This is a genomic window from Streptomyces sp. CA-179760 (genome assembly GCF_050937045.1).
In the GTDB taxonomy this organism is placed as follows: domain Bacteria; phylum Actinomycetota; class Actinomycetes; order Streptomycetales; family Streptomycetaceae; genus Streptomyces.
This window is the reverse complement of sequence record NZ_JBNJLZ010000001.1, coordinates 9,105,041-9,220,383: the sequence shown is the minus strand read 5'-3', so window position 1 is coordinate 9,220,383 and position 115,343 is coordinate 9,105,041. Positions and strand designations below refer to the sequence as shown.

The following is a 115,343-nucleotide window of genomic DNA, read 5'->3' as shown; positions in this document are numbered from 1 at the left end:
ACTACAACAAGGACGTCTTCAAGAAGGCCGGCATCACCACGATGCCGAAGAACTACGACGACCTCCTCGCCACCGCCGGGAAGATCAAGTCCAAGACGGGCGTCGCCCCCTTCTTCGAGGTCGGCGGCGACAAGTGGCCCCTGCAGTGGCAGGTCCAGGTGCAGATGACGGACCTGCCGCAGTCGTTCTGGGACAAGCTGAACAAGAACAAGGACAGCTGGACCAACAAGACCATCGTCGACGCCATCATCAAGTACAAGACGAAGGTCCTCGACGGCGGCCTGGCGCAGAAGAACTACAAGACGGCCACGTTCGTCGACCAGGGCAAGGCGATCATGGACGGCAGCGCCGCGATGGCTCTCAACGTCACCTCGCTCCAGTCCCAGATACAGGCCACCTCCAGCACGGCGGAGATGGACAAGAAGCTGGGCTGGTTCCCCATCGCCAACAGCGCCGCCCAGGCCGAGTACTCGCCCGACCAGACCAACGGCGTCGTCGCGTTCAAGACCGGCGACACCAAGCGTCAGAACGCCGCCCGGCAGTTCCTTTCCTTCTGGCTCGGCAACGACTACCCGGACTACATCAAGGCGAACAAGCTCGTGTCGGTGCAGCCTTCGGTGCCCAACCCCGACGGTCTGCCGCAGACCGCGATCGCCCAGGCCGAGGCGCTGTCCTCCGCCGGCGGCGTCTTCCAGGTCAAGGCGCTCACCGCACCCGACATGCACCTCGCCCTCGCCGACATGCTCTACGGCAAGAAGACCCCCCAGCAGGTCGCCCAGGCCGCCCAGGACCAGTTCGAGCAGGTGCTCAAGGCGCGCGGCGTCTCCGGCTTCTGACCGGCGCCCCCTCGCCAGCCCGCCTCCCGGGCCGCCCGTCGGCGGCGCGCCCGGGGCCCGCAACCGGAGGTAAGAAGTGGTGGACACCGCCACCAGGGGCGTCATCGAGCCCACGCGTGCGAAGGACCGGAGCGCATCGCCCCGTCGCGGCCGGCGCGAGCGCACCCGGAGGAAGCCCAACCAGCCGTGGTGGTTCGCGCTTCCCGCGCTCGCCGTGTTCGGCATGTTCTTCCTGCTGCCGAACCTGCTGAACTTCGTCTACCCGTTCACCGACTGGTCGGCGTTCCACCCGCAGATCAGTTTCGCGGGCCTGTCGAACTTCGAGACCATCCTCAACGACGGCTCGATGGCCCGCGACATCCGCATCACCCTGCAGTACGCGGTCCTGGTGGCCCTCTTTCAGAACGGTTTCGGTCTGGGCCTGGCCCTTCTGCTGGAACGGGACACTCGCTTCAACCGCTTCTTCCGCGCGGTGTTCTTCCTGCCGGTGCTGATCTCCGCGCTGGCCGTCGGCTACATCTTCCGGGCGCTGCTCTCCCAGGACGGGGCGCTCAACAGCGTGCTGTCCTCCCTCGCGGGGCACCAGGTCGACACCCCCTGGCTGGGTTCGACCACCTGGACCCTGGTCGTGGTGACCCTCATCCACGGCTGGAAGTGGATGGGCCTCGCGATGCTGATCTATCTGGCCGGTCTGAAGAGCATGCCGGGTGACGTGCTGGAGGCCGCGCGCATCGACGGGGCGGGCGCGTGGCGCACGTTCCGGTCGATCCGGTTCCCGCTGCTGGCGCCCGCGGTGACGTTCAACGTGACCACCGCGCTGATCGGCTCCATGAACACCTTCGACATCGTCCAGGCCACCACCGCGGGCGGTCCCGGCAGCGAGACCGAGGTCTTCAACATCTACATGTTCCGCATCTTCGGCCAGGGCCTGTACGCCCAGGCGTCCGCGATGAGCCTGGTGCTCTTCCTCGTGGTCGTCGTTCTCGCCGTGCCCGTGATCGTCGGCCTGCGCCGAAGGGAGATCAACCAGTGACCGCCGTTGCCGTACTCGCTCCCGTGCGCCGCCGCGTCCCGCGCTGGCTGCAGCCGACGGTCGTCCTGCTCGTCGCGGCGGTCACCATCGGAATCCCGCTGTGGCTCGTCGCGGTGACCTCCGTGAAGCCCCAGGCCGAAGCGATCAAGCCCAACCTCTCCCTCCCGCACCAGGTGCAGGCCGCGGAGAACTACCAGCAGACCTTCGACCAGGGCAAGATCGTCCAGGGCTTCGTCAACAGCACGCTGGTGGTGGTCCCTTCCGTCGTCCTCGTACTGCTGCTGGGCGCCGGCGCCGCCTGGGTCTTCGCCCGGCGCAAGGGGCGCCTGGCCGGCACGCTGTACGCGCTGAGCATCAGCGGCCTGCTGCTCCCGCCCGCCGTCATCACCATCGTCATGGAGCTCAGGCAACTCGGCCTGGCGGGCACCCAGCTCGGCATGATCGCGGTCTACACGGGGATGTACCTGTCCACGTCGATCTTCTTCATGACCGGCTTCATCCGGAACCTCCCGGAGGAGCTGGAGGAGGCCGCGCGCATGGACGGCGCGGGCCCGGCCCGGGTCTTCTTCCAGGTGATCCTGCCGCTGCTGCGACCGGTCATCGCCACCGCGACGATCATGGTGATGCTCTTCGCCTGGAGCGACATCTTCTACGCGTTCTTCGTCCTCGGCGGCGGTGAGAAGGCCACGCTCCCGCTCAACCTGTACCAGGTCGCCAGCGCCCAGCTGTACCTGAACAACTGGCACCTCATCTTCGCCTACGTCGTGATGATGAGCCTGCCCATGGTGGCGGTCTTCGTCATCGCCCAGCGCCGGATCGTCGCCGGCATCACCAGCGGAGCCGTCAAGTAGCCCGGGTCCCATGATCCCCGGGGCGTGACTCCCCGCACGCCCCGGCCCTTCAACCTCCGGTCCACCCGGCCCGTCCGGGTTTCCCCGGGTCCACTCACCAACCTCCCGCAGCGACGCGGGAGGCGGAGGACGCACATGCCCCGAAACGAGCACAGATCACGCAACACCGCGCGCCTCATGGGAGCGGTCGCCTTCACCGCCGCGCTGATCGGCACGGCCGTGACCGTCCCGACCGCCCAGGCGGCCACCCCGCAGGTCACCGTCGACCTGGGCAGGACCACCGGCGACGTGATGCACGGAGCCAACGGGACGCTGTACGGGCTCAGCGACGACGGCGTCCCCGGCGACGAGCTGGTCGCCCCGCTGCACATGACGACGGTCATACAGAAGGCGCCGGACGGTGCGCAGCACCCCAACGGGGACGCTCTCGCGATCAAGAAGGGCTACGACCGCAACGGCGGCGGCGAGGTCCACATCTACATGCAGGACATCTACGCCCAGTGGCCGTACGAGAACCTCGGCCTGAGCGACTACCTGGCCAAGGTCGACACCATGGTCCGCAAGGTCGCCGCCCGCTCCGACCGGGACGACTTCGTGTGGGTGCCCTTCAACGAACCCAACGGCAACTGGTATCCGGACCTGGGCAGTTCCGGCAGCGCCAAGTACGCGAGCGCGCTGAGCAAGTTCCAGAGTGACTGGACCACCGTCTACAAGAAGATCCGCTCGATCATCCCGGACGCCCGTATTGCCGGGCCCAACGAGACCCACTACGACGGCAGGCTCATGGGCGACTTCTACCCGTGGGCCAAGGCCAACAAGGTGCTCCCGGACATCACGACCTGGCACGAGCTGGGACCGGACTCCCTGAAGGACTTCGAGTCCCACCTCGCCGACTACCGGGCCATCGAGAAGAAGGCCGGCATCTCCGAGCGGCCGGTCAGCATCAACGAGTACGGCAACCGGCGTGACCAGTCCGTGCCAGGACAGATGGTCCAGTGGATGTCGATGTTCGAGCGCAACAAGGTCTACGCCGACCAGGCGTACTGGAACATCGCGGGCAACCTCAACGACAACGCGGCCCAGACCAACATCCCCAACGGCACCTGGTGGCTGCTGCGCTGGTACGCGGGCCTGACCGGCAAGACCGTCGAGCTGGACCCGCCGCAGCCCAACACCATCGACACCGTCCAGGGCATCGCCTCACTGGACGCCGGCCGGGGGCAGGCCCAGGTACTGCTCGGCGGTACCTCCGGCGACGTCGACACCGTGGTCCGCAACGTGCCCTCGCGCTTCGGCAAGAAGGTCAACGTCACCGTCGAGCGCATCGGCTGGAGCGGCTACGAGGGTGCCGCCGCGCCGAGCGTGGTGTCCCGCACCACCGCCAGGGTCGCCAAGAACGGCAGTGTCACCGTGCCGATGAGCGACCTCGACGCCATGTCGGCCTACCGCGTCACCGTCAACCCGGCCGGCAGCGGCTCCCCCACGGCTGCGAGCCTGCCCTGGTCCGCGTCGTACGAGGCGGAGAACGCCGCGATCACCAGCGGAACGGTCTACTCCCAGGGCTCGCTGACCAACCCCTACGGCTTCGCCACCTCGGGCACCAAAGACGTCGGCAGCCTCAACCAGTCCGACAGCAAGGTCGCCTTCACCGTCGACGTCCCGAAGACCGGCACGTACGACCTCGACGTCTTCTACGGCAACCAGTCCGGCGGGCCCGCCACCCAGACCCTCACAGTCGACGGCGGCTCGCCCAAGCCCCTCACCTACGGGTCCACCCTGAACTGGACCTACCGCGCCACGGCGCGCACACCCGTGTCCCTGACGGCCGGCAAGCACACCCTGACCCTGTCCAAGGGCACGAACGAGGTCACCCTCGACAAGATCGACCTCACCGCGTCCAGGACGCCGGACTCCGTCTACCCCGCGGCCTACGCCGACATCAGCGGGTCCCCGTCGTACGACTACAGCGCCTCAGGCATCAGCGGCGCCGGCGCCCTGAGGCTGGAGCGTCGCGACAAGGCCGCCTTCGACGTCTACGCACCGGCCGACGGCTACTACACCGTGCACGCCGACTACGCCGCCACCGGCAACGGCACGCTGACCCTGGACGGCGCCACCGCCGCCACCCTCTCCCCCACCCCGGGCCGCGTCACCGACAAGCCCCTGCGTATGTACCTGTCTGCCGGCAACAACCGCATCACCGCAGCCGTCCCGGGCAAGGGCAGCCTCACCCTGCGCGACCTGCGCGTCACCGGCGCGGTCAGCACCTCGGGGGCCACGGCCTACGAGGCCGAGGACGCCACCACCGCCGGCACCGCGTCGGTCTCCGGCAACTCCTGGGCCTCCGGCGACAAGTACGTGGGACACGTCGGCCTGGGAGCCGGCAACACGCTCACCTTCAAGGTGAACGCCCCCTCCGCCGGGCGCTACGTGATGAATGTGCGCTACGCCAACAACGAGGTCGCCGGGTCCGGCAACTACAACACCAACGTCGTCTCCCGGGCGGCGGACATCACCGTCAACGACTCCACCCAGAGGGTCATGTTCCGCAACTCCTACAGCTGGTCCGACTTCTGGGACCTTCCGGTCCCGGTCACCCTCAAGGCCGGCGACAACACCGTCACCTTCGGCAACTCCGCGGCGTACGCGCCGGACATCGACAAGGTGACCGTCGCGCGCCTGAACGACTGACGACACCGCAGGCGAGAAAACCGCATCCGGTACGTCGTCGTAGCCCGTCCTGTGCAGAAGCCCCGCCGTCTTCCGGCGGGGCTTCGTCGTCTCACGGCTCCGAGCCGAGAAGGTCTGGGCCGTTCCGGCGCAGACGAGGGAAGACCAGCACGGCCGCGATCGCGGCGGGGATCAATGACCATGGGGCTTCCACTCCGGCCTTTGCCCCGTACCAGGTGCCAGCCCAGCCGACCGGAGGCACAGTTGCCCGCGATGATGCTCAGCAGGCGCGCGGTTGTGCGCGCGGCGTCGGCCGGATCGGTGTCGAGTCCGGCTTCGGCACGCCGCAGAGCCGCGACCACCATCCGGTCGTGGGCGCGGATCATCGCTGCGACGGGATGGCCGAGCGGGTGCAGGCCCTGATCAACGGTACGAAGGCGCCGACGACGCAGGCGCGGCACCAGCCACCGCATCGCCCGCAAGGGAATCGAGACCTCGCAGCGACTGGGCCGTCACCGCTGGACCATCGAACGCACCATGGCCTGGCTCACTGGCTGTCGAGGCATCCACCGAGGCTACGAACGCACGCCGGAGCACTTCCTGGCATTCATCAGCATCGCCTGCACCCTCATCTGCTGTCGCAGGCTCGACAGCCAAGTGCGCCGCTTATTGGATGGCGCGCATCGAACGGTGCCCCCACGCTGGTCACCGTGGCAGAACCCAAGCACCAGATCCGCGCCCTGTACACGGCTTCCACGGTCACCGTCTACCAGGCGTACGGGCCGGAGATCGGCCTTCCCGCGGCCCGGGACGGTCGCTTACCGGCGGCCTGGCAGCGGGACCGGATGACATGGATCAAGCCCTCCTTCCTCTGGATGATGTACCGCTGCGGATGGGGCTCCAAGGACGGCCAACAGAGTGTCCTCGCCCTCGAGATCACCCGAGAAGGCTTCGACTGGGCACTGGAACATGCCTGCCTGGCCCACTATGAGCGCGGGCTGCACCCTGACCGTACGACCTGGAAACGCCAGTTGAAGCGGTCTCCGGCCCGGGTCCAGTGGGACCCGGAACGTGACCTGCGCCTGCAGCCGCTTCCTCACCGCTCGTTGCAGCTCGGTCTCACGGGAGAAGCCGCACACCGCTACGCGGACGAGTGGACGGTCTCCATCACCGACGTCACCACACTTGCGCACACGATTCACAGCCACGTACGGGACGGGGATCTGACTACGGCACGACGCCTCCTACCCGCAGAGCGTTCCTACCCGGTGCCCGAAGGAGGCTTCGACCACTTGCACCGGTGAGCGGAGCCGCCAATTGAGATGCACTCTGATGCGTAGCTCACGGCCCCTGCACTGTCATGTCCGCCGGACAGGCACGTTGACATCGTCGATGTTGATGTGGCCCCAGCCGCCCGTCGCCTGGTCGACGACCTCGACGTAGACCCGTTCACCGACGTGGGCCGCCAGGTCGAAGACGACGCGGCGGTACTGCTCCGCGCCGCGACCTGTCTCCTTGGCGAGCACCTTGCCGTCGCTGGCGCGGACGACGGCCGCGTAGAGATGGTCGGGGTCGTTGCCGCCCGAGACGAGCAGGTCGACCGCGCCGTCTCCGCCGAGGACGACGGTGGCGGAGCGGAGTACGCCGGCGGCGGCGTCACCGCCCGCGTCCGGGTTGAAGCCCCACAGGTGGTGGCCGGCCGGGTCGTCCTCGGTTTCGGCTTGGTAGAAGGGTCCGCCCCAGCCCCAGTCGGTGCGGGTGGTCACGTTGGCGTCGCTGAAGGCGCCCGAGACGACGGTCCAGCCGGTGAGGTCCCCGGTGGCGAAGTCGTGGTTGGGGAGCGCGTCGACGTTCGTGGGGCGTGGCGGGGCGTAGGCGGCAGGGGCGACGGCGGTTTCGTAGGCGCCGTTCATGCGCCAGACGTCCAGGGAGATGATCTGCGCGGTGCCTCCCTCGGCGGTCAGCCGCAGGCCGGTGCCGTCCCTGCGGGTGGGGTAGACACGGCTGGTGAGGCTGTTGGTGCCGTTGATGTACGCCTCCAGCATCGAGCGGTCGAGTAGGACTCTCAACTTCAGCCGCTCTCCGTCGAGTCCGACCGTCCCTCCGTGGACGCCCTTGCGTACGTCCGGGTCGAGGCTGGAGCGGCTGCGGTCGATGGAGAAGCGGTGTTCGGTCGTGTCGTAGGAGAGCAAGGTCTGTTCGCTGCCGTCTGCGCTCGCCCGCACGGTCAGGGTGAAGGTGGTGGCGTCGCCCGGGTCGATGACGGCCTCGATGTCGAGCATGTCGCCTGAGACGTCGGCGAGTCGGCGGTTGGCGTCCTCGATCGAGGTCTGCCGGATCCGGGCGAGCTGCTTGCCGCGCAGGCGGGCCGCCTCGGCGATCGGTTCGACGCCGAGGGTGCCGTCCGGGCGGAGCGAGACGCTGACGGGCATGCCGGCGTTGTGTGCCCAGCCGGACTGGGCGTGCTGCTGTTCGCTGCGACGGTCCTGGGTGATGCTGAAGAGCACGGAGCGGCCGTCGGGGGTGACGAATCCGGACGGGCCGGTGAAGTGCTCTCCGAAGTCGAACTCGCGGGGCTTGTCGTGGTCGGGTGTGAAGCGGCAGGTGGCCTTGTCGAAGGTGCCGATCCAGTAGTAGGTGTGCTTGACGGCATTCGGGTTGAACGCCTCCCACCAGGGGCTGACCAGCAGGATCTGCTTGCCTGTGCGCTAACCCTTCGGACCGGGCAGGGGGAGGAGGACGGGCAGCTCCCACACCTCGCCGGGTTCGGGGACGGTGGCGAGGTCGTTGTGGTGCAGGGGGCCTCGGTACTTCCACGGTCCCTCGGGGCGGCGGGCGGTGTAGACGAGTGCGGTGCCGCCGTACTTCTTGGTGATCTGGGTGCCGTTGTAGTCGACGATGCCGCTGCCGACGAGTTGGTACCAGGTGCCGTCCTCCTCCCAGACGAACGGGTCGCGGAAGTTCTCCGCCCACGCCGTGCCGGGGCCGGCCGGGAGACTGGCTGGGGCTTCGGTGACCGGCTCTGACTTCATCGTCCAGTCGGGCAGGTCCGTGTCCCGGTCGGTCTGGTAGGAGGACACGGCCATGCCGGTGCGCTGACGGTAGGGGAGGCGGTCGTCGCCGCCGGTGAAGAAGAGCACCGGGCCCCGGTCGCCGTCGACGTGCGCCGAGCCCGACCAGCAGCCGTCCGGCCCGACCGATTCGGCGGCTGGTGCGAGGGCTATGGGCATGTCCCGCCAGTGCACCATGTCGGTGCTGACCGCGTGCCCCCAGTGGATCTGGCCCCAGTACGGGCCGAGCGGGTCGTGCTGGTAGAAGATGTGGTACTTGCCCTTGAAGTACACAGGCGCGTGCGGTTCGTTCATCCAGTGCCAGGGCGGCAGCATGTGGAACTGAGGGCGGTGCCGGTCACCGTCGAAACGGGCCCGGTTCAGGGTCATCTCCGGGCGGGGCACACGGTGGCCGGGGAGCGCCGCGAGTCGCTCGGCGTGCTCGCGCCGCGCGGTCGAATCGTCCAGGCTGCCCGGGCGGATGACGAGGCTGTCCATCAGGCCCATGTACATGTTGGCGTGGAACTCGCCGTTCAGCAGTGTGGGGCGGTTGTGCCGGCCGATCAGCAGCGGTTCGGCCGAAGCCAGTTGGGGCGCCTTGTCCGGAGTGGTGGCAGTTCCGATCAGTCGGCCGTCGCGGTAGAGGCGCAGTTGCCGGGTGTCCGGGTCGTAGGTGGCGCCGACGTGGGTCCAGCGGCCCTTGGCGGCGGGCTGGTCGGCGGCTCCCTTGACCTCGATGAGGTCGGTGCCGAAGCCGAGTTGGAAGACGATCTGCCCGAAGCGGCGCAGGCCGAGCAGGAAGCCGGTCTTCGCGTCCGGGTCGTGCTGGTTGACCAGGGCCTGGGGCTTGCCGTCGATTCCGTGCTCGTAGGCGTACGGGGCGATCCAGGCGTCGACGGTGACGCCCCCACTGAGGTCGAACTTGCCGGGGCCGTCTGCGGTGACGACCGTGGAGTACCCGTCGAAGTACAGCGCCCGGCCGCTCACGCCGCGGCGCCGTACGGGATCGCTGTGGGGCTTGTAGCGGGCGTCGGTGAAGACGTACGCGATGGGGTCGGCGGAGCCGGCGACCGCCTCGCGGGCGACCGTGCCGGTGCGCTCGTCGAAGTCCCAGCGGGCAGTGGGGCTTTGAGGACCGCGCCGTTCCTGGGCGGCGGCGGGGGTGGGAGCGAACGACAGTGGTACGACGGCGCCGCCGATGACGGCGGACACAACAGTGAGGGCTGTTCTTCTCCTCATGGCTGACTCCTGGGTGGTGCGCGGCAGGGCCTGACGCCGTGCCAAATCGGTTTAACCGGGTGGCTCGGCATCGTTCGCGGGCCGCTCCTGCTAACGCAAGGGCTAATGCATACCGTTTTCCTGCAGCGTCACCTAGTTCCCCCACAAACCAGCACATAAGGTCACCGTTTCCCATTCGATGCAGCCGGAGTGTTGACATCAGGCCACAGGCAGCTCACTCTCGTCGCAACTTGCTAATCCGATTTAACAACGGAGCTGAGCCGCCATGTCTGAACGCCGCGTGACCATGGCCGACGTCGCCCGCAAGGCGGGCGTCTCGCCGACGACCGCGTCGTTCGCCCTGTCCGGCCGCACCGACATGCGCATCTCCGACGCTTCCCGCGAACGTGTGCTGGAGGCCGCGCGGGAGCTGGGCTACCGCCCCAACGTCACCGCGCGCAGCCTGCGGACCAAGTCGACCCAGACCATCGGGTTCGTCTCCGACCAGGTCACCACGACGCCCTTCGCGGGCGACGTGATCCGCGGTGCGATGGAGGCGGCGCGGGAGCGGGACAACCTGTTGTTCATCACGGAGGCGGGAGGCGACCGTGATGCCGAGTCGTCGCTGGTCCATGCTCTGCTGGACCGGCAGGTCGACGCGGTGATCTACGCGTCCATGTTCACCAGGTACGTCACTCCGCCCAAGGAGCTGTTCGGGCGCCGGGTCGTGCTGCTGAACTGCCTGGCCCCCGGCTTCGACGCGCCGTCCGTCGTGCCGGACGAGCTGGAGGCGGGCCGGGACGCGGCCCGTGCCCTGCTCGCCGCCGGTCACACCGAGGGCATCTGGGCGATCGGCGGCCACCAGGCCGTTCCGGCCACGCCCGAGGGGATCATCGCCGGCAACGAGCGGATGCGCGGCCTGGAAGAGGTCCTGCGGGAGGGCGGCACGCGCCTGACCGATGTCATCGAGTGTGACTGGGACACGCGCGACGGCTACCGGGAGGTGTCCGAGCTGCTCGCGGCGGGGCACCGTCCCCGGGCGCTGGTGTGCCTGACGGACCGGGTGTCCATGGGCGCGTACCAGGCGCTCGGCGAGGCGGGTCTGTCGGTGCCGGGTGACGTGTCGGTGGTCTCCTTCGACGACCAGGACATCGCGGCCGTCCTGCGCCCGGCGCTCACCACGCTGAAGCTGCCGCACTATCAGCTCGGTCGTCTCGCCGTGGAGCTGATCCTCCGCACAGGGCCGCTCGAAGCAGTCGTACACCGTGTGCCCATGCCGCTGCAGGAGCGTGCCTCCATCGGTGCGCCCGGTGCGGGCTGACACGGCACACCCGTAGACGGTTGTCCCGCCACCCGGACGAGACCCGGGCGGCGGGACGACCACCAAGAACAGCGACCGTGGCAACCGGTCGCCAGGGCGGGTCCGGCAAGACCCGTCTCAGTGAGATGGAGGAACCTCGTGGTGTTCAGAACCAGGCGCCTCGCTGGTGCGAGTGTAGCCGTCGCGGCGGCGACCGCGCTGGTCGCCGGCTGCGCGACCGGAAGTGGCAGCGGCTCGTCCGGAGCCGACGGCGACACGATCACCTTGTGGACGCACAACGCCGGCAACTCGGCCGAGCTGGACGTCGTCAAGAAGATCATCAAGGATTTCAACGGGTCCCAGGGCAAGTACAAGGTCAGGCTCCAGGCGTTCCCGCAGAGCGACTACAACAACTCCGTCGTGGCCGCCGCCTCGGCCCGCAGGCTGCCCTGTCTGCTGGATGTGGACGGCCCCAACGTGGCGAACTGGGCCTGGGGCGGCTACCTCGCCCCCATCGATGTGTCCGGCAGCGACGTGCCGCTGTCCGACCAGTTGCCCAGCACTGTCAGCCGCTACAAGGACAAGGTCTACGGGTTCGGCTTCTACGACGTCTCGCTGGCCTTGTTCGCCCGCAAGTCGGTGCTGAAGGACAGCGGCATCCGCATCCCGACCCTCGGCAAGCCGTGGACGAAGGACGAGTTCGACGCGGCGCTGGCCAAGCTGAAGAAGAGCGGGAAGTTCCCGTATCCGCTGGAGATGGGCACCGGCGGCACCGGTGAGTGGTGGTCGTACGCGTACTCCCCGCAGCTGCAGAGCTTCGGCGGCGACCTGATCAACCGCGACGGCTACAAGACCGCCGAGGGGACGCTCGACGGCAAGAAGTCCCTGGAGTGGGCGACCTGGTTCCGCTCACTGGTGTCCAAGGGCTACATGGCGAAGAAGTCCGGGGCCGACCCGAACAAGGACTTCCTGGCCGGCAAGAGCGCCATCCAGTGGGACGGCAGCTGGAACGCGGCCAAGAACGCCGAGAAGCTCGGCGACGACCTGGCGATCATCCCGCCGGTCGACTTCGGCGACGGGCCCAAGATCGGCGGTGCCTCCTGGCAGTGGGCGATGAGCTCCAGCTGCTCCAACAAGGACGGGGCGCAGGCGTGGCTGAAGTTCTCCCGCCAGACGAAGTACTTCGTCGATTACGCCAAGGCCACCGGCACGCTCCCCGGCACCGAGGCCGCCGCGAAGCAGGTCGACGGCTACCAGCCTGGCGGGAAGTTCAACGACCTCGTCGAGTTCGCCCGGAAGTTCGCCCTGGTGCGCCCGGTGACCCCGGCCTACCCGTACATCTCCACCGAGTTCGAGAAGGCGGCGCAGGACATCCTCGCCGGGGCCGACCCGAAGACCGCGCTCGGTCGGGCCGCGAAGGACATCGACACCAACCTCAAGACGAACAACGACTACGCCGGCTGACCCGCCCCGGTCCGGTTCGGGCCCCGACCGCGCCCTCCTCGCGCGCCCGAACCGGACCGGCTTCCCCTGGAGCTACCGTGACCACCATGATCGCAGCCCTCGGCCGGCTGCGTCCGGTCCGGCGAACCCGAACGACCAACGCCCGCCGCCGTGAGGGCCTCACCGCCCTCGGCATGGCCACCCCGGCCGTCGCGCTGCTGATCGTCTTCCTCGTCGTACCGGTCGCCCTCGCCTTCGCCCTTGCGTTCACCGACGCGAGGCTCATCTCGCCCACCCCGGCCCGTTTCGTGGGCCTGAGGAACTTCACCCAGCTCTTCGAAGACCCGGTCTTCTACAAGTCCCTGCGCAACACGGCCTACTTCGCCGCTGTCGTCGTCCCGTTCCAGGCCGGGCTCGCCCTGGTACTGGCCCTGCTGGTCAACGCGAAGGTGCGCGGCGTCAACTTCTTCCGCACGGTCTACTTCCTGCCGGTCGTCACCTCGATGGTCGTGGTGTCCCTGCTGTGGACCTTCCTCTACCGGCAGGACGGCCTGGTCAACCGGGTGCTCTCGGCGCTCACCTTCGGCCACGTCCACGGCCCGGACTGGCTGGGCGACCCGACGACCGCGATGCCCGCCATCATCCTGATGTCGGTGTGGCAGGGCGTCGGCTTCCACATGATCATCTGGCTGGCCGGGCTCCAGACCATCCCCGCCGAGCTGTACGAAGCCGCGGACCTCGACGGCGCCACCCGCTGGCACCGCTTCCGCCACGTCACCTGGCCCGGCCTGCGCGAGACCCGCACGTTCGTGCTCGTCACCATCACCATCGCGGCGTTCAGCCTGTTCACCCAGATCCGGGTGATGACGCAAGGCGGCCCCCTCGACTCCACGACCACCGTGGTCTACCAGGCGGTGCACACCGGCTACGACCAGCAGCAGACCGCGTACGCCTCGGCGATCTCGCTCGTCTTCTTCGTGCTCGTGCTGACCGTGTCCCTCGTCCAGCGTTTCCTGACCCGGGAGAAGGACTGACATGACCTCCTTCCTCAAGCACCTCGGCGGTCACGCCGGCCGTGTCGTCCTGGCTCTGGTCTTCGCGCTCCCGCTGCTGTTCATGCTGGTCTCGTCGTTCAAACCGGACGACCAGATCTTCAGCGACCTCGGATCCGTGCGCGCCTTCCTCCCCGTCGGCGCCCTGTCACTCGACAACTACACCGGCGTCTTCGACCGCGTCCCCGCGGCACGGTTCCTGCTGAACTCCGTGCTGATCTCCTCGATCACCGTCATGCTCGGCATCATCGTCAACAGCCTCGCCGCGTTCGCCCTGTCCCGGATGCGCTGGCCCGGCCGCAAGGCTGTCCTGACGGCCGTCATCGCCACGCTCATCGTGCCGTTCGAGACCTTCGCGCTGCCGCTGGTGTGGTGGGTCAACCAGTTGCCGCTGCTCCGCGTCAACGGCTTCCACCTGGAGTGGACGACCGGCTGGATGGACACCTACCAGGTGCAGATCGTGCCGTTCGTCGCGAACGCCTTCTCGATCTTCTTCTTCCACCAGTACTTCCAGAGCATCCCCAAGGAACTCGACGAGGCAGCCATCGTGGACGGCGCCGGCTGGTTCACCATCTACCGCCGCATCGTCATGCCGCTCTCAGGACCGGCCGTCGCCACCGTCGCCATCCTCACCTTCCTGCCCGCCTGGAACTCCTACCTGTGGCCACTCATGGTCGTGCAGAGCGAGGAGCTGCGGCCGGTGATGGTGGGCATCTCCTATTTCTTCCAACTCAACGTCGGCTGGGGCCAGATCATGGCGTACTCCTCCATGATCACCGTGCCGATCCTGGCCCTGTTCGTGGCCTTCCAACGGTCGTTCGTCAACAGCATCGCCTCCACCGGCGTCAAGGGCTGACCGCGCTCCTTCGACTCCCCCACCCGAAAGGACCCTTGCGTGTCCGTCCTGCCCGCAGACCCCCATCTGCCCGTCGCGCACCTGCGCCCGCCCCGCAACTGGATCAACGACCCCAATGGGCTGGCGTACCACGACGGCCACTACCACGTGTGCTTCCAGTACAACCCGTACGGACCGGAGCACGCGAACATGCACTGGGGTCACTTCCGCAGCCCCGACCTGATCAGCTGGGAGGAACTCCCTGTCGCCCTGACCCCCACGCCGGGCGGCGAGGACGCCGACGGCTGCTTCTCCGGCAACGCCGTCTCCGACGGCGAACGGCTCGTCGCCTTCTACTCCGCCTTCCGCACCGACCGCTGGGCACAGCCCGTCACGACAAGCGAGTCCCGGGACAACGGTGTCACCTGGACACCCCGGGGAAGTCTGCTCATCCCCGAGCTGCCCGACGGCGCGACCATGTACCGCGACCCGTACGTATGGCGTGACGCGGGCCGCTGGCGCATGCTGGTCGGCTCCGCCCAGGCGGACGGCCGGGCGGCGGCACTGCTCTACGAGTCCGACGACCTCGAACAGTGGGACTACCGGGGGCCGTTCCTGACCGGGGCGCCGCAGACGGTGGCACCGGACGCCGACACCGGGCTGGGCTGGGAGTGCCCGCAGTACCTGTACGCGAACGGACGCGGCGCCCTGCTCCTCGGCGCCTGGGACCCGGAACTCGGGCCCCGCCGCACCGTGGTCTTCCCCGGCCGCGAGCAGAACGGCCGCTTCCTCGCCGACGCCCCCACCCTTCTCGACCACGGCCCCGACTTCTACGCCCCTGCCCTGCTGCCCGCCCCCGACGGACGGTGGCTGCTGTGGGGCTGGGCCTGGGAAGCCCGTGACCCCGAGTGGGTACGCGAGGCCGGCTGGGCCGGGCTGCTGACCTTCCCGCGCGAGGTGACACTCGCCGAGGACGGCTCCGTACGACAGCGTCCGGCCGCGGAACTCTTCGCGCTGCGCGACGAGCGCGCGGTGACCGCCGCGGGCGAGACCGACGGAACCGCCGTGCTGGGAACGGTAGGCCCGAACTTCGACCTCACAGCCCGCCTGGAACTCAGCACCGCGACCTCGGCAACCGGGCTACGACTGGTCACCTCCGCGGACGGCACCGAGTACCTGGACATCAGGATCGACCCCGACGCGGGCGAACTAGTCGTCGACCGCGATCACGCCTGCCTCGACCCGCGCGCCCACGGCGGCACGTTCCGTGTCCCCTGCCCGGAGGCGAAGGCCTCGGCAGGTGCCCCGGTCGAGCTGCGCCTGGTGGTGGACCGCTCCGTCGCCGAGCTCTATCTGCCATCGGGCCAGGCTCTGACGCTGCGGTTCTACCCCACCGGCCGCACACCCTGGCGGATCGAGGCCCGCTCCGGAGTCGAGGGAGTTCTCGGCTACACGGTCGAGGCCTGGAACCTGCGTCCCTACACCATGCGGTACGCGACCGAGACAAGTGCCGGTTCGACCTTCGAGGACGCCGGTCTCGTCCACCCCTGATCAGGAGCTGGAAGGGGGTCGGATACCCGGCCCCACTCAGATTTCCTGCAGCATGGAGGTTCTGATGCAGCCGGTCGGAGACGTCGTGGAGGGACCACCAGGCACCGGAGCTCGCCTTGTTGACCACGCGGATGTAGCGGGCGGTGGTCGTGGGCAGCTGGATAGAGGTCACCGTGTTGCCGGGGCCGGCGGCGATGGTCTGCCCGTCCCCTTCGTCTTCGAGGCCGTCTCCGGCGGTGAGGCCGCCGCCGCACCGCTGGTCAAGCTGCCCGACCAGGGCGTCCCGGTCGGGCAGGACCTCGTCTACAACGGCGTCCACCTCTGCCTGGGCAACCACGACATCACCGGCTGGCAGCAGGCGGTGGACGTGCTGGCCGCCGAGTCCGGCTACGACACGACCCTGGCGGGCCACGGCCTGCCCACCGGGCCGGAGGTGTACGCGGACGTGCGCCGCTACCTCGCCGACGCCCGTGAGCTGCTCGGCGATGACGGCGACGGGTTCAAGAAAGCGATCGTCGACCGATACCCCTTCCACGTCGGCCCGTTCATCATCGACATCGCCAACCGCTCCCTGTGCGGCGCCACTCACTGATCACGAAGGAACCGACCGGCATGCGGATCACCGTCCTCGGCGCCGAGAGCATGGCCTGCGGCATCGCGACACGTGCCCAGGCGGGCGGGCACACGGTGACCCTCGCCGGCGAGCTGAGCGCACAGGCGACGGGCGACGCCGCCGTACACGTCGGCGACGACTCCGCGGTGGACACCGCCGAACTCGTCGAACTCGCTGTGCCGTTCATCGCCGCCGGCTTTCAAGAGCCGTCCTGATCCACGGGCCGGTGGCGGGAGGTCAGGGCACGGCGACTGGGCGGAGCACCATGAGGGACTCTTCCTGGCGAGCCACCATCGCAAAGGGGAACCTGTCGATTTCCAAGCAGAGATCGACATCGTCCGGGTGGTATCCGCTCCGCAGCCCGGCGGTGAGGTCTGCCGCGGCACGAGATGTCCTCGCGCGGTGGAGATACGGGGCCGCCTCGACATCGCCTCCCGCCATGGATCGACCGATGTACTCGGCACAGGCCAGGTCCTCGTCGGCCCGGCCTTCCTCGCCGGTGACAACGAAGGTCACCGGACCGGAATCCCTGTTCTGCAGGAACCGCGCGGTCGGGCCGGCCACCACGAAGCTCGCGCACAAGACCATCGGCGCGTTCGCGACGGCCAGCGCGCCCACGGTTCCTGCCGTCGTCTTCTGCACCAGAGTGCGGCCGGTGAATTCGCACGACCTGAGCAGGCCAGGTGAGTTCACCGCGTCGAAGCCCGCCGCCGGAGCCCCGTCCTTCAGAGCCAGCCACCCGGAGTGGCTCTCCTTCAGCGCAAGGGCCTCGCTCTCCGTCGAGGCCAGGACGATCTTCTCGACACCGCGCGAGAAGGCCCAGGCGGCCACGGTGAAGGCGCGCATCACGTCGATGACTACTGCGACACGGGGAACGCCGGTCAACTCCGGGATGCCGACGAAGTGATGATCCATCGCACCATTCTGATGCTGCTGAACCATCCGTGGCACCCGATTAAGTGGCTCTGGCGGTTCGGATGATCGAGCGGATCAGTGGGTTGGCATCGTGACGGTTCGAACTGCTCGCTGACGCGCACGGGTACCTTCTCGCCCGCCGTGCGGGGCGTGCGCTCGATGCCGCGATCCATGCCGCGAGGTGGTCGGCGACGTCACGGAAGTACGCGGCCAGCTCCCGGTCCACGCCGGGGACGCACCGCCGAAGCCGCGGGCGCCGTACCGCGCCGGGCCGAGGCCGTGCCACCGCCCCGTCCCGCGCACACCGGCGATCGGGTCGTACCGCTTCGCACGGGCGTCCGGCTCGAAGAGGTGCGCTGCGAGTGGGTCGTGGACGCCACCGGTCGCCGCGCCGCGATCGGCCGTGGGCAGGGCCGGTACCGCAAGCAGGACCGGCTCGTCGCCGTGTACGCGTTGTTCGCGCGACGGCTCCCCGGCCGGCGCAGCGAGGACACCGAACTGGGCACGCTCGTCGAGGCGGTCCCCGGCGGCTGGTGGTACATGGCCAGGGTTCCGGCCGGACGACTGGTCGCACACCTCACCGACACCGGCCTCGCCGGCTGCATGACGTCGGTCCACAGGGCTTCGCTCTACATGACCTCGATGCTGATGATGCAGGTGTCGTCGTCCGTGTCGGACCTGCTGTAGGTCAGCAGGTGGTCGAGGCGCTGGTCGAGGGTGGTCTTCTTGGCGCTGGCGGTCACCAGGAGGTGCTTCAGGGACTCCTCCATGGAGCGGTCCCTGCGTTCCACCAGTCCGTCGGTGTACATCAGCAGGGTGTCGCCGATCTCCAGCCTCATCTCGGCCTCCTGGTAGGTGATGTCCGAGGCGGCGCCCAGCAGCAGGCCCTTCAGCAGGGGCAGGGTCGTCGCCTGACCGTCCCGTACGAGAACCGGCGGCAGATGTCCGGCACGGGCCCAGCGCAGGACACGGCGGGAGGGGTCGTACAGCGCGCAGACCGCGGTCGCCGTCACCGAGTCGGAGAGGTGATGCGCGACGCTGTTCAGCCAGGACAGCAGCTGGGCCGGGCCCGCTCCGGTGACGGCCAGGCCGCGCAGGGCGTTGCGGAGCACGACCATGCTGGTCGCCGCCTCGATGCCGTGCCCGGCGACGTCACCGACACTCAGCAGGATGTGCCTTGAGGGCAGGACCACTGCGTCGTACCAGTCGCCGCCCACGAGGTGATCGGTCTCGGCGGGCCGGTAGCGCACGGCCGTGCGCAGGCCCGGCGCGTCCAGAGGTGCCGCCGTGGAGGGCATGATGGCCTGTTGCAGTTGCAGGGCCAGTCGGTTCCGCTCCGCGGACTGCTGTTCGGAGTGGGCGAGTTGGTCGCGGGTGGCGGCGAGGGCGACCTCCGTCCAGTGCTGGGCCGAGACGTCCTGGTAGGCGCCGCGCACGGCGAGCAGGCTGTCGTCGATGTCCACGACGGGTTCGGCGACCACCCTGATGTGGCGGGTCACCCCGTCCGGGCGCAGCAGGCGGAAGGCCTCCGACGCCGGCTTGCGGTGGTGCAGCACGGTCCGCAGGAAGCGGCCGATGGCGACGGCGTCGTCGGGATGCGCGTGGGCACGCAGTTCCTCGACGGGGGCGGGCCCGTCGGACTCCGCCCTGCCGTAGAGGGCGAACAGCTGGCTGTTCCAGGTGATCTCGCCCGTGACGCAGTTCTCCTCGAAACCCCCGATCCGGCCGAGGCGTTGAGCGTGTTCGAGCAGGTTGGCCAGGCGTGCCACTTCGTCCTCGATCCGCCAGATCAGCAGCACGCTGTCGCCGTGCCGGGTCATGCTGACCTCGGCGACGGACGACAGCGGCACCTGGTCCACGAGCGCGGTGAGTGTCATGTGACCGGCCCGGAACGGCTCGCCCGTGGCGTAGACCCGTTCCAGATGGCTGAAGAGGCCGTTCTCGTCCGCTGCCAGGGGATACGCCTCCAGCAGCAGTGCGCCGTCGACGGTGCTGCGGGGGCGTCCCGCGGGGTCGCGGAAGCGGTGGTTGACGTGGTGGACGCGGAAGTCGGTGAGATGTCCGGTGTCGTCGTCCACCTGGGGGGTGAGCACCAGCGCGGGGTCGTACAGCGAGTCGGCCAGGTCCGCCAGTTCCGACAGGCCGGTCCTGAGCGGAGGTCCGTCGGGCGTCAGGGAGGAGGTCGAGTGGATCTCCAGGGTGTGGGCGCACAGTTCCGCGAGCGCCTCGAACTGCCGGACGACAGCGGGCGGTTGCGCGACCAGGGGGGTCGGCCAGCAGATCTCGAGCACGCCGTGGATCCGCCCGCCCACGCCCGTGGGGACGGCGACTCTTCCGCCCTCGGGGTGGTGCGTGCGGCCGATCGACGGAGGGCCGGCCGCTGCCAGGGACCGGATCCATTCGGTCCTTCGCTCGGTCAGCGCGGTGCGGGCGACGGTCGCCACGCCCGGCGGCACATAGCGCCAGCGCTCCGCCTCGCCCTCGGGGAACCCGGAGCTGCCCGCGAGGGTCAGGGAACCGTCGGCTCCGGCCGCCCAGATCGCCACGCCGGTCGCCCCGAGCGGTTCCAGCGCGTGCTGCAGCAGGGAATCGGCGACGGCCTGGGTGTCCTCGGCGGCCAGGGCGCTGCTCTCCGCTGTGCGCAGCCGTACGGCGGACACGGCGGTTGGCGCGGCGGGCGGGGTGCCCCGGACCGCCGTCGCGAAGTCGACCGCGACTTCGGTCAGGCGGTCGCGTGCCGCCTGGTTGATGATGTCGACGGCCAGTTCGAGGGGGGTCATCGCCGACTGTTCGGCGAGTTCGGCCAGTTGCCGGGCGGCTTCGGCGGGACCGCAGTGCAGGCGCTCGACGAGCACGCCCTTGGCGAGATCCATGAGGGCGCGTCCGTCGGCGGCGGCGTGCGCCGCCTGCACCTCGTGGCGCAGGCGTTCCACCGTGACGGCCAGCCGGCCGACCGGAGAGGTCAGCGGTCCGCCGGGCGGCTCGGCCGCTGGTATGACGTCGCCCCCGGCGGCCGGCGGGCTCTGCACAGCGGCATGCCGTCGCGGCTCATCGTCCCGGGAGGGGTCCCCGGACAGATCATTGCTGCTCACGTGGCCGTTTGCTCCTTCTGACCCGCACACCGTGTGGGAGACGTCGTGATGACGGTGGGTTTCGGCGTCACGTGGACAGCCAGTGCCGCACGCAGGCGATGAGGTCGTTCGCGTCGACGGGCTTCGTCACGTAGTCGCTGGCGCCGGCCGCCAGGCTCTTCTCCCGGTCGCCCGGCATGGCCTTGGCGGTGACCGCGACGATCGGCAGGCCCCGGTACTCGGGCATCTTCCTGATCTCGGCGGTCGCGGCGTACCCGTCCATCTCCGGCATCATCACGTCCATCAGCACGAGCCGGATCTCGGGGTGCGCGGTGAGGATGTCGATGCTCTTGCGGCCGTTCTCCGCGTGCAGCACCCGCAGGCCGTGCACTTCGAGGATGCCACTGAGGGCGAACAGGTTGCGGGCGTCGTCGTCGACGACGAGCACCGTCTGTCCCGCCAGGGTGATGTCGACCTCCGGGGCCCTGCCCAGGCTCTCCTCCATCCGCACGAGCGGCACCACGTCCCCGGGCTGCTCGGCCGACAGATGCAGGGTGATCCGTTCCTTCAGCTCGTCCAGGCTCGACAGCACCTCCAGCGGGCGGTTGTCCGCCCGGGCCTGCAGGGCGGCCTCCTGAGCCGCGCTCGGACGGTGGTTGTTGTGGACGAGGACCGGCACGGTGGCCAGCGCGGCGTCGCCGTCCACGGCCTCGAGCAGTCGTGGGCCCTCGCCGTCGGGCAGATCCATGCTGAGGACCACGCAGTGGCACGGCCCGGCGGCCAGGGCGGAGGCCGCCTCCTGGGCGTCCATGGCGGTGACGATCTCCACGGCGTCGTGCTGATCCCGTGCGGCGCGGCTCTGGTCCAGGTCGGCGACGGCGCTCTCGGCGACCACGGAGAGCAGCCCGCGCACCCGCTCCTCGACGATCAGCAGCCGTCGGGTGTGCGGTACCGGCAGCGCGAGAGCCGTACCCGGGCGCTGCCCCTCGGCCGGCCCGAGGTCGCTGTCGTCTTCCTGCGTCCCGTCCGGCCGGGGTGCGGCGGAGAGGTCCTCGAAGTCGGCGCGCGCCACCGGAAGGTAGAGCGTGAAGGTGCTGCCCTGTCCCGGGTTGCTGTCCACGGTCACCGCGCCACCCAGCAGGTGGGCGATCTCCCGGGTGATGGACAGGCCCAGACCGGTGCCTCCGTACTTGCGGCTCATGGTGCCGTCTGCCTGCTGGAAGGCGCCGAAGATGGTCTCCAGCTGCTGCTCGGGGATGCCGATGCCCGTGTCCTCGACGCGGAAGGCCACCACGGGGCCGCCGCGGTGCACGATCTCGGGTACGTCGTCGTCGGCCGCGGGCTCGATGCGCAGCTCCACGCCGCCCCGTTCGGTGAACTTCACCGCGTTGGACAGCAGATTGCGCAGTACCTGGCGCAGCCGCGCGTCGTCCGTGACCAGGTCGGCGGGGGCGCCCGGGGCCCTGGTGATGGCGAAGGTCAGGCCCTTCTGGGTGGTCATCGGCCGGAAGGTGGCCTCGACGTAGTCCAGGAGGCGGCGCAACGGCACGAGTTCCGGGGCGATGTCCATCTTCCCCGCCTCGACCTTCGACAGGTCGAGGATGTCGCTGATGAGCTGCAGCAGGTCGGAGCCGGCGGAGTGGATGATGCCCGCGTACTCCACCTGCTTCGGCGTCAGGTTCCTGGAAGGATTCTGGGCGAGCAGCTGGGCGAGGATGAGCAGGCTGTTGAGCGGGGTGCGCAGTTCGTGGCTCATGTTGGCCAGGAACTCCGACTTGTACTTCGAGGCCAGCGACAGTTGCTTGGCGCGGTCCTCCAGCTCCTGGCGGGCCTGTTCGATCTGCAGGTTCTTCGCCTCGATGTCCCGGTTCTGCGTGGCCAGCAGGGTGGCCTTCTCCTCCAGCTCCGCGTTGGACCGCTGCAGCTCGCCCTGGCCGGCCTGCAACTCGTCGGAGCGGACGCGCAGTTCCTCGGCCAGTCGCTGGGACTCGCCGAGCAGTTCGTCGGTGCGGGCGTTGGCGAGGATGGTGTTGACGTTGACGCCGATGGTCTCCCTCAGCTGCCCCAGGAAGTTCTGGTGGATCTGGGTGAACCGGGTGACCGAGGCCAGCTCGATGACACCGAGCACCTGTTCCTCGACGGTGATGGGCAGCACCGTCAGCGAGGTGGGGGTCGTCCTGCCGAGCCCGGAGGAGATGGTCACGTAGTCGGCCGGGAGCTCGTCCACGGTGATGGTGCGGCGGCTGCGTGCCGCCTGGCCGATCAGGGTGTGCCCGAGGGGAACGCGCTCCAGGCGGTCGCCGTCGGCGGGAGCGCCGTAGGAGCCGATGAGCCGCAGCTCCACGCCGCTGCCGGTCTCCTCGGCCAGGTAGAACGCCCCGTACTGCGCGGAGACCAGCGGTGTCAGCTCGTCCATGATGAGTTCGGCGACGACGTCCAGGTCCCGGTGCCCCTGCATGAGGGAGGACACCCGCGCCAGGTTGGACTTCAGCCAGTCCTGTTCCTGGTTCGCCTGTGTCGTGTCCCGCAGGGACTCCACCATCGCGTTGATGTTGTCCTTGAGCTCGGCCACCTCGCCGGAGGCGTCCACCGTGATCGACCGGGTGAGGTCGCCCTCGGCGACGGCGCTGGCCACCTCGGCGATCGCCCGCACCTGCCGGGTCAGGTTGCCGGCCAGCTCGTTCACGTTCTCGGTGAGGCGCTTCCAGGTGCCCGAGACACCCTCGACCTCGGCCTGACCGCCGAGCCGGCCCTCGCTGCCCACCTCCCGCGCCACGCGGGTGACCTCGGCGGCGAACGACGAGAGCTGGTCGACCATGGTGTTGATGGTGGTCTTGAGTTCCAGGATCTCGCCGCGGGCGTCGACGTCGATCTTCTTGGACAGGTCGCCGTTGGCGACGGCCGTGGTCACCAGCGCGATGTTGCGGACCTGCCCGGTCAGGTTGTTCGCCATCGAGTTGACGTTGTCGGTGAGGTCCTTCCACGTCCCGGCGACGTTGGGCACCTGGGCCTGGCCGCCGAGGCGTCCCTCGGTGCCGACCTCCCGGGCCACGCGGGTCACCTCGTCGGCGAAGGCGGACAGGGTGTCGACCATGGTGTTGATCGTCCCCGCCAGCGCGGCGACCTCGCCCTTGGCCTCCACGGTGATCTTCTGGGACAGGTCGCCGCGGGCCACGGCCGTGGCCACCTGGGCGATGGAGCGGACCTGCCCGGTCAGGTTGGAGGCCATCACGTTGACGTTGTCGGTGAGGTCCTTCCAGGTGCCGGACACTCCGCGCACGGTGGCCTGGCCGCCGAGGTTGCCCTCGGTGCCCACCTCGCGGGAGACCCTGGTGACCTCGTCGGCGAAGGACGACAGCTGGTCGACCATCGTGTTGATGGTCTCCTTGAGCTTCAGGATCTCGCCCCGGGCGTCCACGCGGATCTTCTGCGACAGATCGCCCTGCGCCACGGCGGTGGTCACCTCGGCGATGGAGCGGACCTGGGCGGTGAGGTTGTCCGCCATGAAGTTCACCGAGTCGGTGAGATCCCGCCAGGTACCCCGCACGCCCTTGACGTCGGCCTGACCGCCGAGCCTGCCCTCGGTTCCCACCTCCCGCGCCACACGCGTGACCTCGTCCGCGAACGCCGAGAGCTGATCCACCATCGTGTTGATGGTGTTCTTCAACTCCAGGATCTCGCCCCGGGCATCGACGGTGATCTTCTGGGACAGGTCGCCCTTGGCGACGGCGGTGGCCACCTGGGCGATGGAGCGGACCTGACCGGTGAGGTTCCCCGCCATGAAGTTCACCGAGTCGGTCAGGTCCCGCCAGGTACCCCGCACGCCCTTGACGTCGGCCTGACCGCCGAGCCTGCCCTCGGTTCCCACCTCCCGCGCCACACGCGTGACCTCGTCCGCGAACGCCGAGAGCTGATCCACCATCGTGTTGATGGTGTTCTTCAACTCCAGGATCTCGCCCCGGGCATCGACGTCGATCTTCTGGGACAGGTCACCCTTGGCGACAGCGGTGGCCACCTGGGCGATGTCACGCACCTGGGTGGTCAGGTTGCCCGCCATGGCGTTGACGGAGTCGGTCAGATCGGCCCAGGTTCCGGAAACGCCCGGTACCTGCGCCTGGCCGCCCAGCGTGCCCTCGGTCCCGACCTCGCGTGCCACCCGGGTCACCTCGGAGGTGAAGAGCGACAACTGGTCGACCATGCCGTTGAACACGGACGCGATCTCACCGAGCAGGCCGCCGGCCTCTTCCGGCAGCCGGGTGCCGAAGTCCCCGTCGCGTACCGCCGTCAGCCCGGCCAGCAACCGCCGCAGCTCCGGCTCCCCCGGCACTGCGCTCGGATCCTGGATCGCGGTACCCGCCTTGTCCATGCTCTCCCTCTCCCCGAACGCCCACCGGCGTTCCCCCACCAGCCGCCTACGAAGGTCTCATCGTATGGCCCGGCCGGCCCGAGACTTGATTCCAGCAAGTATTGTCACGCGACAACGGCTGACGGTCGATCAGCGAGCCTCCCGGTTGGCCGACGCGGCCACGATTCGCCCGGGGCTCCAGCCCTCACCGCCGCCGGACGCCGCGCGAAGCCACGAGGCGCCCCTACCGACGGACGCGCCACGGGGTCGGTACCGTCCGCCCCGATGCCCCCGGGTCCGCGGCTCAGCCGCCCGCACGAGGAGGAGTTACATGGCCGATCGCCGACAGGGAAACCCGTCGGACGACGGCTCCCCGTCGCCGGCACCCGAGGCCCGTCAGGTGGCCACGCACGACACGGTGCGGCTCGCGATGATCATCGTGCTGCTCTTCCTGGTGCAGCGCAGGGGAACCGCAGCCGTGGGGAGGGCGTTCGGCCCCGTCATGATCGCCTGGTTCGTGGCCATCGGCGCTTGCGGCGTCGTCGGCATCACCGACCACCCGGACATCCTCAAGCCGGTGTCACCGACATTTGCGCTGGGCTTCCTGTCCGGCCACCGGGGTACCGTTTCTTCGCCCTGGCCGCGATCGTCCTCGCGGTCACCGGTGCCAAGGCGCTCTACGCATCGAGGTGTAGGAGCCGCCGGCTCCCATCTCTGTCGTTTCACGCCATCAGCTCTTCGCCACGAGTTCCTCGAGGGCGATGTTGAGTTCGAGGACGTTCACGCGGGGCTCACCCATGAAGCCGAGGGTGCGGCCCTCGGTGTGGTCTTCGACGAGCTTGTCGACCTGGGTGACGGGCAGGTCGTTCCTCGCCGCGACCCGGTGGACCTGGAGGTCGGCGTAGTCCGGGGAGATGTCCGGGTCGAGGCCGGAGCCTGAGGAGGTGACGGCGTCGGCGGGGACCTGGGACGGTTCGACCCGGTAGCCGGCCGTGGAGTTCTCCTTGACGACCTTGGCCTTGGCCTCCTCCACCGACTTGATCAGTTTCTCGTCGTCGGCGGAGAGGTTGGTGGCGCCCGAGAGGATCAGCTTGTACTGGGTGTTGATCGAGTTGGTCCCCAGCCCGTTCGCCGGCCGCGGCTGGAAGTAGTCCAGGCTGTACCCCTGTTGGCCGATCAGGGACGAGCCGACGACCTTGCCCTCCGACGTGATCTCGGAGCCGTTGGCCTTGTCGTTGAACAGGCCCTGGGCGATGCCGGTGATGAGCAGGGGATAGAGGACGCCGGTGACCAGGGTCAGCACGAGGAGGGCGCGCAGGCCCGCGCCGAGCAACCGGGCGGTGTTCGCGAAAGAGTTGTTCATGTCCTTCACCACGCTTTCAAGAAGTCACAGCCCGGGGATCAGCGAGATGAGCAGGTCGATGAGTTTGATGCCGATGAAGGGCGCGATCAGCCCGCCGATTCCGTAGACGGTCAGGTTGCGGCGCAGCAACTTGTCGGCGCTGACGGGCCGGTAGCGCACGCCCTTCAGCGACAGCGGCACCAGAGCGACGATGATCAGCGCGTTGAAGATCACGGCGGACAGGATCGCGGAGTCCGGCGAGGACAGGCCCATGATGTTGAGCTTGTCCAGGCCCGGGTAGACCGCGGCGAACAGCGCCGGGATGATCGCGAAGTACTTCGCGACGTCGTTGGCTATGGAGAACGTCGTCAACGCGCCCCGGGTGATGAGGAGTTGTTTGCCGATCTCGACGATCTCGATGAGTTTGGTCGGGTTGGAGTCGAGGTCGACCATGTTGCCGGCCTCCTTGGCGGCCGATGTGCCCGTGTTCATCGCCACGCCGACGTCCGCCTGCGCGAGGGCCGGGGCGTCGTTGGTGCCGTCGCCGGTCATCGCGACCAGCTTGCCGCCCGCCTGCTCGCGCCTGATGAGGGCCATCTTGTCCTCGGGGTGGCCTCGGCGAGGAAATCGTCGACCCCCGCCTCCTCGGCGATCGCCTTCGCGGTCAGCGGGTTGTCGCCTGTGATCATGACGGTCTTGATGCCCATGCGGCGCAGTTCCTCGAACCGCTCCCGCATGCCGTCCTTGACGACGTCCTTGAGGTGGATGACGCCCAGGATCCGTGCATCGTCGAGGTCCTCGACCGCCACCAGCAGCGGGGTACCGCCGGCTTCGGAGATGCGGTTGGCGATCGCGTCCGCGTCGTCGGCGACCGTGCCGCCCCGCTCCTGGACCCAGGCGATGACCGAACCCGCCGCGCCCTTGCGGATCCTGCGGCCGTCGACGTCCACGCCCGACATGCGGGTCTGGGCGGTGAACTCGATCCATTCGGCGTGGGCGAGCTCGCCCTGGTGACGCTCGCGCAACCCGTACTTCTCCTTCGCCAGGACGACGATGGAGCGTCCCTCGGGCGTCTCGTCGGCCAGCGAGGAGAGCTGCGCGGCGTCGGCGACCTGGGCCTGGGTGGTGCCGCTCACCGGCACGAACTCGGCGGCCTGCCGGTTGCCGAGCGTGATGGTGCCGGTCTTGTCGAGCAGCAGGGTCGAGACGTCACCGGCGGCCTCGACCGCACGGCCGGACATGGCCAGCACGTTGCGCTGCACCAGCCGGTCCATGCCCGCGATGCCGATCGCGGACAGCAGCGCGCCGATGGTGGTCGGGATGAGGCAGACCAGCAGGGCCACGAGCACGACCATCGTCAGGTGGGTGCCCGCGTAGTCGGCGAAGGGCGGCAGGGTGGCGCAGGCCAGCAGGAAGACGATCGTCAGTGAGGCGAGCAGGATGTTCAGCGCGATCTCGTTGGGCGTCTTCTGCCGTGCGGCGCCCTCGACCAGGTTGATCATCCGGTCGATGAAGGTCTCGCCGGGTTTCGTCGTGATCCTGATGACGAGACGGTCGGACAGCACCTTCGTCCCGCCGGTGACCGCCGAACGGTCGCCGCCCGACTCCCGGATGACGGGGGCCGATTCACCGGTGATCGCTGACTCGTCCACACTCGCGACGCCGTCGACGACGTCACCGTCGCCGGGGATGATGTCGCCGGTCTCGCAGACGACCAGGTCGCCGATGCGCAGCGCGGTGCCGGGGACCTGCTCCTCGGAGCCGTCGTCCAGAAGACGGCGGGCGGTCGTGTCGGTCTTCGCCTTGCGCAGGGTGTCCGCCTGCGCCTTGCCGCGGCCCTCGGCGACCGCCTCCGCCAGGTTGGCGAAGACGACGGTCAGCCACAGCCAGGCGCTGATCGCCCAGCCGAACCAGTCGCCCGGGTCCTTGAAGGAGAAGACGGTCGTCAGGATCGAGCCGATCCACACCACGAACATCACGGGCGACTTGACCATCACCCGCGGGTCGAGCTTGCGGAAGGCGTCCGGCAGCGACTTGACCAGCTGCTCGGGGTCGAAGAGGCCGGCACCGACCCGGCCCTCCTTGTGACCGGTCGGGACGTCCTGGTGCGGCGCCCGGGCGGGAGTGGCTGTGGACATGGAGTCCTCTTGCTTCGTTACGTCGGTTGTCATGACGCCAGCCCCTCGGCCAGCGGACCCAGAGCGAGTGCCGGGAAGTAGGTCAGACCCGTGATGATGAGGATCGCGCCGACGAGGAGCCCGGTGAAAAGCGGCTTCTCGGTGCGCAGGGTGCCCGCCGTGACGGGCACCGGCTTCTGCTCGGCGAGGGAACCTGCCAGCGCCAGCACGAACACCATCGGCAGGAAGCGGCCGAGCAGCATCGCGATGCCGAGGGTGGTGTTGAACCACTGCGTGTCCGCGTTCAGCCCGGCGAACGCCGAGCCGTTGTTGTTCGCGGCGGACGTGTAGGCGTACAGGATTTCGGAGAAGCCGTGCGCACCGCTGTTCGTCATCGAGTCGGCCGGGGTCGGCAGCGCCATCGCGAAGGCGGTGAAGACCAGCACCAGCGCCGGGGTGATGAGGATGTAGCAGGCGGCGAGCTTGATCTCGCGGGTGCCGATCTTCTTGCCCAGGTACTCGGGTGTCCGGCCGACCATCAGGCCGGCGATGAACACCGCGATGACCGCCATGATCAGCATGCCGTAGAGGCCGGTGCCGGTACCGCCGGGTGCGATCTCGCCCAGCATCATGCTCAGCATCGTGATGCCGCCGCCCAGCCCGGTGAAGGACGAGTGGAAGGAGTCCACCGCACCGGTGGAGGTGAGTGTGGTCGCCGTCGCGAAGATCGAGGAGGCCCCGACGCCGAAGCGGACCTCCTTGCCTTCGGTCGCACCGCCGGCGATGTCGAACGCCGGGCCGTGGTGGGCGAACTCGGTCCACATCATCAGTGCCGTGAAGCCGATCCAGATGGTGGCCATGGTGGCGAGGATCGCGTAGCCCTGCCGAACCGAGCCGACCATGACACCGAAGGCGCGGGTCAGCGCGAACGGGATCAGCAGGATCAGGAAGATCTCGAAGAGGTTCGAGAAGGGCGTCGGATTCTCGAAGGGGTGGGCGGAGTTGGCGTTGAAGTAGCCGCCGCCGTTGGTGCCGAGCTCCTTGATGGCCTCCTGCGAGGCGACCGCGCCGCCGTTCCACTGCTGCGAGCCGCCCGTGCTGTGCCCATGGAGGAATTGGCCGACCTCGTGGATGCCGGAGAAGTTCTGGATCGCGCCGCACGCCACCAGCACGATCGCGGCGACCACGGACAGCGGCAGCAGGATCCGGGTGACACCGCGCACCAGGTCCGCCCAGAAGTTGCCCAGCTCACCGGTGCGCGAGCGTGCGAACCCGCGCACCAGCGCCACCGCCACCGCGATGCCGACGGCCGCCGAGACGAAGTTCTGCACGGCAAGACCGGCGGTCTGCACGACGTGCCCCATGGCCTGTTCGCCGTAGTACGACTGCCAGTTGGTGTTGGTGACGAAGGATACGGCGGTGTTGAAGGCCTGGTCGGGGTCGATCGCCGCGAAGCCCAGTGAACCCGGCAGCACGCCCTGGAGGCGCATCAGCAGGTACAGGAAGAGCACACCGATCGCCGAGAAGGCGAGGACGCCACGCAGATACGCGGGCCAGCGCATCTCGGTGTCGGGGTCGGCTCCGATGCCCTGGTAGATCCACTTCTCGACCCGCCAGTGTCTGTCGGAGGAGTAGACCCGGGCCATGTAGTCGCCCAGGGGGACATAGGCGAGCGCCAGCGCCGCCATGAGGGCGAGCAGCTGGAGTACACCGGCCAGTACAGGTCCCATGGTCGATCTCAGAACCTCTCCGGGAAGATCAGGGCGAGGACGAGATAGCCCAGCAGGGCGACGGCCACGACCAGACCGACGACGTTCTCGGCGGTCACAGCTTCGTCACCCCCTTGGCGACGAGGGCCACCAGCGCGAATCCCGCGAGCGCGGCGACGACGAAGGCCAGGTCGGCCATCGCGAACTCCTAGGAGGTTCGAAACAGTACGGACCACTGGAGGAAACCGCCTCTGTGGCCGGAATCGAGCCTCGTTGACGCCTTCCTTACGGCGGCGCCGACGCCTTTGACGGGGCTCTTACGCGGCGGGCGCTCCGGCTCCACCTTGGGGATGAGGACGGTGACCGCCCGCATTCGTCGCCGGGAGAGACCGCGGCCGTGAGCGCCTCGGACGCCAGCCGGGTCAGGGACGACACCGGGACGATCACGATCGGGCGATCGCGGTGCGGGGCTCCGGGACGACACGGCCCCGACCTGCCCGACGCCGTCAGCGGCGCGCCCACGGCACGGCGAAGGGCTCCCGCAGGTCACGTCCTTGCGAGAGCCCTTCGTCGCACCGCCTGCCGGTGAAGGATGAGAAGACGATCACGAGCAGGACGACTGCGGGGTGTTACGGCATCACGGTGCGAGCAGCAGGCTGTCGCCCCGCTCCTTGGCGGCGGCATAGCGCTTGGCCACGTCCTGCCAGTTGACGACCTGCCACATCGCCTCGATGAAGTCCACTTTCTGGTTCTTGTACTGCAGGTAGAAGGCGTGCTCCCAGGCGTCGAAGACCAGGATCGGGGTCGAGCCCTGGCCGACGTTGCCCTGGTGGTCGTAGATCTGCTCGACGATGAGGCGGCCGCTCAGCGGCTCGTAGGCGAGGACACCCCAGCCGGAACCCTGCGTCGTCGCCGAAGCCTTGGTCAGCTGCGCCTTGAAGCCCGCGAAAGAACCGAACGACTCGGCGATCGCGTCCGCGAGCTCGCCCACGCCGTCCTTCTCCAGCGGCTCGCCGCCGCCGTCACCGGTCATGTTGTGCCAGTAGATCGAGTGCAGGATGTGACCGGAGAGGTGGAAGGCCAGGTTCTTCTCCAGCCCGTTGATCGAGCCCCACGTCTCCTTGTCCCGCGCCTCGGCGAGCTGCTCGAGTGTGTCGTTCGCGCCCTTCACGTACGCCGCGTGGTGCTTGTCGTGGTGCAGCTCGATGATCTCGGGGCTGATCACCGGCGCCAGCGACGAGTAGTCGTACGGAAGCTCCGGGAGCGTGTAAACCGCCATGTCAAACATCCTCCGCCGTTATTGCGAACTGTGTGCAGCTGCACGCTAACAGTAGGAGCAAGTGCTTTTCGATCAGGCGTTGGACCTAGGACCATGGCCGTGTCGCGGGTCAGGGGAGGAAAACGCAACCGGGGTGCGGGACGAAGTCCCGCACCCCGGTGGGTGACAGCAACTGCGACGAGACGCCGGCGCGGTCAGTCCTCGCCCTCGAGGTTCCCTTCCGTCTCCAGGTAGACCTGGCGCAGCCCCTCCAGCACCGCCGGATCGGGCTTCTCCCACATTCCCCGCGACTCGGCCTCCAGCAGCCGCTCGGCGATGCCGTGCAGGGCCCAGGGGTTGGCCTGCTGGAGGAACTCGCGGTTGGTCTCGTCCAGGACGTAGGTCTCGGTGAGCTTGTCGTACATCCAGTCGGCGATCACACCGGTCGTGGCGTCGTAGCCGAACAGGTAGTCCACCGTGGCGGCCAGTTCGAAGGCGCCCTTGTAGCCGTGGCGGCGCATCGCCTCGATCCACTTGGGGTTGACCACGCGGGCGCGGAAGACGCGCGAGGTCTCCTCCACGAGGGTGCGGGTGCGGACCGTCTCGGGGCGGGTCGAGTCGCCGATGTACGCCTCGGGCGCCGTGCCGCGCAGGGCGCGGACCGTGGCGACCATGCCGCCGTGGTACTGGAAGTAGTCGTCGGAGTCAGCGATGTCGTGCTCGCGCGTGTCCGTGTTCTTCGCGGCGACCTCGATGCGCTTGTACGCCGTCTCCATCTCCTCGCGGGCCGGGCGGCCGTCGAGCTCACGGCCGTAGGCGTAGCCGCCCCAGACCGTGTAGACCTCGGCGAGGTCGGCGTCGGTGCGCCAGTCGCGGGAGTCGATGAGCTGGAGCAGGCCGGCGCCGTAGGTGCCGGGGCGGGAGCCGAAGATGCGGGTGGTGGCACGCCGTTCGTCGCCGTGCTCGGCCAGGTCGGCCTCGACGTGGGCCCGGACGTGGTTCACCGTGGCCGGCTCGTCGAGCGAGGCCGCGAGGCGTACGGCGTCGTCCAGCAGTCCGATGGTGTGCGGGAAGGCGTCCCGGAAGAAGCCCGAGATGCGCAGGGTGACATCGATGCGAGGGCGGCCCAGTTCCTCCGCGGGGACGGGCTCCAGCCCGGTCACGCGGCGGGAGGCGTCGTCCCAGACCGGGCGGATGCCGAGCAGGGCGAGGGCCTCGGCCACGTCGTCGCCCGCCGTGCGCATGGCGCTGGTGCCCCACAGGGACAGCCCGACGGAGGTGGGCCACTCGCCGTTGTCGGTGCGGTAGCGCTCCAGCAGGGAGTCCGCGAGTGCCTGGCCGGTCTCCCAGGCGAGGCGGGAGGGGACGGCCTTGGGGTCGACGGAGTAGAAGTTGCGGCCGGTCGGCAGGACGTTGACCAGTCCGCGCAGCGGGGAGCCGGACGGGCCGGCCGGGACGAAGCCGCCGTTCAGGGCGTGGACCGCGTGGTCGATCTCGGCGGTGGTCGCGGCGAGGCGCGGCACGACCTCGCGGGCCGCGAACTCCAGGATCGCCGCGACCTGTTCGCCGTGCTCGGTGGGGACGGCGGCCGGGTCCCAACCCGCGTCCTCCATCGCCTGGACCAGGGCGCGGGCCTTCTCCTCCGCCGCGTCGGCGGTCGTGCGGGTGGCGGCGGACTCGTCGAGGCCCAGCGCCTCGCGCAGGCCGGGCAGGGCCGTGGTGCCGCCCCAGATCTGGCGGGCGCGGAGGACGGCGAGGACGAGGTTGACGTGGTCGCCACCCTTGGGCGGGTTGCCGAGGACATGCAGTCCGTCGCGGATCTGGGCGTCCTTGACCTCGCAGAGCCAGCCGTCGACGTGGAGCAGGAAGTCGTCGAAGCCGTCGTCGTCGGGGCGGTCGTCCATGCCGAGGTCGTGGTCGAGCTTGGCGGCCTGGATGAGGGTCCAGATCTGGGCGCGGATCGCCGGCAGCTTGGCGGGGTCCATGGAGGAGATCTGGGCGTACTCGTCGAGGAGTTGCTCCAGGCGCGCGATGTCGCCGTAGGAGTCGGCGCGGGCCATGGGCGGGACGAGGTGGTCGACGAGGGTGGCGTGGACGCGGCGCTTGGCCTGGGTGCCCTCGCCCGGGTCGTTGACCAGGAACGGGTAGATCAGGGGCAGGTCGCCGAGGGCGGCGTCGGGGCCGCAGGCGGCGGACAGGCCGGCGTTCTTGCCGGGCAGCCACTCCAGGTTGCCGTGCTTGCCGAGGTGGATCATCGCGTCGGCGCCGAAGCCGCCGTCCTCGGCACGGGCGGCGATCCAGCGGTAGGCGGCCAGGTAGTGGTGGGACGGCGGGAGGTCCGGGTCGTGGTAGATGGCGATGGGGTTCTCGCCGAAGCCGCGCGGGGGCTGGATCAGGATCAGCAGGTTGCCGAAGCGGAGGGCCGCGAGGACGATGTCGCCCTCCGGGTTGCGGCTGCGGTCGACGAACATCTCTCCCGGCGCCGGACCCCAGTGCTCCTCCACCGCCGAGCGCAGTTCCCCGGGGAGTGTGGCGTACCAGCGGCGGTAGTCGGCCGCCGGGATTCGGACCGGGTTGCGGGTCAGCTGCTCCTCGGTGAGCCAGTCCTGGTCGTGGCCGCCCGCCTCGATCAGCGCGCGGATCAGCTCGTCGCCGTCGCCGGAGGCCAGGCCCGGCACCTCGGCGTCCGTGCCGAAGTCGTAGCCCTCCTCGCGCAGTCGCCGCAGCAGGGCCACCGCGCTGGCGGGGGTGTCGAGGCCGACCGCGTTGCCGATGCGGGAGTGCTTGGTCGGGTAGGCGGAGAGGACCAGCGCGAGGCGCTTGTCGGCGGGCCGGATGTGGCGGAGCCGGGCGTGGCGCACGGCGATTCCGGCGACGCGGGCCGCGCGCTCGGGGTCGGCGATGTAGGCCGGGAGGCCGTCCTCGTCGATCTCCTTGAAGGAGAACGGGACGGTGATGAGGCGGCCGTCGAACTCGGGGACGGCGATCTGGCTGGCCGCGTCGAGCGGGGAGACACCCTCGTCGTTCTCCTCCCAGGCGGCACGCGAACCCGTGAGGCACAGGGCCTGGAGGATCGGGACGTCCAGCTTGGTGAGCGCGCCGGCGTCCCAGGACTCGTCGTCGCCGCCGGCCGACGCCTGGGCGGGCTTGGTGCCGCCGGCGGCGAGGACCGTGGTGATGATCACGTCGGCGGAGCGGAGCTCCTCGATCAGCTCGGGCTCGGGGGCGCGCAGGGAGGCGACGTACAGGGGCAGGGCCCGGCCGCCCCCGTCCTCGATGGCGTCGCACAGGGCGGCGACGAAGGCGGTGTTGCCGCTCATGTGGTGGGCCCGGTAGTAGAGCACGGCGACGACCGGACCGTCGGCGCCGTCGCGGGGCGTGCGCTCCAGCGGTCCCCAGCTGGGTGCCGCCGCCGGTGCCTCGAAGCCGTGGCCGGTCAGCAGGACCGTGTCGGAGAGGAAGCGGGCCAGCTGCTCCAGGTTGGCCGGGCCGCCGTGGGCGAGGTAGGCGTGTGCCTCGGCGGCGATGCCGACGGGGACGGTGGAGGCTTCCATCAGCTGGGCGTCCGGAGCCTGTTCCCCGGTGAGCACGACCACCGGGCGGCCGTCGGCCTGGAGCAGGTCGAGGCCGTCCTGCCAGGCCCGGATGCCGCCGAGGAGGCGTACGACGACCAGGTCGACACCGTCGAGAAGGCCGGGGAGGTCGTCGAGGGCGAGACGGGAGGGGTTGGCGAAGCGGTAGGACACCGGACCCGCGGCCGCGCGGGCGCTCAGCAGATCGGTGTCGGACGTCGACAGGAGCAGGATGCGCCCGGATGAATGCAGCATGCGGCGTCGGCCTTCCTCGGGGTGTCCGCGCCCCGGGTGGTTCGAAATGGGGTCTCCCCTGCTCGGGCGAGGCCGAGCTTTCGGGGAAGGGAGTTCCTGACTCGCCCGGCCGCATGGGCCGGACTCACAGTGGCGGGACCGCGCCGGACTCGCACCGGCTTCCTCCCCTGTCGCCGTCGTGGCGATGGCGGACCGGATGATCCGCCGCGATCATAGTAAGTGCCAGGGGAAGAGGGCACGGCATACACCAGGTGTGATGGTAGGTATGCTCGCCGCCATGTCCACGGCTGCCCCGCGCTCATCGCCCCAGGCCACAGCGGTCCCACCAGACCGCGATGACGCCTGTCCGGGGACGCTGCGGCTGCACGCGGCGGACGACGGAGCGCTCGCTCGCGTCCGGATTCCCGGTGGTGTGCTGACCGTTGCGCAGGCGGAGACGCTCGTGGACGTGGCCGAACGGCTGGGCGACGGAGACCTGCATCTGACCTCGCGCGGCAACGCGCAACTGCGCGGTCTGCCGGACGGAAGCGCCGGGGAGCTGGCCGAGTTGCTGGACGCGGCCGGGCTGCTGCCCTCGCGCGGGCACGAGCGGGTACGCAACATCGTGGCCTCGCCCCTGTCCGGTCTCGACGGGCAGGGCGTGCTGGACGTACGCCCCTGGCTGACGGCCCTCGACGCGGCGCTGTGCGCGAGCGAGGCGGCACAAGCCCTGTCGGGGCGTTTCCTGTTCGCGCTCGACGACGGACGCGGGGACGTGGCCGGACTCGGTGCCGACGTGACGGTACGGGCGACGGTGGGCGGCGGCGCGGAACTCGCGCTCGGAGCGGCCGGGGAAGCGCTGCACGTCGGCGCCGAGGAAGCGGCCCGGGCCGCTCTGGCGGCCGCGGAGACCTTCCTGGAGGCGGCGCGGACGAGCGGTGCACGCGGCTGGCGCGTGGACGAACTACCCCTTTCCGGCGATGAGTTGCTCGATGCGGTCGGCCTGCGGCTGCGGGCCGACCGCATCGATCACGAGCGGCGGGACCGGGAGACCGGCCGGACGCCAGGTCCGCCCCCGGGAGTCCTCGGCGCCGGCCTCTCCGTGCATGTTCCTCTGGGACGGCTGTCGGCGCACCAGTGGCGGGAACTGACGCACGTCGCCGACGGTGAACTGCGTCTCACTCCGTGGCGCGGTGTGGTTCTTCCCACACAGAGGACAGACCCGGACCAGTCCCTCACCCGCCTCGCCGCCACCGGCCTGGTCACCGACCCCGGCTCCCCCTGGCTCCGGGTCGGTGCCTGCATCGGCAGTCCCGGATGCGCCAAGTCGCGGGCCGACGTACGGACCGACGCGGCCGAGGCTCTCGACGCGATCGGGCCGAGCGGCCTCCCCTTGTACTGGTCGGGGTGCGAACGCCGCTGCGGACACCCCCGGGGCGACCGCGTCGACGTGGTCTCCGCTCCGGGCGGCGGCTATCTGCTCTCCACCGCCGTGAGCGGTCAGGAACCCCGAACCGCCTCGATGGACGTCCCCGCCCGACTCGCCACCGCCCTGGCGGCGATCACCTCATGACCCCTATGACGACCACGACGACCGAAGGCAGCGAGAAGAACACCGTGACCACGTACGACTACGAGAAGGACGGCCCGGCCATCTACCGCCAGTCCTTCGCCACCATCCGCGCGGAGGCGGACCTCGCGGCCCTTCCCGCCGACGTCAGCCAGGTCACGGTCCGGATGATCCACGCCTGCGGGATGGTCGACCTCGTACGGGACCTGGCCTACTCCCCGGGCGTCGTGGCCCGTGCCCGCGAGGCCCTGCGCTCCGGCGCGCCCATCTTCACCGACGTGCAGATGGTGGCCAGCGGCGTGACGCGCAAGCGGCTGCCCGCCGGCAACGACGTGCTGTGCACGCTCTCCGACCCGTCCGTGCCGGAGCTGGCGGCGAAGCTGGGCACCACGCGCAGCGCCGCCGCGATGGAGCTGTGGCGGGACCGGCTGGAGGGCTCGGTGGTCGCCGTCGGCAACGCGCCCACCGCCCTGTTCCGGCTGCTGGAGATGATCGACGAGGGGGCGCCCCGGCCGGCCGCCGTCATCGGTGTCCCGGTCGGTTTCGTCGGCGCCGCCGAGTCCAAGGACGCCCTGGCCGCGCACCCTTCGGGCCTGGAGTACCTGGTCGTGCGCGGCCGTCGCGGGGGCAGCGCCATCGCGGCCGCCGCGCTCAACGCGATCGCGAGTGAGGAAGAGTGAGCGGCAAGCTGTACGGGGTGGGGCTCGGCCCCGGTGACCCGTCCCTGATGACCGTACGGGCCGTGGAGGCCATCGCCGAGGCGGACGTGATCGCGTACCACAGTGCGCGCCACGGACGTTCCATCGCCCGCTCGATCGCGGCGAAGCACATCCGCGCCGACCACGTCGAGGAGCGGCTGGTCTACCCGGTCACGACCGAGACCACCGACCACCCCGGCGGCTACAAGGGCGCGATGGAGGAGTTCTACGCGGAGGCGTCGGTCCGGCTGGCCGCGCACCTCGACGCCGGGCGCACGGTCGCGGTCCTCGCCGAGGGCGATCCGATGTTCTACGGCTCCTACATGCACATGCACAAGCGGCTGGTCGACCGCTACGACACCGAGGTCATCCCCGGTGTCACGTCCGTGTCCGCGGCCGCCGCCCGGCTGGGCACCCCGCTCGCCGAGGGCGAGGAAGTGCTGACCATCCTGCCGGGCACGCTGCCCGAGGAGGAGCTGACCGCGCGGCTCGCCGCGACCGATGTGGCCGTGGTGATGAAGCTGGGGCGGACCTTCTCCAAGGTGCGCGGCGCGCTGGAGAGTTCGGGGCGGCTCGGCGAGGCCCGCTATGTCGAGCGGGCCACCATGGCCGGGGAGCGGCTCGCCGAACTGGCGGACGTGGACCCGGAGTCGGTGCCGTACTTCTCGGTGGCCGTGCTGCCCAGCCAGGTCGACGCCGAGCGGCCCGAGGCCCGGGAGCGGGGCGAGGTCGTGGTGGTCGGCACCGGGCCCGCCGGACCGCTGTGGCTGACGCCCGAGACGCGGGGTGCGCTGGCCGCCGCCGACGACCTGGTCGGCTACACGACCTACCTCGACCGGGTGCCGCGGCGCCCCGGTCAGATCCGGCACGGTTCGGACAACCGGGTCGAGTCGGAGCGCGCCGAGTTCGCCCTCGATCTGGCCCGGCGCGGGCGACGGGTCGCGGTCGTCTCGGGCGGCGACCCGGGCGTCTTCGCCATGGCGACGGCCGTTCTGGAGGTCGCGTCGCTGAAGGAGTACGCGGACGTACCGGTGCGGGTGCTGCCAGGGGTGACCGCGGCCAGCGCGGCAGCGGCCCGCGCGGGCGCACCGCTCGGGCACGACTACGCCACGATCTCCCTCTCCGACCGGCTGAAGCCCTGGGAGGTCGTCGAGGAACGGCTGCGGGCAGCGGCCTCGGCGGATCTGGTGCTCGCCCTGTACAACCCCGGTTCCCGCAGCCGTACCTGGCAGGTGGGCAAGGCCCGTGAGCTGTTGCTGGAGCACCGGGCACCGGACACCCCGGTGGTGGTGGCGCGGGACGTGGGCGGCTCGGGCGAGCGGGTCCGGATCGTGCGGCTGGCCGACCTGGACCCGGCCGAGGTCGACATGCGCACGATCCTGCTGGTCGGGTCCTCGCAGACGCGGGCCGTGCGGCGCGGGGACGGCGAGGAGATCGTCTGGACGCCTCGGCGGTATCCGGAGGCGTGAGCGTGGGCGGCGGCGCCGCGGGTCAGCCCTCCTCGGCCGGGACAGCGGCCGAGGAGAGGGCAGAGGCGGATGCCGGGCTGGAGGCGTGGGTGGTCTGCGCCAGGCCCGCCGTCCACTTCTCCTCGATGCGGGCGACCTTCCACACCACCAGGGCCACGGCCCAGGTGGCGAAGAACAGCCCGACGATGACGTAGCCGATGACGTTTAGGTCCAGGCCGGACACCCAGTCCCAGAACGGGCCGTGCAGATGCGCCTTCTCCGCGATCAGGCCGAGCAGTTCGACCGTGCCGATGAGGAGGGCCACGGCGACCGACAGGCCGGTGACGGTGAGGTTGTAGTAGACCTTGCGCACCGGCTTGGAGAACGCCCAGCCGTAGGCGAAGTTCATGAACGAGCCGTCGATGGTGTCGAGCAGCGACATGCCGGCGGCGAAGAGGACGGGCAGGCAGAGGATCGCGTACCAGGGCAGCCCGGAGGCCGCGCCCGAGCCGGCCAGCACCAGCAGGGCGATCTCGGTCGCCGTGTCGAAGCCCAGGCCGAAGAGCAGGCCCAGGGGGTACATCTGCCACGGCTTGGTGATCGACTTCATCAGGCGGCCGAGGACGCGGTTCATGAAGCCCCGGTTGTCGAGCTGCTCCTCCAGTGCCGCCTCGTCGAAGTGGCCCGAGCGCATCTGGCGGAAGACCTTCCAGATCCCCGCCATGATCACCAGGTTGATGATCGCGATGACGTACAGGAACGTCCCGGAGACGGTGGTGCCGATCCAGCCGGCGAGACCGTGCAGGGTGGAGTCGTCGTTCGCGACCGGTCCGGCCAGTGCCTTCACTCCGAGGGAGAGCAGGAAGGCGAGCAGGAAGACGATCGAGGAGTGCCCGAGCGAGAACCAGAAGCCGACCGACAGCGGACGTTGGCCCTCGCTCATCAGCTTGCGGGTCGTGTTGTCGATGGCGGCGATGTGATCGGCGTCGAAGGCGTGCCGCATGCCCAGGGTGTAGGCCGTGACGCCGATCCCGATGCCGAAGGTCCGCTCGCCCAGGCTGTAGTGCTCCGGGGCGACGATCACCACGAGCGTGAACCAGCCGATGACGTGCAGCGCGAGGATGGACGCGGCCATTCCGCCGAGGCTGGTCCACTCCTTGCGGGTCATCGTGGTGCGGGCGGATGCGTGAGCGGTGGTCATGGAGGCGCGGGCCTTACTTGTAGGCGATCGGCTGTTGTCAGTCGCACCCCCCAGATTTCTGCGAAGTCATTGCAGGTACAAGCCCTGAGCGGCAAAGCCCCCGTCAGGTTTCAGCCAGCAGCCGGGAAAGCGTGTCGGCTCCTGATCCACCGGACCGCTTCTTCCGGCTCCCCCACCGCCTGCACCTCTTCGGGAGCCGGCGGCCGGCGGACCACGACCACCGGCAGCCCGGCCTCCCGCGCGGCCGTGAGCTTCGGTGCCGTGGCGGCTCCCCCGCTGTCCTTCGTCACGACGACGTCGACGCGATGGCGGCGCAGCAGCTCGCGCTCGCCGTCGAGGGTGAAGGGGCCACGGTCGAGCAGCACTTCCATGCGGAGCGGGTGGGGGGCCTCGGGCGCGTCGACGGAACGGACGAGGAACCACAGGTCGTCCAGGGCGGCGAAGGCGGCCAGGCCCATGCGTCCCGTGGTGAGGAACACGCGGCGGCCGAGCGTGGGCAGCAGCGCGGCGGCCTCCTCCAGGGAGCCGGCCTCGCGCCAGTCGTCACCGGCTACCGGGACCCAGCCGGGGCGCCGCACAGCGAGCAGGGGAACATGGGCGGTGGCAGCGGCACGTGCCGCGTGGAAACCGATCGTCCCGGCGAAAGGGTGGGTGGCGTCGATGAGTGCGTCCACCCGGTGCTCGACGAGCCACGCGGTCAGCCCCTCCACCCCGCCGAAGCCGCCGATCCGGACCTCGCCCGGGGGCAGCCGCGGGCCGGCCACCCGCCCGGCGAGGGAGCTGGTCACGGTCAGGCCGGGTGTGCCGTGGAGCAGTTCGGCAAGACGGCGGGCTTCCGTGGTCCCGCCCAGAATCAGTACGTGCATGGGAGTCCAGGTCCGTTCATGAGCAGCGAAGTGAAGGGTGGCCGCAGGGCCCAGCTGGAGCACACCGGCCTGCGGCACGGCTGGACCACCGGCGCCTGCGCGACGGCGGCCACGACGGCCGCGTACACGGCGCTGCTGACCGGGGAGTACCCCGACCCCGTGACGATCACCCTGCCCAAGGGGCAGACACCGTCGTTCGCGCTGGCGGCCGAGGAACTGGGCGACGGATACGCGATGGCGGGCGTCGTGAAGGACGCGGGCGACGACCCGGACGTCACGCACGGCGCGCTGGTGCGGGCCACGGTACGGCGGCTGCCCGCCGGGTCCGGGGTGGTCTTCAGGGCGGGGCCCGGGGTCGGGACCATCACCCGCCCCGGCCTGCCGCTGCCCGTCGGCGAGCCCGCCGTGAACCCCGTCCCGCGCCGGATGATGAGCGAGCACGTGGCCGAGGTCGCCGCCCGGCACGGTGGTACCGGTGACGTCGAGATCACCGTCTCCGTCGACCACGGCGAGGAGATCGCCCGCTCCACCTGGAACCCGCGGCTGGGCATCCTGGGCGGCCTGTCCATCCTCGGCACCACCGGGATCGTGGTGCCGTACTCCTGCTCGGCGTGGATCGACTCCATCCGCCGGGGTGTGGACGTGGCGCGGGCTGCGGGCCGTACGCATGTCGCCGGGTGCACCGGTTCGACGTCGGAGAAGACGGTCGTCGCCGAGTACGGGCTGCCCGAGGACGCCCTGCTCGACATGGGCGACTTCGCGGGCGCCGTGCTGAAGTACATCCGCCGCCATCCCGTGGACCGGCTGACGATCTGCGGTGGCTTCGCCAAGCTGTCCAAACTCGCCGCCGGCCATCTCGACCTGCACTCCGGCCGTTCCCAGGTCGACAAGGGCTTCCTCGCCGAACTGGCCCGGCGGGGCGGCGCGGACGAGGCGTTGCGGGCCGAGGTGGCCGAGGCCAACACCGGGCTGGCCGCGCTCCAGTTGTGCATGGCCGCCGGTGTGCCGCTCGGTGACCTGGTCGCCAGGACCGCTCGTGACGAGGCACTGGCGGTGCTGCGTGGTGCGCCGGTGGCGGTCGACGTGATCTGCGTCGACCGGGCGGGCACGGTGGTGGGGCGCAGCTCGGTGGCCTGAGGGCCCGGGTGCCGGCCGAGTCTCCCCGAGCCGCTCAGCACACGTGACGCTCCCGCTCCGCCGAGTAGAGGTGGCTGTCCCGGAACCCCTCGGCGCCCAGGGTCCGGCCGACCATGATCACGGCCGTGCGCAGCACACCGGCCTCCTTGGTCTTGGCGGCGATCTCGTCGAGGGTGCCGCGGATGATCACCTCGTCGGGGCGGGAGGCGTAGGCGACGACCGCGGCCGGGCAGTCGGCGCCGTAGTGCGGGAGGAGTTCTTCGACCACGCGGTCCACATAGCCGGCGGCCAGGTGCAGCACGATCAGCGCGCCGCTGCGGCCGAGGGTGGCCAGGTCCTCCCCGTCGGGCATGGCGGTGGCACGCTGGGCGACCCGGGTGAGGATCACGGTCTGGCCGACGGTCGGCACGGTCAGCTCCCGTTTCAGGGACGCCGCCGCGGCGGCGAAGGCCGGGACTCCGGGGACCACTTCGTAGGGCACTCCGGCCGCGTCGAGCCGTCGCATCTGCTCGGCGACCGCGCTGAACACCGACGGGTCCCCGGAGTGCAGCCGCGCCACGTCGTGCCCCTCCTCGTGGGCACGGACCAGCTCGGCGGTGATCTCGTCCAGGGTGAGCTGCGCGGTGTCCACCAGCCGCGCGTCCGGCGGGCATTCGGTCAGCAGCTCGCGCGGGACCAGGCTGCCCGCGTAGAGGCAGACCCGGCAGGCCCCGAGGGTGCGGGCGCCGCGCACGGTGATCAGGTCGGCGGCACCGGGTCCGGCGCCGATGAAGTACACGGTCATCTGTGGGCTCCCGAAGGGGTGTCGAGGGTCTTCTGCGCGGCCCACTGGGTCACCGGCATCGCCTGCCGCCACCCGGTGAAGCCGCCCACGGGCACGGCCTGCGCCACCGCGAGCCGCACCAGCTCGCCGCCGTGACGACGGTGGGCCTCGGCGAGGAGCGCCTCTGACTCCAGTGTCACGGTGTTGGCGACCAGCCGCCCACCGGTGGGCAGGGCCTCCCAGCAGGCGTCGAGGAGACCGGACGCGGTGAGGCCGCCGCCGATGAACACGGCGTCGGGCTGGGGGAGTTCGGCCAGGGCGGCGGGTGCGGCGCCCCTGACGACCCGCAGGCCGGGCACGCCGAGGCGGTCGGCGTTGCGGGTGATGCGTGCCGCGCGCACCGGGTCCCGCTCGACGGTGACGGCGCGGCATGAGGGGTGGGTGCGCATCCACTCGACGGCGATCGAGCCCGAGCCGCCGCCGATGTCCCACAGCAGCTCCCCCGGGGCGGGCGCGAGGGTGCTGAGCGTGACGGCGCGGACGTGCCTCTTGGTGAGCTGCCCGTCGTGCTCGTAGGCGTCGTCAGGGAGTCCGGGTACCGCGCCGAGGCGCGGGGCGTCCGGGGCGCGGCGGCAGGTGACGGCGACGATGTTGAGGGGGTCGCCGGGTGGCCGCGCGTCCGGCCAGTCGTCCGCGGTGGCCTCGGCGGTCGTGCGCTCCCGCGCACCGCCGAGTTGCTCCAGGACCCGCATCCGGCTCGCTCCGAATCCCCGGTCCCGCAGCAGGGCCGCGACCTCACCGGGCGTGCCGGCGCCCGCGCTGAGGACGAGGAGCCGCCGGCCGTCGTGCAGGGCGGCGGCGAGACGGGCGGCGGGCCTGCCGACAAGCGTGACGACCTCGACGTCCTCCAGCGGCCAGCCGAGGCGGGCGGCGGCGTAGGAGACGGAAGAGGGGTGGGGCAGGACGCGCAGGGCGCCCGCTTCCCCGACTTCCTCGGCGAGGGCGCGACCGATGCCGTAGAACATGGGGTCCCCGCTGGCCAGTACGGCGATCCGGCGGCCGGCGTGTGCCGCAAGGAGTCCGGGGACCGCCGGACGCAGGGGCGAGGGCCAGACGATCCGCTCCCCGGCGCAGCGCGGGGGCAGCAGCTCCAGCTGACGCGGGCCGCCGATCAGGACCTCGGCCTCGCTCAGCACGGCACGAGAGGCCTCGGTCAGGCCCTCCCAGCCGTCGGCCCCGATCCCGACGACGGTCACGGCGGCGGTCGGTGCGGGACGTGCGGGGTTCACTGCGCGGTACCTCGGGATTCGGGGGCAGCTGTCGTGGGGCGACAGAGGGGCACTCTACTGGGCGCCTACCAGCACAGCTCTGCTCGGGTGCGCACTTCCCGGCCCCTTGTCGCACGCCACTTGTGACGGCCCGCGGCGGTGTCCGGCCCTCACCCGGATCCGGTGAGGGCGAGCTCGCGCGCGCCGAGGGGTGCGAAGAAACGCTCCACGTCCGCGTCGCCGACGTCGCCGAGAGCCGACGGTGACCAGCGGGGGTCACGGTCCTTGTCGATGACCTGAGCTCGGATCCCCTCGACCAGGTCGGGCGTGGTCAGGGACGCACAGGAGACCCGGTACTCCTGCTCCAGCACCCGCTCCAGCGAGCCGAGCCGGCGGGCGCGGCGCAGGGCGGTGAGGGTGACCTTGAGCGAAGTGGGCGACTTGGCCAGCAGGGTCTCGGCTGTCTCCTTGGCCGCCGGGTCGCCGTGTGCGAGCAGCCGCTCGACGATCTCCTCGACCGTGCCGGAAGCGAAGCAGGGGTCGATCCACTCCCGCTGTCCCGCCAGTTCCCCTTCCGGTGCGGGCCGCACATGCCTGTCCAGTGCCTCCCGTACGGGCATGCCGGCGAGGTCGTCGACGAACCGCCCCAGTGCCTCGGACGCCATGTAGTGGTCGGCGAGGCCGCACAGCAGTGCGTCGCCGGCGCCGATCTGGGCGCCCGTCAGCGCGAGGTGGGTGCCGAGTTCGCCCGGGGCGAGGCCGAGCAGGTAGGTGCCGCCGACGTCAGGGACGAAGCCGATGCCGGTCTCGGGCATGGCGATCCTCGACCGCTCGGTGACGATCCGGACGCTGCCGTGCGCGGAGACGCCGACGCCTCCGCCCATGACGATGCCGTCCATGACGGCGACGTACGGCTTGGGGTAGCGGGCGATGCGGGCGTTGAGGCGGTACTCGTCGCGCCAGAACGCGGCCGAGGCGGAGCCGTCCCCGTCGCGGGCGTCGTCGTGGATGCCGCGGATGTCGCCACCCGCGCACAGGCCGCGCTCCCCCGCGCCGGTGATGACGACGGTCTCGACGGCGGGGTCCCGCTCCCAGTCGGTCAGGGCCTCGTCGATACGGCGCACCATGGTGTGGGTGAGGGCGTTGAGGGCCTTGGGCCGATTGAGGACGATATGGGCAGCCCGGCCCGTCGCACGGAAGAGGACGTCGGTCATCCGAGTGCCTCCGTCAGGCTTCGAGTCGCGATGACGCGCATGATCTCGTTGTTCCTTCCAGGAGCTGGTGGATTCGCAGGTCGATCTTCTCGATGCCGCACGCGCCGAGGTGAGGCGCCCCCACCTGAAGCGGGTGCGTGACGCACATCACACCGCGCATTCCCTTGTCCTCAGGTCATCATATGACCTGATCTCCCGGGGCGATTGATGCGATCGGCCTCCGGACGGCACTGCAAGGCGAGGATGGGCATGAGCGACCAGAACAAGCCCGCACGACCGCGCGTGGGCGTGGTGGGCCTAGGAGCCATGGGCCTCGGGATGGCCCGGAGCCTGCGGGCGGCGGGGTACGACGTCGGCGTTCACGACCTGCGGCCGGAGACGGCCGCGGACTTCGCCCGCGACGGCGGGACGGCGTTCGGGACCTGTGGCGAGCTGGCCGCCACGGTGGACGTCCTGGTCGGGGTGGTGGTGAACGCCGCGCAGGTCGAGACCGTCCTGTTCGGTGCCGAGGGCGCGGCCGGCCGGCTCCGCCCCGGCTCTGTCTTCGTCATGTGCTCCACGGTCGACCCGGGCTGGTCCGCCGCGCTCGCGGGCCGACTGGCCGAGCGAGGGGTGCTCTGCCTGGACGCCCCCATCTCCGGCGGCGCGGCACGCGCCGCGGCCGGTGAACTCACCATGATGACGTCGGGCTCGGCCGAGGCGTACGCCCTCGCCGACCCGGTGCTCGAGGCCATGAGCAGCACCGTCTACCGCCTCGGAGAGCACGCCGGGCTCGGCTCGAAGGTCAAGATCGTCAACCAGCTGCTCGCGGGCGTGCACATCGCCGCCGCGGCCGAGGCGATGGCCCTCGGCATCAAAGCGGGCGTTCCCGCCGAGGCACTCTACGAGGTCATCACGCACAGCGCCGGCAACTCCTGGATGTTCGAGAACCGCATGGCGCATGTGCTCGCCGGTGACTACACGCCCCTCTCGGCCGTCGACATCTTCGTCAAGGACCTCGGGCTCGTGCTGGACGCCGCCCGGCCGGAGCGCTTCCCGCTCCCCCTCGCCGCCACCGCCCACCAGATGTTCCTCCAGGCGTCGGCGTCCGGACTGGGGGCCGAGGACGACAGCGCGGTCATCAAGATCTTCCCGGGGGTCGACCTGCCCAAGACGGTGGAGGCCTGACATGGGAATCCGTCTCGGATGCATCGCCGACGACTTCACCGGCGCCACGGATCTCGCCAACAACCTGGTGCGCGCGGGCATGCGCGTGGTCCAGCTGATCGACACACCACCGGCCGGCGCCGAGCAGACGATGGACGCGGACGCCGTGGTCATCGCCCTCAAGTCGCGGACCGTCCCGGCCGCCGACGCCGTCGAGGCGTCGCTGCGAGCACTGGCCTGGCTGCGGTCCATGGGCGCCGAGCAGATCTACTTCAAGTACTGCTCCACGTTCGACTCGACACCGGCCGGCAACATCGGGCCCGTGACCGAGGCACTGATGGACGCTCTGGGCACCGGCTTCACGGTCGCGACGCCGGCGTTCCCCGACAACGGGCGCACGATCTTCAAGGGGCATCTCTTCGTCGGCGACGTGCTGCTCAGCGACAGCGGCATGCGCCACCACCCGCTCACCCCGATGACCGACTCCAATCTGGTCTCCGTCCTCGGCGCGCAGACCACGCGCGAGGTCGGTCTCGTCGACCACACGGTCGTCGCCGACGGTGCCGAGGCGATCCGGGCCCGCGTCGACGCCCTGCGGGAGGACGGGTTCGGGATCGCCATCGTCGACGCGGTCTCCAACGACGACCTCATGCGTCTGGGCGCGGCGGTCCAGGGGTTCCCGCTGGTGACCGCGGGCTCGGGGCTGGCGCTCGGCCTGCCCGCGAACTGGGGGTTCGAGCCGTCCCGCGCCGCCGCGCAACTGCCGCCTCCCACCGGTCACCGGGCCGTCGTCTCGGGGTCGGTCTCCACGGCCACCAACCGTCAGGTCCTCGAGTACCTGCGCTCCGGCCGGCCAGCTTTCAGCGTGGACCCGCTGCGCGTTGCCGCCGGCGAGGACGTGGTCGGGCAGGCCCTGGCCTTCGCCGAATCGCACCTGGCCGACGGCCCCGTGCTCGTCTACTCCACCGAGTCCGCCGACACGGTCCGTACCGTCCAGGGCCGGCTCGGTGCCGCCGAGGCCGGTGAGCTCGTGGAACGGACGCTGGCCGACATCACCCAGGGGCTCGTGGAACGCGGCGTACGCCGGCTCGTCGTGGCGGGAGGCGAGACCTCGGGGGCGGTCGTCCAGGCGCTCGGAATCAACGGGCTCCGGATCGGACCGCAGATCGACCCCGGTGTGCCCTGGTGCGCGGCGGCTCTGCCCGACGGAGACACGCTCCACATCACGCTCAAGTCCGGCAACTTCGGCGGCCCCGACTTCTTCACCCGCTCCTTCGCACTCCTGGACGAGGAGGCCGCGTGAACCCGCAGCCGAGCACGACCGACGGGACAGCACACGACGAGGCGGTCGAGCGGGCCCGCGACGAGATCGTCCGCGTGGGCACCAGCCTGTTCGCCCGGGGCTACGTCCACGCCAGCGCGGGCAACATCAGTGCCAAGGCCGGCGACCACCATCTGATCACGCCCACCGACGCCGCCCTGGGATTCCTCGAATCCGGCCGCCTGGCACTGGTCGACGGCCGGGGCGAGCAGATCGCGGGCGACCGTGCCAGCAAGACCCTGACGCTCCACCGCCGCATCTGTGCCGCCGACCCCACGGCCCGGTTCGTCGTCCACACCCACTCCACGCACCTGGTCGCGCTCACGCTGGCCGGTGTCTGGAGCGCCGAGGACGTACTGCCGCCCATCACGCCGTACTACGTGATGAAGGTCGGGCACGTCCCGCTCATCCCCTACCACCGGCCGGGCGACCCCCGCGTGGCCGACCTGGTGACCGCCCGCATCGCCGATCGCGCAGCGAGCCGAACGCCCATCAGGGCGGTGCTGCTGGACCGGCTGGGCCCCGTGGTCTGGGGCCCCGACGCGGCCACCGCTCTCGCCGTCCTCGAAGAACTCGAGGAGACGGCACGTCTCTGGCTCCTGACCGACCGTCGCCCCGAGCCGCTCCCCGATCACGCGCTCGATGAACTGAGGTCCACGTTCAACGCCGCGTGGTGACCCGCCTCTCCCCTGCCGGAGAATTTCCCTGAGCCGCTCAAAGGATCGCCATGTCCATGCCCATATCGGCGTCCACCGTCCCCGACGCCGCCCGTGAGAACGCCGTCTTCCGCAAGGTCGTACGACGTATCGTCCCCTTCCTCGTCCTCTGTTACGTCGTCTCCTACCTGGACCGGGTCAACGTCGGCTTCGCAAAGCTCCAGATGTCCGACGACCTCGGGTTCAGCGAGGCGGCGTACGGCCTCGGCGCCGGTCTGTTCTTCATCGGCTATTTCCTCTTCGAAGTGCCGTCGAACCTGATGCTGCAGCGCGTCGGCGCCCGCACCTGGATCGCCCGGATCATGATCAGCTGGGGCGTCGTCTCGGCGGCGTTCATGTTCGTCCACAACGAGACGATGTTCTATGTCCTGAGGTTCCTCCTCGGCGCCGCCGAGGCCGGGTTCTACCCGGGGGTGATCCTTTACTGCACGTACTGGTTCCCGTCGCAGCGTCGTGCCCGGGTGATCGCGATGTTCATGTCCGCCATCCCGGTGGCCGGCATCTTCGGCAATCCGCTGTCCGGCTGGATCATGGACCGGTTCCAGGGTGTGAACGGCTGGCAGGGCTGGCAGTGGATGTTCCTGCTGGAGGCGATCCCCGCCTTCCTGATCGGCGTGGCCACGCTGTTCTACCTCGACAACAGCGTGCGCGAAGCGAAGTGGCTCACCGACGAGGAGAAGGACGTCGTCGAGCGGGCGATCGCCGAGGACGCCGCGCACCAGACCGTGCACGGCCGGGTCTGGGACGCCTTCCGCGAGCCGAAGGTGTGGCTGATGTGCCTCATCTACTTCTGCTTCGTGATGGGGCAGTACGCACTCACGTTCTGGATGCCCACGTTCATCGAGTCCACCGGCATCGAGGGCAACCTCGCGATCGGGGTGCTCAGCGCGGTGCCGTTCCTGGCCGCACTCGTCACGATGAACCTGTTCGGGCGTTCGGCGGACAAGCGCCGCGAGCGCCGCTGGCACCTGGTCGTCCCGAGCCTGATGGGCGCCGTCGGCTTCTCGCTGGCGGCCGGCTGGGCCGGGTCCACCACGCTGTCCCTGGTCGCGCTGTCCGTCGCCGCGGCCGGTGTGCTGACCTGCTCGCCGCTGTTCTGGTCACTCCCCACCGCGTTCCTCGGGGGTACCGCCGCCGCGGTCGGCCTCGCGGTGATCAACTCGGTGGGCAACCTCGCCGGCTTCGTCAGTCCGTACATGATCGGCGCGCTGAAGGACGCCACCGGCTCGACATCGCTCCCGATGTACGTCCTGGCACTCAGCCTCGTCATCGGCGCCGCCGCGGTGCTCACCACCGACAAGAAGACCGTCAACCGCTGACCGGTCCCGCCCGGTCCCCTCACAGGAGCCAGCATGCCGAGGTTCGCAGCGAACCTGTCCATGATGTATTCCGAGCACGACTTCCTCGACCGCTTCGCCGCGGCCTCGGCGGACGGCTTCACCGCCGTCGAATACCTCTTCCCCTACGCCCACGACAGCGCGGAGTTGCGGCACCGGCTCGACGACCACGGCCTCAGGCAGGTGCTCTTCAACGCGCCTCCGGGGGCGTGGGAGTCGGGAGAACGCGGCATCGCGGCGCTGCCCGGCCGCGAGGCGGAGCTTCGCTCCGGGATCGCCCGGGCTCTGGAGTACGCCGCCGCCCTGGACTGCCCGCGGCTGCACGTGATGGCCGGTCTCGTGCCGCCGGACGTGACTCCGAAGGAGCTGGCCGGGCACCGCGACACCTACCTGGCCAACCTGGAGTGGGCGGCGGAGCGAGCCGCCGGGTCGGGGGTCGACATCCTGGTCGAGCCGATCAACGGCCGCGACATGCCGGGCTACTTCCTGTCGAGGCAGGCGGAGGCCCACGCGGTGGTACGGGAGGTGGGCGCCCCGAATCTCAAGGTGCAACTCGACCTGTACCACTGCCAGATCGTCGAAGGGGACCTCACGACGACGCTGCGCCGCGACCTGCCGACCGGCCGGGTCGGTCATCTGCAGATCGCCGGCGTGCCGGACCGCCACGAGCCGGACAGCGGCGAGCTCGACATCCGGCATCTGTTCGGCGTGGTCGACGACCTGGGCTTCGACGGGTGGATCGGCTGCGAGTACATCCCCCGGGGCGGCACGAGCGAGGGCCTCGGCTGGCGACACGACTACCGAGGAGACAGCGCATGAGGATCGTCATCACGGGCGGCTTCGGCTTCCTGGGACGCGAGATCACCGACACCCTGCTGAGGACCCGGACGCTCGGCGGTGCGCCGATCGACCAACTGGTGCTCACCGACCGTTTCGTTCCGCCCGGGGCGGCGCAGGCAGCCGATCCCCTGGTGGAGATCGTGCGGGGTGACCTGGTCGAGTGTCTCGACGAGGTGTTCGCGGAGCCGGTGGATGTGCTGATCCACCTCGCCGCCGCCGTCTCGGCCGAGTGCGAGACCGACTTCGACCTCGGGATGAGCGCCAACCTGGACACCACCCGCGCCCTCCTCGAAGCCGCCCGGGCCCAGTCGGCCTCCGGCGGGCCGGCGCCGCGCCTGGTGTTCTCCAGCAGCGTCGCGGTCTACGGTTCCGACCCGGCACTGCCCCTCCCGCCGGTGGTCAGCGAGTCGACCCTGCCCACTCCCCGGTCGAGCTACGGGATCCAGAAGCTGGTCTGCGAGCACCTGGTCGCGGACTACACCCGCCGGGGCTTCATCGACGGACGCGTCGCCCGGCTGATGACCGTGTCCGTACGTCCCGGCAAACCGAATGCCGCCGCTTCCGGCTTTCTGTCGGGCATCGTCCGCGAGCCGCTCGCGGGCATCCCCGCGATCTGCCCCGTGCGCCCCGACCTGCGGGTGGCCCTGGCGTCACCTCGGCGCACGGTCGAGGGGATCCTCCGCATCGCGGCAGCCGAGCGCGGCAGCGGGCGGGGCCGGCTCGACGGCGGACTGCCCGTCAACCTCCCCGCGCTCACGGTCTCGATCGCCGAGATGCTGGCCACGCTGCGGCGCGTGGCGGGCGACGCCGCGGCCGATCTGGTGACCGTCGCGCCCGATCCCGGCGTCGAGGCCGTCGTGGGATCCTGGCCCTCCGCCTTCGACAACACGCGCGCCGCCGCGCTCGGTCTTGAGCCCGACCCGAGCTTCGAATCGGTGGTGCGGGACTACCTCGCCGACCACCCCGACACGGTCCTGGTCGAGACCTGGCGGAAAGCGGATCGACGAGACCCAGGCCTATAGACTGAAAACCATGTTTTCCAAGGTAAGCGGTCCCGTCCGGCTCGCGGATCAGGTCGCCGCGACCCTCTCGGAGGAGATCGAGTCGGGGCGGCTGGCCGAGGGCGACCGACTGCCGACCGAGGTCGAGCTGGTCAGGCAGTTGGGCGTCAGCCGCACGGTGGTGCGCGAGGCCCTGTCGCGGCTGCGCAACGCGGGCCTGATCGAACCGCGCCAGGGCATCGGCGTCTTCGTCCTGCCCCGGCGCACCCGGCCGCTGGACCTGGAGGCCGCCGACACCAAGGTGAAGGTGCTGCAGATCGTGGAGGTGCGGCGCGCCATGGAGGGTGAGGCGGCGCATCTCGCGGCCGGCCGGGCCACGCCCCTCGACCTCGCACGGATGCGTCAGGCGCTGGACGCGATCGACTCGGCGGTCGCGGCCGGTGGCGACGGCGTGGACGAGGACCTCGCCTTCCACCGGTCCATCGCCGAGTCGACCGGGAACACGGTGCTGGTCTCGACCCTGCGGTACCTGGGCGATGTGTCGCGCAGCGGCATCCGCGTCACGCGGGCGAACGAGGCACGCCGGAACGACTTCATCGAAGCGGTCCGGGCGGAGCACCACGCCATCCTCGCCGCGATCGAGGCGCGCGACGCCGAGGCGGCGCGCAGGGCCGCACGCCTTCACATGAATCACGCCGCCGCCCGCCTCCAGGACGCGGACGACGGATTCTGGACCGACGCCGAGGACATCGAGGTGGATCTCGGCGCCGCTCCCTGACACTTCTGTGCGGCTTCCGGCTGATTTCCTTCGGTCCGTCAGCCGTCCCCGTCAGTCGTCCCCGTCAGTCGTCGTGGTCCGCACCGATGAGGACGAAGGCCATGGTTGCCGCCTGTCCGCTGCGGTTGCGCCAGGCGTGACGTGTGCCGTTCTGGATCACGATGTCCCCTGCCGAGAGCGGCGTGCGGTGACCGTCGTCGAGTTCGAGGACGATCTCGCCCGTCAGCACGATGCCGTAGTCCACGGTCGGAGTGGTGTGCATGCCGTCGGGTTCGATGAGTTCGGCGATGCCGGGCGAGTCGGCCCGCTGCTCCTGGTCGAAGGCCACCGGGTCGAACGCCGGGTCGGCCAGCGCCGATTCCGGCGGGAAGGTCAGCACGATGAACCGGGTGCCGCCGGGTGCCGGAAGCAGGCTGGTGACCTTGGGAGTGGGGTCCTCCCCTGTCCTGCTGAACGGCTGTCCGGGTTCGGTGGCCCAGGGCAGCCGGGACACCCAGCCCGGCAGGCTGGTGAACTCCCGGCTGCGCGGGACCGGGCCGTCGCTGACGACGACCGACCTGCCGTTCTCGTCGTGGCCGGTGACGACTCTGCGCATACGTCTCTCCTCGCTCGGGTCCGATGCGTTGTCAGCAGGACGGCGTGCCCGGTTCGGCCGGAGCCGCGAGGACCGCTTCCCAGGCGGCCACGACGTCCTCGACCGTGGACACCGGTGCTCTCAGCAGCGTCGACGCGACCGTGCGCACGAGCAGCCGATGCCCCTCGTGGGTGAGGTACTCCACGGGGGACTTGCCGTCCACGCGCGCGAGCAGCAGCGCCGGCAGCAGGGTCGCGGCCCGCTGCTGAAGGGCCGGGCGGGGCTCCCAGTCGACGCACTCGACGTACTCCTCGGCCAGCACGCGAGCCGACCGCAGCAGGTCGTCGCGGCGCCCCGGTACCACCAGGCTCTTGAGGAGCAGGTGGTTGACGCAGAAGGCGAGGTCGAAGGCCGGGTCCCCGTACCAGGCGCATTCGGCGTCCAGCAGCACCGGCCCCGACGGGCCGACGAGGATGTTCTTGGGGCTGACGTCGCCGTGCACCAACGCCAGGTGCCTACCGGCGGTACGGCCGGCGAGGCCCCGTAGGACGTCGCCGAGTCCGGGGTGTGCGGCGGCGGTGGCCAGCAGGTACGGCTCGATGCGCAGGGCGTGGAAGTTGTCGTCGGTCGCGAACTCCCCGGTGAGGGCGGCGTCGCCCGCGCTTGCCGCGTGCAGACTGCCGAGCAGTTCGCCGACCGCCGCCGCGGTCGCCACCCGCACCTCGCCGTACAGCAGCTGCGCCTTCCACATCGGATACCGCTCCGGGGGCAGGTAGGCCATGGCGAAGAGGCCCGCTTCGGGGTCGTGGGCCAGCAGCTCCGGCACGCTGTCCGGGCGGTGCCGGGACGCGAACCGCATCCACGCCCACTCGTAGGCGTTGCGCGACACCGGTGCCTCCCAGTCGGCGGCCACCTTCAGCTTGGCAAGAGCACGCTTGACGCAGAGGGAACGTCCCGGCAGGTCCACACGCCACAGGTCGGACGAGACACCCCCGGCCAGCGGCGTCCAGGTCGTGGTCTCACCGGGCTCGGCGAGGCCCTCGGCCATCAGGAAGTCCGTCAGCCCTGTGTCGGGCACGGGGCCCGGTCCGATCTGTGCGGAAGCCGCGCTCATCGCCGTCCCCCCGGCCCGGCGGGCAGGCCCTGAGGGCTGTTGCAGGGGTGGACCGGTTCCTGGTCGGCCAAGACCCGTACGACCTCCTCGGCGGCTCGGCGGCGCAGTTCCGTCACCGACGCGTCGGAGGAGAAGGCGACGTGCGGGGTGAGCAACGCCCCGGGCTGTGCGGACAGTCCGGCGGGGACGTGCGGCTCGGTCTCCAGTACGTCGAAGGCGGCACCGTCCAGGTGCCCGCTGTCGAGCGCCTTGATCACCGCGTCCGTGTCGACCAGGCCGCCCCGGCTGACATTGACCAGCAGTCCGCCCGGCCGCATCAGATCCAGCTGCTCGGCTCCCATGACGTGGAACGTTTCCGGCGTGAGGGGCAGGTGGAGGATCACCACGTCACTGCGGCGCAGCAGTTCTTCCAGCGCCACCGCCTCCACACCGGGGACGTCCTTCGGCGCATGCGGGTCGTGGGCCAGGATCCGGCAGCCGAAGGCGCCGAGCTTGCCTGCCGTGGCGCGGCCGATCCTCCCGAAGCCGACGACGCCGCAGGTCAGCGTGGACAGGCGGCGCAGCCGGGCACTCGCCGGGTTCCAGCGGCCCGCGCGGACCTCCCGGTCGAACACGGCCAGTCCGCGCGTCCAGGCGAGCACCATGCCGACGGCGTGGTCGGAGACCTCCTCCACGCAGTAGTCGGGCACGTTGGTGATCCACACCCCGCGCTCGGTGGCCGTGGACACGGCGATGTTGTCCAGCCCCACGCCGAGCCGGGAGACGACCCGGAGTTCCGGCGCGGTGCCTATCGCGGTGGCGGAGACGGGCGCCCAGCAGGTCAGGATGCCGGCGGGGCGGTGCTCGGCGACCAGCTCCTCGATCTCCTGGGCGGAGGCGGGCTCGGCGGGGCCTGTCACCAGGGTGTGGCCCGCCCGCTCGATGACGGATCGCTCGACGGAGTCGTCGGGCCAGGCGTGGTCGGTGAGCAGCACGGTGCCGGGGCGGCTCGGTGGTTTCATGGAAGGTCGTCCTCGCAGAATCGTGCGCGGGTGAGGTGGAGAGGTTCGCTGGGCTCGGGCGGGGGCCGGCGCTCCCCGACTTGTGGTCGGTCCGGGCGCCACGCCTGGGGTCGCGAGATGCCGGGGCACGTCGCATCACTCTGTCACAGCCACGTGATGCTAACGATAGCACTGACGCACTTCTCCGCGTCAAGAGTGCGGGAGCCACCAGGAAAGACGAGGAACGCCGAAGAAATTCGGTGTTCACATCTTGACGGGCAACGGACTTGCCTTCATGGTTCTGCCAATGCCGACCGTGTGACCCCATAAGAGTCCGCACGAAGTCCGGCTGTCGAAGACGCCATAGCCACGGACGTCCCCGACGGGCCAAATACGGCTGAATTCCGCATGCGGTATCCGACCCGCACAGCAGCCCGTCGCCCCCTTGCCGCCGGTCGGCGGCCGCTCGACCACGCCGACCCGACTCGGTCCGTGTTCGGCTCTCCGCTTCTCACCTCGTTTTCCCGCCTTATCGCATCCCGTCGCAGCCGCCCCTACGGGCCCGTACCGGCAATGCGTCCGCCGCGCCCTGCCGCGGCCCATTCCTCCTCAGGAGCCGCCATGACTCACGCAGCGCAAGTCGACCTCGGCGCAGTTCCCGCCGACGGCACACAGGAAGGCAGCCGTCCCCCCATTTCCCGGACCATGATCGGGGTCGGCTTTCTGCTGATCGTCCTCTCCTACATGGTCAACGCGATGGACCGCCAAGTCTTTCCTCCCCTGCTGCCCGACATCCGCGCGGAGTACGGGTTCTCCCTGGAACAGGGCGGTCTGCTGGCCACGAACTTCACTCTCGGCATGGCCTTGGCCGGCCTGCCCGCCGGCTACCTCCTGGACCGCTTCCGCCGCAAGACGGTCCTGCTGGTCAGCATCGTGATCTACTCCCTGGGCACGATGGCCACGCCGCTGGCGACAGGGTTCGCCGACATGACCCTGTACCGCATCGTTTCGGGCTTCGGTGAGGGCATGCAGTCCGCCGCCATCTTCGCGGCGATGGGCGCTTTCTTCGTCCACCGGCGCGGCCTCGCCTTCGGCGTCATCGGCGTCGGCTACTCCGTCGGCGTCTTCATCGCCCCGCTGATCGGTGTCGAACTCATGAGCATGCACGGCACCTGGCACGCGCCCTTCTACCTGTTCGGCACGGCCGGGCTGCTGATCGCCGCCGCCTCCCTGTTCCTCGTCAAGGCCGGACTGACCGAGCATTCGGTGGAGCGGGTCGCCTCGACCAAGGCCTACGAGTACATGCCGGTCTCCACCTACAACCGAAACACGATCGCGCTGACCATCCACTCCGTCGTCAGCGGCGTGGCCGTCTACGGGTTCCTCGGCCTGTATCCGACGTACCTCATCAGCTCGCTGCACTACTCCGCCGAGCAGGCCGCGCTGGCCATGAGCTTCCTCGGCTTCGGGGGCATGACGGCCGTGCTCGGCGGCTGGCTCGGCGACCGCGTGAACCAGCGCAACCTGCTGATCCTCAGCCTGCTGGCCGTCTCGGTCATCAGCACGTGCATCTACGAGACGCACGCCGCGGTGGGCCTGCAGTGCTTGTTCGCCTTCCTCATGGGAGCCTTCGGGCTGGGCTTCGTCTATCCCAACACCAACAGCGCGATGCAGCGGGCCGTGCGCCCGTCGCAGATCGGACGCGCCTCCGGGCTCTTCGTCAGCAGCTACTACGGCCCGGCGGCGTTCTCGGGCCTGCTCTTCGCCGCCCTCGTCGAGAGCTTCGGCTGGAGCCGGGCGGGGCTGCTCCAGGTCACGCTCCTCCCGCTGGCGGGCGTCGCCGCCCTGACCTTCGTCCGTCCCGCGCGGTTCAGCAACGCTCCAGGTCAACACAGCTAGCGGCACCGCCCACAGACACGCGACGGGGCCTGCCCACCGCCGAGCGGTGGGCAGGCCCCGTCGCGACCGGCGCCGGTGGCCGGCCTCCGTCAACGGCTCTCAGCCACGACCGGATTGCGCAGGACGCCGATGCCCTCGATCTCGACCTCGACCTCGTCCCCGGGGCGTATCGGACCGACACCGGAGGGCGTGCCCGTCATGATCACGTCTCCTGGCAGCAGTGTCAGATGGCGGCTGAGGTAACCGACGATCTCCGGAACCGGGAGCAACAGGTCGGCCGTGCTCGCGGACTGCAGGACGGTGCCGTTCACCCGGGTGGTCAGGGAAAGTCCCGAAGGGTTGAGTCCGGTCGCGATGACGGGCCCGAGGGGAGCGAAGGTGTCCTTGCCCTTCCCGATCAAAAGCGTTCCGAACGCGCTCTCCTTGCGCTGGACGATGCGGTCGCTGACGTCATTGCCGCAGGTGTAGCCCAGGATGTACTCATGCGCCTCGGAGGCTTTCACATGGCGGGCTTCCTTTCCGATGACGACGACCAACTCGCCTTCGAAATGGATCAGTTCACCGTCGGCCGGATAGACGATCGCCTCCCCCGGCCCCACGACCGCCGTGCTCGGCTTCATGAAGCACACCGGAACCTCGGGAATCTCACGGTCGGTCTCGTCGACATGTGAGGCGTAGTTGTAGGCAAACCCGAAAATACGGGGCTGCTCGACCGGCGGGAGAATGACGACCTCGGCGACCTGGTCGATGTCTCCCGTGGGGGAAAGTCCGGTGAAGAGATCACCCTCGAATCGGGTGATGTCGACGTCGCCGGATTCGAGTTCTCCGTAGTAACGCACGCCGTCGACGGCATATCTGACGATCCGCACGGACACCTCCGCGAAACTAGGCAGCCGAAGGCGGCTGCACGGTCCAATCAGCGATGCTAACGTTAGCACGCAAACACCGCTGCTATCGTTGGCACACACAGCGACGGCACGGGACAGCAAGTCGAGGGGGCCCCTTCACGTGATCACGACCAGGGACATCGCCGAGCGCCTCGGAGTCTCAGTGTCGACGGTGGGGCGGGCTCTCGCCGACGATCCACGCATCAGCGAGGAGACCAAGTTCCGCGTCAGGCAAGCCGCTTCCGACATGGGCTATGTCGGCAACCGCGCGGCCCGGATGATGCGCGGGGCCTCCAGCAATGTGGTCGCGCTCGTGATCCCGGACATCCGCAACAGCTTCTACTCGACCATCGCGCACGAGCTGTCCAGGAACATGGAGGCCGAGGGCTTCCAGCTCATGCTCTCGGAGACCGACGACGACCGGACCGCCGAGCTGCGCCAGCTGCGGGAGCTGTCCGCGAACCGCGTGGCCGGCGTCATCATCGTGCCCACCGCGCGCCCGCACAGCGAGTCCGTGAAACTCCTGCGCGCCCTGCCGCACTTGCAGCTCCTGCGCCGCCACCCGTCCCTCGGTTCGCAGTGGTTCGGCGTGGACGACCATGAGGCGCTGCGCGGGGCCACGGCCCACCTGGTGGCACAGGGCCATACCCGCATCGCCTACCTCGGCGGCCCGGAAGAGCTGCCCACGGGCGCGGAGCGCCTGCGCGGATTCCGCAGCGCCCTGCGCGAAGGAGGCCTCCCGGACGATGCGGGCCGCACGGCACTGGGCCCGCCGTCGTCGATCGAACACGGCCGCGAATCGGTGCGTCGGCTGCTCCAGGAGCCGGACACGCCCACCGCGCTCGTGCTCGGATCGATCCAGCTCACCCTGGGCGTCCTCGAGGAGCTGTCCCGACAGGGCGTGACGGTGCCCGAGGAACTGTCCGTGGTCGGATTCGGGGACGAGCCCGGATTCTCCTGGTGGGGCCCCGGCCTCACCACCATCGGCCTGCCCATCCAGGAGATGGCCACGGGCTGCGCGCTGTGGATGATGCGCCGCCTCAAGACCAAGCCGAGCAACGACGGCCCGTACACATCGGTCTCCCCCGGAGCGCTCGTACTGCGCGGCAGCACGGCGCCCCCCGGCTGGAAGGCTGCGTCCGGGGCCGTTTGAGCCGGGGACGATCCCAACGGCTCGCGCGTGCGTCACGACGTTGTGGCGAAAGGCGCCCGGAGCGATTCGCTCCGGGCGCCTTCGACTTGCGGGCACCGGATCCGTGCGTCATGGAGCTTGCCGGGCCGGAGAACGCAGTCGCTGACGCGCCCGCCTGCCTGCCGGCCCCGGTCGGGACCGGCGAACCCGCGCCGCCTGTGCTGTCCGTCCGTCCAGGACAGTGCGGGCCCGCCGGAGTTCCTGCCGCGGCACCGCAGTCACGCAAGCGAGTCGTGCGAACGATAGCATTGACGGGGCAGCCACTCCAAGAGGAGTGAATCAAGCACGCTGTCCCCGCTCACCAGGATGCCGCCACCTCTTGACAGAACCCTCGGCACTGCGCACGATTGCGCTATCGATAGCACGACCAGAGCCGCCATGGACGAGCACTCCTCGTCCCTCCTGGTCACTCACCTGCGTGTGGACATTCCGTACGTCTCCGACTGCGGGGCGACCCTCCCCCGACCGCAGGCAGAGGCACCGCCCGGTGCCCCGATCGTCCGATTTTCGAAAGGTTGCACCGCCATGACAGACGCGCGGATCGCCAAGCTCCACGGCCGCAGGGTGTGGGATTCCCGCGGCCGCCCCACCGTGGAGGTCGAAGCGCGCCTGGCGAACGGCGCGATCGGCCGTGCCATCGCGCCGGCCGGGGCCTCGACGGGCCAGGGCGAGGCGCTCGACCTTCGGGACGGCGGCAGCCGTTTCGGCGGCCTCGACGTGCACCGCGCGGTGGGTTCGGTGAACGGAGAGATCGCGCCCGCCCTCCTGGACCATGACGCGACCGATCAGGAAGCCGTCGACCGGATCCTGGTGGACCTCGACGGAACCCCCGACCGCGGTCGCCTGGGCGGCAACGCGATCGTCGCCACGTCCATGGCGGTGCTGCACGCCGCCGCCGCGTCGGCGGGCGTACCGCTGTGGCGGCACCTGGCGGGCGAACAGCCGGTCCGTATCCCCCTGCCGGAGATCCAGATCTTCGGCGGCGGCGCCCATGCCGACCGCCGTGTCGACGTCCAGGACTTCATGGTGATGTGCCCGGCGGCGCGGAGTTTCTCCGAGGCACTGGACTGGACGGCTGAGATCTACCGGGCGGCCGGAAGCCTGATGCGCGAGGCCGGGAAGGCCCAGGGCGTGGCCGACGAGGGCGGACACTGGCCCGCGTTCGACTCCAACGAGGAAGCCCTGGAGACTCTCACCCGGGCAATCGAGACGGCTGGGTTCGAGCCCCTGGCGCAGGTCGGAATTTCGCTGGATGTCGCGGCCTCGCAGTTCGGCAGCGGGGGGCGGTACAGCCTGGCCCTGGACGACCGCACGCTGGACACAGCGGGACTGCTCGACATGCTGGGCGACTGGATCGAGCAGTATCCGATCCTGTCCGTCGAGGACCCGGTGGGCGAGGACGACACCGACGGCATGGTGGAGTTCACCCGGCGCCACGGCCACCGCTGCCAGGTGATCGGCGACGACTATCTGGTCACGAACGCCAAGCGGGTGGAGGCGGCGGCCACCACCGGGGCCGCCAACGCCGTCCTCGTCAAGCCGAACCAGGCCGGCACGGTCACGGAGGCGTTCCAGGCGCTGCGCGCCGGAAAGGACGCCGGCTTCGGCACCATCGTCTCGGCCCGGTCCGGTGAGACCGAGGACGTCACCATCGCGCATCTGAGCGTCGGCTGGAACGCCGGCCAGTTGAAGGTGGGCTCGTTCACCCGCTCCGAGCGCATGGCCAAGTGGAACGAGGTGCTGCGCATCGAGGAGTCCCTCGGCCTGTCCGCGGAATTCAGCGGATGGTCCGCGTTCACATTCTCTGATTCCGGACCCTCCACGACCGAGCCGTAGAAACGTCTCGAAGCTTTAACGTCTCGACGCATTACAGTCATCGAAATAAAGAGCTGATCGGACACGGAGACCAGCATGCTGCCACCCGTCAATCTGCGCCCGAGTTTCAACATCACCCGCGCCGGCCATGTGCGTCTCACTGTGGCCGATCTCGCCGAGAGCCGGAATTTCTACGTGAAAGCCCTCGGGCTCGTCGTCAGCGATGAGGACGAGCGCACCTGCTACCTTCGCGGTCTCGCCGAGGCATGCCACCACAGCCTCGTACTGGAGCTGGACGAGGAGGGGGCCGGCACCTGCCGGAGGATCGGGTTCCGCGTCTTCTTCGACGAAGATCTCGACGTCGCCCACGCATGGTTCCGCGACCGTGGTCTGCCCGCGGAGTGGGTCGACCTCCCCTACCAGGGCCGCACGCTGCACGTCGCCGATCCCGTCGGCACGCCGCTCGAACTCTGTGCGCACATGGAGACCCGGCCGAGGCTGCACATCGACTTCGAGCACTACCGGGGAGCCCACGCGCAGCGGCTGGACCACTTCCAGACCTTCGCGCCGAACACGTACGAGCTGACCGCGTTCTACGGCGAGCTCGGATTCCGGAACTCCGAGTACCTGGCACACGGCGACAAGCTGCTCAGCTCGTTCATGTACCGCAAGGGGACCACCCTGGACCTGGCGCTCGTGGAGAACACCGGCCCCGCACTCCACCACTTCGCCTACACCGTCTCCGAGAGCCGTGACATCTTCACCGCCTGCGACTGGGCGGGCATCCTCGGCTACGGCGAGGGCGTCGAGCGGGGCCCGGGACGGCACGGCCCCGGCGGGATGCTCTTCACCTACCTCCGTGACCCCGACGGGCACCGGGTGGAGGTCTTCAACGCCCACTACCAGACGATCGACACCGAGATCGAACCCGTGCGCTGGGACGCCGGATCGCTCAGCACGAACGTCCGCTGGGGGTTCCCGGCGCTGGAGAAGTGGTACTTCGAGGCGTCGCCCTTCGCGGGTGTGCCGCAGACGCCGCCCGCCGAGCCGCCGAATCCGATGACGCTCGAGCGGTTCCTGCTCGACCAGTCCCCGCACTGAGTTTTCCGTCCCCCGAGGAGACGACATGGCACGAGTCCCCTATCTGCGCCGCGAGGACGCGGACGAGTCGCAGAAGCCCCTGTACGACCGGCTGGAAGCCGAACGCAAGGTACCGACAGCGAACATCTTCCTCGCCCTGACCCATGCGCCGGCCCAGCTGGACGCCTTCCTGACCTACGCCAATTCGCTGCGCGCCGCCGACCTCAGTCCCAGGCTGCGCGAGCTGGCCATTCTCACCGTGGGCCACGCGACCCGGTCCGCGTACGAGGTGGCCCACCACCAGTCGCACGGGCTCAAGGCCGGGCTGACCGGCGAACAGCTGGCTGCGGTGGCCGACTTCGAGTCGTCGGGCCTGTTCGACGAGACGGAGAGGGCCGTCATGCGGCTCGCCAAGGAGTCCACACTCCAGGTCGACGTCTCGGAGGAGACCTGGCGCGCCGCCGCCGCTCACCTGACGGACCAGCAGATGGTCGAACTGTCCTTGTCCATCGCCTGGTACAACTCCGGCGTCCGCATCATGGGCCTGCTGGACATCGACCTTGAGGACAATTACCCGAATCCGTTCCCTCATTCCCAGTAATTCGGCACCGTACGGCCCGTCTTCTCAGGAGTATTTCAATGGCGAAAATGCTCGCCGCACGACTGCACCGGCTCGGTGAGCCGATGAGAGTGGACACGCTCGACGTGCCCACCCCGAGGCCGACCGATGTACTTGTGCGGGTCAAGGCATGCGGAATCGTGCCGAACATGGCCAACGTGATCAACAACTGGCCCACCTGGTATCCGCACCAGCCCCTGCCCAAGTTGCCCGCGGTCTTCGGGCTGGATCCCGCGGGCGTGGTCGAGGCGGTCGGTGAGGCCGTCCTCAACACCAAGCCCGGGGACCGGGTCTACGTCAGTCCGCTGCGGTCCTGCGGCAGCTGCCAGGTGTGCCGGGGCGGCGAGCTCGCCCGGTGCCGCTATTTCACCCTGAACGGCTACTTCAGCACCTCGCGCGACGGCCAGCGGATCTTCGACCTCTACCCGTACGGCGGCTTCGCGGAGTACATGACCGCACCGCAGCACGCGATCGTCAACATCCCGGACAACATGACGTTCGAGCAGGCCGGCAAGCTCGGTTACATCGGCACCTCCTACGGCGCCCTGCGGCACGCCGCGGCCGGCCCCGGCCAGGTCGCGCTGATCGACGGGATCACCGGCACGCTCGGCGTCGCCTCCACCCTGCTCGCGCTGGCCTCAGGTGTCTCTCGGGTTCTCGGCACCGGCCGCAACGAAAAACTGCTCAAGCGGGTAGTGGAGTTGGCCCCGGACCGGATCGAGGTCATGCGGCTGGGCGAGGGCTCCACCGGCGAGTGGGCCAGATCCCGCACCGGTGGCGAGGGGGCCGATTTCGTCATCAGCGCGCTCGGCGCCAAGGCCCCCGTGGAGACGATGCTCGACTCCATGCAGGGCGTCCGCCGCGGCGGCAGGGTGGTCAACGTCGGCGGTGTGGCCGACCGGCTGCCCGTGGACGTGAAGTGGCTGATGGACGAGCAGGTGCAGCTGATCGGATCCAACTGGTTCACCACCGCGCAGGGGCAGGAAGTCGCGGACATGGTGGCGACCGGAGCGCTCGACCTGTCGTACCTGATCACCAAGCCCTTCCCGCTGTCCGAGGTCAACGAGGCCATCTCGGGACGCGCCACGGACTTCGACGGCGGATTCAGCAACTACGTGGTGATCCCCTGAGGCGCCGATTGCTCATACTCACCCCGCGGCGGACCTGTTCTGCCCTGACGCCGCCGCGGGGTGTCCCGGCGGGGCGGAGGAGGTACCGGTGGAACTGCGCTGGCTGGAATCGTTCGTCGTCGTCGCGGAGGAACTGCACTTCGCGCGGGCCTCGGACCGGCTGCACCTCGCGCCGTCCGCGCTCAGCGCCCAGATCAGAGCGCTGGAGTCGCATTTGGGTGTGCGTCTCATCGACCGCGGACGGCGCACCCGCCCGGCCCTGACCAGCGCCGGGCGGCTCTTCCTCGAAGAAGCCCGGTCGACCCTCGCCCAGGCCGCCCGGGCCGAGGCGGTGGGCCGGCGTGCCGGCCGCGGGGAGCTGGGACACGCCCAGATCGCCTACGTCGCCTCAGCCGCGTTCTCCGGGGTGCTGACCGACGTCCTCACCCGCTGCGCGGCCCCCGGCACCGAACTGACGGTTCAGGTGCGCGAGTTGGAGACACCTGCCCAGCTGGAGGCGCTGGCCTGCGGGGACATCGACGTCGGTTTTCTGCGCTGGCGGCCGGAGTACCCACCCGACGTCACGGCCACCTGCCTGCTCACCGAGCAGGTGGTCCTGGCGCTGCCGGCCGCCGCGCCGCTGGCGGCGTACGACGCGGTGCCGGCGGCGAAACTGCGCGACGAGTACTTCGTGGCTCCGCACTTCGACGAGGAGTACGGCTGCCGTGACCAAATCCTCGACGTGGCGGAACAAGGCGGGTTCGGTCCGCGCTGCGCTCCCCCGGTGCGGGACTACATCGCGGCTCTGACACTGGTCGGCGGCGGTCTCGCGGTGGCCCTGGTCCCCGATTCGCTGCGCCGTGTACAGATCCCGGGAGTGGCGTACCGGCCACTGGCCGACGTGGCGCTGACCACCCGGCTGGTCGGGGCCTACCGCAAGAGGGAGACCTCGCCCGCGGTGCGTGGCGTGATCCGCCGGCTGCGGGAGGCGGCTGCCTCGACGACCGCGGTCTGAGACGCCGTCCGCGTCAGGCGTCAGGCATGTGCCTGACGCCCCATCGGCATGCGGTCGTCCAAGCGACGGGCGGTGCGCCGCCCCCCTCTGACCGGCGCACGTTTGTACGCGGATGACGCACTGTTCGAGCAGGTCAGAGGGGGTGCTCCCGGCCTACTCTCAACACGGCGACACACATCGTGGCGGCGTCCATCGACCGCCGGACGGCGGAGGACAGGCGGAGAAAGAGATGACAGCGATCAAGCACGTGGGCGTCGTGGGCGCGGGCCAGATGGGCCGGGGCATCACCGAGGTGTGCGCCCGCGCCGGACTGCACGTCACGTTGTGCGACGTGACCGAGGACAGAGCCCGGGCCGGACTGGCGGGCGTGGCCGACTCCTTGCTGAAGGCGGAGCAGCGCGGTGCTCTCGCGCCCGAGGACCGCGCACATGCCCTGGCCGGGATCTCGGTCACCGGCGACCTCTCCCACCTGGACGGGGCGGATCTGGTCATCGAGGCCGCGGTCGAGGACGAGCGGGCGAAGACAGCGTTGTTCCAGCAGCTGGGCGAGGTCGTCAGGGACCCGGCGGCCGTCCTGGCCAGCAACACCTCCTCTATCCCCATCGCCCGGCTCGCGGCGGCGGCCGGACGCCCCGAGACGGTGGTTGGCCTGCACTTCTTCAACCCGGTCCCGGTCATGCCGTTGGTCGAGATCGTGCCCTCCCTCCACACTTCGAAGGCCACCGAGCTGCGTGTGCGTGCCTTCGCGGGCGAGACCCTGGGCAAGCAGACCATCGTCGCGCAGGACCGCGCCGGCTTCGTGGTCAACTCGCTGCTGGTTCCCTATCTGTTGGCGGCGGTGCGGATGGTCGGCTCCGGTACGGCGACGGCGGAGGACATCGACACCGGGATGACCGCCGGCTGCGGCCACCCGATGGGCCCGCTGCGCCTGGCCGATCTCATCGGACTGGACACCGTGGCGGCGATAGGCGAGGCCCTGTACGAGGAGTACCGGGAACCGCTGTACGCCCCTCCCCCGCTGCTGCGCCGCATGGTCGAGTCGGGTCTGCTGGGCCGAAAGTCGGGGCAGGGTTTCTTCAGCTATCGAGCCGCGTGACGAAACATCACAGGCCGCCTGAGGGTCCGACGTCCGACACGCGAGAAGCTCCCGGCCCCCTCCGTACAGGTGACGGAGGGGGCCGGGAGCTTCCGCCTCGGCATGACGAGGCCCTCAGCGGCCCGCGCGGCGGGCGGCCACCTCCTGGGTCAGCAGGGGGGCAACCGCGAACAGGTCGCCCACCACGCCGTAGTCGGCCAGGGCGAGAATCGGGGCCTCCGGGTCCTTGTTGACCGCGACGATCGTCTTGGAGGTCTGCATCCCCGCGAGGTGCTGGATGGCCCCGGAGATGCCCAGGGCGATGTACAGCTGAGGGGAGACGGATTTGCCGGTCTGCCCCACTTGGTACTGGTGGGGGTAGTAACCGGCGTCCACCGCTGCCCGCGAGGCACCCACCGCGCCTCCGAGGGCGTCGGCCAGTCCCTCCACCACCTTGAAGCCGTCCGCTCCTGCGACCCCGCGTCCGCCGGAGACGACGACGTTCGCCTCGGTGAGGGCAGGGCGGTCGCCCCCGGGCGCGGCGCGACGAGCGGTGACGCGGGCGGATGCCGCCGGGTCGACGGGTGGCAGAGCGAGCTCACGCTCCTCCGACCGCACGGGATGCTCCTCCGGTTCGAAGGAGCCCGGCCGCAGGGCCATCACCGGGATGCCGTGAGTGACCTGTGCGCGCACGGTGTACGACCCGCCGAAGACGACCTGGGTCACCACGCCGGCCGGGTCGACGTCGGCCACGTCGATCAGCAGCCCGGCGTCGAGCCGAGCGGCGAGACGCCCGGCCACCTCCTTGCCCTCCGTCGTCGCGGAGATCAGAACGGCGGCAGCTGAGGCGTCCCCGGCCGCGAGTTCCAGGGCGTCGACCGCCGGTGTGGCGAGAAACCCGTCGGCTTCGGTGGATTCGGCCGCGTAGACGCTGGTGGCGCCGTGCTGGGCGAGGTCCTTCCGGAGGCGTGCCGCGGTGCCGGGGGTGCCCACGACCACCGCGGCCGGATCGCCCAGTCGCCGTGCGGCGGCGAGTAGTTCGTACGTGGTCCTGTGGACACGTCCCCCGTCGTGGTCGACGAGGACGAGGACATCGGGCATGGGTGGCTGCTCCTTGGTCGGGGGCGGTTCAGACGAGCTTCTGGGCGATGAGGTACCCGGCCAGTAGCCGGCCGGCCGAGCCGTCGTCGGTGATGCGCACTCCGGCGGCCCGGGCGGGACGCGCAACGGCGTCAACCACCCGGGTTCGGGTCACGAGGAACCCGGGGGCCGCGTCGGGGAACAGGTCATCGAGGCCGACCGTCTTCACGGGCTTCTTCTTGGCGGCCATGATCCCCTTGAAGGAGGGGTAGCGCGGTTCGTTGATCTTCTCCGTGACGCTGACCAGGGCGGGCAGCGGTGCGTCGAGCGTCGCCTCGCCGTGCTCGGTCGCGCGCTCCGCGCGCACCCGCCCCGGCTCCACGGTCAGTTCCCGCGCGTGGGTCAGCTGCGGCAGGCCGAGCAGATCCGCGACGATGGCCGGCACCGCGCTCGACTGTCCGTCGGTCGTCGCGTTGCCGGCGAGCACCAGGTCGGCGTCCGCCACTGTCCGTACGGCGGCTGCCAGCACCTTCGCGGTGGTCACGACGTCGGCGCCGGCCAGCCTGTCGTCGCGGATGTGGATCCCTCGATCGGCACCCATCGCCAGGACCTTGCGGAGGGCGTCCAGCGCCGAGTCGGGTCCCATGGACACGACGGTGACCTCGGCACCGACCGCCTCCTTCAGCGTCAGGGCCTCCTCCGCGGCCCGCTCGTTGATCTCGTCCAGGACGAGGTCGGCGTTCTCGCGGTCGAGGATGTGGTCGGTCCCGGACAGGGTGCGCTCGGCGGCGGTGTCAGGAACCTGCTTGACGAGTACGACGATGTTCACGGTCGTCTTCCTTCGGTCTTCGGCGCTCAGCGGAACGCCGGGTAGCCGGTGATCGCCTGGCCCACGACGAGCGTGTGCATCTCGCTGGTGCCTTCGTACGTGAGGACCGACTCGAGGTTGTTGGCGTGGCGCAGCGGCGAGTACTCCAGGGAGATGCCGTTGGCGCCGAGGACGGTGCGGCACTCCCGTGCGACGGCGACGGCTTCCCGGACGTTGTTGAGCTTGCCCACGCTGATCTGCTCGGGCCGGATGCGGCCCTGGTCCTTGAGCCGGCCCAGATGCAGGGCGAGCAGCGCGGCGTTGCCCACGGACACGCTCATGTCGGCGAGCTTCCTCTGGGTGAGCTGGAAGGCGCTGATCGGCTTGTCGAACTGCACCCGCGAGTCGGCGTACTCGATGGCCGCCTGGATCGAGTCGCGGGCCGCTCCGACCGCGCCGAACAGGATGCCGAAGCGGGCCTCGTTCAGGCAGGACAGCGGTCCGCGCAGGCCCTCGGCGAGCGGCAGCCGCGCGGAGTCGGGCAGCCTTACCTGGTCGAAGTACAGCTCCGAGGTGATCGAGGCGCGCAGCGACATCTTCTGCTTGATGTCCTGCGTGGTGAAGCCGGGGGTGCCGCGCGGCACGAGGAAGCCTCGGACGCCGTCCTCGGTCTGTGCCCAGACGGTGGCCACGTCGGCGATGCCACCGTTGGTGATCCACATCTTGGAGCCGTTCAGGATCCAGTCGTCGCCGTCGCGGACGGCCCGGGTGCGCATGCCGGAGGGGTTGCTGCCGAAGTCGGGCTCGGTGAGGCCGAAGCAGCCGATCGCCTCACCGGCGGCGAGCCGGGGCAGCCATTCCTGCTTCTGCTCCTCCGAGCCCCACTTCCAGATGGAGAACATCGAGAGCGAGCCCTGTACGGAGACGAAGCTGCGGAAGCCGGAGTCGGCCGCCTCCAGCTCCAGGCAGGCCAGGCCGTAGCTGACGGCGTTCGTGCCGGCGCAGCCGTAGCCTTCCAGGTGCATGCCGAGTACACCCAGCTTGCCGAGTTCCGGGGCGAGTTCGCGGGCGAAGTGCGCGTTCTCGAACCATTCGCCGATGTGCGGGCGCACCCGGTCGGCGAGGAACCTGGCGACGGTGGACTGGATCTCGCGTTCCTCGTCGGAGAGGACGGAGGCGATGTCGAGCAGGTCGAGGGGGTCCTTGATCGGCTTGCGGCTCATGGTGGGCTCCTTGGGAACGATGGGGTATGGGGGCTGGGTCAGCGGCCGGAGATGCCGCGGAGGATTTCGTCGGTGTGCTGTCCCAGCAGGGGCGGGGGCAGCAGGTACCGCGCGGGCGTCGCGCTCAGTGCGACGGGGTGCGCGACCTGACGGGAGGGCCTGCCCCCTTCGGTACCGGAGGCGCCGGCGGGGAGGTCGACGATGCCGGGCAGACCGAGTGCGTGGGCGAAGCCGAACGCCTCGTCCAGGTTGTTGACCGGGCCGGCCGGTACTCCGGCGGCCAGAAGGACCGCCGACCAGTGGTCCGCGCCCCCGGTGCTCAGCAGCCGGGTCAGGATCGTCCGTAGTTCGCTGCGGTGGGCGACGCGGTCGGCGTTGGTGCGGAACCGGTCGTCGAGGGCGAGACCGGGTTCGCCTGCGACCTCGGCGAGGGCCGCGAACTGCTTGTCGTTGCCCACGGCGAGGGCGAGCGGTCGGTCCGCGGTGGGGAAGGTCTCGTACGGGGCGATGCTCGGGTGCGCGTTGCCCATACGGCCCGGGACCACGCCGGCGACGGCGAACGCCGAGGCCTGGTTGACCATGGCCGACAGCAGGGAGCTCAGCAGGTTCACCTCCACGAGCTGCCCCTCGCCGGTGGCGTCCCGGTGCCGGAGGGCGGCGAGGACGCCGAGTGAGGCGTGCAGCCCGGTGATCACGTCCACGAGGGCCACACCGGCCTTCACCGGCTCACCCTGTGCCTCCCCGGTCACGCTCATCAGGCCTCCGGCGGCCTGCACGAGCAGGTCGTATCCGGGGATCGCCGCCCCCGGGCCGCTGCCGAAGCCGCTGATCGAGCAGTAGATCAGCTCCGGGCGCCGGGCACGGAGTTCCTCGTGGCCGAGGCCCAGCCGCTCCATCGTGCCTGGCCGGAAGTTCTCCACGACCACGTCGCACTCGGCGACCAGGGCCCGCGCCTGTTCGCGGCCGGCGTCCGTGGCCAGGTCCAAGGCGACCGACCTCTTGTTCCGGTTCACGCTCAGGTAGTACGTCGACGTACCGTCGTGGTCCGCCGGAGGCCGCCAGGCCCGGGTGTCGTCCCCGGTGCCCGGCCGCTCGATCTTGACGACGTCGGCGCCCAGGTCGGCGAGGAGCATGGTGGCGTAGGGGCCCGCGAGAACCCGGGAGAAGTCAGCGATGCGCACGCCGCCCAGTGCGCCCCGTCCGTCCGGCCTGTTGTCCTGGGTGCTCACGCACCCTCCTCCCTCGAGCGGGGTTCTGGAGCGGTGACCTGTCACCACCACTGCCGCAACAGCGTTGCGGGGTGGCCGAGTTCGACCACGGGGAGGCCCTGGCCGTTCGGAGCGACGCCCCGTACGACCGTCACCCGGGCGCCCACCGCCACGACGACCGGCGCCGTTCCGGTGACCTGGCAGAGCAGGTTGAAGCCCTCGTCCATCGCGACGAACCACGTGTTCTGCTGAACCTGGCCGTTGCGGCGGACCACGACTCCGGCGCCCGCACTGGATTCGCGGCGGAAGGCCACGGCCCCGCACGCACGGCAGTACGACCGTCGGTAGGCCGGGGTGCCGCACCAGAGGCAGCGCTGGAAGAGGAGTCTTCTTCCGAGTTCGGTGTCTTCCCGGGTTTCTGTCTGAAGCATCGCGGCCTTCCGCACTCAGTTCGGTGACCGGAAAAAGGTGACCGGAATCCGATGTCCCTTTCACCCTGGCCCTGCCCCTGGACGCAGGTCAACGACGACCTGGCGCATCTTTGTGCGTGGAAAGCGATCCGTTCCTGGAGGTCGGAGCGTGTTACCCGGCTCTCCCCATGACTACGATCGGACGTCCGGCACATCCCATGAAAGAGCAAGTCTTGATGGACCTGGCCACGCGCCGCCGCCGAGCGGCGCTGTTCCTCTTCTTCCTCATACCCGGCCTGTCGATTTCCTCGTGGGTCACGCGGACGCCCGACATCCGGGACCAACTCGATGTCTCGACAGCGCAGATGGGCATCGTCCTGTTCGGGCTGTCCGTCGGCTCGATGATCGGCATTCTCAGTTCCGGAACGCTCGTGGCCAGGTTCGGCACCCGGCCCGTCATGGGCGTCGCGACGCTGCTGGTCATTCTGAGCATGGCGGTCATCGGCGGCGGGACGATGCTCTCCTCCGCCCCCGCGACCACCGCCGGGCTGTTCCTGTTCGGGGCCGGGATGGGCGGTGGGGAGGTGGCGATCAACATCGACGGCGCCGACGTCGAGCGCATCACCGGTCGGACGGTGCTGCCCACGCTCCATGGGTTCTTCAGCCTGGGCACTGTCGTGGGGGCCGCGTTCGGCATTCTGTGCACCGCTGTCTCCTGGCCTGTGCAGTGGCATCTGACCGGCATGGCCGCCGTCACGGCGGTCATGTTCGTTCATGCCTTCCGGGCCATCCCCCACGCGGTCGGCCGGACCCGGGGGGACGCCGGCTCGGGGCCCGGCGCCGGCACGGCACCGGCCGAGTCGCGGGTCTGGAAGGACCCGCGGCTGCTGCTGATCGGCGGCGTCATCCTGGCCATGGCGCTGGCCGAGGGTTCCGCCAACGACTGGCTGCCCCTGCTCATGGTCGACGGCCACGGCGCGGACCCCGCCCTGGGGTCGGCCGTCTACACGGGCTTCGCCGCCGCCATGACGATCGGCCGTTTCGCCGGCGGACTCGTCATCGACCGGATCGGCCGCGCCCCCGTCGTCCGGGCCAGCGCCGTCTGCGCGACTCTGGGAATCTCCGTCGTCGTGTTCGCCGACTCGGCCGTCCTCGCGGGGGTCGCCGTTCTTCTCTGGGGCCTGGGCGCCTCGCTCGGCTTCCCGGTCACCCTCTCGGCGGCCGGTGACTCCGGGCCCGACTCGGCGGCGCGTGTCAGCCTGGTGGCGATGATCGGCTACGTCGCGTTCCTCGTCGGGCCCCCGTGTCTCGGTTTCCTCGGCGAGCACTACGGGCTGCGCGTCGCCATGATCGTCGTCCTCGTCTTCACCGCCGTGGCGATCGTCCTCGCGCCTGCCGTGGGCAAGCGCTCCGCCACGGCCTCACCGGTCCTGTGACAGGGAGACGAGTTCCGCGAAGAGTCCCCCGGCGTTCGCCAGCTCCTCGTACGTGCCCTGTTCGATGACCCGGCCCCGGTCCATGACGAGGATCCGGTCGGCGAGCCTGGTGTTCTCGAGCTGGTGGGTGACGACGATCGTCATGCGCTCGGCGGCGATGCGCTTGATCTCCAGGAAGATGGCGTGCTCACCGCGGGCGTCCATCTGCGAGGTCGGTTCGTCCAGGATCAGGAGCGGGGTCTTCCTGTAGAGCACGCGGCCGCAGGCGAGGCGCTGCCACTGCCCGCCGGACAACTCGGCACCGCCCCAGAGTTCCTTGGCGAGAAGGGTGTCGAGCCGCCGGGGCAGTTTCTCGATCGCCTCGCGCATGCCGACGGCGTCGACGACGTCCCACACCGGTCCGTCGTCGTCCGTCCGTGGCTGGCCCAGGGTGATGTTCTCGCGGGCACGCAGGGGCCAGCAGGCGAAGTCCTGGGGGACGAGCGCGGTGCGGTTCCACACGGCGTCGGGATCGGCCTGGGCGAGGTCGGTGTCGTCCCACAGGACGCGGCCCTTGTCGGCGAGCAGGATCCCGGTGATGAGTTTGGTCAGAGTCGACTTGCCCGAGCCGTTCTCGCCGACGACGGCCAGGATCTCGCCGCGGCGCAGCGTGAGCGACACGCCCGCGACGGCGGGCTCCTCCTTGCCCGGGTAGTGGTACACGACCTCGTCGAGGCGGATCCGGTCCACGCGTTCCGGGATGGCCGACTCCCCGCGCCTGGGGGCGCGTTCCTGTGCCATGTCGAGGAAGGAGCGCATGTCGGCGAGGTAGAGCGAGGTGTGGAACAGGGCGGCGCCGTGGATGACGAACTGGGACAGGGCGGCCAGTGTGGTCTGGACGGCGATCACGGCGGTGGCCGCGACGGGCAGGGCGATACGGCCGGTGGCGGCCAACCAGGCGAGAGTGGACCAGGTGCACAGCAGGAAGGTCCCGCCCAGGGCGCCGGCGCCCAGGGAGATGTGCAGCATGCGCGGCGCGGCGGTCAGGGTGCGCTGGTCGATCCGGTCGGACAGGGCGCGGTACCAGTAGGTGAGATAGCCGGTCATGCCATTGGCGCGGACCTCGTCGCCGAAGCGGGAGTAGGTGGCCCACCAGCGCATCATGGAGCGCACGTTGCGGTCGGCGAGGTTGAGGTAGTGGGTCTCGTAGTCGACGCGTGCGGACAGGACGGCTCCGACGCCGGCCGGGAGAACGGCCAGCAGGAGCAGCGGAAGCAGCAGCGGGTGCAGTGTCGTGACCACGCCGCTCGCGGCGATCATGCGGATCAGGGCGGACATGAACCGCTGGGCGTCCTGCACCATCAGCCGGGTGCGGGTGACGCCGATCTCGGCGGCCTCCTGCCGGTCGGCGAATCCGTCCTCGCCGTAGGCGCTCGACTCCACGCGGCACACTGCGGTCACGAGCGCGATGTCGGCCTCGGTCATCAGCAGCGGGGTGATCCTCCCGTCGGCGTACGTGGCCAGGGCGCTGCTGACGCGGCCGATGGCGGCGGCCGCCGTCACGACGATCAGGGCGGGCAGCGCCGCGTGCAGGCGTTCGGACACGAGGCCGGAGCCGAGGATGTGGGTCATGGCCTGTGCGGTGAAGGCCAGGACGACGGCGGCCGCGGTGCCGGTGAGCAACTGGCAGGCAAGGAGCAGCACGACGCCGGGCCTGTCGACGGCCCACGCCATCCGGGCGGTGTGCACGAGGACGGAGGGCAGTCGGCAGCACATCGCGCTGAAACCGGCGTCTGCCAGCGGGTTCTTGCCGAACTTGCCCTCGAAGTTGATGGTGGCCGGTGGTGGAGGGGGCGGCGTCTTCGCGTTGTCGGTCGAGGTGTCGGTCACAGTCACCTGTATGCCTCCTCAGGGTCGATGCCGCGCCTGGGTGGCTCGGCGGTGCACGGCATAACGACCCGGATCGGGAATCGAACGCGAGCGATTCCGGACGCGTACGGTCCCGGGCGCGGCAAGGGCTCGGACGCGTGAACGCCGCGCTGAAGCCGCTGTCGGGCGGCAGGAGTTGTCCGAAACACCGATGTCTGAAAGGCGAGTGACGGATGAGGTTCGATGATTCCCGCCGCGTGTCTCGGGGCTCCCGTGCGCGGATCAGCGGAACGCGCTGACCGCGTACAGGACGCCGAGCGCCGTCGCCAGAGCGCCGAGGACGAGGCGGAGGAGGGGCTCGGGCAGGCAGGGCTGGAGGCGGGCTCCGAGGTAGCCGCCGAGGAGGCCCCCGAGGCCGCAGGACAGGCCTAGGAACCAGTCGGGGGCGATGCTGCCGCTGTGGGCCAGGGACAGCACGGCGAGGTGGCGGCGCCGATCACCGAGGTGGCGAAGGTGGAAGCTGGCGCGGCCGGGGCGACCTTGGAGACGGGGACGCCGCGCCCGACCAGGACGGGGCCGAGGATCGAGCCGCCGCCGATGCCGTAGACGCCGCCCACCACGCCGACCGCGAGGGCCAGGCGGGTGACGGTCCGGGGCGCGGGCTCGGGGCGCCGGATCTCCGGGGATGCGGGGCGCAGGGTCCGGGCGATGAGCCAGCTGCCGAGCGGCAGCATCAGCGCGGCGACCAGGAGGCGGAAGACGCTCGGGCCCGGAAGGGCGAACACGCGGATGCCCGCTCCGAGGACGACACCGGGCGGGGTGCCCAGCACCAGACGGCGGACGAGTGGTCCCGCCAGGGCGCCGTCGCGTCGGTGGCGCAGCAGGGCGCCGGGGCCCGCCGCCACGTTGTAGAGCAGGTTCGTGGGCGTGACAGCCGGGTTGGGCACGGCGAAGACGCTGAGCTGGACCGGGAGCAGGAACACCGCCCCGGAGACGCCGACCGGCGCGGTCACCACGGCTGTCAGCATCCCGACCGCGAGGCCGGCCGCCCCAAGTTCCCACTCCACCCGATGCCCCCGCGCTGCCTGTCCCGCCTCGGCTATGCGGCGACAGCGTAGATCGCGGCCTCTTCGCCGCCCGGTTCCAGGGCGCTGAAACCGTCGTGAAACCGCGCTGAATGCGCCCTGCCGCAAGCTCTGCGGCATGACCACAACGACCTCGCACTCACTCGCCATCGCGGCCCAGGGGCTGCGCAAGGCCTACGGGGACAAGACGGTCCTCGACGGCATCGATCTGGCGGTGCCGGCCGGCACGGTCTTCTCCCTGCTCGGGCCGAACGGCGCCGGCAAGACCACCGCCGTCAAGATCCTCTCCACCCTCATCACCTCCGACGCGGGCGAGCTGCACGTCGGTGGCCACGACCTCGCCACCGCCCCGCAGGCCGTGCGGTCCGCGATCGGCGTCACCGGGCAGTTCTCCGCCGTCGACGGGCTGATCACCGGCGAGGAGAACATGCTCCTCATGGCCGACCTGCACCACCTGCCCAGGCAGGAGGGGCGGCGGGTGGCCACCGAACTGCTGGAGCGCTTCGACCTCACGGATGCCGCGAAGAAGCCCGCCTCCACCTACTCCGGCGGTATGAGGCGCCGCCTCGACCTCGCCATGACGCTGGTCGGCAACCCGCGGATCATCTTCCTCGACGAGCCCACCACCGGCCTCGACCCCCGCTCCCGTCACAACATGTGGGGCATCATCCGCGATCTGGTCTCCGACGGGGCGACCGTCTTCCTCACCACCCAGTACCTGGAGGAGGCCGACGAACTCGCCGACCGTATCGCGGTGTTGCACGACGGGAAGATCGCCGCCGAGGGGAGCGCCGAGGAGCTGAAGCGGCTCATCCCCGGCGGGCATGTGCGGCTGCGCTTCACCGACCCGGACGCCTACCGGTCGGCCGCCTCCGCGCTGCGCGAGGTCACCCGCGACGACGAGGCCCTCGCACTGCAGATCCCCAGCGGCGGCAGCCAGCGCGAACTGCGCTCCATCCTCGACTGGCTCGACACCGCCGGCGTCGAGGCCGACGAGCTCACCGTGCACACCCCCGACCTCGACGACGTGTTCTTCGCCCTCACCGGCCCCGCCAACGTCCCCAGTCAGCCCAGCCAGTCCAAGGAGAACGTCCGATGAGCGCCCTTTCCCTCGCCGTCCGCGACTCGAACACGATGCTGCGCCGCAATCTGCTGCACGCCCGCCGCTATCCGTCGATGACGCTGAACCTGCTGCTCACGCCCATCATGCTGCTGCTGCTCTTCGTCTACATCTTCGGCGACGTGATGAGCGCGGGCATCGGCGGCAGCGGCGCCGACCGCTCCGACTACATCGCCTACATCGTTCCGGGCCTGCTGATGATGACCATCGGCAGCACTGTGATCGGGGCCGCGATCGCCGTCTCCATGGACATGACCGAGGGCCTCATCGCCCGCTTCCGGACGATGGCGGTCTACCGGGGCTCCCTGCTCATCGGGCATGTCCTCGGCAGCGTGCTGCAGGTGCTCGCCAGCCTGGTCCTGGTCAGTGCCGTCGCAGTCGCCATGGGTTTCCGCTCCACCGACGCCACCCCGCTGGAATGGCTCGCGGCGTTCGGCCTGCTCGCCCTGTTCTCCGTCGCCCTCACCTGGATCGCCGTCGGTATGGGCATGGCCAGCCCGAACCCCGAGGCGGCCAGCAACATGGCCATGCCGCTGATCCTTCTCCCGCTCATCTCCAGCGCCTTCATCCCCGCCGACACCATGCCGGGCTGGTTCCAGCCGATCGCCGAGTACCAGCCCTTCACCCCCGCCATCGAAACCCTGCGCGGTCTGCTCCTCGGTACCGAGATCGGCAACAACGGCTGGATCGCCGTCGCCTGGTGCGTCGGCCTGAGCGCGCTCGGCTACCGCTGGTCGACGGCGCAGTTCAACCGCGACCCGAAGTAGCGGCAACCGCCATGACAGCGCGGGCCGCATCCCGCAACTCGCTCCGCTCCAGGGCGGCGTACTCCGACACCGCGTCGGCGTAGGCCGCCCTGTCGGCTTTCTCGGCCGCCCTCCGGGCCCGGGCCGCCGACATCGTCGGCTGGTAGTCGCGCAGCACCCGCAGCCGTTCGGCCAGCGCGATCATCCGTACGGCCGAGGCGTCGCCGGACGCGAGCCCCGCCATGCCGAGGGCGTGCAGCACCGTCCCGTACTGAAGCTCCATGGGCGAGCCTGCCGGACCGTCGAGCATGCTCCGCAGCTCTTGCCGCAGCCGGTCGGCCACGTCCGCGACCAGCTCGAGACGGCCGACGTGCGCGTGCGCCGTCACCGCCGCCGACTGGATCTGCAGCACCCACCGGTCGAGGAAGGGATCGCCGCCGTCCACCGGGCCGACCTCGGCCATCCCCTCCACGGCGCCGCGCCACAGGCCGAGCCCGACCTCCGTCAGCCCGCGGGCGAGCGCGATCTCGGCGCGCCCGGCGAGGCCGTGGCTGTGGAAGTCGTCCTGCTGCGGGGCGTTGTGGCCCTCCGACTGCCGCAGCCAGTACTCGGCCTCGTCGGGGTCGCCGCGGTGCAGGCAGGCGAGGACGAGGCCACCGCGCACGCCGATGGAGTCGTGCTCGTCACCGAGCCGCGGCAGCGCCTCCAGCGCCGCCTTGAGATGCTCGTACGCGGCCTCGCCCCGCTCCGTCCTCAGGCACAGCTCGCCCAACCGTGCGTGGCCTATGACCTGCAGGAACGGGTTGTCGACCGGCGCGAGTGCGGCGATGATCCGCCGAGCCGAGGCGTGCGCGCGGTCGATGTCGTGCTCGTACTCCCAGACGTAGGTGGCGACGCACTCGGCGATGCCGGCGAGCAGCGGCTGCTCGCTGTCGCAGAGCTTGCGCAGCACCTCGTAGTCGGGAGGCACCATCTCGGGGACCGCGCCCAGCACGATCGCGATGGCGCGCACCAGGGTGTCCGGCGGGGCCGGGGGCAGCCGCCGGAGGGTGACGAGCTGGCGTACGACGTGCGGGCCGTAGCCCATGAACAGGGTCGCCGTGGACAACACCGCTGCGGAGCGGGCGACTTCGACGTACTCGGGCTCGGGGTGGTAGTGCGACAGGGGCGGGCCGGTGTCCGCGGCGAGGGTGGTGAGGCGGGTGAAGTTGGAGCCGGTGGACCACAGGGCGGTGAGGACCGCGGTGAGTGCGGCGATGGTGGGACCGTCCGTACGGGCGAGGGCGTGCCGCAGGGCCGGGACGAGGTTGTCCTGCTCGGCCCTGATCAACTCCCAGGCGGACAGTGGTCCCGAGCCGAAGAACCAGTCGTGGTGCGCGACTCCGAAGTCCCGTGCCCAGGCGAGGAACCGGTCGACGGCCTCCTCGTCCTCGCCCGCCTCCGTGCGCCGGGCCGCGCTGAACTCCCGTACGGTCTCCAGCATCCGGAACCGCACACCGGCCGGGGTGTCGGCGACGGTGAGCAGCGACTGATCGGCCAGCTGTTCCAGCAGGAACAGCGCGTCCGCGTCCTCGCCCAGGACCTGTTCCGCCGCCTCGCCGGTGAAGCCGCCGGGGAAGACGGACAGCAGGCGCAGCGCTGCCCTGGCCTTCTCGTCGAGGAGGTTCCAGCTCCAGTCCACGACCGCGTGCAGGGTGCGGTGACGTTCCGGCGCGTCCCGCGCCCCGCCGCGCAGCAGCGCGAACCGGTCGCCGAGACGGCGGGCGATCTCCGGCACCGAAAGCACCCGCACCCGCGCCGCGGCCAGCTCCACGGCGAGCGGCAGCCCGTCGAGGTGGCGGCACAGTTCGGCCACCGCGTCCGGCGGGAGCTCCACGCCGGGCCGGGCGGCCCGGGCCCGCTGGGTGAACAGCTCGACGGAGGTGGCGAGCCCGAGCTCCGGCAGCGCGTACACCACCTCCGACGTCAGCCCGAGGGGGGCGCGGCTGGTGGCGAGCACCCGCAGGTCCTTCGAAGCGGAGACCAGTGCCCGCACGAGGTCGGCGGCGCCCCGGATCACCTGCTCGCAGTTGTCCAGCACCAGCAGAGCGGGGCCGGAGCCGAGGACGCCGAGGATGGCGGACACGGGGTCGTGGCCGCTCATGGCGGCACCGGGCCGTGCCTCGCCCGCGCCGAGCGCGGAGGCCACCTCCGTCGTCACGTCCGCGTCCGCGGTGACGGCGGCGAGCGGCACGAAGTACACCACGCGCTGCTCGGCCCGGCGGCTCACGGCGTGCGCGAGCCGGGTCTTGCCGAGGCCGCCGGGGCCGGCGACGGTGACGGCGCGGGAGGCGCGCAACAGCCGTTTAACCGCCGCGATGTCCTCGTCCCGGCCGAGGAGCGGGTTCGGCTCGTGCGGCACACCGTGCCGGACCGCGGGCGCCTCGCCGCGCAGCAGCTCCCGCTGTACGGCCTTGAGCCCGGCGCCGGGGTCCGTGCCGAGTTCGTCGCGCAGCTCGCGGCGGTAGGCCTCGTACCGCGTCAGCGCTGCCGAAGGGCCGGCCGTCGCGGCTTCGGCGCGCAGGAGTTCGGCGAGCACCTCCTCGTCGCGCGGATGCTCGGAGGCCACGGCGGCCAGCGGCCCGGCGGCCTCCGCGTGCCGCCCCAGCCGCGCGAGCGCGAGCGCCCGCGCGCGGACGAGGGTGCCGCGCACGGGGGCGCGCTCGGTGCGCAGCGCGGCCACGGGATCGTCGCTGTCGCCGCCCTGGTCCGCGGTCCCCTCCCACAGCGCGAGCCCGGCCTCGGCAGCGGCCAGTGCCCCGGCGTGGTCCCCGGCCCTGGCCCGGTCCGCGCCGGCGGCGGCGTGCCGCAGCAGGGCGGAGCTGTCGACCTGCTCCTCGGCGAGGGTGAGCCGGTATCCGGTCGGTGTGCTGGCGATGACGTCGGCGCCGAGCTGGGCCCGCGCCCTGGACACCAGGACCTGCACCGCCTTTCCCGGCCGCTCCGGCAAGGCGTCCGGCCACAGCCCCGCCACGAGCCGGTCGGTGCCGCAGCCGGTGCGCAAGTCGCCCGCGAGCAGCGCGAGGAGGCCCCGGAGCCGAGGCGCGGTGACCTCCTGTCCGCGGTAGGCGACACGCGGCAGCAGGGTCAGGTCGGTGGTCACCCGTGCAGATTAGCCAAGGCCCGGCCGCCGGACTCACTGCGCGTGCCGAACCCCCCTCTGATCATGCGTCCCTCGGCCGACTGCCGCTCCCCGGACGGCCAGTCACGGTACTCGGCCGCCGGATGGTCGGCCCGGACACGAGGCCCGCAGCCCGGGCCGTGCAGGCGTTCGCGCAGGGTGGCGGCGGCGGGCTCTTCCGGCAGCCTGTCTCGGGAACGCAGCTCCGGGACGACCAGGTCGACGAAGTCGGCGAAGGTGCCGGGCGTCACGGCGTAGGCGAGGTTGAAACCGTCGATGTCCGCCTCCTCCACCCAGCGTTCCAGCTCGTCGGCGACGGTGGCCGGGGAGCCCACCACCACCGGCCCGATGCCGCCGATGCCCAGATAGCGGGCCACCTGGTCGGGGGTCCAGCGGCGGGTCGGATCGGCGGTGGAGAAGATCGCCAGCGCGGCACGCACGGCTTCGGTGTCGACGTACTCCAGGGGGCTCGTCCGGCGCGAGTTCGGACAGGTCGAGGCCGCTCCAGCCGCCGTAGTGGGCGAGGGCTCCCTCGTGGGAGGCGTAGGAGATCAGGTCGTCGTACTTGGCCTGGGCCTGCTCGTCGGTGGGGGCGGTGATCGCGGTGAGCAGCGCACATCCTCGAACCGCACCGTGCCGCTGGCGGTGCCGCGTTGCCCGATGCCGTCCCAGTCGTCGACCACCGTGACCCCGGGAGCGTCGTGCGGGACGAACACCGCGGTGAGGCTGTCGTCCGGGGCGAGGGCGAAGACCGGGATCCAGTGGGTGAACAGGGCGCCGGTGGGATAGTTCTTGGTGCCGGTCAGGGTGTAGGAGCCGTCGGGGGCGGGGCTTCAGGAGGGTGACGAACTCCAGCGCGAGCCGGGTGCCCTTCTCGGCGAGGGCGTTGCCGAACCTGCGGCCCGCCAGCAGCTCGGCGTGGAACAGGTCGCGTTGCGGGGCTGTGCCGTTCTCCTTCAGCACCTCCACGAAGAAGAAGTGGTTCTGCGGGATCTGGCCGATGCTGCCGTCGGCGGCCGACAGCAGCCGGACGACCTCGCCGAGGGGGCGCGCGCCCACCTCGGCACCGTCGTGGGAGCGGGGCACGGTGATGCCGAGCAGCCCGGAGGCGGACAGCCGGTCGAGTTCGGCGCGCGGCAGGATGCGCTCGGCGTCGCGCAGGGCCGCCTCACGGGCGAACCCGGCGGCGAGTTCGGCCGTGACGGCGACCGCCTCGGCGTCGTCGGCGATCACGTGCGTCACCGTGGGTTTCCCGCTCCCGCGAAGGGGACCTGAGCGGCGGCCGCGACCCGCGGGAAGGGGTGCTGCCACAGGCCCTGTGCCTCCAGCCTCGGCAGGACGCCCTCACCGAACCAGTAGGCCTCCTCCAGGTGGGGGTAGCCGGACAGGACGAACTCCTCGATGCCGAGGGCCGCGTACTCCTTGATGCGTTCGGCGACCTCGTCGTGGCTGCCGACGAGGGCCGTGCCCGCCCCGCCGCGCACCAGGCCGATGCCGGCCCACAGGTTGGGGTGGATCTCCAGGCCGTCCCGGTTGCCGCCGCCGTGCAGGGCGAGCATGCGCTGCTGCCCGGCGGACTCGCTGCGGGCCAGCCCTGCCTGCACGGACGCCACGGTCTCCGGGTCGAAGCCGTCCAGCAGCCGGTCGGCCTCCGCCCACGCCTGCTCGGAGGTGTCGCGGGTGATGACGTGCAGCCTGATGCCGAACCGGACGGTGCGGCCCTGCTCGGCCGCCAGCTTCCTGATCCAGGCGATCTTCTCGGCGACCTGCGCGGGCGGTTCGCCCCAGGTGAGGTACACGTCCACGTGCCGCGCGGCGATCTCTCCGGCGATCGGCGAGGAGCCGCCGAAGTAGACCTCGGGGACCGGGTCGGGCACCCGGGCCAGCGTCGCGTCCGCCACCTGGAGGTGCTCGCCGTGCAGATCGACGGTCTTGCCCTCCCACAGCTCCCGCACGATCTGCAGGAACTCGCCGGTGCGGCGGTAGCGCGCGTCCTTGTCGAGGAAGTCGCCGTAGGCGCGCTGCTCGTGGCTCTCCCCGCCGGTGACGACGTTGAGCAGCAGCCGTCCGCCGCTCTGCCGCTGGAAGGTGGAGGCCATCTGCGCGGCGAGCGTGGGCGAGACGAAGCCGGGCCGGAAGGCGACCAGGAATTTCAGCCGTTCGGTGTTCTGGCTGACCATCGCCGTCGTCAGCCACGCGTCCTCGCACCAGGCGCCGGTGGGGGTGAGGGCGCCGACGAAGCCGAGGTCCTCGGCGGCCCGGGCGATCTGGCTCAGGTAGGCGACCGTCGGCGGCCGGTCCCGGCCGGAGGCGGTGGCCGGGGTGCCGTGGCCGCCGCCGACGACATGGCGGCTGTCGCCGTTGGTGGGCAAGAACCAGTGGAAGGTGAGGGACACGAGGGGTCTCCGATCGTGAGGTGGGAGGCGGGTCAGAGCAGTCCGTGCCGGGGCGGCCGGGTGCCGCCCAGGACGTAGTGGCCGATGTGCTGGACCTTCCAGCGGGCCGGGTCGTGCAGAGTGTGGGTGCGGGCGTCGCGCCAGTGGCGGTGCAGGCCCAGGGAGTCGAGCGCCGCGCGGGTGCCGGCGACCTCGAACAGGGCGCTGCCGATCTCGACGGCGGTCTCCGCGGCGGTCACCTTGGCGGCGGCCACCGCGATCGAGGCCTCGGCGGCCGAGTCGTCGGTCAGGTCCTCCCGGGCGGCGTCGACCGCTTGGGCGGCCTCCCGCAGCAGGGCCTCGGCCGCCCGGAGGCGGATCGCGAGTTCACCGAACCGCTGGATCAGCAGCGGATCCTCCGCGGCCGTCTCCAGCCCGCTCTCGAACCAGGGCCGGCTCTTCGTACGGACGAATTCCACGGCCTCCGCCAGCGCGCCGGAGGCGATCCCCGCGTCGATGGCGACGTGCAGCAACTGAGCGACGGCACCGTGGAGTTGAGGCCCCTGGAAGGTGAGGTGGTGGGGCAGGACCCGGTCGGCCGGGACGTGTACTCGCTCCAGGCGGACGGTTCCGCTGGCTGTGGTGCGCTGCCCCATGCCGTCCCAGTCGTCGACGATCGTCAGGCCGGGGGCGTCGCGGGGCACGTACGCCACGTGCAGGGTGTCGTCGTCGGCCCGGGCGAGGACGGGGATCCAGTGGGCGAACAGGGCGCCCGTGGAGTAGTGCTTGACGCCGTCGAGGACGTACGAGCCGTCCGGGCGAGAGGCCAGCCTGGTGCGGATGTCCTGGACGTGCTTGGTGCCCGCCTCGGACTGTGCGTTGCCGAACCTCTTGCCCCGCAGTACCTCGCCGAAGAAGAACTCCTGCTGGGCGCGTGTGCCCTGGCGGCGCAGCACGTTGACGTAGACGAAGTGGCTCTGCGGGATCTGGGCGATGCTGCCGTCGGCGGAGGCCAGCAGCCGGAAGATCTCGGCGAGCGTCCCGGCACGGACGTCCGCGCCGCCGAACTCGGCCGGGACGCTGACGGCCAACAGGCCCGAGGCGGACAGCCGTTCCAGCTCCGCGTGCGGCAGCCTGCGCCGCACATCCCGTTCGGCGGCTTCCTTGCGGAAGTCCGCGGCCAGGTCGGCGGCGACGGCCAGGGCCTCGGCGTCGTCGGCGATCACACGGTCCGCGCTCATCCGGTGGCTGCCAGCAGTGTCGTACGGCCGCCCAGCGCGGTGGAGAACTGGTCCGTGACCTGGGCCAGTGCCTGGGCCGAGCCGGGGGCGACGGCCAGGGAGCCGTCGTCGCTCACGGTGATGTCCGTGTCGAGGGTGAACCAGCCCGGGACGATGTGCGCGGCGCCCATGGAGCTCAGCACGGGACGCAGGGCGTAGTCGATGGCCAGGACGTGGGCGACGGACCCGCCGGTGGCGAGCGGCAGCACCGTCTTTCCGGCCAGTGCGTACTGCGGGAGCAGGTCCAGCAGGGACTTCAGCAGTCCGGAGTAGGCGGCTTTGTAGACGGGGGTGCCGACCACGACCCCGTCGGCCTGCTCGACCAGGGCGGTGGCGCGGACGACCTCGGGGTGGCGGAAGTCCGCCCCGAGGAGGGCCTCGGCGGGGATGTTCCGGACGTCGAGCGGGATCACCTCGTGGCCTTGGGCGGTGAGCCGGGCGTCGAGGTGGCGCAGCAGTCGCTGGGTGCGGGAGGCGGCGGAGGGGCTGCCGGAAACGGAGACGATGGTGGCCATGCGGGGCTCTTCCCTTCGTGGCTGTACTCGGGCGGGCGGTGGGGTCAGGCGTGGGCCGCGGCGGGCTCGAAGCCGGCTTCCTGGGCCTCCAGTTCGCGCACGAGGGGCAGCACCCGCTTGCCGAAGTACTCGACCTCCTCGTGGTAGTGCAGGAAGCCGAGGAGGAAGAGGTCGACGCCGAGCCGCTTGTAGGCGACGATCCGTTCGGCGATCTGCTCCGGTGTCCCGATCAGGCCCGTGCGGAAACCGTCGTTGTACTGGACGAGGTCCTCGAAGCCGGAGTCCTGCCACATGCCCTTGCCGTCGGCGGTGGACTGTCCGGCCTGCTGGACGGCGTCGCGGAAGCCGTGCACGGCCTCGGTGTCGGCGTGGGCGACGATCTCGCGGAGCTGCTCTCGGGCCTCGGCCTCGGTGTCGCGGGCGATCAGGAAGCCGTTGAGTCCGAACTTCGGGGGCGTGCGGCCCGCCTCGGCGGCGGAGGCGCGTACGTCGGCGATCTGCTCGGTGACGCCGTCGAAGTCCTTGCCGTTGCTGAAGTACCAGTCGGAGACCCGGCCGGCCATGGCGCGGGCGGCGGTGGAGTTGCCGCCCTGGAAGATCTCGGGGTGCGGGCGCTCGGGGGTGTTCAGCGGCTTGGGCTTGAGGGAGAAGTCGCGCACCCGGTAGAAGTCACCGGCGAGTTCGGCGTGGTCCTCGGTCCAGATGGTGCGCAGGGCGGTGATGAACTCCTCCGCGCGCCGGTAGCGCTCGTCGTGCTCCAGCCACGGTTCACCGAGTGCGGTGAACTCGCCCTTGAACCAGCCACTGACGACGTTGACGGCGAAGCGGCCGTTCGACAGGTGGTCGGCGGTGGCGCCGAGCTTGGCGAGGACGCCCGGGTGCCACAGGCCGGGGTGGACGGCGGCGATGACCTTCAGCCGCTGGGTGGCGAGCAGCAGGGCGAGGCTGAAGCTGGTCGACTCGTGCTGGTTCTCGGCACCGTAGCCGGCCATGTAGCGGACCTGGCTGAGGGCGTAGTCGAAGCCGTTGTTCTCGGCGAGGACGGCCAGTTCGCGGTTGTAGTCGTAGCCCCAGTCGGTGTGCTGCTCGACGGTGCTGGTGACCAGGCCGCCGCTGACGTTCGGCACCCAGTAGGCGAAACGGACGGCGTCGGATGCGGGCGGTAGGGGCATGGGGGACTCCTGGGAGAGCGGAAAGGCACGCGAAACACACAGGCGTCGGCACGGAATCGTGCACGCGAGGGGAATTCAGGCGCGCTGGAACAGCGGTCCCGGGAAAGCAGTCATGACGACGGAGAACGTCCGGGACCGGAATTCAGGAAGGGAGGGGCGCAGAAAGCGAGTGGGAGGGTTTCCCTCGGGTGCGCTGCGCTCAGACGCGGCTGCGACAGCAGGAGCTGGAGACACGCGCGAGATCGACGTGGCGTCGCTGCGTGAGGTCCAGTTGCTTCATGTCAACGATCCAACCAAGCGGGGGTCCGGCCGGTCAAGCAGACCGGGTGGTTATTCCACATGGTGAGAGTCGGTATTCACGAGGTTGTGACAGGGATTCCCTTGAACCGGGCCCGCGGGGGCACGCAGTCTCCTGTCGTGCGTATGGAACAGCTGGAATACATCGCCGCCGTCACCCGGTTCGGTTCACTGCGGCGCGCCGCCGAGGAACTCCATCTGTCGCAGCCCGCGTTGAGCGAGACCGTGCGCAATCTGGAGCGGGAACTCGGAGTGGACCTGCTGGAGCGCAAACGGTCGGGGGCGAAGGTCAGCGACGAGGGCCGGGAGCTGCTGCCGCACATCATGACGGTGCTGGACGCGGTGGACCGGCTGCGCGGCGCGGCCGGCGACCAGCATCGCGTCAGCCGCATGGTGCGGCTCGGCACGGTCAACACGGCCACGGTTCCGCTGCTCATCCCGACCGTGCGGGAGTTCCGGGCCGCACACCCGGCCACCCAGGTCGAGGTGGTCGGCGCGCAGCAGGCCGACATCCACCGCGGGCTGCTGGAGGGTGCCTTCGACCTGGGGCTGGTGAACTACCTCCACGGCGACGACATGCCGCCCGGCTTCGAGACGACCGAGCTGCTGCGCGGGCGGCCGGTGGTGTGCGTACGCCCGGACAGTCCGCTGGCGGCCCTGGACACGGTGGACGTGGACAGCCTCCTCGCCGAGCCTCTCATCGTGATGCGGTCCGGCTATGTCATGCACCGCTACGTCCACCGGCTGCTGCGCGGCCGGACACCGTCCTTCTCGTACTCCACCGACGGCGCCGAGATGGGCAAGCTGATGGTCGCCGAGGGGCTGGGGGCGACGGTGCTGCCGGACTTCAGCGTCCTCGGCGATCCCCTGGAGCGGCGGGGCACGCTGACCGTACGGCCGCTGGCGGGTGACGAGACCGATGTGCTGCTGGTGCTGCAGCGCCGCCATGCCGTCTCGGTCCCCCGGGCCGTGCGTGATCTGCACACGCTGTTCGTACGCAACGCGGAGGCTCACCGGGCGTCGTGACGCGGAGTCCTCCCGGGGCCGAACGGGTGGTTCACACACTCCGTCGGCGTATGGGGACGCCTCTCGCGGGGCGACCGGGCCTGAACGCGCCGGAGGCTCCAAGGAGAGGGGAGTCATGATGTTCCGTACGAATCCGCCCCGCGTCAGCGTGATCATCCCCGCGTACAACTCCATGCCGGAACTGACGAAGTGCGTCACCTCCGTCATGGAGCAGACGCTCGGCCTGGACAGGATCGAGATCATCGCGGTCGACGACGGCTCGACCGACGGCACCGCGGACGAGCTGGACCGGCTCGCGCGCACCTGCCCCGGAATGCGGGTCGTGCACCAGCCCAACAGCGGCGGAGCCGGAGGCCCGCGCAACACCGGGCTGGACATGGCCGTCGGTGACTATGTCTTCTTCCTCGACTCCGACGACTACCTGGGCCCCGACGCCCTGCGCCGCATGGTGGCGATGGCGGACGAGAACCGCACCGACGTGGTCCTCGGCAGGATGGTGTCCGTGGGCGGTCGTGCCGTGCCGACGGCCGTCTTCTCGCACAACCAGCCCCGGACCGACGTCTTCTCCTCCGCCGCCTATCGCACCCTGGGCTGCTGGAAGCTGTTCCGGCACTCGCTGATCGAGCGGCTGGACCTGAGGTTCCCGCCGTACCGCAACTGCGAGGACAAGCCGTTCACCGCCGCGGCCTTCCTCAACGCCGACGGCATCTCCGTGGTCGCCGACTACGACTGCTACTACTCGCGCAATCGCCAGAACGGCAACAATCTCACCCTCACCGCCGCCGGCCTCGTCCACCGCATGGACGGCACCCGGCTGTGCTTCGAGACGGTCGCCCGCTATCTGGAACCCGGCCCGCGCCGGGACCAGATCATGCGCCGCCACGTCGAGTGGGAGCTGTGCGGGCCGCTGCGCGCGCTGCTGCCCAAGGAGAGCGAACAGCAGGCTCGGGAGCGCTTCTATCCGCAGTTCCGGACGTGGGCACTGAGCTACGTCACCGAAGGCGTCTTCCAGCAGCTCGCCCCGCCGGACCGGCTCATCGTCCACCTGCTGCGCGCGGACCGGTACGAGGACCTCATCACCGTGGCCCGGCACGCCAAGGAGGACGCGGCGCGCGGCAACGTCGTCGACAAGGGCCGCGTCTACTGGCGCCACCCCTTCTTCCGGGACCCCGCGAAGGCGGTCCCGGACGCCTGTTTCGACGCCACGGACCGGCTCCCGGTCCGCCATGAGCTGGCCGAAGCGGCATGGAAGGGCGACGGCGGTGTGCTCCGGCTCGCCGGCCACGCCCGTATCGAGTCCCTGGGCGCCCTGGAGCCCACCACCCGGCTGATCCTGCGCCCGCGCGGCTTCCCGCACCCGGACATCCATGTACCCGTGACCGTCCGCACCGCTTCCCACCAGCCCGACGACCAGACCACCGGCTTCCTCGTCGAGGTGGACCTGAGCACCGTGAACTCGGGCGCACCGCTCGGCGCCGGGGTGTGGGACCTCCATCTGGACGTGCGGGCCGAGGGAGTCAGCCGGACCGTGAGACTCCGGCAGGCGCGGACGGACGCGAACGGCGAGCGGACCGCCCCGCCGCGGCGCGAGGTCGTTGCCGCCAACTCCCGGCCCGGGCACGAGCCCACCACCGCGCGTCCCTTCTTCACTCCGTACGGGAACCTCTCCCTGGACATCCGGCGGACCGACGGCGAGCCGGTCTGCCAGGTGACCGGGTTCGTCTGGGACACGTCCGCGCCCGGCACACTCGTCGTCAGCGGACGTCTGACGGATGAAGCAGCACGCCGCCCCGGGCCCACGGCCCTGCGCGCCGAAGGCGACTCGGGCTCGGTGCGAGAGGTGCCCCTGCGGTACGCGCCGGACGGTGGCGGCACCGGGTTCACCGCCCGTCTGCCGGTCAGGAAGCTGTCTCCGGGGCGCTGGACTCTGACCCTCCGCACGGACGAGGCGAACAGCCGGATTCCCGTGCCGGCGCTGAAGGGACTGACCGGCACCCGCTGGTTCCGCGCCGCCCGGCTCGGCCGCCCCTACTACGCCAAGCCGCTCCCCGGGACTCGAAGGGGGCCGTGGTGCTGCTCGTGGCGCCGGTCGGACTCGCGGCGGCCCTTCGCGGACGGCTCCCTCGACGCGGATCCGGCTCCCGCCCGTGATGCCTTCCTGGTGCCCCGTCAGTAGGTCATCTGTCCCGGACTCTTGACTCGTACGGCGGCAGTGGTCATCCTCGTCGCACCATGGGCGAGGTCATGACAATCGGGCTGTCGCTCTCCGGCCCACAAGGCCAAGGACGGCCCGATACGTCGACCCCCGCCATCCCGCCGACCGAGGGACGTGGGCTGTGACCAGTTCCGGACGCCCGTACCGCAGACGCAAGAACATCACCGTTGCGTCGCTCCTCCTGCTCGTGCTGTCGATCGCGCTCGGCCCCACGCCGAGTTCGGCGGCCGGAACCGACTGGTGGAACCCGACCGCGCGGCCCGCGCCGGACTCCGGGGTCGATGTCACGGGCGAGCCCTTCACCGGCACCAATGCCCGGGGCGAGGTGCGCGGCTTCGTCGACGCGCACGACCACATCTTCTCCAACGAGGCCTTCGGCGGCCGTCTGATCTGCGGAAAGCCGTTCTCCGAGCAGGGCGTCGCGGACGCGCTCAAAGACTGTCCCGAGCACTACCCGGACGGGTCCCTCGCGATCTTCGACTTCATCACCAACGGCGGTGACGGCAAGCACGACCCGAACGGCTGGCCCACCTTCAAGGACTGGCCGGCCCATGACTCGCTGACCCACCAGCAGAACTACTACGCCTGGGTGGAGCGGGCCTGGCGCGGCGGCCAGCGGGTGCTGGTCAACGACCTCGTCACCAACGGCGTGATCTGCTCGGTCTACTTCTTCAAGGACCGCGGCTGCGACGAGATGACGTCCATCCGGTTGCAGGCCAAGCTGTCGTACGACATGCAGGCCTACATCGACAAGATCTACGGCGGGCCGGGCAAGGGCTTCTTCCGGATCGTCACCGACAGCGCACAGGCCCGTGAGGTCGTCGAGCAGGGCAAGCTGGCTGTCGTCCTCGGCGTGGAGACGTCCGAGCCCTTCGGCTGCAAGCAGATCCTCGACATCGCGCAGTGCAGCAGGGCCGACATCGACAAGGGCCTGGACGAGTTGCACGCGCTGGGCGTGCGCAGCATGTTCCTGTGCCACAAGTTCGACAACGCGCTGTGCGGTGTCCGCTTCGACTCGGGCTCGCTCGGAACGGCCATCAACGTCGGGCAGTTCCTGTCGACGGGCACCTACTGGAAGACGGAGCAGTGCAAGGGGCCGCAAGCCGACAACCCCATCGGCAACGCCTCGGCCGCCGAAGCCGAGAAGAAGCTCCCGGCAGGCGAGGAGGTCCCCTCGTACAGCGCCGACGCCCAGTGCAACGTCAGAGGGCTCACCGCACTCGGTGAGTACGCCGCCCGCGGCATGATGAAACGCGGGATGATGCTGGAGATCGACCACATGAGCGTCAAGGCCACCGGCCGGGTGCTCGACATCTTCGAGGCCGAGTCCTACCCGGGCGTGCTCTCCTCGCACAGCTGGATGGACCTGGACTGGACCGAGCGGGTCTACGGTCTCGGCGGCTTCATCGCCCAGTACATGCACGGCTCCGAGGGCTTCGTCTCGGAGGCGAAGCGCACCGAGGCCCTGCGTGACAAGTACGGGGTGGGCTACGGGTACGGCACCGACATGAACGGCGTCGGCGGCTGGCCGGGCCCGCGGGGAGCGGACGCCCCGAACAAGGTCACCTACCCCTTCAAGAGCGTCGACGGCGGCTCCGTCATCGACCGACAGACCACCGGTCAGCGCACCTGGGACCTGAACACCGACGGCGCCGCCCACTACGGTCTCGTCCCGGACTGGATCGAGGACATCCGCCGGGTCGGCGGCCAGGACGTGGTGGACGACCTGTTCCGCGGCGCCGAGTCCTACCTCGACACCTGGGGGACCTCCGAGAACCACGAGGCCGGAGTCAATCTGGCGACCGGCGCCACCGCGTCGGCCAGTTCCTCGGAGTGGAGCCTGTTCACGAGCTACAAGCCGCACCGGGCCGTCGACGGCGACGGCGGCACCCGCTGGGCGAGCGACTGGAGCGACGACCAGTGGTACCAGCTCGATCTCGGGTCCGCGAAGCGCGTCGAGCGGGTCACCCTCGACTGGGATCGCGCCTACGCGAAGTCGTACCGCGTCGAGCTCTCCACCGACGGAACGAACTGGCGGACCGCCTGGTCCACGACGGCGGGCGACGGTGGCCTGGACACCGCGAGATTCGCCGGCACACCGGCCAGGTACGTACGCGTCCAGGGGCTGGAACGCGGCACGGACTGGGGCTACTCCCTCTCCGAGGTCGGTGTCCACGGCAGCTGACACCCACGAGAGGGGTTCCATGGCACGGTTGCCGTCCGCCGAGCGGCGGCGACAGCTCACCGAAGCGGCGATCAGGGCGATGGCCCGGGACGGCGTCCCCAGGACGACGACCCGGTCCATCGCCGCCGAGGCGGGCGTCTCGCTGAGCGTCTTCCACTACTGCTTCGACTCCAAGCAGGAGCTGATCGAGTCCGTCATCACCACCATCACCGGGCACTACGTGACGGTGGTGAAGGAGGCCCTGCGGCCCAGGGCCGGCCTCGAGGAGACCGTCCGGGCGGGCTTCCAGGCGTACTGGGAGCACGTCCGGGCCCACCCCGACGAGCACATGCTCACCTATGAGCTCACGCAGTACGCGCTGCGCCAGCCCGGCTTCGAGCATCTCGCGCGGCGCCAGTACGAGCTGTACGCCGAGGCGTACAGCGAGCTGATCGACCAGCTGCGGCAGACCATGGGCCTGCGCCTGCGCGTACCCGCCCCCGTCCTCGCGCGCTACCTGGCGGCGATGACCGACGGCCTGACCCTCAACTACCTCGTGCTCGGCGACGACGGCGCCTGGGCGGGCATCCTCGACACGGTCACCGCGCACATCGCCGGCCTGGTGTGCGAGCCCTGAGAACAGGCGGGATGCGCGTCCGGGTCCTTAGGCTCGTAGGGGACGGGTATTCCCGGAGGTGACAGTCATGCGAGCCTCGCTGATACAGCTGTCCGTGGACGCGACGGACTCCGCCGAGGAGCGCCGCCGCAGGGCGTCCTCGCTGGTCCGCGGCCGGACCGGCGACGATCTGGTGGTCCTGCCGGAACTGTGGACGGCAGGCGCCTGGTCGTACGACGACTGGGGGCGCGACGCCGAGAGTGCCGACGGCCCCACCGCCGAGGCCATGTCCGCGGCGGCGCGTGCGGCCGGGGTCTGGCTGCACGGCGGATCGATCGTCGAGCGGGACGCGGACGGGACCCTGTACAACACCGCCCTCCTCTTCGACCGGGCCGGTGACCTGCGCGGCCACTACCGCAAGATCCACCGGTACGGCTTCGACACGGGTGAGGCGACCATGATGGGCGGGGGCGGCGACATCGTCACCGTGCCCACCGAATTCGGTGTGATCGGCCTCGCCATCTGCTACGACCTGCGCTTCCCCGAGCTCTTCCGAAGCCTCATCGACGAGGGGGCGGAGCTGATCGTGGTGCCCGCCGCCTGGCCGGCGGCCCGGCTCGCCCACTGGCAGCTCCTGACCCGCACGAGGGCCCTGGAGGAGCAGGTCTTCCTGCTGGCCTGCTGCGCCACGGGTACCCATGGCGGGATGCGGCAGGGCGGGCACAGCGTGGCCGTCGACCCCTGGGGGACCGTCCTGGGCGAGGCCGGCACCGCGGCGGAGACGGTGACGGTGGAGGTCGACATGGGCGAGGTCGCCCGGATCCGCTCGGAACTCCCCGTCCTGCGTGACCGCGTCCTGGCCGTGGGGTCCGCCGCCGGCCAGTGAGGCCGGCGGCCGGCTCAGTCGACGGACGGCTCAGTCGACGGACGGCCTACACGACGCCCTGGGCCGTCATCGCCTCGGCGACGCGGAGGAAGCCCGCCGTGTTGGCCCCGAGGACGTAGTCGTCGGCGTCGCCGCCGTAGGTCTCCGCGGTGACACGGCACTGGGCATGTACCTGTCCCATGATGGTCGCGAGCCGGTCCTCCGTCCGCTCGAAGGTCCAGCTGTCGCGTGAGGCGTTCTGCTGCATCTCCAGCGCTGAGGTCGCGACCCCGCCCGCGTTGGCCGCCTTGCCCGGCGCGAAGAGGGTCTGTGCCTCGCGGAACACCTCGATCGCCTCGGGCGTGCAGGGCATGTTCGCGCCCTCGGCCACGGCGAGCACGCCGTTCTTCACCAGTGCGACGGCGTCCTGGCGGCCCAGCTCGTTCTGGGTCGCGCACGGCAGGGCGATGTCGCACGGCACGTCGTACACCGACCCCCGGGCGGAGAACCGCGCGGTCGGCCTCGCCTCGGCGTAGGCGGAGACCCGGGCCCTGCGCACCTCCTTGACCTCCTTGAGCAGGTCGAGGTCGATGCCGTCCTCGTCGACCAGATACCCGGAGGAGTCGGAGCAGGCCACCACGCGTCCGCCCAGGGCATGGACCTTCTCGGCGGCGTAGACGGCGACGTTTCCCGACCCGGAGACCACGACGCGGCGTCCGTCGAAGTCCTGGCCGCGCGTGGCGAGCATCGCCCGGGCGAAGTACACCGCGCCGTAGCCGGTGGCCTCGGTGCGGGCGTGGGAGCCGCCTCAGCCGACCGGCTTGCCGGTCAGGACACCGGCCTCGTAGCGGTTGGTGATCCGCTTGTACTGTCCGAAGAGGTAGCCGATCTCGCGGCCGCCCACGCCGATGTCCCCAGCGGGCACGTCCGTGTGCTCGCCCAGGTGGCGGTACAGCTCCGTCATGAACGCCTGGCAGAAGCGCATGACCTCGCCGTCGGAGCGGCCCTTGGGGTCGAAGTCCGCCCCGCCCTTGCCGCCGCCGATCGCCATGCCGGTCAGCGCGTTCTTGAGGATCTGCTCGAAGCCGAGGAACTTGACGATGCCCAGGTTGACGCTGGGGTGGAAGCGCAGGCCTCCCTTGTAGGGTCCCAGCGCGCTGTTGAACTCCACCCGGAAACCGCGGTTGACCCGTACCGTGCCTTGGTCGTCCACCCACGGGACCCGGAACATCAACTGCCGCTCGGGCTCGCAGAGCCGCTCCACGATCCGGGCCTCGGCGTACTCCGGGTGGACACGGAGAACGGGGCCTATGGCGTGCAGGACTTCGTGCGCCGCCTGGTGGAACTCCGTTTCCCCGGGGTCCCGTCGGCGGAGGGTGTCGTAGACGGCCTCGATGTGGGCGCTGACGTCCATGTGCGTCGTCTCTCTTCGTTCAGGTGCGGGCCGGACTCGAGCCGACCGGATGCGCGGTCGCTCGCGATGACGGACACTCACCACCACGCGTGAGCGCGCCGAAATACTCACCGGCGGGCGCTCCGCGGCGCGGTGCGGGGTCAGGGGCGTCGAGGTCGGCTTCGCGGGCAGGATCTTCCAGAGCTGCCGGACTCTGCGGCAATGGCTGGAGTTCCGTGTCCCGGTGCAGGTCACGCTCGCACCCCGCGCCTACACCATCGTCGAACTCGAACTGCCACAGTCCGTCAGCTGGGCCCGCTCGGGCGGGGGACTGAGGCGGTGGGAGTCAGCATTCCCACGGCTGAGGGCGACACGACCGCCGACGCCGCCCACTCGGCGCTGGAGGTCGTGTTCACCTCGGCGGGCGGAAACTCCGCGGTCTACCGTCTCGACCAGGGCTTCGGCCGAGGTCCGATCGTGGACGAGGACGCGTCGTGAGGCGAGCAGGACCCGCCCCGATGCGGATGGTGGGCGGGCCCTGCTCGTGCGGTCCATTGTCGGGAGCGCGGGGCGGCTGGGCCATGAGTGTGATGGGCCGGTGTGCGCGCGGCGCGCACACCCCGTGCGCACGGCGCACTTCACATGGCGGCACCCATCGGGGGTACGCCGTGTGTGTGACCCCGGGTTATCCCGGCCGGCCTGCGGTGACGATACTGGCAGGCGCACCTGCCCCCAGCTCACAGATGGACCCATGCCGATCTCCTCCACAGTCCGCCCCCAGACGCCCGCCACGGTGTGGCTGGCGCGCGGCCGCCATGCCTCCGGCGCCGCGGAAGACGTTCTCCGGCGCTCGCTCCAGGAGCACAAGGACAGTCAGGACATCGACGACTTCCTGGAGTTGCCCGAGGCCGAGGCCGGGCCGTCGGAGCGGGTCTTCGAGGCCCGCTGGCGGGTCGGCGACGGGGTGACCGTGCGGGCCCGGCTGAGCGTGACGCCCGGTCCGGACGGCGAGGGGCAGGAGTGGATCCTGGTCGCGGAGGCCGAGCAGCCGTGGAGCGACGACTGGCCGTCGCCGACCGGCTTGTTCTGGCCCCAGGAGCCGGATGCCGCGTGGGACCAGGACGCCACGACGAAGCTGTCCCTGCGGGAGATCAACCCGCTCCCCCAGGACGACAAGGAGACCAAGCGCCTGCTCCGCAACGCGGTGCGCGGCGGATGGCACATCCACGTGGTCGTCCACGAGGCGATGACCGCGGACGAGAAGGGCCGCATGCCGGTCGCGCGGTGGCTCCCGCCGGGCCTGCGGCAGCGGGTGGTGGAGCACCGCGCCGTTCCGCAGCAGTCGCGAGGGCTCAACTGGGCCCTGCGGGACTCCGGCGTGCAGGTGCCGCGCGGCGGCGCCGTGGTACTGCCCGGCACCCCGGCGCCGGAGGGTTACGACGCCGAGGACTTCTCGGTCCGTGCCGTCTTCCTCGACGGCTCGGAGCCCGTCGGCCTCGTCGAGGCGGTGAAGCGGTTCGCCGCGCTGCCGAGGCCGCTGCCCGACGGCGCCGAGGCCGCCCTCACCGCGCTGCGGGAGGAATGGCACCTGCTGAATCTCCAGGAGGAGCTGGACCGCCAGCGTGGTCTGGTGGCCATGTACGCCGACGCGCTGGAGGCCATGACGAAGTCCCGTGACCTGTACCGGGAGGCGGCCGAGCGCGCCCACGAGGCCTTGACCGCCTACCAGGAGTCCGACGGGACGGCTCCCGCGCGACAGCAGCCCTCCGGTGCCCCCGTCGGCTCTCCGCTGCAGCAGCTCACACGCACGTTCGAGCGCTTCAAGGGAAAGTCCCAGCGCCCCGTGGCCCCGTCCCGGGACGAACACTAGGAAGCTTCCTCGCGGGGCGCACGTGTCAGGCGCGGCCAGGTGGATACGCGGTCCGTACGGCAGTACGGACCGCACGGCCCGCCCGGGAAGGTCTTCCACGACATGGGCAACGACCAGTACCACTCGGAGACGACTCTCCGCGTCAACGGCAAGCCCCACACCCTCACCGTCGACCACCGGCGGGTCCTGCTGGACCTCCTGCGGGAGGATCTCGACCTCACCGGCGCCAAGAAGGGCTGCGACCACGGCCAGTGCGGCGCCTGCACGGTCCTGGTGGACGGGAGGCGCGTCAACAGCTGTCTGCTGTTCGCGGTCGCCCTGGACGGCAGCGAGGTCACCACCATCGAGGGTCTGTCCGGCGACGGCGAGGAGCCGCACCCGCTGCAACGGGCCTTCCTGGAACGCGACGCCTTCCAGTGCGGCTACTGCACTCCGGGCCAGATCTGCTCCGCGGCGGGTGTGCTCGCCGAGGCGGCGGCCGGTCATCCCTCGCACGTCACCGACCCGGCGACGCCCTCGGGTGAGCCGGTTCGGCTGGACCGGGAGGAGATCCGGGAGCGGCTGAGCGGCAACCTGTGCCGGTGCGGCGCGTATCCACGGATCGCCGAGGCGGTGGAGGACGTGATCCGGTGAAGGAGTTCGCCTACGTCCGTGCCGGGAGCGTCGAGGAGGCGACCTCCGCGTACGCCTCCCACCCCGGCGCCCGCTATCTCGGCGGCGGCACCAACCTCGTCGATCTGATGAAGCTCGGCGTCGAGCGGCCCGCCGCCCTCATCGACGTCACCCGGCTGCCGCTCGACGCGGTGGAGGAGCTGCCGGACGGTGAGCTGCGGATCGGGGCGCTGGTCCGCAACAGCGACCTCGCCGCCCACCCCCTCGTACGCGACCGGTACCCGGCGCTGTCGCAGGCGGTGCTCGCGGGTGCCTCGGGACAGTTGCGCAACGCGGCGACGACCGGCGGAAATCTGCTCCAGCGCACCCGGTGCCCGTACTTCCAGGACCTGTCGAAGCCGTGCAACAAGCGCGAGCCGGGCAGCGGCTGCGGCGCGCGGGACGGTGTCCACCGTGATCACGCGGTGCTCGGGCACTCCGCGCACTGCGTCGCCACCCATCCGTCGGACATGGCGGTGGCGCTGGCCGCTCTGGACGGGAGTGTCGAGCTGTACGGGCCGGAGGGCGCCCGGAGTGTCGCGGCGGCGGACTTCCACCGGCTGCCCGGGGACCGGCCCGAGCAGGACACCGAGATCCGCCCCGGCGAACTGGTCACCGGTGTGGTGCTGCCGGCTGCCACGGCCGGGCTGCCGTCGGCGTACCGCAAGGCCCGTGACCGTGCCTCGTACGCCTTCGCGCTCGCCTCCGTCGCGGTGGTGCTGCGGCTGTCGGACGGTGTGGTCGGTCATGCCGGTCTCGCCTTCGGGGCGCTGGCGCACCGGCCCTGGCGGGCCCGGCGGGCGGAGGAGGCGCTGCGGGGCGCGGCTCCGACCGCCGCCGCCATCGAGCACGCCGTCGACGTCGAACTGTCCGCCGCGCGGCCGCTGCGGGACAACGCCTACAAGGTGCCGCTGGCCCGGAATCTCGCGGTGGACGTGCTGTCCCGGCTCACGGACGCGGCACTCACGAGGAGGACTCCATGACGGGCAGTGTGGGTGCTCCCGCCGAACGCCGGGAGGGACGGGAGAAGGTCAGTGGCACCGCCCGCTACGCCGCCGACCACCACTCCCCGGCCGGGCCCAGGCCTGGCCCGTGCCGGCGGCTGTCGCCCGGGGGCGGGTGAGGGACGTCGACACAGCGGCGGCCCTCGCCGTGCCTGGGGTCCTCGCCGTCCTCACCCACGAGAACGCGCCGCGGCTCGCCGAGCCGGACGATCCGACGCTCGCCGTGCTCCAGGACGCCCGGGTTCCCCACCGGGGCTGGTTCGTGGCTCTGGTGGTGGCCGAGACCCTGGAGGCGGCCCGGGCCGGTGCCGCCGCGGTCCGTGTGGCCTACGACGCCGAAGACCACGATGTGACCCTCACCGCCTCGCACCCGGGCGTGTACGTGCCCGAGGAGGCCAACGGCGGTCATCCGGCCGTCCGCGAACAGGGCGACCCGGACGGGGCCTTCGGTTCCTCGGCCGCCCGGGTGGACGTCGCGTACCGGGTGCCGCCGCTGCACAACCACCCGATGGAGCCGCACGCCAGCACCGCCCGGTGGGACGACGGGCGGCTGACCGTGCGGACGTCCAGTCAGGGCGCCGGTGCCGTACGGGCCGTGCTCGCTGGGCTGTTCGAGATGCCGAAGGAGCGGATCGTCGTCACCGCCGAGCACGTCGGCGGCGGCTTCGGGTCCAAGGGCACGCCACGGCCCGATGTGGTGCTCGCGGCGATGGCGGCACGGCAGACCGGGCGGGCGGTCACCGTGGCACTCCCCCGCCGGTATCTGCCCGCCGTCGTCGGGCACCGGGCTCCCACCCTGCACCGGCTGCGGCTCGGTGCCGACACGGACGGGCGTCTCGCGTCCCTGGTGCACGAGGCCACCACCCACACCTCGCGCATCAAGGAGTTCGTGGAGCAGGCGGCGGTGCCCGCGCGCGTGATGTACGCGACACCCCACAGCCGTACGGTGCACCGGGTCGCGGCGCTGGACGTGCCCTCGCCGTCGTGGATGCGGGCGCCGGGTGAGGCTCCGGGGATGTACGCGCTGGAGTCCGCCATGGACGAACTCGCCGGCGAGCTGGGCATGGACCCGGTCGAGCTTCGGATCCGCAACGAGCCGGACGCCGAACCCGACAGCGGCAAGCCGTTCAGCAGCAGGCACCTGGTCGAGTGTCTGCGCGAGGGTGCCCGGCGCTTCGGATGGGCCGGGCGCGATCCCCTCCCGGCCCGTGCGGAGCGCCGGGAAGGTCCCCTGCTGCTGGGGACGGGCGTGGCGGCGGCGACGTACCCCGTCATGGTCTGGCCCGCCGCGGCGACGGCCCGCGCGCTGCCCGACGGGACGTTCCTGGTGCGGATCAACGCCACCGACATCGGTACGGGGGCCAGGACCGTGCTCGCGCAGGTCGGCGCCGACGCCCTCGGGGTGCCGCTGGAGCGGGTGCGGACGGAGGTCGGCAGCAGTGCTCTTCCGTCGGCTCCGCTGGCGGGTGGCTCGTCCGGTACGGCCTCGTGGGGCTGGGCGGTCCACGAGGCCTGTTTCCTGCTGGCGCGGCGGCTGGCCGAGCGCTCCGGGCCGCTGCCCGAGCAGGGCCTCGAGGTCCGCGCGGACACCAGGGGCACGGCGGATGCCGAGAGCGCATGGGCCCGGCACGCCTTCGGGGCGCACTTCGCCGAGGTCGCCGTGGACATCGTCACCGGCGAGGTCCGGGTCGGCCGGCTGCTCGGGGTGTACGCCGCCGGGCGCGTCCTCAACCCCCGCACCGCACGCTCCCAGTTCGTCGGCGGCATGACGATGGGGCTGGGCATGGCGCTGACCGAGGGAAGCACGCTGGACGCCGCGTTCGGGGACTTCACCGAGTCGGATCTGGCGTCGTACCACGTGCCCGTGCACGCCGACGTCGGCGAGATCGAGGCGCACTGGCTCGACGAGGAGGACTCCCGGCTCAACCCGATGGGCAGCAAGGGCATCGGGGAGATCGGCATCGTCGGGACGGCCGCGGCGATCGGCAACGCCGTGCACCACGCCACCGGCGTCCGCTTCCGGGAACTCCCGCTCACGCCGGACCGGGTGCTGGCCGGGCTGCTCGCTCGCCAGGGGGCGAACGACGACCGGACCGGACCCGCTGCGAGCGGATCCGGTCCGGTAAGGCGGTCGTAGACGTCACTCCGCCATACTGCGTGCCTCGGTCGCCGGCAGCGGCGCCCACGGGCCGCTCACGAGGGGCGCCACCGCGCGGAAGACCAGCGAGACGAGGGCCAGCAGCGCCGTGCACACGGCGGCACCTGCGGCGAACCACGGTGGGGCGAGCGCGAGGTCCACGGCCCGGGTCAGGGACGCCGACGGGAAGGAACTCCCGTACGCCTGGGCCCCGGCCAGCACCGTGGGCACCACCACTGCCCCGACCAGTACCGGCGCGACGGGGCGCAGGGCCAGCAGCAGCGCCAGCACCGTGCAGAGGACGGACAGGCCGAGGGCGACGGCGTGCAGGTCCAGGGACGCTCCACCGCGCCGCAGCGGGAAGTGGGCCACCGCGCACACGGCCAGGGCCAGGGCCGTGAGCCAACTCGACCACGCCATGGACCTGGTGAGCCGTTCCGTCGCTCGATCGCGGTCCGAGGGTGAGAGGTCGAGGGTCCGGCGGGTCTCGCGGCGCCTGCCCGGGCGGGCGGGCGCCTGGGGCTGCGCGGGCTCGGCCTCGGGGTGCGGGATTGCGGTCGGCACGCGGCCGTTGCGGTCCAGCCGTTCCAGGCCGAGGCGGTCGATCAGCTCGACCAGCTCCCCGACGGACCGGCCGGTGGCGGCCGCGCGGAGCGCCTCCTCGCGGACGTGGGGCATGTGCGGCTCTTTGTGCAGCAGGGTCACCAGCCGGGTCACTTCCTCCACCGGCCGGTGGGCGGCCGCGGCCCGGATCGCCTCGTCCGCGCTGTCGGCGTCCCGCGGGGGCTTCGTCAGCAGGGCGATCATCCGGCTCACGTCCTCCACGCGCCGCTCCACACCGGCCGTGCGGAGTGCGTCGACCATCGCTTCGGCGTGGTCGGGCGACTTCCCCAGCGAGGTGATGAGGGCGACGACCTCCTCCAAGGGCCGGTCGACCACGGCGGCGTGCACCAGGTCGCTGACCGCGTCACCGTACGGCGCGGGCGCCGGCCCCGTGCCGGGCCGCAGTTCCACCGGATTGTCGTCCAGCGAACGGATCACGAACGGCCGCGCACCCGACTGCTCCGCCTCACCTACCGCGTCGGCCGGGTCAGGGCCGGGGCCGTCGAGTCGGGCGGGCGGCGAATCCACCGGTTCCTTGCGGAGACCCGCGGGCGCGGCGGAGGGCCGGTCCGGCTGGTTGGGGCCTGCGGCAGCGGGCTGAGTCGACAGCGGGCTCATCGAGTTCGGGCGAGGGCCCGCAGGCGCCACGGACGACCGAGCCGCCTGGTCCGGCCCTGAGACAACAGTCCCGGCGGACGGCGGCCCCGCCGGGACCGGAGGGGGACCCCCGGGCGTGGGCGACAGCCGGTCCGCCTGACGCAGCGCTGAGACGGCGGGCTCGACGGTCGGCGAGCCCACCGGGTTCGAGCGGGAGGACGCGGCCGGCGGCCGGTCCGGCTCGTCCGGGCCGGCGGCGGCCGGCCCCCCGGGCTCCGGGTCCGCGCGGTCGGGGCCGCGCGCGGCAGACCGCTCGGGCGCCGTGCCCGAACCGGGGGCGTCGGACCGGTGGAAAGCCACAGCCGTCTCGTCAGAGGCAGAGACAGGGGCAGAGACAGGGGCAGAGGCAGAGTTCGCCGGGCGCGTGGGCTCCTGGTCCGCCTCGGCAGCGGCGGAGACAGCCGGCCGTGCCGGATCGGCCCCGTTTACGGCAGGGGCGACAGGCCCTGCAGACAACGGAGCCACCTCGTCCACGCCAGAAGCAGGCACCGGCGCCGACACCTGGTCCGCCGCGTCCCCACCAGGGGCGGCCGGTTGTGTGCCCGGCGGGCCCGCCGGGTGGGGCGCGGTGGGAGGCTCGGTGCCCGCACGGTACGTCTCGGGCGCGGGTGCGGCGGGCTGCGTGCTCGTCTGCTCCACCTGGTACGCGCCGGTGGCGACGGTGGTCTCGGCGGACGGCTGGGCGGACCCGTTCGACTCGCCGGTTATGGCGGACCCGTTCGAGCGGGGTGATGAAGAGCAGGTGGTCATACTCGCCTCCATGGGAAGAGTGCGGCCGCTCCTGCGCCCCCCGTCGTATGACGAGCGACGTTACGCTGACCATTACTAGGCGTCCCCTTCACCCCGTGCCACTCGTGTGAGCCACCGGGATGACCACCCGCACGGGAAAATCCGCCGACTCGCCGACATGTCGGGCCCCGGCCGCAATACAGCCGCCGGAAACGGGAATCCACGTAAGGACACCCCGTGTCGCGGCACGCCAGGAGGAGGGCAACCCGTGGATACGACCACAACGGTGATCACTCTGGCCGCGATCCTCGCGGCCGTCGTCCTCGTCCTCGCCGTCTGCGTCTTCCTGAGACTGGTCCGGACCCGGCGCGACCTGCGGAGCGCGGGCCTGCCCACAGGGCCGCGCTGGGTCTTCTGGGGCGCGGTCCTCTATTTCGTCCTGCCTGCCGACGTGCTGCCCGACCCGGTGTACCTGGACGACATCGGTGTCCTGCTGTTCGCTCTGCGCACCGTCCGCGGCTCCCTCGGCGAGCGGGATCGCAGGACGACACGCCGGGCTGACCACGAACCGGCCAAATAACTACGGAGAGTAAGGAAACCAACCACCCGTTCGATTCGTATAAGTCTCTGGAAGCCGAAACAGGCGAGCGGCCGGGGGCCGCGCCCCATGACCAACGCTTGGTCGGCGCAGTACCGACGAGGGAGAGACGATGCAACCGTTCGCGCTCAACTACGCGCGCCCGGCAGTGGAGTTGGAAGCTGCTATTCCGTATGTGTACGACACCGGACTGCAGTTGAACGTGCTCCTCGACGGCCGAATCGCGGCCAGCGACTTCGGCCTGTTGAGAGAGGTGGGCACCACGACGTCCACCGCGGGCTCCAAGACCCACTTCGACGACTGACCACGGGCCGCCGAAGATGACCGTACTGATCCTCACCTGTGAGGAGGACGTGACCGCGGACATGGTGGTCGTACACCTGAACGCGACGGGGGTTCCGGTGGTCCGCGTCGATCCCGCCGACCTGACCGGCGGTGTCGCGCTGTCCGGTGAGTTCGTACACGGCCGTTTCCGTGGCCATCTGTCCGCCGGAGGGCGGCTGGTGAGCATCGGGGGGCTGCGCTCGGTCTGGGTGCGCCGGCCCGGCACCCCGGCCGGGCGGGCGGCCCAGCCGTCCGCGTGGCTGTCCGAGGAGGCCGCTCAGGCGCTCTACGGCATGCTGCGGGGCTCGGACGCGCGCTGGATGAACCACCCGGACGCGGCCCGCCGGGCCCGGCACAAGCCGTGGCAGCTGCGTCTCGCCCAGCGGTGCGGCCTGCCTGTGCCCGCGACGCTGATCACGACCTTCCCGCGGGCCGCCCGCGAGTTCGCCGAGCGCTACCCGGACCTGGTGGTCAAGCCGGTGTCGGGCGCGCATCCGCAGGACCCGCCCCGGGCGGTGCCGACCAGCCGGGTCGCGCCGGACACGGACTTCTCCGCCGTCGCGTTCGGGCCGACGCTGTTACAGCGCCGGGTAGCCAAGCGGGCCGACATCCGTCTCACCGTCGTCGGTGAGCAGCTGCTGGCCGCGCGCAAGGCGACCGCCGCGGACGCGGACCCGGACGACGTCGACGTGCGCTTCGCCGCGCCCGGCTCGCCGTGGCGCCCCACCGATGTGCCGTCGTGCATCGCGGCGGGCGTCCACTCGTACCTGCGTGAGGCGGAACTGGCCTACGGGGCCTTCGACTTCGTCGAGGACGCGGACGGGACCTGGTGGTTCCTGGAGTGCAACCAGTCGGGGCAGTTCGGGTTCGTCGAGGTGGAGACGGGCCAGCCGATCGCGCGCACCATCGCCGACTGGCTGGCCCGCCCGGTCCCCGAGAGGTCGCCGCATGTCAACGGCTCGAGCACGACGGTCCGATGAGCACCGGGTCCGGCCACGCGCCGGTCCCGGGCGGGATCATGACCACGGCCTCCCGGCTCACGGCTGCCGCGGGGCGGGGAGCATGGCCGTGCGCTGCCAGCCCGTGCCCGGGGACTGCGGGCGGTCGTAGCCGGGGGACTGGTACGGCCGCATGACCAGCTCCAGTTCCCTGCTCACGCGTTCGGCCTCGCGGCGAACCTGTGTGGGCACATCGCCGCACTCCGCGATGAGTCGGTCGTAGATGGGGGAATCCTGGAACACCCGGCAACGTGCCTTTCTGCTCGTCGTCCCCGTGCGGGGGCAAGACTGACGAGTCTAGGCGGCCCGGCATCCCGGAGTGTGAATTCCCTGGGATGACTTGACGCAGAACGGACATCTGTGCCATGCGGAGTGACGGGGCTCTCGGTCTCTCAGGCTCCCGTGGTGGAGCCCGGCCGGACGATCATGAGGACGGTGACCGTCGCCCACAGGAGATTGAAGATGCCGGTGAACATGGCGAGTCGCGCGGTGTTCCGGTGCTCGACGGCCTGTTCGCCGTTCAGCCGGCCGAGAAGCTCTTCCTGGCGGGGCAGGACGAAAGCGGCCAGGATCCCGGCGGCGGCCGCGGTCAGCGCGATGGACGTGACGAGCCATCCGCTGTCCAGGACACCCATCGCGGCACCGGTGGCGAGCCCGAGGACCGGGACGGTCAGTCCGATACCGGAGTAGACGCGGCAGATGCGGTGCAGCAGCGCGACCGTGCCCACCGCCGAGAGGCCGGGGGCCCCTCCGAGCGCGGCGGACGCGCGGCGCGCCGCGGGCGGGAACATGCTGGCCGCGACGGTCACGGGACCGATGGCGACTATGGCGGCCAGCACATGGAGGGACAGCAGGATCTTGGTCACCGGGACTCTTTCCATGACGCGATCGATGATGCCGGGCTCACGTTAGGGATCCGGGACGTGATCTCCCATGGGCTGGATCGACAGCTTCCAACGGGTTCTCGCCAACTCCCCCGACCTGCGCCCTCGCCCCACGTGCCACCCCGTCCCCGGGTCACACCGCTGGCGGGAACACACCTAGGGTGACGGTCATGCACTCCGTGGCGATCCTGGTTCTCGACCGAGTGGTGCCGTTCGACATGGCGGCGCCCCAGCAGACGTTCGCCTGGACCCATATGCCGGACGGGCGGCCCGCCTACCGGGTCCGGCTGTGCGCCGAGACGCCGGAGGTACGCGCGGACGGCGGTTTCACCCTGCGCATCGACCAGGGGCTCGAGGCACTGGCGGAGGCCGACACCGTCATCGTGCCGGGCTGCTCCCCCGACGCCGCGCCGCCCTCCGCCCGGGTGCTGACGGCGCTGCGGCGGGCGGCCGAGTCCGGTACCCGGATCGCGTCCGTGTGCGTGGGTGCCTTCGTGCTGGCGGAGGCCGGGCTGCTGGACGGGCTGCGCGCCACCACGCACTGGGTGGCCGCGGGTGAACTGGCCCGGCGGTTCCCGCAGGTCGAGGTGGAGCCGGACGTGCTGTACGTGGACAACGGGCAGATCCTCACCTCGGCCGGCGCGGCGGCGGCGCTGGATCTGTGCCTGCACATGATCCGCCGGGATCTGGGGTCGGCCGTCGCGGCGAACATCGCCCGGATGTCGGTGATGCCGCTGGAACGGGAGGGCGGGCAGGCCCAGTTCATCGTGCACGAGCACCCGCCCGTGCCCCGGGGGTCGGCGTTCGAGCCGCTGCTGGAGTGGATCGAGGACCATCTCGCGCACGAGGTGACGCTGGGCACCCTGGCGGCGCGCGCGGGGATGAGCGAGCGGACCTTCAGCCGCCGCTTCCGCGAGCAGACCGGCACCACACCGTTGCAGTGGCTGCTGCGGGCGCGGGTGCGGCGGGCCCAGTACCTGCTGGAGAACACCGACCACTCGGTCGAACGGATCGCGCGCCAGGCGGGGTTCGGCTCGCCGACGGCGTTCCGGGAGCGGTTCCGCAAGGTGGTGGGCACCACGCCGTACGCGTACCGCTCGGCGTTCCACGGGAAGACGAACGCCCCGGTGGCCCGTCCATAGGCCACCGGGGCGGTTGTGCCCGGCCGTGCGCCGGGCCTCACGCGATGTCAGCCGACCAGCGTCAAGCCGTTCTCCCCGTCCGCCTCCGCGGCCTCGGACCGCCCTTTGGCGAGCAGCAGGGTGTCGGCCTTGGCGATGGCGTCGTGGATGACGGACGTCCCCATCATCACGCACAGCGTGTAGCTGACGTCCTCAAGCTGGCGTGCCACCGTCGGCACGTGCCTCTCCGCCTGAGCGATCCTCAGCGACGCGTACCGCGTCAGCAACTCCCTGACGACCTTCCGGTCCGGTACGAGCACGTAGCGCCCCTCTCTCTGTTTTTCGCTCCGTATGCCCGAACCACGCTGAAGCATTCACATGTTTTACTCACCCAGGGTGGAAATGACTGGAATTGATCGGTCTGTTGTCACCGGGGGATGAAACCTCCTGTCGAAGGACTCAACTCCCCCACACAGAACGGTGATCCGCCCGGCACCTCCCCGCCTCACTGCCATAGTCGAGAGCCCTTTCGGAGGTGGTTGTGAGCACAGAGGTGAGCGGAAGCACCGCGGAACGCGTCGCCGGGCTGGCCTCACGCCGGGACCGGGCGGTGGCCCCGGGCGGGCCGCGCAGGCGCGGGGAGTTCTCTGCCCGGGAGCGGATCGACCGGCTCGTGGACAAGGACTCCTTCGCCGAGACGGGTCAGTTCGTGCGGGCCCGGCCCGCCGGGCAGGACGCCCGCCGTCCTTATGGCGACGGGGTGGTCACCGGGTACGGCACGGTCGACGGCCGCCCGGTGTGCGTGTTCGCCCAGGACTCCACCGTGTTCGGCGGCAGCATGGGCGAGGCCTTCGGGGAGAAGACCGTCGCCCTGATGGACCTCGCCCTGAAGACCGGCTGCCCCGTGATCGGCCTGAACGACTCCGGCGGCGCCCGCATCCAGGAGGGGGTCGCCGCCCTCGCCCTCTACGCCGAGCTGGTGCGCCGCAACGTCAAGGCGTCCGGGGTGATCCCGCAGATCTCGGTCGTCCTGGGGCCGTGCGCGGGCGGCGCCGCATACTCCCCGGCGATCACCGACTTCACGGTGATGGTGGAGGGCGCCTCGCACATGTTCGTCACCGGCCCGGACGTCATCGAGACGGTGACCGGTGAGCGCACCACCGCCGAGGAACTGGGCGGCGCCCGCACCAGCAACACCGTCAACGGCAACGCCCACTTCCTGGCCGCCGATGAGGAGGACGCCCTCGACACCGTGCGCGACCTGCTGTCGTACCTCCCGGCCAACAACCTGGAGCGGCCCCCGGAGTACGCGCCCGGGCACGTCCCGCCCGGGGCCGGGCTCGACGAGGTCGTCCCGGACCGGCTCGGCGAGGCCTACGACATGCGGGACATCCTGCACGCGGTCGTGGACGACGGTGAACTGCTCCAGGTGCAGGAGCTGTTCGCGCCGAACATCATCTGCGCCCTGGCCCGGGTCGAGGGACGCTCGGTGGGTGTGGTCGCCAATCAGCCGTTGCGTGCCGCCGGGGTCCTCGACATCGACGCATCGGAGAAGGCGGCGCGGTTCGTACGGTTCTGCGACGCGTTCGGCATCCCGCTGCTGACCTTCGCCGATGTGCCCGGGTATCTGTCCGGGGTACGGCAGGAGCAGGCCGGGATCATCCGGCGCGGCGCGAAGCTGCTGTACGCCTACGCCGAGGCGACGGTGCCCAAGGTCACGGTGGTGGTGCGCAAGGCGTACGGCGGCGGATACGCGGTGATGGGCTCCAAGCACCTGGGCGCCGACCTGAACCTCGCCTGGCCCACCGCCCGTATCGCCGTGATGGGCGCCGAGGGGGCCGTGGGCGTGCTGCACCGGCGCGAACTCGCCGCGTCCGACGACCCGGAGGCGCTGCGCGCCCGCCTTCTCGCCGCGTACGAGCGCACCCACGGCACTCCGTATCTCGCCGCCGAGCGCGGCTATGTCGACGCCGTCATCGCGCCGCGCGAGACCCGGGAGCAGGTCTGCCGCGCGCTGCGCGCCCTGCGCGGCAAACGCGCGCCGATGCCGGAACGACGGCACGGCAACATCCCGCTCTGACCTCGCCCTTCTCGACTCGTAGGCCGATGCACGCCGTGAGGAGCCCCGCCTGATGGACAGCCGCCGCCCCCCGCTCGCGCCCGCGTGCCCGACGCTGCCGGAGTACGTGTGGCACTGGGCCGAAACCACCCCGGACCGCCGGGCGTTCACCTTCGTCGAGCATCCGGCACAGCACTCCCGCGGCGTCCACCGCACCCTGACCTGGCGCCGTCTGGAGGTACGGGTGCGGGCCCTGGCCGCGCGCCTCGCCGAGCAGGCCGGGCCCGGGGACCGGGTCGCCCTGCTGTGTCCGCAGGGCACGGAGTACGTGACCGCCTTCCTCGCGGCCCTGGCCGCGGGGCTGGTCGCCGTGCCGCTGTATCCGCCGGACCTGCCCGGGCACGCGGACCGGCTGGCGGGCGTCCTGGCGGATGCCCGCCCCTCGGTGGTCGTGACCACGAGCCGGGTCCAGGACGAGGTACGGGACTTCCTGGGTTCCGACGGACCGCGGATCGTCCTGGCGGACCAGGTGCCCGACGACGCCGCCCGCGACTGGCGGCCCGTCGCGCCGGACGCCGGGACGACCGCCTATCTCCAGTACACCTCCGGTTCGACCCGCGCCCCGGCGGGCGTGGAGATCAGCCACGGAAACGTCGTCGCCAACGCCGGCCAGGCGCTGACCGCCTACGGTGCCGACGCCATCCCGCTGACCTGCGTGGGCTGGCTGCCGCTCTACCACGACATGGGTCTGGTGCTCAGCGTCGCGGCCCCGGTGACGCGCGGACTCCTGTCGGTCCTCATGGACCCGGCCGCGTTCCTGCACGAGCCGGTGCGCTGGCTGCGGCTGCTCGCCGCGCATCCGAACGTGGTGAGCGCCGCGCCCAACTTCGCCTACGACTACTGCGTCGCGACCGTGACCGACCAGCAGAAGGAGGGGCTGCGACTCGACAGGGTCACCGCGCTGATCAACGGCAGCGAGCCGGTCCGCCCGGGCACGGCCGACCGTTTCCACGCGGCGTTCGCCGGCCAGGGCCTGGCGCCGGAGACGCACTGCCCCTCGTACGGCCTGGCCGAGGCCACCGTGTTCGTCTGCGCGGCCCGGCCGGGCGAGCCGCTCACCCGGTTCGCGCTCGACCGTGACGCCCTGGCGGCCGGTAAGGCCCTGTGCGTGCGCCCGGACGATCCCCGGGCCGTGCTGCTGGCGGGCTGCGGCACCCCGGCGGGCCAGCGGGTCCGGGTCGCCGACCCGGTCACGCGGGCCCTGTTGTCGGAGGGTGAGATCGGCGAGATCTGGGTGCAGGGGCCGAACGTGGGACGCGGCTACTGGAACCGGGGGCAAGGGGAGGTGTTCGGAGCGGAGTTCGCGGATTCCGCGGCCGGTCCTGGCCGCTGGCTGCGGACGGGCGATCTGGGGACGGTGCTGGAGGGGCAGCTGGTCGTCACGGGGCGGTTGAAGGACCTCATCATCGTCGACGGCCGCAACCACTATCCGCAGGACGTCGAGGCGACCGCCCAGGACGCGGACCCGGCGGTGCGCCGGGACCGGCTCGCGGCGTTCGCCGTGCCGGGCGGCGCCGGTGAGGGGGTGGTGGTCGTGGCGGAGCACGCGCGCACCGCGCGCCTCGCCGAGCTCGACGTACCGGCGGTGGTGCGTGCCGTGCGCGGTGCCGTCTCCGCCCGGCACGGGCTGCGGCTCGCGGACGTGGTCCTGGTGCCGCCGGGTACGGTGCCGCGTACTTCCAGCGGGAAGGTGTCGCGGGCGCTGACCCGGACCCGGTACCTGGAGGGCGCGTACGGCGGCCGGGCCCGGGCGGCGACTGCGGGCACCGCGGGATGAGGCCCGTCGACGAGGGCGCGCTGCGCCGGCTCATCGCCGAGCGGCTGGCGGCCTGGTGCGGCTCGTCCCCCGGCGCCGTCCCGATGGACCGGCCCCTGGCCGACCTCGGCATGTCGTCACGGGACGCGGTCGCCCTGGCCGGTGAGCTGTCCCGGGCCACCGGGCTGCAACTGCCGCCGACCCTGCTGTGGGAGACGCCGACCGGAGAGGCGCTGGTGGCGCGGCTGTGCGGCACGGGAGCCGCGCAGACCCCGGGATCAGACGCGGCCCCGGTTGCGCCGGCCGGGCTGCCGGACGGTACGGCCGAGCCGGTCGCAGTCGTCGGGATCGGCTGCCGGCTGCCCGGCGGGGTGCACGGCCCGGACGACTACTGGCGGCTGCTCACCGAGGGCGTCGACGCGATCCGGCGCGTCCCGGAGGACCGCTGGCGCGACTTCACCGCCTTCCCGCCCGCGGACGCGCACCCCTACGGCGGCTATCTCGACGACATCGCCGGATTCGACGCGGACTTCTTCCGCGTCACCCCGCGTGAGGCCGCCGTGATGGATCCGCAGCAGCGGATCCTGCTGGAGGTCGTGCACGAGGCGCTCGACCACGCCGCCGTACCGGCCGGGTCCCTGGCGGGCACCGCCACCGGCGTGTTCGTAGGTGTCTCCGCACCTGAGTACGGGCAGCTCACGGGCGCCGACCCGGCCGCCGTCGATCCCTGGGCGCCGGCCGGGGGCGCCCTGAGCGTCACCGCCGGGCGGCTCTCCTATGTCCTGGACGCCCGGGGGCCCAGCATGGCCGTCGACACGGCCTGCTCGTCCTCGCTGGTCGCCGTGCACCACGCCTGTGTCAGCCTGCGCACGGGCGAGAGCGACACGGCGATCGCCGCCGGGGTCAACCTGCTGCTGTCACCGGCCGTCTCGGTCGCCTTCCGGCGAGCGGGTGCCCTCGCGCCGGACGGGCGGTGCAAGCCGTTCTCGGCGTCGGCGGACGGCATCGGGCGCGGCGAGGGCTGCGCGGCCGTGATCCTCAAACGGCTGTCCGACGCCGAGCGGGACGGCGACCGCGTCCTGGCCGTCGTACGCGCCACCGCCGTCAACTCCGACGGCCGCTCGAACGGCCTCATGGCACCCAACCCGGCCGCTCAGCAGGCGCTGCTGCGGAGCGCGTACGCACGGGCGGGGCTGCCCGCGGCACACGTCGACTACGTCGAGGCGCACGGCACCGGCACCCCGCTGGGCGACCCGATCGAGGCGGGCTCGCTCGGCGCGGTGCTCGGCTCGGACCGTGACCCGGACCAGCCGCTGCTGCTGGGTTCCGTGAAGGGCAACCTCGGTCATCTGGAATCGGCCGCGGGCGTCGCAGGCCTGGTGAAGACCGTGCTGGCCCTGCATCACGACGGCATCCCGCCCTCGCTGCACTGTGCGGAGGGCAGTTCCCTCTCCGATGACCGGCTGCGGGTGGTGACCGAGCCGGAGCCCTGGCCGCGCTACGGCGGCACCGCTGTCGCGGGGGTCTCCGGGTTCGGCTTCGGCGGCACCAACGCGCACGTGGTGCTGGAGGAAGGGCCGCCCGGCCTGGCCCCGGACCGGCCGGCCGAGGAGCCCGCGGCCCGCCTCCATCTCCTCTCCGACCTCGACACCGAGCGCCTGGGCGACACGGCGGGCCGACTGGCCGACTGGCTGCGCGCCGGCACCGCGCACCCCGCCGACGTGGCCCGGACCCTGGCGGGGCGCACGGGCCGGGGCCCCGTACGGGCCGCCGTGGTCGCCCGGGACCGTGCCGAACTGGCCGACGTTCTGGGGGCGTTGGCGACAGGGCAGCCGGACGCGCGGCTGGTGACCGGTGACCGCGACCGCGTCGGGCCCGGCCCGGTGTGGGTCTTCTCCGGCTACGGCAGCCAGTGGCCGGGCATGGGCAGGCGGCTGCTGGCCGAGGAACCCGCGTTCGCCGCCGCCGTCGAGAAACTCGACCCGCACCTCGCCCCGGAGTGCGGCCTGTCCCTGTACGACCACCTGTCGTCCGGTGCCGGTCTCGACCGCCTGGAGGTCGCCCAGCCCGTCCTGTTCGGGCTGCAGTTGGCCCTCGCCGAGCTGTGGCGTTCGTACGGGGTGGAGCCCGCCGCGGTGATCGGCCACTCCATGGGCGAGGTGGCGGCGGCCGTGTGCGCGGGCGCGCTGGACGTGACGGAGGGGGCGCGGGTCATCGCCGTACGGGCCCGGTTGCTGAGCGGGCTGAGCGGCGGCGCGATGGCCGTGGTGGACCTGGACGACGCCGAACTGGACTCTCTGGGGCGGGACTTCCCGGGAGTACATGTCGCCGTGCACTCCTCGCCCCGGCAGAAGGTCGTCACGGGAGAGGAGGCGGCGGTGGCCGGGCTCGTGCGCCGGCTGGAGGGGCAGGGCCGGGCGGCGCGGGCCATGCGGGTCGTCGGTGCCGGGCACTCGCCCCAGGTGGACCCGCTGCTGCCGGAGCTCGTCGACGCACTGGCCGGTATCCCGGGGCGGCGGCCGCGTGTCCCCGTCTACTCCACCGTCCTCGACGACCCGCGCGGCGACCACGGGTTCGGCGCCGAGCACTGGGCGGCCAACCTGCGACGGCCCGTCCGTCTGGACCGGGCGCTCGCCGCGGCCGCGGCCGACGGCCACACGGCGTTCGTCGAGATCTCGCCCCATCCGGTCCTGACGGGGGCCGTCTCCGACACCGTGCCCGGCGCCCTCGCCCTGGCCACCCTGCGCCGGGACGCCGACGGTTCGGAGTCGTTCGCGGGGCAGCTCGGTGCCCTGTACGTCGCGGGCGGGCGGCTGCCCGTGCCGCCCGGCCGGGTCGTCGACCTGCCCCTGCCCCGCTGGCGGCATGTACGGCACTGGTGGACGGACGGCCGGCCACACCCCGAGCCGGTGATGGAGGAACCTCACCCTGAAGCGACGGAACACTCGGAGCCCGCTTCGGTCCTGGCCCGACTGACCCGGCACATCGCCGCCGTCACCGGCCACCCGCCCCACCGGATCACCCCGGGCACGGCTCTGGCCGACCTGGGCCTGGACTCGCTGATGGCCGTCCGCGTCCGTACCGCGGTGGAGCGCGAGTTCGGCGTCGCACTGCCCCTGCGCGATCTCTTCGCCGCCGCCACCGTCGAGGACGCCGCCGACCGGATCCGGCAGACCCTCCCTCGCGAGGACTCCCCGCTTCGCCCACTGCGTGCCACCGGTTCACGGCCCCCGCTGTTCCTCGTCCACGCCGCCGGCGGGCCGGTCACCGTCTACCGCACGCTCGCCGAACGGCTCGGGGACGACCGGCCGGTGTACGGGCTGGAGCGGATCGAGGAGGCCCGGACCGTGCCGGAGAAGGCGCGCCGCTACGCCGAGGCGATCAACGCCGCTCACCCCGACGGGCCCTGTGTACTGGGCGGCTGGTCCTTCGGCGGCTTCGTCGCCCAGGAGACCGCGCGGCAGCTGACCGCCGCCGGGCGGGAGGTGCGGCTGGTCGTGCTCATCGACTCCGTACGCCCTCTCCCCCGGCCGGGACTGACGCCCGCCGACCGGATCCGGACGCATTTCGAGGGCTTCGCCCGCCACGTCGCCGACACCTACGGCGTGCGGCTGGAGTTGCCGTACGACGACCTGGTGGCCATGGACGACGACGAGGCCCGTATCGACACCGTGCTGCGGGCGCTGTGCGAGGCCGTCGACGTGCCGCCCGCCGCGCTGGAGCACCAGCGGGCCTCCTACCTGGACCTGGGCATCGGGGAGGCGCACCGGCCCGGCGGCCACGACGGGCCGGTCGTTCTCTACCGCGCCACCGATCCCGCGCCGCACACCGTGCGCGACCCGGCGTACGAGCGGGACGACGAGGCGCTGGGCTGGGACGAGGTGTGCCCCCGCCTGGAGGTCGTGCCGGTGCCCGGTCACCATCTGTCGCTGCTCGATCCGCCGCACATCGACGAGATCGCCGCCCATCTGAGCCGGGTGCTCGCCGAGCGGGCCCCCTGAAACCGGAACCCCGAGGAGCCGCCATGTCCGACCTGTCGCCGAAGCCCGCCGCCGGAGTGTCCCGGCGTACCGTCGCCAGAGCGACGGCCGCCGCAGGCCTCGCCGCCCTGCTCGGGGCCGCGAGCGGCACGGCCCGTGCCGGGGCGGCCACCCGGCTCGGGGCGCGCACCCTCGACGTGTCCGTGCCCTCCGCCGCGCTCGGCCGCAGCGCGCCCGTCCGGCTGATACTGCCGTCGGACTTCGGCACGCGGCCGGAGCGGAAGTATCCCGTGCTGTACCTGCTGCACGGCGCCCACGACGACTACACGTCCTGGACCCGCGAGACGGACATCGAGGCGTTCACCGAGGGCCGCGGCCTGATCGTGGCGATGCCGGACGCGGGCCCCACCGGCATCCCCAGCGTCTGGCGCGGCGGCCCCGACTACGAGACCTTCCAGGTGAAGGAGGTGCCGGCGCTGCTCGCCCGGGACTACCGGGCCTCCGGCGTGCAGGCGGTCGCCGGGGTCTCCACCGGCGGCTACGGCGCGATGGCCCACGCGGCCCGCCACCCCGGCGCGTTCAAGGCCGCGGCGTCCTACAGCGGCATCCTCGACACCACCGCCCCCGGTGTTCCCGCCATCATGGACGCCATCGTGGCCCGGGAGAACCTGCCGGCCGCGTCCCTGTGGGGCAATCCGGTGCTCAACCTCCTGACCTGGCGGGACTTCAACCCGCGCGCCCGCGCCACCGGGTTGCGCGGCACCGCCCTGTATGTCTCGCAGGGCAGCGGAGTGGGCGGCGGCGGCGATCCGCTGCCCGGGATTCTGGAGAGCGCCCTGTGGCCCTCGACCCAGGGTTTCGCCCGCACGCTGGCCCTCATGGGTGTCCCGGCCACCACGCACTTCTACGGGGGAGGCGGACACGACTGGGCCCACTGGAAGCCGGAGTTCACGGCCTCGTGGCCGGTCCTCGCCCGTGCGCTGGGCGTGCCGGAGTGACGGAGGTGCCGTCGGGGCACGGAACGGAGCGGAGGGGACGTCCGTCCAACACTGGACTTCCCACTCGTCCCACTGGCAACAGCCCGCGGGTGAGCCGCTTCCGGTCGAAAGGAGTGTCCGTGATGGCTGTGCCCACCCCGCACGGCGTGCCGAACCGCCCCGGCGCGCCGCCGGTGCCGCCCGAGCTCGCGGAGCTGCTGCGCGCCCAACTGGCTTCCGTCGCCGACCTGGTGGAGGCAGAGGTCTGCCGTCAGGTTCCCGAGTACGCGCGTCCCGCAGGCGGGACGTACCGCAGGAACCTGCGATCCGGGGTGGTGCAGGCGCTCACGCTGTTCGTCGACCACATCGCCGACCCGCGCGACGACGGGGGCGCGATCGCGGCGACGTACTACGAACTGGGGCGCGGTGAGGCCCTGGAGGGCCGCAGCCTGGACGCGTTGCAGTCCGCGCTGAGGGTGGGCGGGCTGCACGCCTGGCGGCTGATGGGCTCCACGGCGGAGCGACTGGGCCTCGACTCCACCGTCGTCGCCGCGCTCGGTGAGCTGGCGTTCCGGACCGTGCACGAGGTCGCCCAGGCGGCCGCGGCCGGCTACGCGGAGACCCAGCTGCGCAGCACGGACGAGCTGGAGCGGCGTCGCAGACGGTTGCTCGATCTGCTGCTGGAGGACGACGGTCCGGTGGCGCTGGAGGCGGTGCAGGATCTGGCCCACGGCGCGCGCTGGCCGGTGCCCCGGACGGTCGCCGTGGTGGCGCTCGCGGCGGCGCCGGACCGGCGGGAGGAGGACCGGCCGCTGGCGGCGGCGGGCGCGCTGGTGGACATGGAGTCCCGGCCGCCGCGCATGCTGGTGCCCGACCCGGACGGCTCGGGCCGCTTCGGCCGGGCGTTCACGCTCGCCCTGCGCGGCCGGCCCGCCGCGATCGGCCCGACGGTAGCGGTCACTGAGGCCACGCGATCGCTGCGCCTGGCCACCCGGGCGCTCGGGCTGATGGGGCGCGGCATCCTGCCCCGCCAGGGCGTCGAGCGCTGCTCCGACCATCTGTCGACCTTGCTGTTGTACGGCGACGAACCGCTGCTGGAGCGGCTCCAGGCGCGGGTCCTGGCGCCCCTCGACACGGTCTCGGCGGGGCAGCGCGAGCGGCTCGCCGAGACACTGCTGGCCTGGCTGCTCAGCGGCAGCAACGTGCCGGACGTCG

At 71.0% G+C, this 115,343-nt stretch carries 87 protein-coding genes, 9 pseudogenes and 1 riboswitch (2 of these 97 running past the window's edge); of the genes and pseudogenes, 56 read left to right on the top strand and 40 right to left on the bottom strand.

Going from position 1 to position 115,343, the window contains the following annotated elements; translation table 11 throughout:
- From ACQEV8_RS41690 to ACQEV8_RS41665, 6 genes and pseudogenes are all read left to right on the top strand, one after another.
- Window positions 1-836, top strand: partial view of an extracellular solute-binding protein gene (locus tag ACQEV8_RS41690; protein ID WP_432971927.1) — the 3' portion only. 331 nt of this gene lie to the left of the window's left edge; only the last 836 of its 1,167 coding nucleotides appear in the window; the start codon falls outside the window, past its left edge; the stop codon is at window positions 834-836.
- Window positions 837-912: 76 nt separating this feature from the next.
- Entirely contained in the window at window positions 913-1,869 is a 957-nt protein-coding gene (locus tag ACQEV8_RS41685) for a carbohydrate ABC transporter permease (protein WP_432971924.1), read from the top strand.
- Window positions 1,866-2,720 (top strand): carbohydrate ABC transporter permease, encoded by an 855-nt coding sequence (locus tag ACQEV8_RS41680; protein WP_432971921.1) that lies wholly within the window; start codon window positions 1,866-1,868, stop codon window positions 2,718-2,720. Before ACQEV8_RS41685 ends, ACQEV8_RS41680 begins: the two co-directional genes overlap by 4 nt.
- A gap of 135 nt (window positions 2,721-2,855) precedes the next feature.
- On the top strand, window positions 2,856-5,411 hold the full coding sequence (locus ACQEV8_RS41675; RefSeq protein ID WP_432971918.1) for a CBM35 domain-containing protein: 2,556 nt from the start codon (window positions 2,856-2,858) through the stop codon (window positions 5,409-5,411).
- A 426-nt stretch (window positions 5,412-5,837) separates the two neighbouring features.
- Window positions 5,838-6,038, top strand: a pseudogene (locus ACQEV8_RS41670) (transposase); the annotation flags it as partial.
- A gap of 62 nt (window positions 6,039-6,100) precedes the next feature.
- Window positions 6,101-6,694 (top strand): DUF4291 domain-containing protein, encoded by a 594-nt coding sequence (locus ACQEV8_RS41665; RefSeq protein ID WP_432971915.1) that lies wholly within the window; start codon window positions 6,101-6,103, stop codon window positions 6,692-6,694.
- A 54-nt stretch (window positions 6,695-6,748) separates the two neighbouring features.
- Here the strand turns inward: ACQEV8_RS41665 and ACQEV8_RS41660 are convergent, their stop codons facing one another.
- Entirely contained in the window at window positions 6,749-7,822 is a 1,074-nt protein-coding gene (locus ACQEV8_RS41660; protein ID WP_432973382.1) for a GH32 C-terminal domain-containing protein, read from the bottom strand.
- Window positions 7,802-9,679, bottom strand: a pseudogene (locus ACQEV8_RS41655) (LamG-like jellyroll fold domain-containing protein); the annotation flags it as partial. The gene ACQEV8_RS41660 and the pseudogene ACQEV8_RS41655, both read right to left, overlap by 21 nt.
- A gap of 265 nt (window positions 9,680-9,944) precedes the next feature.
- Here ACQEV8_RS41655 and ACQEV8_RS41650 point away from each other — a divergent pair.
- The 7 genes and pseudogenes from ACQEV8_RS41650 to ACQEV8_RS41620 all read left to right on the top strand — a co-directional run bounded on the left by ACQEV8_RS41650 (window position 9,945) and on the right by ACQEV8_RS41620 (window position 16,667).
- On the top strand, window positions 9,945-10,979 hold the full coding sequence (locus tag ACQEV8_RS41650) for a LacI family DNA-binding transcriptional regulator (protein ID WP_432971912.1): 1,035 nt from the start codon (window positions 9,945-9,947) through the stop codon (window positions 10,977-10,979).
- A gap of 138 nt (window positions 10,980-11,117) precedes the next feature.
- A complete protein-coding gene (locus ACQEV8_RS41645; RefSeq protein WP_432971909.1) occupies window positions 11,118-12,422 on the top strand; it encodes an ABC transporter substrate-binding protein in 1,305 nt (434 codons plus the stop codon).
- Window positions 12,423-12,508: 86 nt separating this feature from the next.
- A complete protein-coding gene (locus ACQEV8_RS41640; protein ID WP_432971906.1) occupies window positions 12,509-13,435 on the top strand; it encodes a carbohydrate ABC transporter permease in 927 nt (308 codons plus the stop codon).
- A gap of 1 nt (window position 13,436) precedes the next feature.
- Complete coding sequence (locus ACQEV8_RS41635; RefSeq protein ID WP_432971903.1) at window positions 13,437-14,309, top strand: carbohydrate ABC transporter permease; 873 nt, start codon at window positions 13,437-13,439, stop codon at window positions 14,307-14,309.
- Window positions 14,310-14,348: 39 nt separating this feature from the next.
- Window positions 14,349-15,839, top strand: a complete 1,491-nt coding sequence (locus ACQEV8_RS41630) for a glycoside hydrolase family 32 protein (protein WP_432971900.1) — start codon at window positions 14,349-14,351, stop codon at window positions 15,837-15,839.
- 205 nt (window positions 15,840-16,044) lie between these two features.
- Window positions 16,045-16,431: pseudogene (locus ACQEV8_RS41625) on the top strand (MBL fold metallo-hydrolase); the annotation flags it as partial.
- A gap of 20 nt (window positions 16,432-16,451) precedes the next feature.
- Window positions 16,452-16,667: a hypothetical protein gene (locus ACQEV8_RS41620; protein ID WP_432971897.1), complete on the top strand. Its 216-nt coding sequence runs from the start codon at window positions 16,452-16,454 to the stop codon at window positions 16,665-16,667.
- Window positions 16,668-16,689: 22 nt separating this feature from the next.
- On the opposite strand, the gene ACQEV8_RS41615 is transcribed toward ACQEV8_RS41620, so the two are convergent.
- On the bottom strand, window positions 16,690-17,367 hold the full coding sequence (locus ACQEV8_RS41615; RefSeq protein ID WP_432973379.1) for a 2-phosphosulfolactate phosphatase: 678 nt from the start codon (window positions 17,365-17,367) through the stop codon (window positions 16,690-16,692).
- A gap of 279 nt (window positions 17,368-17,646) precedes the next feature.
- Between ACQEV8_RS41615 and ACQEV8_RS41610 the strand changes: the two genes are divergently transcribed.
- Window positions 17,647-18,054, top strand: a complete 408-nt coding sequence (locus tag ACQEV8_RS41610; RefSeq protein WP_432971894.1) for an NAD(P)/FAD-dependent oxidoreductase — start codon at window positions 17,647-17,649, stop codon at window positions 18,052-18,054.
- Here ACQEV8_RS41610 and ACQEV8_RS41605 read toward each other — a convergent pair.
- On the bottom strand, window positions 17,997-20,459 hold the full coding sequence (locus tag ACQEV8_RS41605; RefSeq protein WP_432971891.1) for a SpoIIE family protein phosphatase: 2,463 nt from the start codon (window positions 20,457-20,459) through the stop codon (window positions 17,997-17,999). The genes ACQEV8_RS41610 and ACQEV8_RS41605 overlap by 58 nt on opposite strands.
- 67 nt (window positions 20,460-20,526) lie before the next feature.
- A complete protein-coding gene (locus tag ACQEV8_RS41600; RefSeq protein ID WP_432971888.1) occupies window positions 20,527-24,804 on the bottom strand; it encodes a HAMP domain-containing protein in 4,278 nt (1,425 codons plus the stop codon).
- On the opposite strand from ACQEV8_RS41600, the pseudogene ACQEV8_RS41595 reads away from it, so the two are divergent.
- Window positions 24,803-25,342: pseudogene (locus tag ACQEV8_RS41595) on the top strand (KUP/HAK/KT family potassium transporter); the annotation flags it as partial. The gene ACQEV8_RS41600 and the pseudogene ACQEV8_RS41595 sit on opposite strands and share 2 nt — an antisense overlap.
- Window positions 25,343-25,513: 171 nt before the next feature.
- On the opposite strand, the gene ACQEV8_RS41590 reads toward ACQEV8_RS41595, so the two are convergent.
- The 6 genes and pseudogenes from ACQEV8_RS41590 to cobN all read right to left on the bottom strand — a co-directional run bounded on the left by ACQEV8_RS41590 (window position 25,514) and on the right by cobN (window position 35,036).
- A complete protein-coding gene (locus tag ACQEV8_RS41590) occupies window positions 25,514-26,146 on the bottom strand; it encodes a potassium-transporting ATPase subunit C (RefSeq protein ID WP_432971885.1) in 633 nt (210 codons plus the stop codon).
- Between the two features lie 24 nt (window positions 26,147-26,170).
- Window positions 26,171-28,263 (bottom strand): annotated as a pseudogene (gene kdpB, locus ACQEV8_RS41585) (potassium-transporting ATPase subunit KdpB).
- Window positions 28,264-28,292: 29 nt separating this feature from the next.
- Complete coding sequence (kdpA, locus tag ACQEV8_RS41580; RefSeq protein ID WP_432971882.1) at window positions 28,293-29,972, bottom strand: potassium-transporting ATPase subunit KdpA; 1,680 nt, start codon at window positions 29,970-29,972, stop codon at window positions 28,293-28,295.
- An 8-nt stretch (window positions 29,973-29,980) separates the two neighbouring features.
- Window positions 29,981-30,070, bottom strand: a complete 90-nt coding sequence (gene kdpF, locus ACQEV8_RS41575; protein WP_009326374.1) for a K(+)-transporting ATPase subunit F — start codon at window positions 30,068-30,070, stop codon at window positions 29,981-29,983.
- Window positions 30,071-30,588: 518 nt separating this feature from the next.
- Window positions 30,589-31,230 (bottom strand): superoxide dismutase, encoded by a 642-nt coding sequence (locus tag ACQEV8_RS41570; protein ID WP_215116639.1) that lies wholly within the window; start codon window positions 31,228-31,230, stop codon window positions 30,589-30,591.
- Between the two features lie 194 nt (window positions 31,231-31,424).
- Window positions 31,425-35,036, bottom strand: coding sequence for a cobaltochelatase subunit CobN (cobN, locus tag ACQEV8_RS41565; RefSeq protein ID WP_432971876.1), 3,612 nt, complete (start codon window positions 35,034-35,036; stop codon window positions 31,425-31,427).
- Between the two features lie 70 nt (window positions 35,037-35,106).
- Window positions 35,107-35,257: riboswitch (cobalamin riboswitch) on the bottom strand.
- Window positions 35,258-35,301: 44 nt separating this feature from the next.
- On the opposite strand from cobN, the gene cobG reads away from it, so the two are divergent.
- From cobG to ACQEV8_RS41550, 3 genes are read left to right on the top strand one after another with little or no spacing between them, the layout of a single operon-like run.
- Window positions 35,302-36,588 (top strand): precorrin-3B synthase, encoded by a 1,287-nt coding sequence (gene cobG, locus ACQEV8_RS41560; protein WP_432971873.1) that lies wholly within the window; start codon window positions 35,302-35,304, stop codon window positions 36,586-36,588.
- Window positions 36,589-36,593: 5 nt separating this feature from the next.
- Window positions 36,594-37,265, top strand: coding sequence for a precorrin-8X methylmutase (locus ACQEV8_RS41555; protein WP_432971870.1), 672 nt, complete (start codon window positions 36,594-36,596; stop codon window positions 37,263-37,265).
- Window positions 37,262-38,752 carry a precorrin-2 C(20)-methyltransferase gene (locus ACQEV8_RS41550; RefSeq protein WP_432971867.1) on the top strand — a complete coding sequence of 497 codons (1,491 nt, stop codon included), beginning with the start codon at window positions 37,262-37,264 and terminating at the stop codon, window positions 38,750-38,752. The genes ACQEV8_RS41555 and ACQEV8_RS41550 overlap by 4 nt, the downstream gene beginning before the upstream one ends.
- A 22-nt stretch (window positions 38,753-38,774) precedes the next feature.
- On the opposite strand, the gene ACQEV8_RS41545 is transcribed toward ACQEV8_RS41550, so the two are convergent.
- Window positions 38,775-39,932 carry a HoxN/HupN/NixA family nickel/cobalt transporter gene (locus ACQEV8_RS41545; RefSeq protein WP_432971864.1) on the bottom strand — a complete coding sequence of 386 codons (1,158 nt, stop codon included), beginning with the start codon at window positions 39,930-39,932 and terminating at the stop codon, window positions 38,775-38,777.
- A 110-nt stretch (window positions 39,933-40,042) separates the two neighbouring features.
- On the bottom strand, window positions 40,043-40,798 hold the full coding sequence (locus ACQEV8_RS41540; RefSeq protein ID WP_432971861.1) for a cobalt-precorrin-6A reductase: 756 nt from the start codon (window positions 40,796-40,798) through the stop codon (window positions 40,043-40,045).
- A gap of 18 nt (window positions 40,799-40,816) precedes the next feature.
- On the opposite strand from ACQEV8_RS41540, the gene ACQEV8_RS41535 reads away from it, so the two are divergent.
- A complete protein-coding gene (locus ACQEV8_RS41535; protein ID WP_432971858.1) occupies window positions 40,817-41,935 on the top strand; it encodes a cobalt-precorrin-5B (C(1))-methyltransferase in 1,119 nt (372 codons plus the stop codon).
- Window positions 41,936-41,969: 34 nt separating this feature from the next.
- On the opposite strand, the gene cobM is transcribed toward ACQEV8_RS41535, so the two are convergent.
- From cobM to ACQEV8_RS41520, 3 genes are all read right to left on the bottom strand, one after another.
- A complete protein-coding gene (gene cobM / locus ACQEV8_RS41530; RefSeq protein ID WP_432971855.1) occupies window positions 41,970-42,719 on the bottom strand; it encodes a precorrin-4 C(11)-methyltransferase in 750 nt (249 codons plus the stop codon).
- Entirely contained in the window at window positions 42,716-43,987 is a 1,272-nt protein-coding gene (gene cbiE, locus ACQEV8_RS41525) for a precorrin-6y C5,15-methyltransferase (decarboxylating) subunit CbiE (RefSeq protein ID WP_432971852.1), read from the bottom strand. Before cbiE ends, cobM begins: the two co-directional genes overlap by 4 nt.
- A 149-nt stretch (window positions 43,988-44,136) precedes the next feature.
- Window positions 44,137-45,180, bottom strand: coding sequence for an enoyl-CoA hydratase/isomerase family protein (locus ACQEV8_RS41520; protein ID WP_432971849.1), 1,044 nt, complete (start codon window positions 45,178-45,180; stop codon window positions 44,137-44,139).
- 249 nt (window positions 45,181-45,429) lie between these two features.
- Between ACQEV8_RS41520 and ltnD the strand changes: the two genes are divergently transcribed.
- Genes ltnD through ACQEV8_RS41485 form a run of 7 tightly spaced genes read left to right on the top strand, consistent with a single transcriptional unit; the run spans window position 45,430 to window position 52,319 of the window.
- A complete protein-coding gene (ltnD, locus tag ACQEV8_RS41515; RefSeq protein WP_432971846.1) occupies window positions 45,430-46,347 on the top strand; it encodes an L-threonate dehydrogenase in 918 nt (305 codons plus the stop codon).
- A 1-nt stretch (window position 46,348) separates the two neighbouring features.
- Entirely contained in the window at window positions 46,349-47,629 is a 1,281-nt protein-coding gene (gene otnK / locus ACQEV8_RS41510; RefSeq protein WP_432971843.1) for a 3-oxo-tetronate kinase, read from the top strand.
- On the top strand, window positions 47,626-48,324 hold the full coding sequence (locus ACQEV8_RS41505) for an aldolase (RefSeq protein ID WP_432971840.1): 699 nt from the start codon (window positions 47,626-47,628) through the stop codon (window positions 48,322-48,324). Before otnK ends, ACQEV8_RS41505 begins: the two co-directional genes overlap by 4 nt.
- A 50-nt stretch (window positions 48,325-48,374) precedes the next feature.
- Window positions 48,375-49,682, top strand: coding sequence for an MFS transporter (locus ACQEV8_RS41500; RefSeq protein WP_432971837.1), 1,308 nt, complete (start codon window positions 48,375-48,377; stop codon window positions 49,680-49,682).
- A 33-nt stretch (window positions 49,683-49,715) separates the two neighbouring features.
- Window positions 49,716-50,519 carry a 2-oxo-tetronate isomerase gene (gene otnI, locus ACQEV8_RS41495; RefSeq protein ID WP_432971834.1) on the top strand — a complete coding sequence of 268 codons (804 nt, stop codon included), beginning with the start codon at window positions 49,716-49,718 and terminating at the stop codon, window positions 50,517-50,519.
- A complete protein-coding gene (gene denD, locus ACQEV8_RS41490; RefSeq protein ID WP_432971831.1) occupies window positions 50,516-51,562 on the top strand; it encodes a D-erythronate dehydrogenase in 1,047 nt (348 codons plus the stop codon). The genes otnI and denD overlap by 4 nt, the downstream gene beginning before the upstream one ends.
- Before the next feature lie 10 nt (window positions 51,563-51,572).
- Window positions 51,573-52,319, top strand: a complete 747-nt coding sequence (locus ACQEV8_RS41485; protein WP_432971828.1) for a FadR/GntR family transcriptional regulator — start codon at window positions 51,573-51,575, stop codon at window positions 52,317-52,319.
- 64 nt (window positions 52,320-52,383) lie between these two features.
- On the opposite strand, the gene ACQEV8_RS41480 is transcribed toward ACQEV8_RS41485, so the two are convergent.
- The 3 genes from ACQEV8_RS41480 to ACQEV8_RS41470 are packed head-to-tail and all read right to left on the bottom strand — an operon-like array spanning window position 52,384 to window position 55,008.
- Window positions 52,384-52,914 (bottom strand): cupin domain-containing protein, encoded by a 531-nt coding sequence (locus ACQEV8_RS41480; RefSeq protein ID WP_432971825.1) that lies wholly within the window; start codon window positions 52,912-52,914, stop codon window positions 52,384-52,386.
- Between the two features lie 31 nt (window positions 52,915-52,945).
- The gene (locus ACQEV8_RS41475) at window positions 52,946-54,007 is read right to left on the bottom strand and encodes a phosphotransferase family protein (protein ID WP_432971822.1); all 1,062 of its coding nucleotides are present in this window, start codon (window positions 54,005-54,007) and stop codon (window positions 52,946-52,948) included.
- Window positions 54,004-55,008, bottom strand: coding sequence for a C-terminal binding protein (locus ACQEV8_RS41470; protein ID WP_432971819.1), 1,005 nt, complete (start codon window positions 55,006-55,008; stop codon window positions 54,004-54,006). The genes ACQEV8_RS41475 and ACQEV8_RS41470 overlap by 4 nt, the downstream gene beginning before the upstream one ends.
- Before the next feature lie 600 nt (window positions 55,009-55,608).
- Between ACQEV8_RS41470 and ACQEV8_RS41465 the strand changes: the two genes are divergently transcribed.
- The gene (locus ACQEV8_RS41465) at window positions 55,609-56,886 is read left to right on the top strand and encodes an MFS transporter (RefSeq protein WP_432971816.1); all 1,278 of its coding nucleotides are present in this window, start codon (window positions 55,609-55,611) and stop codon (window positions 56,884-56,886) included.
- A gap of 89 nt (window positions 56,887-56,975) precedes the next feature.
- Here ACQEV8_RS41465 and ACQEV8_RS41460 read toward each other — a convergent pair whose 3' ends face one another.
- A complete protein-coding gene (locus ACQEV8_RS41460; RefSeq protein ID WP_432971813.1) occupies window positions 56,976-57,761 on the bottom strand; it encodes a fumarylacetoacetate hydrolase family protein in 786 nt (261 codons plus the stop codon).
- Between the two features lie 133 nt (window positions 57,762-57,894).
- Here ACQEV8_RS41460 and ACQEV8_RS41455 point away from each other — a divergent pair, with 133 nt between their 5' ends.
- The 7 genes from ACQEV8_RS41455 (at window position 57,895) to ACQEV8_RS41425 (ending at window position 65,699) form a co-directional block, all read left to right on the top strand.
- The gene (locus ACQEV8_RS41455; protein ID WP_432971810.1) at window positions 57,895-58,926 is read left to right on the top strand and encodes a LacI family DNA-binding transcriptional regulator; all 1,032 of its coding nucleotides are present in this window, start codon (window positions 57,895-57,897) and stop codon (window positions 58,924-58,926) included.
- A gap of 564 nt (window positions 58,927-59,490) precedes the next feature.
- Complete coding sequence (gene eno, locus ACQEV8_RS41450; RefSeq protein ID WP_432971807.1) at window positions 59,491-60,801, top strand: phosphopyruvate hydratase; 1,311 nt, start codon at window positions 59,491-59,493, stop codon at window positions 60,799-60,801.
- Window positions 60,802-60,876: 75 nt separating this feature from the next.
- Complete coding sequence (locus tag ACQEV8_RS41445) at window positions 60,877-61,881, top strand: VOC family protein (RefSeq protein WP_432971804.1); 1,005 nt, start codon at window positions 60,877-60,879, stop codon at window positions 61,879-61,881.
- A gap of 25 nt (window positions 61,882-61,906) precedes the next feature.
- On the top strand, window positions 61,907-62,461 hold the full coding sequence (locus tag ACQEV8_RS41440; protein ID WP_432971801.1) for a carboxymuconolactone decarboxylase family protein: 555 nt from the start codon (window positions 61,907-61,909) through the stop codon (window positions 62,459-62,461).
- 47 nt (window positions 62,462-62,508) lie between these two features.
- Window positions 62,509-63,609 carry an alcohol dehydrogenase catalytic domain-containing protein gene (locus tag ACQEV8_RS41435; protein ID WP_432971798.1) on the top strand — a complete coding sequence of 367 codons (1,101 nt, stop codon included), beginning with the start codon at window positions 62,509-62,511 and terminating at the stop codon, window positions 63,607-63,609.
- 88 nt (window positions 63,610-63,697) lie between these two features.
- Window positions 63,698-64,603 (top strand): LysR substrate-binding domain-containing protein, encoded by a 906-nt coding sequence (locus ACQEV8_RS41430; RefSeq protein WP_432971795.1) that lies wholly within the window; start codon window positions 63,698-63,700, stop codon window positions 64,601-64,603.
- A gap of 229 nt (window positions 64,604-64,832) precedes the next feature.
- On the top strand, window positions 64,833-65,699 hold the full coding sequence (locus ACQEV8_RS41425; RefSeq protein ID WP_432971792.1) for a 3-hydroxybutyryl-CoA dehydrogenase: 867 nt from the start codon (window positions 64,833-64,835) through the stop codon (window positions 65,697-65,699).
- A gap of 114 nt (window positions 65,700-65,813) precedes the next feature.
- Here ACQEV8_RS41425 and ACQEV8_RS41420 read toward each other — a convergent pair whose 3' ends face one another.
- Genes ACQEV8_RS41420 through ACQEV8_RS41400 form a run of 5 tightly spaced genes read right to left on the bottom strand, consistent with a single transcriptional unit; the run spans window position 65,814 to window position 70,428 of the window.
- Window positions 65,814-66,779 carry an electron transfer flavoprotein subunit alpha/FixB family protein gene (locus tag ACQEV8_RS41420; protein WP_432971789.1) on the bottom strand — a complete coding sequence of 322 codons (966 nt, stop codon included), beginning with the start codon at window positions 66,777-66,779 and terminating at the stop codon, window positions 65,814-65,816.
- 28 nt (window positions 66,780-66,807) lie between these two features.
- On the bottom strand, window positions 66,808-67,587 hold the full coding sequence (locus ACQEV8_RS41415; RefSeq protein WP_432971786.1) for an electron transfer flavoprotein subunit beta/FixA family protein: 780 nt from the start codon (window positions 67,585-67,587) through the stop codon (window positions 66,808-66,810).
- Between the two features lie 26 nt (window positions 67,588-67,613).
- Window positions 67,614-68,789 carry an acyl-CoA dehydrogenase family protein gene (locus ACQEV8_RS41410; protein WP_432971783.1) on the bottom strand — a complete coding sequence of 392 codons (1,176 nt, stop codon included), beginning with the start codon at window positions 68,787-68,789 and terminating at the stop codon, window positions 67,614-67,616.
- 38 nt (window positions 68,790-68,827) lie between these two features.
- Complete coding sequence (locus ACQEV8_RS41405; protein ID WP_432971780.1) at window positions 68,828-70,018, bottom strand: CaiB/BaiF CoA transferase family protein; 1,191 nt, start codon at window positions 70,016-70,018, stop codon at window positions 68,828-68,830.
- Window positions 70,019-70,059: 41 nt separating this feature from the next.
- Window positions 70,060-70,428: a Zn-ribbon domain-containing OB-fold protein gene (locus ACQEV8_RS41400; protein ID WP_432971777.1), complete on the bottom strand. Its 369-nt coding sequence runs from the start codon at window positions 70,426-70,428 to the stop codon at window positions 70,060-70,062.
- 215 nt (window positions 70,429-70,643) lie between these two features.
- Between ACQEV8_RS41400 and ACQEV8_RS41395 the strand changes: the two genes are divergently transcribed.
- The gene (locus ACQEV8_RS41395) at window positions 70,644-71,843 is read left to right on the top strand and encodes an MFS transporter (protein WP_432971774.1); all 1,200 of its coding nucleotides are present in this window, start codon (window positions 70,644-70,646) and stop codon (window positions 71,841-71,843) included.
- On the opposite strand, the gene ACQEV8_RS41390 is transcribed toward ACQEV8_RS41395, so the two are convergent.
- Window positions 71,829-73,718 (bottom strand): ATP-binding cassette domain-containing protein, encoded by a 1,890-nt coding sequence (locus tag ACQEV8_RS41390; RefSeq protein WP_432971771.1) that lies wholly within the window; start codon window positions 73,716-73,718, stop codon window positions 71,829-71,831. The two genes, ACQEV8_RS41395 and ACQEV8_RS41390, sit on opposite strands and share 15 nt — an antisense overlap.
- Window positions 73,719-73,973: 255 nt before the next feature.
- Window positions 73,974-74,719, bottom strand: a pseudogene (locus ACQEV8_RS41385) (TSUP family transporter).
- 175 nt (window positions 74,720-74,894) lie between these two features.
- Between ACQEV8_RS41385 and ACQEV8_RS41380 the strand changes: the two are divergent.
- Both ACQEV8_RS41380 and ACQEV8_RS41375 read left to right on the top strand, forming a co-directional pair.
- Window positions 74,895-75,875, top strand: a complete 981-nt coding sequence (locus tag ACQEV8_RS41380) for an ATP-binding cassette domain-containing protein (protein ID WP_432971768.1) — start codon at window positions 74,895-74,897, stop codon at window positions 75,873-75,875.
- Window positions 75,872-76,663 (top strand): ABC transporter permease, encoded by a 792-nt coding sequence (locus tag ACQEV8_RS41375; protein WP_432971765.1) that lies wholly within the window; start codon window positions 75,872-75,874, stop codon window positions 76,661-76,663. The genes ACQEV8_RS41380 and ACQEV8_RS41375 overlap by 4 nt, the downstream gene beginning before the upstream one ends.
- Here ACQEV8_RS41375 and ACQEV8_RS41370 read toward each other — a convergent pair.
- The 8 genes and pseudogenes from ACQEV8_RS41370 to ACQEV8_RS41335 form a co-directional block, all read right to left on the bottom strand.
- Window positions 76,644-79,784, bottom strand: coding sequence for an ATP-binding protein (locus ACQEV8_RS41370; RefSeq protein ID WP_432971762.1), 3,141 nt, complete (start codon window positions 79,782-79,784; stop codon window positions 76,644-76,646). The two genes, ACQEV8_RS41375 and ACQEV8_RS41370, sit on opposite strands and share 20 nt — an antisense overlap.
- Window positions 79,781-80,242 carry a hypothetical protein gene (locus ACQEV8_RS41365; RefSeq protein WP_432971759.1) on the bottom strand — a complete coding sequence of 154 codons (462 nt, stop codon included), beginning with the start codon at window positions 80,240-80,242 and terminating at the stop codon, window positions 79,781-79,783. Before ACQEV8_RS41365 ends, ACQEV8_RS41370 begins: the two co-directional genes overlap by 4 nt.
- Before the next feature lie 174 nt (window positions 80,243-80,416).
- Window positions 80,417-81,044, bottom strand: a pseudogene (locus ACQEV8_RS41360) (acyl-CoA dehydrogenase family protein); the annotation flags it as partial.
- Window positions 81,041-82,198, bottom strand: a complete 1,158-nt coding sequence (locus tag ACQEV8_RS41355) for an LLM class flavin-dependent oxidoreductase (protein ID WP_432971754.1) — start codon at window positions 82,196-82,198, stop codon at window positions 81,041-81,043. The pseudogene ACQEV8_RS41360 and the gene ACQEV8_RS41355, both read right to left, overlap by 4 nt.
- A gap of 32 nt (window positions 82,199-82,230) precedes the next feature.
- The gene (locus tag ACQEV8_RS41350) at window positions 82,231-83,418 is read right to left on the bottom strand and encodes an SfnB family sulfur acquisition oxidoreductase (RefSeq protein WP_432971751.1); all 1,188 of its coding nucleotides are present in this window, start codon (window positions 83,416-83,418) and stop codon (window positions 82,231-82,233) included.
- The gene (gene ssuE, locus ACQEV8_RS41345; RefSeq protein ID WP_432971748.1) at window positions 83,415-83,972 is read right to left on the bottom strand and encodes an NADPH-dependent FMN reductase; all 558 of its coding nucleotides are present in this window, start codon (window positions 83,970-83,972) and stop codon (window positions 83,415-83,417) included. The genes ACQEV8_RS41350 and ssuE overlap by 4 nt, the downstream gene beginning before the upstream one ends.
- A gap of 44 nt (window positions 83,973-84,016) precedes the next feature.
- Window positions 84,017-85,144: a dimethylsulfone monooxygenase SfnG gene (sfnG, locus tag ACQEV8_RS41340; RefSeq protein ID WP_432971745.1), complete on the bottom strand. Its 1,128-nt coding sequence runs from the start codon at window positions 85,142-85,144 to the stop codon at window positions 84,017-84,019.
- 199 nt (window positions 85,145-85,343) lie between these two features.
- Entirely contained in the window at window positions 85,344-85,424 is an 81-nt protein-coding gene (locus tag ACQEV8_RS41335; protein WP_432973376.1) for a putative leader peptide, read from the bottom strand.
- Window positions 85,425-85,561: 137 nt separating this feature from the next.
- Between ACQEV8_RS41335 and ACQEV8_RS41330 the strand changes: the two genes are divergently transcribed.
- The 5 genes from ACQEV8_RS41330 to ACQEV8_RS41310 all read left to right on the top strand — a co-directional run bounded on the left by ACQEV8_RS41330 (window position 85,562) and on the right by ACQEV8_RS41310 (window position 92,348).
- A complete protein-coding gene (locus ACQEV8_RS41330; RefSeq protein WP_432971742.1) occupies window positions 85,562-86,467 on the top strand; it encodes a LysR family transcriptional regulator in 906 nt (301 codons plus the stop codon).
- Between the two features lie 115 nt (window positions 86,468-86,582).
- Window positions 86,583-88,643, top strand: a complete 2,061-nt coding sequence (locus ACQEV8_RS41325; RefSeq protein WP_432971739.1) for a glycosyltransferase family 2 protein — start codon at window positions 86,583-86,585, stop codon at window positions 88,641-88,643.
- A gap of 160 nt (window positions 88,644-88,803) precedes the next feature.
- Window positions 88,804-90,867, top strand: a complete 2,064-nt coding sequence (locus ACQEV8_RS41320) for a discoidin domain-containing protein (RefSeq protein ID WP_432971736.1) — start codon at window positions 88,804-88,806, stop codon at window positions 90,865-90,867.
- A 19-nt stretch (window positions 90,868-90,886) separates the two neighbouring features.
- A complete protein-coding gene (locus ACQEV8_RS41315) occupies window positions 90,887-91,483 on the top strand; it encodes a TetR/AcrR family transcriptional regulator (protein WP_432971733.1) in 597 nt (198 codons plus the stop codon).
- Between the two features lie 67 nt (window positions 91,484-91,550).
- Window positions 91,551-92,348 (top strand): carbon-nitrogen family hydrolase, encoded by a 798-nt coding sequence (locus ACQEV8_RS41310; RefSeq protein WP_432971730.1) that lies wholly within the window; start codon window positions 91,551-91,553, stop codon window positions 92,346-92,348.
- 46 nt (window positions 92,349-92,394) lie between these two features.
- Here the strand turns inward: ACQEV8_RS41310 and gdhA are convergent.
- A pseudogene (gdhA, locus tag ACQEV8_RS41305) lies at window positions 92,395-93,741 on the bottom strand (NADP-specific glutamate dehydrogenase).
- A 318-nt stretch (window positions 93,742-94,059) separates the two neighbouring features.
- Between gdhA and ACQEV8_RS41300 the strand changes: the two are divergent.
- The 5 genes and pseudogenes from ACQEV8_RS41300 (at window position 94,060) to ACQEV8_RS41280 (ending at window position 99,382) form a co-directional block, all read left to right on the top strand.
- Window positions 94,060-94,218 (top strand): hypothetical protein, encoded by a 159-nt coding sequence (locus ACQEV8_RS41300; protein ID WP_432971727.1) that lies wholly within the window; start codon window positions 94,060-94,062, stop codon window positions 94,216-94,218.
- Between the two features lie 253 nt (window positions 94,219-94,471).
- Window positions 94,472-95,590: a hypothetical protein gene (locus ACQEV8_RS41295; RefSeq protein ID WP_432971724.1), complete on the top strand. Its 1,119-nt coding sequence runs from the start codon at window positions 94,472-94,474 to the stop codon at window positions 95,588-95,590.
- Window positions 95,591-95,692: 102 nt separating this feature from the next.
- Window positions 95,693-96,223, top strand: coding sequence for a 2Fe-2S iron-sulfur cluster-binding protein (locus ACQEV8_RS41290; protein WP_432973373.1), 531 nt, complete (start codon window positions 95,693-95,695; stop codon window positions 96,221-96,223).
- Window positions 96,220-97,224, top strand: a complete 1,005-nt coding sequence (locus tag ACQEV8_RS41285; protein WP_432971721.1) for an FAD binding domain-containing protein — start codon at window positions 96,220-96,222, stop codon at window positions 97,222-97,224. The genes ACQEV8_RS41290 and ACQEV8_RS41285 overlap by 4 nt, the downstream gene beginning before the upstream one ends.
- A pseudogene (locus ACQEV8_RS41280) lies at window positions 97,221-99,382 on the top strand (xanthine dehydrogenase family protein molybdopterin-binding subunit). Before ACQEV8_RS41285 ends, ACQEV8_RS41280 begins: the two are co-directional and overlap by 4 nt.
- 3 nt (window positions 99,383-99,385) lie before the next feature.
- Here ACQEV8_RS41280 and ACQEV8_RS41275 read toward each other — a convergent pair.
- Complete coding sequence (locus ACQEV8_RS41275) at window positions 99,386-100,603, bottom strand: hypothetical protein (RefSeq protein WP_432971718.1); 1,218 nt, start codon at window positions 100,601-100,603, stop codon at window positions 99,386-99,388.
- A 1,036-nt stretch (window positions 100,604-101,639) separates the two neighbouring features.
- Between ACQEV8_RS41275 and ACQEV8_RS41270 the strand changes: the two genes are divergently transcribed.
- From ACQEV8_RS41270 to tgmB, 3 genes are all read left to right on the top strand, one after another.
- Window positions 101,640-101,951, top strand: a complete 312-nt coding sequence (locus tag ACQEV8_RS41270) for a YkvA family protein (protein ID WP_432971715.1) — start codon at window positions 101,640-101,642, stop codon at window positions 101,949-101,951.
- A 130-nt stretch (window positions 101,952-102,081) separates the two neighbouring features.
- The gene (gene tgmA, locus ACQEV8_RS41265) at window positions 102,082-102,273 is read left to right on the top strand and encodes a putative ATP-grasp-modified RiPP (RefSeq protein WP_184586832.1); all 192 of its coding nucleotides are present in this window, start codon (window positions 102,082-102,084) and stop codon (window positions 102,271-102,273) included.
- Window positions 102,274-102,289: 16 nt separating this feature from the next.
- Window positions 102,290-103,273 (top strand): ATP-grasp ribosomal peptide maturase, encoded by a 984-nt coding sequence (gene tgmB, locus ACQEV8_RS41260; RefSeq protein ID WP_432971711.1) that lies wholly within the window; start codon window positions 102,290-102,292, stop codon window positions 103,271-103,273.
- A gap of 57 nt (window positions 103,274-103,330) precedes the next feature.
- On the opposite strand, the gene ACQEV8_RS41255 is transcribed toward tgmB, so the two are convergent.
- Both ACQEV8_RS41255 and ACQEV8_RS41250 read right to left on the bottom strand, forming a co-directional pair.
- Window positions 103,331-103,534, bottom strand: coding sequence for a hypothetical protein (locus tag ACQEV8_RS41255; protein ID WP_432971708.1), 204 nt, complete (start codon window positions 103,532-103,534; stop codon window positions 103,331-103,333).
- 149 nt (window positions 103,535-103,683) lie between these two features.
- Window positions 103,684-104,157 carry a hypothetical protein gene (locus ACQEV8_RS41250; RefSeq protein ID WP_432973370.1) on the bottom strand — a complete coding sequence of 158 codons (474 nt, stop codon included), beginning with the start codon at window positions 104,155-104,157 and terminating at the stop codon, window positions 103,684-103,686.
- Between the two features lie 188 nt (window positions 104,158-104,345).
- Between ACQEV8_RS41250 and ACQEV8_RS41245 the strand changes: the two genes are divergently transcribed.
- Window positions 104,346-105,317 carry a GlxA family transcriptional regulator gene (locus tag ACQEV8_RS41245; protein ID WP_432971705.1) on the top strand — a complete coding sequence of 324 codons (972 nt, stop codon included), beginning with the start codon at window positions 104,346-104,348 and terminating at the stop codon, window positions 105,315-105,317.
- Window positions 105,318-105,364: 47 nt separating this feature from the next.
- Here the strand turns inward: ACQEV8_RS41245 and ACQEV8_RS41240 are convergent, their stop codons facing one another.
- The gene (locus ACQEV8_RS41240) at window positions 105,365-105,616 is read right to left on the bottom strand and encodes a DUF5133 domain-containing protein (protein ID WP_432971702.1); all 252 of its coding nucleotides are present in this window, start codon (window positions 105,614-105,616) and stop codon (window positions 105,365-105,367) included.
- Window positions 105,617-105,849: 233 nt separating this feature from the next.
- On the opposite strand from ACQEV8_RS41240, the gene ACQEV8_RS41235 reads away from it, so the two are divergent.
- From ACQEV8_RS41235 to ACQEV8_RS41215, 5 genes are all read left to right on the top strand, one after another.
- Complete coding sequence (locus tag ACQEV8_RS41235; protein ID WP_432971699.1) at window positions 105,850-107,376, top strand: acyl-CoA carboxylase subunit beta; 1,527 nt, start codon at window positions 105,850-105,852, stop codon at window positions 107,374-107,376.
- A gap of 52 nt (window positions 107,377-107,428) precedes the next feature.
- Window positions 107,429-109,192, top strand: a complete 1,764-nt coding sequence (locus ACQEV8_RS41230; RefSeq protein WP_432971696.1) for a fatty acyl-AMP ligase — start codon at window positions 107,429-107,431, stop codon at window positions 109,190-109,192.
- Window positions 109,189-113,172 carry a beta-ketoacyl synthase N-terminal-like domain-containing protein gene (locus tag ACQEV8_RS41225; protein ID WP_432971693.1) on the top strand — a complete coding sequence of 1,328 codons (3,984 nt, stop codon included), beginning with the start codon at window positions 109,189-109,191 and terminating at the stop codon, window positions 113,170-113,172. Before ACQEV8_RS41230 ends, ACQEV8_RS41225 begins: the two co-directional genes overlap by 4 nt.
- 23 nt (window positions 113,173-113,195) lie before the next feature.
- Window positions 113,196-114,149 (top strand): alpha/beta hydrolase, encoded by a 954-nt coding sequence (locus ACQEV8_RS41220; protein ID WP_432971690.1) that lies wholly within the window; start codon window positions 113,196-113,198, stop codon window positions 114,147-114,149.
- Between the two features lie 122 nt (window positions 114,150-114,271).
- Window positions 114,272-115,343 carry the 5' portion of a PucR family transcriptional regulator gene (locus tag ACQEV8_RS41215; protein ID WP_432971687.1) on the top strand. The gene runs 149 nt beyond the window's last position, so only the first 1,072 of its 1,221 coding nucleotides appear in the window; the start codon lies at window positions 114,272-114,274; the stop codon falls past the right edge of the window.

Bases quoted from the DNA above. Each gene is read 5' to 3' on its own strand.
- otnK (WP_432971843.1), top strand. From the start codon at position 46,349: ATGGGAATCCGTCTCGGATGCATCGCCGACGACTTCACCGGCGCCACG.
- ACQEV8_RS41600 (WP_432971888.1), bottom strand. From the start codon at position 24,804: ATGGACAAGGCGGGTACCGCGATCCAGGATCCGAGCGCAGTGCCGGGG.
- ACQEV8_RS41440 (WP_432971801.1), top strand. From the start codon at position 61,907: ATGGCACGAGTCCCCTATCTGCGCCGCGAGGACGCGGACGAGTCGCAG.
- ACQEV8_RS41540 (WP_432971861.1), bottom strand. From the start codon at position 40,798: ATGCACGTACTGATTCTGGGCGGGACCACGGAAGCCCGCCGTCTTGCC.
- ACQEV8_RS41435 (WP_432971798.1), top strand. From the start codon at position 62,509: ATGCTCGCCGCACGACTGCACCGGCTCGGTGAGCCGATGAGAGTGGAC.
- cobN (WP_432971876.1), bottom strand. From the start codon at position 35,036: ATGCTGCATTCATCCGGGCGCATCCTGCTCCTGTCGACGTCCGACACC.
- ACQEV8_RS41445 (WP_432971804.1), top strand. From the start codon at position 60,877: ATGCTGCCACCCGTCAATCTGCGCCCGAGTTTCAACATCACCCGCGCC.
- ACQEV8_RS41675 (WP_432971918.1), top strand. From the start codon at position 2,856: ATGCCCCGAAACGAGCACAGATCACGCAACACCGCGCGCCTCATGGGA.
- ACQEV8_RS41400 (WP_432971777.1), bottom strand. From the start codon at position 70,428: ATGCTTCAGACAGAAACCCGGGAAGACACCGAACTCGGAAGAAGACTC.
- ACQEV8_RS41350 (WP_432971751.1), bottom strand. From the start codon at position 83,418: ATGAGCGCGGACCGTGTGATCGCCGACGACGCCGAGGCCCTGGCCGTC.
- ACQEV8_RS41335 (WP_432973376.1), bottom strand. From the start codon at position 85,424: ATGAAGCAACTGGACCTCACGCAGCGACGCCACGTCGATCTCGCGCGT.
- ACQEV8_RS41465 (WP_432971816.1), top strand. From the start codon at position 55,609: ATGACTCACGCAGCGCAAGTCGACCTCGGCGCAGTTCCCGCCGACGGC.
- ltnD (WP_432971846.1), top strand. From the start codon at position 45,430: ATGAGCGACCAGAACAAGCCCGCACGACCGCGCGTGGGCGTGGTGGGC.
- sfnG (WP_432971745.1), bottom strand. From the start codon at position 85,144: ATGCCCCTACCGCCCGCATCCGACGCCGTCCGTTTCGCCTACTGGGTG.
- ACQEV8_RS41410 (WP_432971783.1), bottom strand. From the start codon at position 68,789: ATGAGCCGCAAGCCGATCAAGGACCCCCTCGACCTGCTCGACATCGCC.
- ACQEV8_RS41660 (WP_432973382.1), bottom strand. From the start codon at position 7,822: ATGCCCGTCAGCGTCTCGCTCCGCCCGGACGGCACCCTCGGCGTCGAA.
- ACQEV8_RS41425 (WP_432971792.1), top strand. From the start codon at position 64,833: ATGACAGCGATCAAGCACGTGGGCGTCGTGGGCGCGGGCCAGATGGGC.
- ssuE (WP_432971748.1), bottom strand. From the start codon at position 83,972: ATGGCCACCATCGTCTCCGTTTCCGGCAGCCCCTCCGCCGCCTCCCGC.
- ACQEV8_RS41570 (WP_215116639.1), bottom strand. From the start codon at position 31,230: ATGGCGGTTTACACGCTCCCGGAGCTTCCGTACGACTACTCGTCGCTG.
- ACQEV8_RS41395 (WP_432971774.1), top strand. From the start codon at position 70,644: ATGGACCTGGCCACGCGCCGCCGCCGAGCGGCGCTGTTCCTCTTCTTC.
- ACQEV8_RS41650 (WP_432971912.1), top strand. From the start codon at position 9,945: ATGTCTGAACGCCGCGTGACCATGGCCGACGTCGCCCGCAAGGCGGGC.
- ACQEV8_RS41315 (WP_432971733.1), top strand. From the start codon at position 90,887: ATGGCACGGTTGCCGTCCGCCGAGCGGCGGCGACAGCTCACCGAAGCG.
- ACQEV8_RS41635 (WP_432971903.1), top strand. From the start codon at position 13,437: ATGACCTCCTTCCTCAAGCACCTCGGCGGTCACGCCGGCCGTGTCGTC.
- ACQEV8_RS41325 (WP_432971739.1), top strand. From the start codon at position 86,583: ATGATGTTCCGTACGAATCCGCCCCGCGTCAGCGTGATCATCCCCGCG.
- cobG (WP_432971873.1), top strand. From the start codon at position 35,302: ATGCTCGCCGCCATGTCCACGGCTGCCCCGCGCTCATCGCCCCAGGCC.
- ACQEV8_RS41500 (WP_432971837.1), top strand. From the start codon at position 48,375: ATGTCCATGCCCATATCGGCGTCCACCGTCCCCGACGCCGCCCGTGAG.
- ACQEV8_RS41535 (WP_432971858.1), top strand. From the start codon at position 40,817: ATGAGCAGCGAAGTGAAGGGTGGCCGCAGGGCCCAGCTGGAGCACACC.
- ACQEV8_RS41485 (WP_432971828.1), top strand. From the start codon at position 51,573: ATGTTTTCCAAGGTAAGCGGTCCCGTCCGGCTCGCGGATCAGGTCGCC.
- cobM (WP_432971855.1), bottom strand. From the start codon at position 42,719: ATGACCGTGTACTTCATCGGCGCCGGACCCGGTGCCGCCGACCTGATC.
- ACQEV8_RS41230 (WP_432971696.1), top strand. From the start codon at position 107,429: ATGGACAGCCGCCGCCCCCCGCTCGCGCCCGCGTGCCCGACGCTGCCG.
- tgmB (WP_432971711.1), top strand. From the start codon at position 102,290: ATGACCGTACTGATCCTCACCTGTGAGGAGGACGTGACCGCGGACATG.
- denD (WP_432971831.1), top strand. From the start codon at position 50,516: ATGAGGATCGTCATCACGGGCGGCTTCGGCTTCCTGGGACGCGAGATC.
- ACQEV8_RS41310 (WP_432971730.1), top strand. From the start codon at position 91,551: ATGCGAGCCTCGCTGATACAGCTGTCCGTGGACGCGACGGACTCCGCC.
- ACQEV8_RS41520 (WP_432971849.1), bottom strand. From the start codon at position 45,180: ATGACCGACGTCCTCTTCCGTGCGACGGGCCGGGCTGCCCATATCGTC.
- ACQEV8_RS41620 (WP_432971897.1), top strand. From the start codon at position 16,452: ATGCGGATCACCGTCCTCGGCGCCGAGAGCATGGCCTGCGGCATCGCG.
- otnI (WP_432971834.1), top strand. From the start codon at position 49,716: ATGCCGAGGTTCGCAGCGAACCTGTCCATGATGTATTCCGAGCACGAC.
- ACQEV8_RS41375 (WP_432971765.1), top strand. From the start codon at position 75,872: ATGAGCGCCCTTTCCCTCGCCGTCCGCGACTCGAACACGATGCTGCGC.
- ACQEV8_RS41420 (WP_432971789.1), bottom strand. From the start codon at position 66,779: ATGCCCGATGTCCTCGTCCTCGTCGACCACGACGGGGGACGTGTCCAC.
- ACQEV8_RS41380 (WP_432971768.1), top strand. From the start codon at position 74,895: ATGACCACAACGACCTCGCACTCACTCGCCATCGCGGCCCAGGGGCTG.
- ACQEV8_RS41640 (WP_432971906.1), top strand. From the start codon at position 12,509: ATGATCGCAGCCCTCGGCCGGCTGCGTCCGGTCCGGCGAACCCGAACG.
- ACQEV8_RS41290 (WP_432973373.1), top strand. From the start codon at position 95,693: ATGGGCAACGACCAGTACCACTCGGAGACGACTCTCCGCGTCAACGGC.
- ACQEV8_RS41220 (WP_432971690.1), top strand. From the start codon at position 113,196: ATGTCCGACCTGTCGCCGAAGCCCGCCGCCGGAGTGTCCCGGCGTACC.
- ACQEV8_RS41475 (WP_432971822.1), bottom strand. From the start codon at position 54,007: ATGAGCGCGGCTTCCGCACAGATCGGACCGGGCCCCGTGCCCGACACA.
- ACQEV8_RS41295 (WP_432971724.1), top strand. From the start codon at position 94,472: ATGCCGATCTCCTCCACAGTCCGCCCCCAGACGCCCGCCACGGTGTGG.
- ACQEV8_RS41590 (WP_432971885.1), bottom strand. From the start codon at position 26,146: ATGAACAACTCTTTCGCGAACACCGCCCGGTTGCTCGGCGCGGGCCTG.
- ACQEV8_RS41245 (WP_432971705.1), top strand. From the start codon at position 104,346: ATGCACTCCGTGGCGATCCTGGTTCTCGACCGAGTGGTGCCGTTCGAC.
- ACQEV8_RS41480 (WP_432971825.1), bottom strand. From the start codon at position 52,914: ATGCGCAGAGTCGTCACCGGCCACGACGAGAACGGCAGGTCGGTCGTC.
- tgmA (WP_184586832.1), top strand. From the start codon at position 102,082: ATGCAACCGTTCGCGCTCAACTACGCGCGCCCGGCAGTGGAGTTGGAA.
- ACQEV8_RS41545 (WP_432971864.1), bottom strand. From the start codon at position 39,932: ATGACCACCGCTCACGCATCCGCCCGCACCACGATGACCCGCAAGGAG.
- ACQEV8_RS41275 (WP_432971718.1), bottom strand. From the start codon at position 100,603: ATGAGCCCGCTGTCGACTCAGCCCGCTGCCGCAGGCCCCAACCAGCCG.
- eno (WP_432971807.1), top strand. From the start codon at position 59,491: ATGACAGACGCGCGGATCGCCAAGCTCCACGGCCGCAGGGTGTGGGAT.
- ACQEV8_RS41555 (WP_432971870.1), top strand. From the start codon at position 36,594: ATGACGACCACGACGACCGAAGGCAGCGAGAAGAACACCGTGACCACG.
- ACQEV8_RS41470 (WP_432971819.1), bottom strand. From the start codon at position 55,008: ATGAAACCACCGAGCCGCCCCGGCACCGTGCTGCTCACCGACCACGCC.
- kdpA (WP_432971882.1), bottom strand. From the start codon at position 29,972: ATGGGACCTGTACTGGCCGGTGTACTCCAGCTGCTCGCCCTCATGGCG.
- ACQEV8_RS41225 (WP_432971693.1), top strand. From the start codon at position 109,189: ATGAGGCCCGTCGACGAGGGCGCGCTGCGCCGGCTCATCGCCGAGCGG.
- ACQEV8_RS41615 (WP_432973379.1), bottom strand. From the start codon at position 17,367: ATGGATCATCACTTCGTCGGCATCCCGGAGTTGACCGGCGTTCCCCGT.